Source organism: Stenotrophomonas sp. YJH_SMC_130 (assembly GCF_059369035.1).
Window position 1 is genome coordinate 620,233 of record NZ_JCAFSH010000001.1, and the last position, 109,143, is coordinate 729,375.

114 protein-coding genes, 2 tRNA genes and 3 pseudogenes (2 of these 119 cut by a window edge) are annotated in these 109,143 nt (G+C 66.9%); 66 read left to right on the forward strand and 53 right to left on the reverse strand.

All coding sequences use genetic code 11. From position 1 onward, the window contains the following. The 5 genes in view from sufB to AC5P5V_RS02910 are tightly spaced (at most 44 nt apart) and all read left to right on the forward strand, a layout consistent with a single transcriptional unit that may run on beyond the window. On the forward strand, positions 1-31 hold the 3' portion of the coding sequence (gene sufB / locus AC5P5V_RS02890; protein WP_005408435.1) for a Fe-S cluster assembly protein SufB. It extends 1,445 nt beyond the left edge of the window; only the last 31 of its 1,476 coding nucleotides appear in the window; the start codon falls outside the window, past its left edge; its stop codon occupies positions 29-31. Continuing rightward, the gene (locus AC5P5V_RS02895) at positions 28-444 is read left to right on the forward strand and encodes a lysozyme inhibitor LprI family protein (protein WP_134968779.1); all 417 of its coding nucleotides are present in this window, start codon (positions 28-30) and stop codon (positions 442-444) included. The genes sufB and AC5P5V_RS02895 overlap by 4 nt, the downstream gene beginning before the upstream one ends. A 44-nt stretch (positions 445-488) precedes the next feature. Continuing rightward, complete coding sequence (gene sufC / locus AC5P5V_RS02900) at positions 489-1,253, forward strand: Fe-S cluster assembly ATPase SufC (RefSeq protein ID WP_134968780.1); 765 nt, start codon at positions 489-491, stop codon at positions 1,251-1,253. Next, positions 1,253-2,515 (forward strand): Fe-S cluster assembly protein SufD, encoded by a 1,263-nt coding sequence (gene sufD, locus AC5P5V_RS02905; RefSeq protein WP_134968781.1) that lies wholly within the window; start codon positions 1,253-1,255, stop codon positions 2,513-2,515. Before sufC ends, sufD begins: the two co-directional genes overlap by 1 nt. Beyond that, a complete protein-coding gene (locus tag AC5P5V_RS02910) occupies positions 2,512-3,768 on the forward strand; it encodes a cysteine desulfurase (RefSeq protein ID WP_134968782.1) in 1,257 nt (418 codons plus the stop codon). Before sufD ends, AC5P5V_RS02910 begins: the two co-directional genes overlap by 4 nt. Before the next feature lie 62 nt (positions 3,769-3,830). Here AC5P5V_RS02910 and AC5P5V_RS02915 read toward each other — a convergent pair whose 3' ends face one another. Further along, positions 3,831-4,301: a hypothetical protein gene (locus AC5P5V_RS02915; protein ID WP_134968783.1), complete on the reverse strand. Its 471-nt coding sequence runs from the start codon at positions 4,299-4,301 to the stop codon at positions 3,831-3,833. 133 nt (positions 4,302-4,434) lie between these two features. Between AC5P5V_RS02915 and AC5P5V_RS02920 the strand changes: the two genes are divergently transcribed. The 13 genes from AC5P5V_RS02920 (at position 4,435) to AC5P5V_RS02980 (ending at position 17,798) form a co-directional block, all read left to right on the forward strand. Next, positions 4,435-4,974, forward strand: a complete 540-nt coding sequence (locus AC5P5V_RS02920; protein WP_134968784.1) for a GNAT family N-acetyltransferase — start codon at positions 4,435-4,437, stop codon at positions 4,972-4,974. Continuing rightward, complete coding sequence (locus AC5P5V_RS02925) at positions 4,971-5,303, forward strand: non-heme iron oxygenase ferredoxin subunit (RefSeq protein WP_061479221.1); 333 nt, start codon at positions 4,971-4,973, stop codon at positions 5,301-5,303. Before AC5P5V_RS02920 ends, AC5P5V_RS02925 begins: the two co-directional genes overlap by 4 nt. Positions 5,304-5,478: 175 nt before the next feature. Further along, positions 5,479-5,883 carry a hypothetical protein gene (locus AC5P5V_RS02930; RefSeq protein WP_134968785.1) on the forward strand — a complete coding sequence of 135 codons (405 nt, stop codon included), beginning with the start codon at positions 5,479-5,481 and terminating at the stop codon, positions 5,881-5,883. A gap of 148 nt (positions 5,884-6,031) precedes the next feature. Then, positions 6,032-8,323 (forward strand): TonB-dependent receptor, encoded by a 2,292-nt coding sequence (locus AC5P5V_RS02935; RefSeq protein ID WP_061479223.1) that lies wholly within the window; start codon positions 6,032-6,034, stop codon positions 8,321-8,323. 68 nt (positions 8,324-8,391) lie between these two features. Next, positions 8,392-9,111, forward strand: coding sequence for a tetratricopeptide repeat protein (locus AC5P5V_RS02940; protein ID WP_231352594.1), 720 nt, complete (start codon positions 8,392-8,394; stop codon positions 9,109-9,111). A 10-nt stretch (positions 9,112-9,121) separates the two neighbouring features. Then, a complete protein-coding gene (locus AC5P5V_RS02945) occupies positions 9,122-9,799 on the forward strand; it encodes a Fe2+-dependent dioxygenase (protein WP_134968786.1) in 678 nt (225 codons plus the stop codon). 164 nt (positions 9,800-9,963) lie between these two features. Further along, positions 9,964-10,365, forward strand: a complete 402-nt coding sequence (locus tag AC5P5V_RS02950) for a hypothetical protein (RefSeq protein ID WP_154350358.1) — start codon at positions 9,964-9,966, stop codon at positions 10,363-10,365. Between the two features lie 145 nt (positions 10,366-10,510). Next, on the forward strand, positions 10,511-12,931 hold the full coding sequence (locus AC5P5V_RS02955; protein WP_134969319.1) for a TonB-dependent receptor domain-containing protein: 2,421 nt from the start codon (positions 10,511-10,513) through the stop codon (positions 12,929-12,931). A 165-nt stretch (positions 12,932-13,096) separates the two neighbouring features. Continuing rightward, positions 13,097-13,735: a PepSY-associated TM helix domain-containing protein gene (locus tag AC5P5V_RS02960; protein ID WP_061479228.1), complete on the forward strand. Its 639-nt coding sequence runs from the start codon at positions 13,097-13,099 to the stop codon at positions 13,733-13,735. Positions 13,736-13,775: 40 nt separating this feature from the next. Beyond that, the gene (locus AC5P5V_RS02965) at positions 13,776-14,294 is read left to right on the forward strand and encodes a DUF2271 domain-containing protein (RefSeq protein ID WP_134969320.1); all 519 of its coding nucleotides are present in this window, start codon (positions 13,776-13,778) and stop codon (positions 14,292-14,294) included. Positions 14,295-14,369: 75 nt separating this feature from the next. After that, positions 14,370-15,173 (forward strand): DUF4198 domain-containing protein, encoded by an 804-nt coding sequence (locus AC5P5V_RS02970; protein ID WP_134969321.1) that lies wholly within the window; start codon positions 14,370-14,372, stop codon positions 15,171-15,173. A 52-nt stretch (positions 15,174-15,225) separates the two neighbouring features. After that, positions 15,226-16,197 carry an FAD:protein FMN transferase gene (locus AC5P5V_RS02975; protein WP_134969322.1) on the forward strand — a complete coding sequence of 324 codons (972 nt, stop codon included), beginning with the start codon at positions 15,226-15,228 and terminating at the stop codon, positions 16,195-16,197. Further along, positions 16,194-17,798: a sulfite reductase subunit alpha gene (locus AC5P5V_RS02980; RefSeq protein WP_231352593.1), complete on the forward strand. Its 1,605-nt coding sequence runs from the start codon at positions 16,194-16,196 to the stop codon at positions 17,796-17,798. The genes AC5P5V_RS02975 and AC5P5V_RS02980 overlap by 4 nt, the downstream gene beginning before the upstream one ends. A gap of 115 nt (positions 17,799-17,913) precedes the next feature. Here AC5P5V_RS02980 and AC5P5V_RS02985 read toward each other — a convergent pair whose 3' ends face one another. From AC5P5V_RS02985 to AC5P5V_RS03000, 4 genes are all read right to left on the reverse strand, one after another. After that, positions 17,914-18,522 (reverse strand): HutD/Ves family protein, encoded by a 609-nt coding sequence (locus AC5P5V_RS02985; protein WP_134969029.1) that lies wholly within the window; start codon positions 18,520-18,522, stop codon positions 17,914-17,916. A gap of 34 nt (positions 18,523-18,556) precedes the next feature. Then, entirely contained in the window at positions 18,557-19,282 is a 726-nt protein-coding gene (locus tag AC5P5V_RS02990; protein ID WP_134969028.1) for a murein L,D-transpeptidase catalytic domain family protein, read from the reverse strand. Between the two features lie 17 nt (positions 19,283-19,299). After that, on the reverse strand, positions 19,300-20,385 hold the full coding sequence (locus AC5P5V_RS02995) for a L,D-transpeptidase (protein ID WP_134969027.1): 1,086 nt from the start codon (positions 20,383-20,385) through the stop codon (positions 19,300-19,302). Between the two features lie 352 nt (positions 20,386-20,737). Beyond that, positions 20,738-21,064: a ComEA family DNA-binding protein gene (locus AC5P5V_RS03000; RefSeq protein ID WP_032953992.1), complete on the reverse strand. Its 327-nt coding sequence runs from the start codon at positions 21,062-21,064 to the stop codon at positions 20,738-20,740. A gap of 199 nt (positions 21,065-21,263) precedes the next feature. Here AC5P5V_RS03000 and AC5P5V_RS03005 point away from each other — a divergent pair, with 199 nt between their 5' ends. From AC5P5V_RS03005 to murU, 4 genes are all read left to right on the forward strand, one after another. Next, the gene (locus tag AC5P5V_RS03005; RefSeq protein WP_134969031.1) at positions 21,264-22,757 is read left to right on the forward strand and encodes a M20 family metallopeptidase; all 1,494 of its coding nucleotides are present in this window, start codon (positions 21,264-21,266) and stop codon (positions 22,755-22,757) included. A 69-nt stretch (positions 22,758-22,826) separates the two neighbouring features. Continuing rightward, a complete protein-coding gene (locus tag AC5P5V_RS03010) occupies positions 22,827-23,096 on the forward strand; it encodes a GlsB/YeaQ/YmgE family stress response membrane protein (protein WP_061479236.1) in 270 nt (89 codons plus the stop codon). Positions 23,097-23,162: 66 nt separating this feature from the next. Further along, on the forward strand, positions 23,163-24,188 hold the full coding sequence (locus AC5P5V_RS03015) for an aminoglycoside phosphotransferase family protein (protein ID WP_134969026.1): 1,026 nt from the start codon (positions 23,163-23,165) through the stop codon (positions 24,186-24,188). Beyond that, positions 24,185-24,895 carry an N-acetylmuramate alpha-1-phosphate uridylyltransferase MurU gene (gene murU, locus AC5P5V_RS03020; protein ID WP_134969025.1) on the forward strand — a complete coding sequence of 237 codons (711 nt, stop codon included), beginning with the start codon at positions 24,185-24,187 and terminating at the stop codon, positions 24,893-24,895. The genes AC5P5V_RS03015 and murU overlap by 4 nt, the downstream gene beginning before the upstream one ends. A 606-nt stretch (positions 24,896-25,501) precedes the next feature. On the opposite strand, the gene hda is transcribed toward murU, so the two are convergent. Genes hda through AC5P5V_RS03035 form a run of 3 tightly spaced genes read right to left on the reverse strand, consistent with a single transcriptional unit; the run spans position 25,502 to position 28,514 of the window. Then, positions 25,502-26,209 carry a DnaA regulatory inactivator Hda gene (gene hda, locus AC5P5V_RS03025; RefSeq protein ID WP_053500213.1) on the reverse strand — a complete coding sequence of 236 codons (708 nt, stop codon included), beginning with the start codon at positions 26,207-26,209 and terminating at the stop codon, positions 25,502-25,504. After that, positions 26,209-27,378, reverse strand: a complete 1,170-nt coding sequence (locus AC5P5V_RS03030; RefSeq protein WP_005415573.1) for an AI-2E family transporter — start codon at positions 27,376-27,378, stop codon at positions 26,209-26,211. Before AC5P5V_RS03030 ends, hda begins: the two co-directional genes overlap by 1 nt. Then, the gene (locus AC5P5V_RS03035) at positions 27,375-28,514 is read right to left on the reverse strand and encodes a DUF2066 domain-containing protein (protein ID WP_061480734.1); all 1,140 of its coding nucleotides are present in this window, start codon (positions 28,512-28,514) and stop codon (positions 27,375-27,377) included. The genes AC5P5V_RS03030 and AC5P5V_RS03035 overlap by 4 nt, the downstream gene beginning before the upstream one ends. A 99-nt stretch (positions 28,515-28,613) precedes the next feature. Between AC5P5V_RS03035 and purM the strand changes: the two genes are divergently transcribed. The 7 genes from purM (at position 28,614) to AC5P5V_RS03070 (ending at position 33,534) form a co-directional block, all read left to right on the forward strand. Continuing rightward, a complete protein-coding gene (gene purM / locus AC5P5V_RS03040; protein ID WP_061480735.1) occupies positions 28,614-29,672 on the forward strand; it encodes a phosphoribosylformylglycinamidine cyclo-ligase in 1,059 nt (352 codons plus the stop codon). A 21-nt stretch (positions 29,673-29,693) separates the two neighbouring features. Beyond that, a complete protein-coding gene (locus AC5P5V_RS03045) occupies positions 29,694-30,182 on the forward strand; it encodes a hypothetical protein (protein ID WP_061480736.1) in 489 nt (162 codons plus the stop codon). After that, a complete protein-coding gene (locus AC5P5V_RS03050; RefSeq protein WP_061480737.1) occupies positions 30,179-30,601 on the forward strand; it encodes a hypothetical protein in 423 nt (140 codons plus the stop codon). The genes AC5P5V_RS03045 and AC5P5V_RS03050 overlap by 4 nt, the downstream gene beginning before the upstream one ends. A gap of 38 nt (positions 30,602-30,639) precedes the next feature. After that, positions 30,640-31,302 carry a DUF2238 domain-containing protein gene (locus AC5P5V_RS03055; RefSeq protein ID WP_134968816.1) on the forward strand — a complete coding sequence of 221 codons (663 nt, stop codon included), beginning with the start codon at positions 30,640-30,642 and terminating at the stop codon, positions 31,300-31,302. Further along, on the forward strand, positions 31,299-31,958 hold the full coding sequence (gene purN / locus AC5P5V_RS03060) for a phosphoribosylglycinamide formyltransferase (protein ID WP_061480739.1): 660 nt from the start codon (positions 31,299-31,301) through the stop codon (positions 31,956-31,958). The genes AC5P5V_RS03055 and purN overlap by 4 nt, the downstream gene beginning before the upstream one ends. Before the next feature lie 68 nt (positions 31,959-32,026). Continuing rightward, positions 32,027-32,848 (forward strand): DUF3108 domain-containing protein, encoded by an 822-nt coding sequence (locus AC5P5V_RS03065; protein WP_231352592.1) that lies wholly within the window; start codon positions 32,027-32,029, stop codon positions 32,846-32,848. A 2-nt stretch (positions 32,849-32,850) separates the two neighbouring features. Further along, complete coding sequence (locus AC5P5V_RS03070; RefSeq protein ID WP_005415565.1) at positions 32,851-33,534, forward strand: DUF3108 domain-containing protein; 684 nt, start codon at positions 32,851-32,853, stop codon at positions 33,532-33,534. Between the two features lie 114 nt (positions 33,535-33,648). Here AC5P5V_RS03070 and AC5P5V_RS03075 read toward each other — a convergent pair whose 3' ends face one another. Genes AC5P5V_RS03075 through AC5P5V_RS03085 form a run of 3 tightly spaced genes read right to left on the reverse strand, consistent with a single transcriptional unit; the run spans position 33,649 to position 35,486 of the window. After that, positions 33,649-33,966: a hypothetical protein gene (locus AC5P5V_RS03075; RefSeq protein ID WP_032957609.1), complete on the reverse strand. Its 318-nt coding sequence runs from the start codon at positions 33,964-33,966 to the stop codon at positions 33,649-33,651. After that, on the reverse strand, positions 33,963-35,234 hold the full coding sequence (gene murA / locus AC5P5V_RS03080) for a UDP-N-acetylglucosamine 1-carboxyvinyltransferase (protein WP_134968817.1): 1,272 nt from the start codon (positions 35,232-35,234) through the stop codon (positions 33,963-33,965). Before murA ends, AC5P5V_RS03075 begins: the two co-directional genes overlap by 4 nt. Positions 35,235-35,255: 21 nt before the next feature. Beyond that, positions 35,256-35,486: a BolA family protein gene (locus tag AC5P5V_RS03085; RefSeq protein ID WP_005408396.1), complete on the reverse strand. Its 231-nt coding sequence runs from the start codon at positions 35,484-35,486 to the stop codon at positions 35,256-35,258. Positions 35,487-35,540: 54 nt separating this feature from the next. Here AC5P5V_RS03085 and AC5P5V_RS03090 point away from each other — a divergent pair, with 54 nt between their 5' ends. From AC5P5V_RS03090 to AC5P5V_RS03165, 16 genes are all read left to right on the forward strand, one after another. Then, the gene (locus tag AC5P5V_RS03090) at positions 35,541-36,542 is read left to right on the forward strand and encodes a KpsF/GutQ family sugar-phosphate isomerase (RefSeq protein WP_061479792.1); all 1,002 of its coding nucleotides are present in this window, start codon (positions 35,541-35,543) and stop codon (positions 36,540-36,542) included. Between the two features lie 66 nt (positions 36,543-36,608). Continuing rightward, entirely contained in the window at positions 36,609-37,157 is a 549-nt protein-coding gene (locus AC5P5V_RS03095) for a KdsC family phosphatase (RefSeq protein WP_049415164.1), read from the forward strand. Next, the gene (gene lptC, locus AC5P5V_RS03100) at positions 37,154-37,729 is read left to right on the forward strand and encodes an LPS export ABC transporter periplasmic protein LptC (RefSeq protein WP_005415560.1); all 576 of its coding nucleotides are present in this window, start codon (positions 37,154-37,156) and stop codon (positions 37,727-37,729) included. Before AC5P5V_RS03095 ends, lptC begins: the two co-directional genes overlap by 4 nt. 101 nt (positions 37,730-37,830) lie before the next feature. Further along, complete coding sequence (gene lptA / locus AC5P5V_RS03105) at positions 37,831-38,397, forward strand: lipopolysaccharide transport periplasmic protein LptA (protein ID WP_134968818.1); 567 nt, start codon at positions 37,831-37,833, stop codon at positions 38,395-38,397. Further along, positions 38,397-39,116, forward strand: coding sequence for an LPS export ABC transporter ATP-binding protein (gene lptB / locus AC5P5V_RS03110; protein WP_005415558.1), 720 nt, complete (start codon positions 38,397-38,399; stop codon positions 39,114-39,116). The genes lptA and lptB overlap by 1 nt, the downstream gene beginning before the upstream one ends. 40 nt (positions 39,117-39,156) lie before the next feature. Continuing rightward, entirely contained in the window at positions 39,157-40,578 is a 1,422-nt protein-coding gene (locus AC5P5V_RS03115; RefSeq protein ID WP_134968819.1) for an RNA polymerase factor sigma-54, read from the forward strand. Positions 40,579-40,636: 58 nt separating this feature from the next. After that, positions 40,637-40,954: a ribosome hibernation-promoting factor, HPF/YfiA family gene (hpf, locus tag AC5P5V_RS03120; protein ID WP_005415556.1), complete on the forward strand. Its 318-nt coding sequence runs from the start codon at positions 40,637-40,639 to the stop codon at positions 40,952-40,954. A 21-nt stretch (positions 40,955-40,975) separates the two neighbouring features. Continuing rightward, entirely contained in the window at positions 40,976-41,428 is a 453-nt protein-coding gene (locus AC5P5V_RS03125) for a PTS sugar transporter subunit IIA (RefSeq protein ID WP_061479789.1), read from the forward strand. Beyond that, on the forward strand, positions 41,425-42,375 hold the full coding sequence (gene hprK / locus AC5P5V_RS03130) for an HPr(Ser) kinase/phosphatase (protein WP_005408388.1): 951 nt from the start codon (positions 41,425-41,427) through the stop codon (positions 42,373-42,375). Before AC5P5V_RS03125 ends, hprK begins: the two co-directional genes overlap by 4 nt. 27 nt (positions 42,376-42,402) lie before the next feature. Continuing rightward, positions 42,403-43,287 carry an RNase adapter RapZ gene (gene rapZ, locus AC5P5V_RS03135; RefSeq protein ID WP_005415554.1) on the forward strand — a complete coding sequence of 295 codons (885 nt, stop codon included), beginning with the start codon at positions 42,403-42,405 and terminating at the stop codon, positions 43,285-43,287. A 271-nt stretch (positions 43,288-43,558) separates the two neighbouring features. Continuing rightward, positions 43,559-43,951 (forward strand): PTS sugar transporter subunit IIA, encoded by a 393-nt coding sequence (locus tag AC5P5V_RS03140; RefSeq protein WP_019659454.1) that lies wholly within the window; start codon positions 43,559-43,561, stop codon positions 43,949-43,951. Continuing rightward, on the forward strand, positions 43,944-44,213 hold the full coding sequence (locus AC5P5V_RS03145; protein WP_005408385.1) for an HPr family phosphocarrier protein: 270 nt from the start codon (positions 43,944-43,946) through the stop codon (positions 44,211-44,213). The genes AC5P5V_RS03140 and AC5P5V_RS03145 overlap by 8 nt, the downstream gene beginning before the upstream one ends. A gap of 2 nt (positions 44,214-44,215) precedes the next feature. Beyond that, positions 44,216-45,985: a phosphoenolpyruvate--protein phosphotransferase gene (gene ptsP / locus AC5P5V_RS03150; RefSeq protein ID WP_061479788.1), complete on the forward strand. Its 1,770-nt coding sequence runs from the start codon at positions 44,216-44,218 to the stop codon at positions 45,983-45,985. A 126-nt stretch (positions 45,986-46,111) separates the two neighbouring features. Continuing rightward, complete coding sequence (gene mgtE, locus AC5P5V_RS03155; protein WP_061479787.1) at positions 46,112-47,473, forward strand: magnesium transporter; 1,362 nt, start codon at positions 46,112-46,114, stop codon at positions 47,471-47,473. A 105-nt stretch (positions 47,474-47,578) separates the two neighbouring features. Then, positions 47,579-47,845 carry a hypothetical protein gene (locus tag AC5P5V_RS03160; protein WP_061479786.1) on the forward strand — a complete coding sequence of 89 codons (267 nt, stop codon included), beginning with the start codon at positions 47,579-47,581 and terminating at the stop codon, positions 47,843-47,845. A gap of 71 nt (positions 47,846-47,916) precedes the next feature. Then, positions 47,917-48,717, forward strand: a complete 801-nt coding sequence (locus AC5P5V_RS03165; RefSeq protein ID WP_134968809.1) for a carboxylesterase family protein — start codon at positions 47,917-47,919, stop codon at positions 48,715-48,717. Position 48,718: 1 nt separating this feature from the next. On the opposite strand, the gene AC5P5V_RS03170 is transcribed toward AC5P5V_RS03165, so the two are convergent. Genes AC5P5V_RS03170 through AC5P5V_RS03190 form a run of 5 tightly spaced genes read right to left on the reverse strand, consistent with a single transcriptional unit; the run spans position 48,719 to position 52,733 of the window. Beyond that, the gene (locus AC5P5V_RS03170) at positions 48,719-49,270 is read right to left on the reverse strand and encodes a DUF4276 family protein (protein ID WP_134968808.1); all 552 of its coding nucleotides are present in this window, start codon (positions 49,268-49,270) and stop codon (positions 48,719-48,721) included. Continuing rightward, entirely contained in the window at positions 49,270-50,655 is a 1,386-nt protein-coding gene (locus AC5P5V_RS03175; RefSeq protein ID WP_134968807.1) for an AAA family ATPase, read from the reverse strand. Before AC5P5V_RS03175 ends, AC5P5V_RS03170 begins: the two co-directional genes overlap by 1 nt. A gap of 57 nt (positions 50,656-50,712) precedes the next feature. Further along, a complete protein-coding gene (locus tag AC5P5V_RS03180; protein ID WP_061479783.1) occupies positions 50,713-51,663 on the reverse strand; it encodes an aspartate carbamoyltransferase catalytic subunit in 951 nt (316 codons plus the stop codon). A 16-nt stretch (positions 51,664-51,679) separates the two neighbouring features. After that, positions 51,680-52,174 carry a Holliday junction resolvase RuvX gene (ruvX, locus tag AC5P5V_RS03185; protein ID WP_049410643.1) on the reverse strand — a complete coding sequence of 165 codons (495 nt, stop codon included), beginning with the start codon at positions 52,172-52,174 and terminating at the stop codon, positions 51,680-51,682. After that, positions 52,167-52,733, reverse strand: a complete 567-nt coding sequence (locus AC5P5V_RS03190) for a YqgE/AlgH family protein (RefSeq protein ID WP_058979385.1) — start codon at positions 52,731-52,733, stop codon at positions 52,167-52,169. Before AC5P5V_RS03190 ends, ruvX begins: the two co-directional genes overlap by 8 nt. Positions 52,734-52,825: 92 nt before the next feature. Here AC5P5V_RS03190 and AC5P5V_RS03195 point away from each other — a divergent pair, with 92 nt between their 5' ends. Continuing rightward, complete coding sequence (locus tag AC5P5V_RS03195; protein WP_134968806.1) at positions 52,826-54,619, forward strand: DUF4153 domain-containing protein; 1,794 nt, start codon at positions 52,826-52,828, stop codon at positions 54,617-54,619. After that, positions 54,616-55,158 (forward strand): DNA-3-methyladenine glycosylase I, encoded by a 543-nt coding sequence (locus AC5P5V_RS03200; protein ID WP_134956158.1) that lies wholly within the window; start codon positions 54,616-54,618, stop codon positions 55,156-55,158. Before AC5P5V_RS03195 ends, AC5P5V_RS03200 begins: the two co-directional genes overlap by 4 nt. A gap of 73 nt (positions 55,159-55,231) precedes the next feature. Here AC5P5V_RS03200 and AC5P5V_RS03205 read toward each other — a convergent pair whose 3' ends face one another. Continuing rightward, complete coding sequence (locus AC5P5V_RS03205; protein ID WP_005415543.1) at positions 55,232-55,939, reverse strand: YitT family protein; 708 nt, start codon at positions 55,937-55,939, stop codon at positions 55,232-55,234. Positions 55,940-56,050: 111 nt separating this feature from the next. Further along, the gene (locus AC5P5V_RS03210; protein ID WP_134968805.1) at positions 56,051-56,263 is read right to left on the reverse strand and encodes a DUF4287 domain-containing protein; all 213 of its coding nucleotides are present in this window, start codon (positions 56,261-56,263) and stop codon (positions 56,051-56,053) included. A gap of 396 nt (positions 56,264-56,659) precedes the next feature. Here AC5P5V_RS03210 and AC5P5V_RS03215 point away from each other — a divergent pair, with 396 nt between their 5' ends. After that, positions 56,660-57,556, forward strand: a complete 897-nt coding sequence (locus AC5P5V_RS03215) for a LysR family transcriptional regulator (RefSeq protein WP_061479779.1) — start codon at positions 56,660-56,662, stop codon at positions 57,554-57,556. Between the two features lie 42 nt (positions 57,557-57,598). Here AC5P5V_RS03215 and AC5P5V_RS03220 read toward each other — a convergent pair whose 3' ends face one another. The 3 genes from AC5P5V_RS03220 to AC5P5V_RS03230 all read right to left on the reverse strand — a co-directional run bounded on the left by AC5P5V_RS03220 (position 57,599) and on the right by AC5P5V_RS03230 (position 60,983). Next, a complete protein-coding gene (locus tag AC5P5V_RS03220; RefSeq protein ID WP_134968804.1) occupies positions 57,599-58,582 on the reverse strand; it encodes an aldo/keto reductase in 984 nt (327 codons plus the stop codon). A gap of 121 nt (positions 58,583-58,703) precedes the next feature. Next, entirely contained in the window at positions 58,704-59,846 is a 1,143-nt protein-coding gene (locus AC5P5V_RS03225) for a PilT/PilU family type 4a pilus ATPase (RefSeq protein WP_308141532.1), read from the reverse strand. Between the two features lie 99 nt (positions 59,847-59,945). Next, entirely contained in the window at positions 59,946-60,983 is a 1,038-nt protein-coding gene (locus AC5P5V_RS03230) for a type IV pilus twitching motility protein PilT (protein WP_004147099.1), read from the reverse strand. An 87-nt stretch (positions 60,984-61,070) separates the two neighbouring features. Here AC5P5V_RS03230 and AC5P5V_RS03235 point away from each other — a divergent pair, with 87 nt between their 5' ends. Further along, positions 61,071-61,748 carry a YggS family pyridoxal phosphate-dependent enzyme gene (locus AC5P5V_RS03235; RefSeq protein ID WP_231352589.1) on the forward strand — a complete coding sequence of 226 codons (678 nt, stop codon included), beginning with the start codon at positions 61,071-61,073 and terminating at the stop codon, positions 61,746-61,748. 18 nt (positions 61,749-61,766) lie between these two features. After that, positions 61,767-62,588, forward strand: a complete 822-nt coding sequence (proC, locus tag AC5P5V_RS03240; protein ID WP_134969239.1) for a pyrroline-5-carboxylate reductase — start codon at positions 61,767-61,769, stop codon at positions 62,586-62,588. A gap of 59 nt (positions 62,589-62,647) precedes the next feature. Here proC and AC5P5V_RS03245 read toward each other — a convergent pair whose 3' ends face one another. After that, positions 62,648-63,523 carry a LysR family transcriptional regulator gene (locus AC5P5V_RS03245; protein ID WP_231352588.1) on the reverse strand — a complete coding sequence of 292 codons (876 nt, stop codon included), beginning with the start codon at positions 63,521-63,523 and terminating at the stop codon, positions 62,648-62,650. Positions 63,524-63,621: 98 nt separating this feature from the next. On the opposite strand from AC5P5V_RS03245, the gene AC5P5V_RS03250 reads away from it, so the two are divergent. Continuing rightward, complete coding sequence (locus AC5P5V_RS03250; protein ID WP_134969238.1) at positions 63,622-64,224, forward strand: short chain dehydrogenase; 603 nt, start codon at positions 63,622-63,624, stop codon at positions 64,222-64,224. Between the two features lie 78 nt (positions 64,225-64,302). On the opposite strand, the gene soxR is transcribed toward AC5P5V_RS03250, so the two are convergent. Beyond that, positions 64,303-64,737, reverse strand: coding sequence for a redox-sensitive transcriptional activator SoxR (gene soxR / locus AC5P5V_RS03255; RefSeq protein WP_005415534.1), 435 nt, complete (start codon positions 64,735-64,737; stop codon positions 64,303-64,305). Positions 64,738-64,766: 29 nt separating this feature from the next. On the opposite strand from soxR, the gene AC5P5V_RS03260 reads away from it, so the two are divergent. Further along, the gene (locus AC5P5V_RS03260) at positions 64,767-66,188 is read left to right on the forward strand and encodes an MFS transporter (RefSeq protein ID WP_061479771.1); all 1,422 of its coding nucleotides are present in this window, start codon (positions 64,767-64,769) and stop codon (positions 66,186-66,188) included. Positions 66,189-66,275: 87 nt separating this feature from the next. Here AC5P5V_RS03260 and AC5P5V_RS03265 read toward each other — a convergent pair whose 3' ends face one another. After that, positions 66,276-68,297, reverse strand: coding sequence for an esterase/lipase family protein (locus tag AC5P5V_RS03265; RefSeq protein ID WP_134969237.1), 2,022 nt, complete (start codon positions 68,295-68,297; stop codon positions 66,276-66,278). After that, positions 68,297-69,271 carry an Lnb N-terminal periplasmic domain-containing protein gene (locus AC5P5V_RS03270; RefSeq protein WP_231352745.1) on the reverse strand — a complete coding sequence of 325 codons (975 nt, stop codon included), beginning with the start codon at positions 69,269-69,271 and terminating at the stop codon, positions 68,297-68,299. The genes AC5P5V_RS03265 and AC5P5V_RS03270 overlap by 1 nt, the downstream gene beginning before the upstream one ends. 170 nt (positions 69,272-69,441) lie before the next feature. Here AC5P5V_RS03270 and AC5P5V_RS03275 point away from each other — a divergent pair, with 170 nt between their 5' ends. Further along, positions 69,442-69,846: a GFA family protein gene (locus tag AC5P5V_RS03275; RefSeq protein WP_154350332.1), complete on the forward strand. Its 405-nt coding sequence runs from the start codon at positions 69,442-69,444 to the stop codon at positions 69,844-69,846. Between the two features lie 278 nt (positions 69,847-70,124). On the opposite strand, the gene AC5P5V_RS03280 is transcribed toward AC5P5V_RS03275, so the two are convergent. After that, positions 70,125-71,642 carry an MFS transporter gene (locus tag AC5P5V_RS03280; protein WP_231352587.1) on the reverse strand — a complete coding sequence of 506 codons (1,518 nt, stop codon included), beginning with the start codon at positions 71,640-71,642 and terminating at the stop codon, positions 70,125-70,127. A 107-nt stretch (positions 71,643-71,749) separates the two neighbouring features. Between AC5P5V_RS03280 and AC5P5V_RS03285 the strand changes: the two are divergent. Next, positions 71,750-72,674, forward strand: a pseudogene (locus AC5P5V_RS03285) (LysR family transcriptional regulator). Positions 72,675-72,699: 25 nt separating this feature from the next. Here AC5P5V_RS03285 and AC5P5V_RS03290 read toward each other — a convergent pair. Next, positions 72,700-73,629, reverse strand: a complete 930-nt coding sequence (locus tag AC5P5V_RS03290) for a LysR substrate-binding domain-containing protein (RefSeq protein WP_134969374.1) — start codon at positions 73,627-73,629, stop codon at positions 72,700-72,702. A 115-nt stretch (positions 73,630-73,744) separates the two neighbouring features. Here AC5P5V_RS03290 and AC5P5V_RS03295 point away from each other — a divergent pair, with 115 nt between their 5' ends. Both AC5P5V_RS03295 and AC5P5V_RS03300 read left to right on the forward strand, forming a co-directional pair. After that, on the forward strand, positions 73,745-74,443 hold the full coding sequence (locus AC5P5V_RS03295) for a glutathione S-transferase family protein (RefSeq protein ID WP_134969375.1): 699 nt from the start codon (positions 73,745-73,747) through the stop codon (positions 74,441-74,443). Between the two features lie 87 nt (positions 74,444-74,530). Continuing rightward, positions 74,531-75,205, forward strand: coding sequence for a class I SAM-dependent methyltransferase (locus tag AC5P5V_RS03300; RefSeq protein WP_134969376.1), 675 nt, complete (start codon positions 74,531-74,533; stop codon positions 75,203-75,205). Between the two features lie 3 nt (positions 75,206-75,208). Here AC5P5V_RS03300 and smqnr read toward each other — a convergent pair whose 3' ends face one another. Then, entirely contained in the window at positions 75,209-75,856 is a 648-nt protein-coding gene (gene smqnr / locus AC5P5V_RS03305) for a SmQnr family pentapeptide repeat protein (RefSeq protein ID WP_134969377.1), read from the reverse strand. A gap of 169 nt (positions 75,857-76,025) precedes the next feature. Here smqnr and AC5P5V_RS03310 point away from each other — a divergent pair, with 169 nt between their 5' ends. Next, complete coding sequence (locus tag AC5P5V_RS03310; protein ID WP_231352586.1) at positions 76,026-76,802, forward strand: DeoR/GlpR family DNA-binding transcription regulator; 777 nt, start codon at positions 76,026-76,028, stop codon at positions 76,800-76,802. Positions 76,803-76,813: 11 nt separating this feature from the next. Then, complete coding sequence (locus AC5P5V_RS03315) at positions 76,814-77,947, forward strand: MFS transporter (RefSeq protein ID WP_134968573.1); 1,134 nt, start codon at positions 76,814-76,816, stop codon at positions 77,945-77,947. 9 nt (positions 77,948-77,956) lie between these two features. On the opposite strand, the pseudogene AC5P5V_RS03320 reads toward AC5P5V_RS03315, so the two are convergent. The 4 genes and pseudogenes from AC5P5V_RS03320 to AC5P5V_RS03335 all read right to left on the reverse strand — a co-directional run bounded on the left by AC5P5V_RS03320 (position 77,957) and on the right by AC5P5V_RS03335 (position 82,697). Further along, a pseudogene (locus tag AC5P5V_RS03320) lies at positions 77,957-79,451 on the reverse strand (PepSY domain-containing protein). 11 nt (positions 79,452-79,462) lie between these two features. Beyond that, positions 79,463-81,601 (reverse strand): TonB-dependent receptor, encoded by a 2,139-nt coding sequence (locus AC5P5V_RS03325; protein WP_231352585.1) that lies wholly within the window; start codon positions 81,599-81,601, stop codon positions 79,463-79,465. Positions 81,602-81,729: 128 nt separating this feature from the next. Further along, positions 81,730-82,125, reverse strand: a complete 396-nt coding sequence (locus tag AC5P5V_RS03330; protein ID WP_134968575.1) for a DUF2946 family protein — start codon at positions 82,123-82,125, stop codon at positions 81,730-81,732. Between the two features lie 191 nt (positions 82,126-82,316). After that, positions 82,317-82,697 (reverse strand): tautomerase family protein, encoded by a 381-nt coding sequence (locus tag AC5P5V_RS03335; protein WP_134968576.1) that lies wholly within the window; start codon positions 82,695-82,697, stop codon positions 82,317-82,319. Positions 82,698-83,262: 565 nt separating this feature from the next. Between AC5P5V_RS03335 and AC5P5V_RS03340 the strand changes: the two genes are divergently transcribed. Beyond that, a complete protein-coding gene (locus AC5P5V_RS03340; RefSeq protein WP_134968577.1) occupies positions 83,263-83,670 on the forward strand; it encodes a hypothetical protein in 408 nt (135 codons plus the stop codon). Positions 83,671-83,722: 52 nt separating this feature from the next. After that, on the forward strand, positions 83,723-84,256 hold the full coding sequence (locus tag AC5P5V_RS03345) for a hypothetical protein (RefSeq protein WP_231352584.1): 534 nt from the start codon (positions 83,723-83,725) through the stop codon (positions 84,254-84,256). Between the two features lie 1,115 nt (positions 84,257-85,371). Here the strand turns inward: AC5P5V_RS03345 and AC5P5V_RS03350 are convergent. From AC5P5V_RS03350 to AC5P5V_RS03425, 16 genes and pseudogenes are all read right to left on the reverse strand, one after another. Further along, positions 85,372-86,064 (reverse strand): annotated as a pseudogene (locus AC5P5V_RS03350) (P-loop NTPase fold protein); the annotation flags it as partial. Between the two features lie 70 nt (positions 86,065-86,134). After that, positions 86,135-86,758 carry an NYN domain-containing protein gene (locus AC5P5V_RS03355; protein ID WP_080291746.1) on the reverse strand — a complete coding sequence of 208 codons (624 nt, stop codon included), beginning with the start codon at positions 86,756-86,758 and terminating at the stop codon, positions 86,135-86,137. A gap of 322 nt (positions 86,759-87,080) precedes the next feature. Further along, a tRNA-Val gene (locus AC5P5V_RS03360) sits at positions 87,081-87,155 on the reverse strand. Positions 87,156-87,288: 133 nt separating this feature from the next. Then, entirely contained in the window at positions 87,289-87,642 is a 354-nt protein-coding gene (locus AC5P5V_RS03365; RefSeq protein ID WP_005412452.1) for a PilZ domain-containing protein, read from the reverse strand. Beyond that, positions 87,639-88,595: a DNA polymerase III subunit delta' gene (locus tag AC5P5V_RS03370; protein WP_134968120.1), complete on the reverse strand. Its 957-nt coding sequence runs from the start codon at positions 88,593-88,595 to the stop codon at positions 87,639-87,641. Before AC5P5V_RS03370 ends, AC5P5V_RS03365 begins: the two co-directional genes overlap by 4 nt. Next, complete coding sequence (gene tmk, locus AC5P5V_RS03375) at positions 88,592-89,257, reverse strand: dTMP kinase (RefSeq protein ID WP_134968121.1); 666 nt, start codon at positions 89,255-89,257, stop codon at positions 88,592-88,594. The genes AC5P5V_RS03370 and tmk overlap by 4 nt, the downstream gene beginning before the upstream one ends. Continuing rightward, complete coding sequence (gene mltG, locus AC5P5V_RS03380) at positions 89,254-90,315, reverse strand: endolytic transglycosylase MltG (RefSeq protein WP_061480513.1); 1,062 nt, start codon at positions 90,313-90,315, stop codon at positions 89,254-89,256. The genes tmk and mltG overlap by 4 nt, the downstream gene beginning before the upstream one ends. A gap of 125 nt (positions 90,316-90,440) precedes the next feature. Continuing rightward, positions 90,441-91,805 (reverse strand): aminodeoxychorismate synthase component I, encoded by a 1,365-nt coding sequence (locus AC5P5V_RS03385; RefSeq protein WP_061480514.1) that lies wholly within the window; start codon positions 91,803-91,805, stop codon positions 90,441-90,443. 101 nt (positions 91,806-91,906) lie between these two features. After that, the gene (gene fabF / locus AC5P5V_RS03390) at positions 91,907-93,169 is read right to left on the reverse strand and encodes a beta-ketoacyl-ACP synthase II (protein WP_134968951.1); all 1,263 of its coding nucleotides are present in this window, start codon (positions 93,167-93,169) and stop codon (positions 91,907-91,909) included. A 140-nt stretch (positions 93,170-93,309) separates the two neighbouring features. Then, positions 93,310-93,549, reverse strand: a complete 240-nt coding sequence (gene acpP / locus AC5P5V_RS03395; protein ID WP_061480516.1) for an acyl carrier protein — start codon at positions 93,547-93,549, stop codon at positions 93,310-93,312. Positions 93,550-93,701: 152 nt separating this feature from the next. Beyond that, a complete protein-coding gene (gene fabG / locus AC5P5V_RS03400) occupies positions 93,702-94,445 on the reverse strand; it encodes a 3-oxoacyl-ACP reductase FabG (protein ID WP_134968952.1) in 744 nt (247 codons plus the stop codon). An 81-nt stretch (positions 94,446-94,526) separates the two neighbouring features. Next, a complete protein-coding gene (gene fabD / locus AC5P5V_RS03405) occupies positions 94,527-95,471 on the reverse strand; it encodes an ACP S-malonyltransferase (RefSeq protein ID WP_134968953.1) in 945 nt (314 codons plus the stop codon). Positions 95,472-95,631: 160 nt separating this feature from the next. Beyond that, complete coding sequence (locus AC5P5V_RS03410; RefSeq protein ID WP_134968954.1) at positions 95,632-96,414, reverse strand: BUD32 family EKC/KEOPS complex subunit; 783 nt, start codon at positions 96,412-96,414, stop codon at positions 95,632-95,634. Positions 96,415-96,490: 76 nt separating this feature from the next. Then, positions 96,491-97,468, reverse strand: a complete 978-nt coding sequence (locus tag AC5P5V_RS03415; RefSeq protein ID WP_014036188.1) for a beta-ketoacyl-ACP synthase III — start codon at positions 97,466-97,468, stop codon at positions 96,491-96,493. A gap of 91 nt (positions 97,469-97,559) precedes the next feature. Beyond that, positions 97,560-97,754 carry a 50S ribosomal protein L32 gene (gene rpmF, locus AC5P5V_RS03420; protein ID WP_005408308.1) on the reverse strand — a complete coding sequence of 65 codons (195 nt, stop codon included), beginning with the start codon at positions 97,752-97,754 and terminating at the stop codon, positions 97,560-97,562. Positions 97,755-97,861: 107 nt separating this feature from the next. After that, the gene (locus tag AC5P5V_RS03425) at positions 97,862-98,371 is read right to left on the reverse strand and encodes a YceD family protein (protein WP_049404889.1); all 510 of its coding nucleotides are present in this window, start codon (positions 98,369-98,371) and stop codon (positions 97,862-97,864) included. A 113-nt stretch (positions 98,372-98,484) separates the two neighbouring features. Here AC5P5V_RS03425 and AC5P5V_RS03430 point away from each other — a divergent pair, with 113 nt between their 5' ends. Continuing rightward, entirely contained in the window at positions 98,485-99,054 is a 570-nt protein-coding gene (locus AC5P5V_RS03430) for a Maf family protein (RefSeq protein WP_134968955.1), read from the forward strand. 102 nt (positions 99,055-99,156) lie between these two features. Here the strand turns inward: AC5P5V_RS03430 and AC5P5V_RS03435 are convergent, their stop codons facing one another. Beyond that, positions 99,157-100,992 (reverse strand): glycosyltransferase family 39 protein, encoded by a 1,836-nt coding sequence (locus tag AC5P5V_RS03435; RefSeq protein WP_134968956.1) that lies wholly within the window; start codon positions 100,990-100,992, stop codon positions 99,157-99,159. 42 nt (positions 100,993-101,034) lie between these two features. Here AC5P5V_RS03435 and AC5P5V_RS03440 point away from each other — a divergent pair, with 42 nt between their 5' ends. Genes AC5P5V_RS03440 through AC5P5V_RS03455 form a run of 4 tightly spaced genes read left to right on the forward strand, consistent with a single transcriptional unit; the run spans position 101,035 to position 105,401 of the window. Then, complete coding sequence (locus AC5P5V_RS03440) at positions 101,035-101,988, forward strand: AAA family ATPase (protein ID WP_049417066.1); 954 nt, start codon at positions 101,035-101,037, stop codon at positions 101,986-101,988. 23 nt (positions 101,989-102,011) lie between these two features. Continuing rightward, the gene (locus AC5P5V_RS03445; RefSeq protein ID WP_061480523.1) at positions 102,012-102,935 is read left to right on the forward strand and encodes a DUF58 domain-containing protein; all 924 of its coding nucleotides are present in this window, start codon (positions 102,012-102,014) and stop codon (positions 102,933-102,935) included. Then, positions 102,928-104,877, forward strand: coding sequence for a transglutaminase TgpA family protein (locus tag AC5P5V_RS03450; RefSeq protein WP_231352571.1), 1,950 nt, complete (start codon positions 102,928-102,930; stop codon positions 104,875-104,877). The genes AC5P5V_RS03445 and AC5P5V_RS03450 overlap by 8 nt, the downstream gene beginning before the upstream one ends. After that, a complete protein-coding gene (locus tag AC5P5V_RS03455; RefSeq protein WP_005415498.1) occupies positions 104,874-105,401 on the forward strand; it encodes a Slp family lipoprotein in 528 nt (175 codons plus the stop codon). Before AC5P5V_RS03450 ends, AC5P5V_RS03455 begins: the two co-directional genes overlap by 4 nt. Positions 105,402-105,477: 76 nt before the next feature. On the opposite strand, the gene AC5P5V_RS03460 is transcribed toward AC5P5V_RS03455, so the two are convergent. The 4 genes from AC5P5V_RS03460 to dnaX all read right to left on the reverse strand — a co-directional run bounded on the left by AC5P5V_RS03460 (position 105,478) and on the right by dnaX (position 108,962). Beyond that, positions 105,478-105,837 (reverse strand): histidine triad nucleotide-binding protein, encoded by a 360-nt coding sequence (locus tag AC5P5V_RS03460; protein WP_005415497.1) that lies wholly within the window; start codon positions 105,835-105,837, stop codon positions 105,478-105,480. 67 nt (positions 105,838-105,904) lie between these two features. After that, positions 105,905-106,504, reverse strand: a complete 600-nt coding sequence (recR, locus tag AC5P5V_RS03465) for a recombination mediator RecR (RefSeq protein WP_134969485.1) — start codon at positions 106,502-106,504, stop codon at positions 105,905-105,907. Between the two features lie 82 nt (positions 106,505-106,586). Further along, a complete protein-coding gene (locus AC5P5V_RS03470) occupies positions 106,587-106,907 on the reverse strand; it encodes a YbaB/EbfC family nucleoid-associated protein (protein ID WP_019659509.1) in 321 nt (106 codons plus the stop codon). A gap of 6 nt (positions 106,908-106,913) precedes the next feature. Continuing rightward, positions 106,914-108,962 (reverse strand): DNA polymerase III subunit gamma/tau, encoded by a 2,049-nt coding sequence (gene dnaX / locus AC5P5V_RS03475; protein ID WP_231352744.1) that lies wholly within the window; start codon positions 108,960-108,962, stop codon positions 106,914-106,916. Between the two features lie 142 nt (positions 108,963-109,104). Between dnaX and AC5P5V_RS03480 the strand changes: the two genes are divergently transcribed. Then, positions 109,105-109,143 (forward strand) — tRNA-Ser (locus AC5P5V_RS03480) (it continues 54 nt past the right edge of the window).

Genomic DNA, 109,143 nt, shown 5'->3' on the forward strand with positions numbered 1-109,143 from the left:
GGAAGTCTCGCTGGAAGGTTCGGTCGGATGAAGGCCCTGTTCGCCCTGGCCCTGCTGCTCGGTACCGCCGCGCCGGCATGGGCGGCCAGCGCCGACGCCGACGGGTGCAATCCTGAAGGCACGCAGATGGAGCTCAACGCCTGCGCCGACCGCGATTTCCGCAAGGCCGACGCCGAGCTCAACGCGGTCTACCGGCAGGTGCTGGCCAAGCTTGCCGGGCAGCCGGTGGCACTGGCCCGGCTGAAGGACGCGCAGCGCCTGTGGGTGCAGCTGCGTGATGCCGATCTGGAGGCGCGCTACCCGGTCGGCAAGGACGAGAATCCGCGCGTCCTGTACGGCTCGATGTACCCGATGCTGTATCTGCACGCCAAGTCCAGCCTGACCGATACGCGCACCGCCTACCTGCGCAGCGAATTCCTGGAGCGCAGCGAATACGACCTGTAAGTCGCGCTGCCTGCCATCCCCCATTCGACAAGACGACCATTCCAATGCTGAAGATCGAAAACCTCCACGCCCGCATCGGCGACAAGGAAATCCTCAAGGGCCTGTCGCTGGAAGTGAAGCCCGGCCAGGTGCACGCCATCATGGGCCCCAACGGCGCCGGCAAGTCCACCCTGGGCAATGTCCTGGCCGGCCGCGACGGTTACGAAGTGACCGAAGGCAGCGTGCAGTTCGAAGGCAGCGATCTGCTGGACCAGGACCCGGAAGCGCGCGCCGCCGCCGGCCTGTTCCTGGCGTTCCAGTACCCGGTGGAAATCCCGGGCGTGAACAACACCTACTTCCTGCGCGCGGCACTGAACGCCCAGCGCAAGGCGCGCGGCGAAGAGGAACTCGATTCGATGCAGTTCCTCAAGCTGGTGCGGCAGAAGCTGGCCGTGCTGCACCTGAAGGACGAGCTGCTGCATCGTGGCGTCAACGAAGGCTTCTCCGGCGGCGAGAAGAAGCGCAACGAGATCTTCCAGCTGGCCGTGCTGGAACCGAAGCTGGCGATCCTCGACGAGACCGACTCGGGCCTGGACATCGACGCACTGAAGAGCGTGGCCGACGGCGTCAATGCGCTGCGCGCCGCCGACCGTTCGTTCCTGGTCATCACCCATTACCAGCGCCTGCTGGACTACATCAAGCCGGACGTGGTGCACGTGCTGGCCGATGGCCGCATCGTCAAGAGCGGCGGCCCCGAGCTGGCGCTGGAACTGGAAGCGCACGGCTATGATTTCCTGAAGGACCGGGTCGTGCCCGAGGCGGCGGTCTGATGAGCGCCCTGCTCGACTCGATGGCCCAGGCCTTCTGCGGCAGCGATGCGCGCCGCGAAGTGCTGGATGCGGCCCTGCGCGATGGCCTGCCGGCCGCCCGCAATGAAGCCTGGAAGTACACCTCGCTGCGCCAGCTGGAACGCCGTGCGTTTGCTGCGGCACCGCTGCAGGGCCCGGCGCTGGACGCCGCGCTGCTGGACGACATCCCGGCGCCGCGCCTGGTGTTCGTCAACGGCCGCCTCGATGCCACGCTGAGCGACGTGCAGGCCCTGCCGGCCGGCGTGCAGCTGCAGCCGCTGTCGGCCGCACTGGCCTCCGGCGAAGACGCCGTGCGTTTCCTTGGCCGCCGCTACGAGCGCAGCGAAGAGATCTTCGCCCGCCTCAACGCCGCACTGGCCGATGAAGGCGTGGTGCTGCGCGTGGACGAAGGCGTGCAGGTCGAAGCGCCGCTGCAGCTGGTATTCGCCAGTGTGGCGGGCGAGACCGACCTGGCCTGGCATCACCGCCACCTGATCGAACTGCGTGCCGGCGCCAGCCTCGGCGTGGTCGAGCACCGCTTCAGCGTGGGTGACTCCGCCCACCTGGACAACACCGTGCTGCATGCCCACGTCGCGCGCGACGCCGTGCTCAAGCACGCCCGCGTGCAGGCCGGCAGCGCACGCCAGACCAGCTTCCTGCGCACCGACGCGGTGTTGGCCCGCGACGCGCAGTACCACCGCGTCGACCTGGAACTGGGCGCCGCGCTCAGCCGCCATGAACTGAACGTGCGCCTGGAAGGCGACAATGCCCGGCTGACCGCCAACGGCGTGCTGCTCGGCAATGGCCGCCGCCACGTCGAAACCCGCCTCGGCATCGACCATATCGCCCGCGATACCGCCTGCGAGCTGCTGTGGCGCGGCGTAGCCGCCAACCGCAGCCGCGTGGTGTTCCATGGTGGCATCCAGATCCGCGAAGGCGCCGATGGCACCGACGCGAACCTGTCCAACAAGAACCTGCTGCTGTCGGCGGACGCCGAGATCGACACCCAGCCGACGCTGGTGATCGACGCCGATGAAGTGAAGGCCGCGCACGGCGCGACCGTTGGCCAGCTCGATGCCAATGCGCTGTTCTACCTGCGCTCGCGCGGCCTGCCGCAGGCCCAGGCGCAGGCGCTGCTGAGCGCTGCGTTCTGCCATGAACCGCTGAAGATCCTGCCGGACGCGCTGCGCGCGCAGCTGGCACGCCGCCTGGACAAGGCCCTGGCCGAGGCGGGTGTGGCATGAATCTGTCCACGCCGCGCCCGATCGAAGAACGCACCGGCGCCCCCGACTGGGACCGCGTCCGCCTCGACTTCCCGCTGCTGATGCGCGAAGTACACGGCAAGCCGCTGGTCTATTTCGACAATGCCAACACCGGCCAGAAGCCGGTGCAGGTGATCGGCGCGGTGGACGAGTTCTACCGCCGTTACAACGCCAACGTCAGCCGCGCGGTGCATGCACTGGGCAGCGAAGCCACCGATGCCTACGAAGGTGCGCGCAACACGCTGGCGCGCTTCCTCAACGTGCGCCCCAGCGAGCTGGTGCTGTGCAGCGGCACCACCTTCGCCATCAACCTGGTGGCGTATTCGTGGGCGCTGCCGCGGCTGAAGGCCGGCGACGTGATCCTGGTGTCGCGCATGGAGCACCATGCCAACATCGTGCCGTGGCAGCTGGTCGCGCAGCGTACCGGTGCCACCATCCGCGTGGCCGAGATCACTCCCGATGGTGCGCTGGACCTGGATGCGCTGCGCGCGGCGATGACCCCGGAGGTCAAGCTGCTGGCGGTCACCCATGTCTCCAACGTGCTGGGCACGGTCAACCCGGTGCGCGAGATCTGCCGCGAAGCGCGCAAGCGCGGCATCATCACCGTGGTCGATGGCTCGCAGGCCGTGCCGCACCGCAAGGTCGACGTCGCCGCGATCGGCTGCGATTTCTATGCCATCACCGGCCACAAGATGTGCGGCCCAACCGGTACCGGTGCGCTGTGGGCGCGCCGCGAACACCTGGACGCGATGCCGCCCTTCCTCGGCGGCGGCGAGATGATCAAGGAAGTCAGCTTCGACGGCACCGTGTTCAACGATGCCCCGCACAAGTTCGAAGCCGGCACCCCGAACATCGCCGGTTTCATCGGCCTGGGCGTGGCCGCCGACTACCTGCAGCAGCTGGGGCAGGACCACGTGGAAGCGCGCGAAGCCGAACTGCTGGCGCACTTCACCGAAGAACTGCACCGCGTCGATGGCCTGCGCATCATCGGCGAAGCACCGGAAAAGGCGGCCGTGGTCTCATTCCTGATCGACGGCGCACATGCGCATGATCTGGCGACCCTGCTCGACCTGGAAGGCGTGGCCGTGCGCTCGGGCCAGCACTGCGCGCACCCGCTGCTGCAGTACTTCGGCGTTGCAGCAACCTGCCGTGCCTCGTTGGCGTTCTACAACACGCACGCCGAGATCGAGCGGTTCATGACGGCGCTGACCAAGGTGCGCAAGCTGCTGGGATGAGCCCGCAGACTGGGGTCAGATCCCTTTCGCCGCCCGAAAGGGCTCTGACCCCAACTACCCGATCACTCCTGCAGCCGCCGCACCGACGACACACATAGTTCGGCAGGCCACTGGCCAAGATGCCCCTTGCCGCTCACCGCATCCGGCCGCGCCGCCGACACGATCCCGGTCATTTCAAAAGCCTGCTCCGTCGGCAACGTCACCGGCGCGATTCCCTCCACCCAGATGCCGTCTGCCGCCCACGGGTCACGTACCGGCGGTCCCGGATGCAGCGCCGACATTTCCCAGCCTTCGACGTAGGCACCCCGCACCTTTACCAAGCGGCCCTGGTAGCGGACAGGGTGCGCACGCAGTTCCTCCAGGGCGACAGGAAGTGCACGTGCCGGGTTGAACCCAGGGCAGGCAAAACTGTTGAAGGAAGCATCCCTGCCCACGACGGAGCCATCCGTGCACGCGAGCAGGATCGACATCGCCACGATCATGCCGAGCGTAGCGACCTTCATGGCGCCCCCGTCTCCGCCCTGCCAATCCATTTCTGCCTCCTGCGGGAAAGCGATGAACGGCGAGCATAGCCGGCGCCCCGGGGGCAGAGCTCCTCCGCGTTGCGAAAGGGATCTGACCCCTCCCCCCATTTGCGCCCGCCCATACCCCACCTAGAATGGCCCCATGAGCACCCTGACCTTCCGCGCCGCCACGCCGGCCGACATTCCCGCCCTGATCACCCTGGTCACCTCGGCCTACCGCGGCGATGCCAGCCGCGTCGGCTGGACCACCGAAGCCGACCTGCTGGACGGTGCCCGCATCGACGCCGAAGGCATCCAGGCCGACCTCGAGCGCCCGCGCTCGACCATCCTCCTGGCCGAGCGCGAAGGCGTTCTTGTGGCCTGCGCCCACGTCGCCGATGTCGACGGCAAGGGCTACTTCGGCATGTTCTCGGTCGATCCGGCCCAGCAGGGCGGCGGTGTCGGCAAGCAGCTGATGGACGCCGCCGAAGCGCACGCCGCACGCGAATGGAACGTGCCGGTGATGCAGATGACAGTGATCGACGTACGCGACGAACTGATCGCCTTCTACGAGCGTCGTGGCTACCAGCGTACCGGCATCAAGAAGCCGTTCCCGTATGGCGACGAACGCTTCGGCATTCCCAAGCGCGACGACCTGCGTTTCGAAATCCTGGAGAAACCGCTGGCCGGAGCAGCCGCGTGAGCGATACCTGGACCTTCGTCTGTGCCGGCAACGAGCTGCTGCCCGGTGAAATGAAGAGCGTGTTCGACGAAGTGACCGGCACCCCGATCGTGGTGTTCAACCTCGACGGCGAGCTGTACGCACTGGAAGACCAGTGTACGCACGAGGAGTTCGAACTGTCCTCGGGCGAATTCAACACCGCCGAAGGCAGCGTGGAATGCGTGCTGCACGGCGCGCGCTTCGACGTGCGCGATGGCCGCGCCCTGTGCGCCCCGGCCTATACGCCGGTACCCAAGTTCCCGGTGAAGCGCGAACACGACGCCGTCTGGACGCGCGACGACCGGGATTGAGGCCGCGCCCCGACCTCGGGGTATCCGCCCGTGGGCTGGATCTGCAGGAGGCCCGCAAGGGCCCTCCCAGGGCGTTCCCCGGCCACTCCAACGTGCCGCAACATGCCGTACATGCGAATCATTATCGTTGATGTTATTCTACGTAACATCTTCGTAACGACGCCGCCCTCGCGCCATGGCTTCGCCCGCGCCCTCTGCCACGTTGTGCCGGCTCGCTCGCCAGGGGTGGCCGCTGGCCGTGGCCGTGCTGCTGACGCTGCTGCTGGGCTGGTCGGCGCTGCACGAAGGACGCGGCAGCGACCCGACTGCCCAAGGGTGGCAGGCACATGCCGAAGGCTTGCGCCAGGTCATGCCATTGCCGGCGCCGTCGGCGGACGAGTGCCCGCAACATGCTGCACCTGCACCGGAGCCGCCGCTTGAGGGTGAGGGCAACACGCCCTGCGCCGGACTGACACCCCTGCGCGCGCCCCTGGTCGCACATATCCCGCTATGGCGCTCCGACGCCCTGCGCCGGCAACTGCACGATCCCGCACTGCGATTGAACCCCGGCCACGCACCGCCTGCACCGCACGCCAGTTGAGGCGCCCTGCGGCGGTTGCCGTGCGCCTGTTTACGTTTCCTGCCAGCCGAGCGTCGGCTCGGCTCTACAGATACCGCCTTCTACATGTCGTCGCGCTGTCTGCGCTTCGGCCTTCGCCGTTTCCCGATCCACGCCACTACCCATAGCCATGACCCACATCACGTCCCGCAAACACGCCCCGCGCGTATCCCTGCTCGCCACCGCCACCCTGGCCGCCGGCTTCGCACCGCTGGCCGCGCAGGCTGCCGACAGCGCCGATGCCGGCTCCCGCAATGCCACCGACCTGGACAAGGTGCAGGTGCGCGGCAGCTGGTTCAATCCGTCCTCGCCGAAGTTCACCGCCGAACTGCTGGACACCCCGAAGTCGGTGTCGATCGTGTCGGAAAAGCTGATCGCCGAAACCGGTGCGACCAACCTGCAGGATGCACTGCGCATGGTGCCGGGCATCACCTTCGGTGCCGGCGAAGGCGGCAACCCGACCGGCGACCGCCCCTTCATCCGTGGCTTCGATTCGCAGAGCAACGTCTTCGTCGACGGCCTGCGCGACGTCGGCTCGCAGACCCGCGAGATCTTCGATCTGGAGCAGGTGGAAGTGGTCAAGGGCCCGAGCTCGGCCTACGGTGGCCGTGATTCCGGTGGTGGCAGCCTGAACCTGGTGAGCAAGACGCCTAAGCTGAAGAACGAGACCAACGCCAGCATGGGCATCGGTACCGACAGCTACGCACGCGGCACCGTGGACGCCAACTACGTTCTGGGCGATGGCATCGCCGCGCGCCTGAACCTGATGAAGCACGAATCGGACATCGCTGGCCGCGACGCCGCCAATGTCAGCCGCTGGGGCATCGCGCCGTCGATCGCGTTCGGCCTGAACGGCCCGGCGCAGCTGATCGCCAGCCACTACCACATGCAGAGCGATGACCTGCCGGACGCCGGTGGTTTCCCCTACGGCAACCCGAACGGTGCGCCGGCCTCGAAGTGGGTCGACGGCCGCCCGATGGTGCCGGACCGCAACAACTACTACGGCCTGGTCGACCGTGACTTCCAGCGCACCCGTGCCGACATCAGCACGCTGGATGCCAGCTACGATTTCGGCGGCCACAAGCTGCGCAACATCGCGCGCCTGGGCAACACCAGCAACGATTACCTGTGGACCCAGCCGGACGACAGCCAGGGCAACCCGAACAACTACGGCACCTTGTGGCGCCGTACCAACGCCCGCGCCGTCGACGTCAAGAGCTTCGCCGACCAGCTGGGCCTGACCGGTGCCTTCCAGACCGGCGCGCTCAAGCACAGCTACAGCGCTGGCGTGGAGTACAGCGACGAGAAGATGACCCGCGGCAGCTATCTGATGACCCCGGGCACCAGCAACCCGCTCACCGGCAACAGCAAGTGCCCGACCACCGGCGCGGCCACCGGCTACAACTGCACCGATTTCGCCGATCCGGATCCGCGCGATCCGTGGGCAGCCACCCATTCGGTGTACCGCAGCGACAAGGCACTGGACGTCGAGCAGCGCACCAGGACCACCTCGGCCTACGTGTTCGACACCATCGAGCTCAATGAGCAGTGGATGATCAACCTCGGCCTGCGCTACGACGACTTCCGCACCACCCTGACCACCCCGGTGGCCGGCAAGGCGCCGACCCGCGTGCGCAACAGCAATGACTTCCTGAACTACCAGGCCGGTGTGGTGTTCAAGCCGGCCGCCAACGGCAGCATCTACCTGTCGTGGGGCACCTCCTCGACCCCGCCGGGCATGGACGGTGGTGACGGTTCGGACGGCCTGAGCGCCGCCGTGGCCGACCTCAAGCCGCAGGACACGAAGAACCTCGAACTGGGCACCAAGTGGGACCTGTTCGACCAGCGCCTGAACCTGACCGCAGCGATCTTCCACACCGTGATGAACAACGCACGCGTGACGGTCGACAACGGCACCAGCCAGAACGCCGGCAAGAAGGAGATCAACGGCTTCGAACTGGGCTTCACCGGCCAGCTGACCGACGCCTGGAGCCTGTACGGCGGCTACACCTACCTGGACTCGGAACTGAAGGACAACGGTTTCGTCTGTGGCGCACCAGTGGGCCGCACCTGCCCGTCCAACGTGTACGTGCCGTCGCCGTACAACGGCAACGTGTTCCCGAACACTGCCAAGCACAGCGCCAACCTGTGGACCACCTACCGCTTCCCGATCGGCCTGACCCTCGGCGCCGGCGCGTTCTACTCGGACAAGCAGTACGGTGATGTCGCCAACACCAAGTGGATCCCGAGCTACACCCGCTTCGACGCGATGGCCAGCTACGCGATCCAGGACAACATCAGCCTGCAGCTCAACGTGCAGAACCTGACCGACAAGACCTACTTCACCAAGGCCTATGCCTCGCACTACGCGAGCATCGCCCCGGGTCGCTCGGCCACTCTGGCACTGAACGTCAAGTTCTGATGTAACGGCGCTCCACCACGGCGGCAGGCGCTCCTGCCGCCGTTTTTGTTTCCGGCGATACTCACCCCATGGCAACCCGTACCCCCATCGACAGCGACGCCCTGGCCGAGCTGCTCCAGCACGATCCACAGGCTGCGTTCGCACGCGTGCGCGACGCCGCACAGGCCGGGCAGGTCGAGGCGCAGCTGCTGCTCGCGCAGATGCACATGGAAGGTAAAGGCACCGCGCAGGACGCCTCGGCTGCGCTGCTCTGGTACGAAACCGCCGCCAACAACGGCGCGCCGATGGCGATGAACATGCTCGGCCGCTGCCATGAGCTGGGCCAGGGCACCACGCCCGATCCCACGCTGGCCGCGGTGTGGTACCGGCGCGCGGCCGACACCGGCCTGGACTGGGGCCTGTACAACCTGGCCAACCTGCTGGCCACCGGCCGCGGCGTGCCCCAGGACCGCGCGCAGGCACTGGCCCTGTACACCCGTGCCGCGCATCTGGGCCATGCCAAATCGATGAACCTGCTGGCCCGCCACCTTGAAGACGGCCTGGAGATCGAGCGCGATCCGCAGGCCGCCCTGGGCTGGTACCGGCGCGCGGCCGAGACCGGCGATTTCCGCGGCCAGGCCAACTACGCCTCGATCCTGCTGCAGGCCGGCCAGGTCGAGCAGGCCGTGCACTGGCTGCAGCTTGCACTGGCGCACGGCAGCCCGGCGTTCATGGCGCACATCGTGCCGGAGCTGGCCGCATCGCCGCATCCACAGGTGCGCGCCCTGGTCGCGCCACCGTCGCTCTGAGGAGTTCCGCATGCTGCTGCACATCCCCGATATTCTCAGCGCCGACCAGGTGGCCGACTTCCGCCGCCGCCTCGATGCTGCCGACTGGACCGATGGCCGCGAAACCGTCGGCCATCTGGGCGCGCAGGCCAAGCACAACCAGCAGCTGCCCGAGGCGTCGCCGCTGCGCCGCGAGCTGGGCGAGATCATCCTCGTCGCGCTGGCCCGGCATCCGCTGTTCTTCAGCGCCGCGCTGCCACTGAAGTACCTGCCACCGCGCTTCAACCGCTACAGCGGCGGCGGCACCTACGGCTTCCATGTCGATGGCGCCGTGATGAACCTGGCCAACGGCGAACAGCTGCGTTCGGACATCTCCTGCACCCTGTTCCTGTCCGCGCCCGAGGAGTACGAAGGCGGCGAGCTGATCATCAGCGACACCTACGGCGAGCACGAAGTGAAGCTGCCGGCTGGCGACCTGATCGTGTATCCGTCCAGCAGCCTGCATCAAGTGCGCCCCGTCACCCGCGGCGCGCGCGTGGCGTCGTTCTTCTGGGTGCAGAGCATGGTCCGCGACGATGTGCAGCGCCGCCTGCTGTGGGAAATGGATGGCGCGATCGAGCGCCTGCGGCAGACCGGCGGCGACGCCGAGGCGATCCTGCAGCTGACCGGCGTGTACCACAACCTGCTGCGGCGCTGGAGCGAAGTCTGAGCCCCATTCGGCAAGCCTGAGTCGGTTTGGCAATCATTCTCATTTGCAACAGCTAACAGCTCTCATTACAATCACGCCCCGTTGATGCCGGCCGCTGCCGGCAGACCCCTGGGGACCCCTGCTTGCTGCGTCCGCTTCGCCCTCACCCACTCATCCATCGCAAGATGGGCACCGCCATGCGCGGCCAGCGTCCGGCGCTGGCCAGCCTGCTGGCATGGGTGGCGACGCTGGCGTTGCTGCTGGGCACCCTGCCACTGCTGCCACAGGCCCAGGCTGGAATGGCCATGCAGATGCCGCTGGAAGAGCGCGGTGGCGAAAGCCCCCTGCAGGAAGAGGCGCCGGCCAAGCTGCGCCGCTGTGCCTCCACCCCGGTGAAAGCGGCCGAGCAGGCACACCCGCCGTTGCTGCTGGCCAGCCACTGGCTGCGCACTGAACTCGAACTCGTACCCGCCACCCCGGCCATGCCCGGCGTGCGCCCGGACTGGCCGCTGGCCGCTCCGGACACGCCCTGGGCCGATGCGCCCGGGCGCCGCCAGCAGCGCGGCCAGGCGCCCCCGCTGGCCTGATCCACGGCCTGGCGTGACCGCCTGCGCGGTCGCGCCTGCACGTCGCTGCCTGCTTCATCCCTGCCGCCCCTGACCGGGCCTTCCGTGCCCGCCGCGCGCTTCGCGCACGGCATCGCGCCATCCTGCATTCTTCGAGGTAATTGCCATGGCCCAGCGCCATCGTGTCCGTTCGTCCCTGTCCCGTACCCTGCTGACCAGCGCCGTGCTCGCGGCTTTCGCCAGCCCCGCCTTCGCCCACGGTGACGCCGTCGGCGCCCCGCAGGCACTGGACAAGGTGGTGGTCACCGCCTCCGGCTTCGAACAGAAGGTGATCGATGCCCCGGCCAGCATCAGCGTGGTCAGCCGCGAGGAACTGAGCAAGCGCCCGTATACCAGCCTGGTCGATGCGCTGCGCGACGTCGAAGGCATCGACGTGGGCCTGGAAGCGACCGACAAGAACGGCCGCGCCACCGTGTCGATGCGCGGTCTGCCGTCCGAGTACACCCTGGTGCTGATCGACGGCCGTCGCCAGAGCAATGTCGGCCAGATCTACCCGAACAACTTCGGTGGCGGCCAGTTCGCCTACCTGCCGCCACTGGAGGCGATCGAACGCATCGAAGTCGTGCGCGGGCCGATGTCCACGCTGTACGGCTCGGATGCGATGGGCGGCGTCATCAACATCATCACCCGCCGCAACCAGGACAGCTGGCACGGCTCGGTGACCCAAGGCTTCACCGTGCAGCAGGACGACCAGTTCGGCGATGCGCGCACCACCGACCTCTACCTGAGCGGCCCACTGCTGAAGGACCGCCTCAGCCTGGCGGTACGCGGCAGCTACTACGATGCCAAGGCATCGAACCCGGAATGGGATGCACTGACCCTTCCCGACGGTACGCCGTGGGAGCGCAGCATCGGCTTCGGCGGTGGCGGCAAGTCGGTCGCCAACACCAACTGGAACACCGGTGTGCGCCTGGACTTCCGCATCAACGACGATCACGAACTGTGGCTGGACTACGACGTGTCGCGGCAGAAATACAACAACAGCGAAGGCCAGACAGGCACCCTCGACAGCCTGGCCAGCCTGTGGCGCGTCGGCAATGCGGTCATTCCCAACCCGAACGGCAGCGGCACCGTCACCCGTCGCGTGGTGCAGCCGCGCGTGGGCTACACCGCCTACCAGCGCTACGAGCGCGATCAGCTGTCGCTGACCCACCAGGGCCGCTACAGCTTCGGCACCTGGCAGACCTCACTGACCCACAGCAAGAGCAACAACCTGGGTCGTTCGCTGCCGCTGACCCTGGACGAGCGCGCCAACCTGCAGACGCTGTGGAATGACGTCTGCCGCCGCACTGGCGCCGCCAACCACTGTGCGGCCGGCCGAGGCAACGCCCTGGCCGCCCTCAACCCGAGTGAGACGGCGCGCCTGCAGGCGTTCCTGCCGCGCCCGCTGCGCAGCATGGAACTGGAAGGCTACGTGCTCGATACGATGCTCGACCTGGACTTCGGCGCGCACACGCTGACGGTGGGTGGCCAGTACAACCACACTGACATGGTCGACGGTGTGTTTGGCATGGATGGCGCCGGCTACCGCAGCAACGTCAAGCAGAAACACCGCATGTGGGCGCTGTTTGCCGAGGACAACTGGGCGCTGACCGACACCCTCACCGCCACCTTCGGCCTGCGCTACGACGACCACAACGTGTTCGGCAGCCACGTCAGCCCGCGTGGCTACCTGGTGTGGAACGCCAGCGATGCGTGGACATTCAAGGGCGGCGTCAGCACCGGCTACAAGACCCCGCGTCCGGACCAGCTGTTCCCGGGCATCACCGGCTTCGGTGGCCAGGGCGTGCTGCCGCTGGTGGGTTCGCCGAACCTGAAGCCTGAAACCAGCACCAACTACGAGCTGGCCGCCTACTACGAGGGCCAGCGCTGGGGCTTCAACGTGACCGGCTTCTTCAACAAATTCGAGGACAAGATCGCCAGCGGCGGCACCTTCCCCAACTGCGAAGTGGCGCGCGCCGGCAGCGGCTACTGCGTGGACATCGGCCCAGGCTGGGCCGCACTGGGCTACAGCACCTTCACCCAAAGCGTGAACATTGACAAGGCTGAAACGCGGGGTGCCGAACTGGCCGCCCACGTCGACCTGCTCGACACCCTGCAGCTGCGCGGCAACTACACCTGGACCAGGAGCGAGCAGACCCGTGGCGCACAGAAGGGGCTGCCGATCAGCGGCACCATGCCGGCAAAACACATGGCCAACGCCAGCCTCAACTGGCAGGTCAACGAAGCGGTAAGCCTGTCGCTGATCGGCGAGGGCCGCTACGACCGCTACCGCGACACGCTGCTGGACGCCAACGGCGCCAGCCACACCCGCTACTACGAGGACTACACGATCTTCCATCTGGGTGGCAGCTGGAAGGCCACGCCCTGGCTGACGGTGAACGCACGGGTCAACAACCTGTTCGACAAGGATTTCGTCTCGCAGTCGTGCCTGTTGATCAGCCAGAGCGAATTCAACTGCGTGGACGACTATGCGACCAAGGACCAGCGGCGCAGCTACTGGATTTCGCTGAACGCGAAGTTCTGATCGCCGCGCCCTGCTCCTGCTCCACGCATGGCGTGGATCTACCGGTAGTGCCGGCCGCTGGCCGGCACCCCGGAATGCCTGCTCCGGGATACAGAACGATACGCAATTGCGAGCTATTCTCATCAATGATGTAATGGGCAGTCCCCGTCCGCCTCGAACCGTGCCGTGAGCCGTCCCGCCCTTTCCACCGTGCAGCAGCAACAGAACCGTGGCTTCTGGCTGCGGACGCTGCACCAGTGGCACTGGATCAGCTCCGCGGTTTGCCTGATCGGCATGCTGCTGTTCGCGGTGACCGGCCTGACGCTCAACCATGCCGCGAAGATCGAGGCCAAACCCCAGGTGCAGAATCAGCGTCTGGAACTGCCGGCCGATCTGCTTGGACAGCTCGGCACGCGCGAAGACGGCAACGCGCCGATCCCGCGCCCGGCCCGGCACTGGCTGGACACGCAGCTGGGCATCGCCATCGGCGGCCGCCCGGCCGAATGGTCGGCCGAGGAGATCTACCTGTCGCTGCCGCGCCCCGGTGGCGACGCCTGGCTGAGCATCGACCGCGAAACCGGCGCGGTGGAGTACGAATCGACCTCGCGCGGCGTGGTCTCCTACCTCAACGACCTGCACAAGGGCCGCAACGCAGGCCCCGCATGGGGCTGGTTCCTGGACCTGTTCGCCGTGGCCTGCCTGGTGTTCTGCATCACCGGCCTGTTCCTGCTGCACCTGCATGCGCGGCAACGGCGCATGACCTGGCCGCTGGTCGGCCTCGGCCTGATGATCCCGCTGTTGATCGCCCTGCTGCTGATCCACTGACTTCCACCGTGAATTCCATCCGTTCCTCCGGAGCCGCCCCATGCGCGTCACCCTGACCATCGCCCTCAGCGGCCTGCTGGCCACCTCGCCGGCCTATGCCACCACCCTCGACATCAACGTCGAAGTGCCCAAGCTCAACGTGGCCGAATACCACCGCCCGTATGTGGCGGTGTGGCTGGAAGGCGCCGACCAGAAGGTCGCGGCCAACCTGTCGGTCTGGTACCAGCAGACCAGCAACAGCGAAGGCCACGGCACCAAGTGGCTGCCCGACCTGCGCCAGTGGTGGCGCAAGAGCGGCCGCACCCTGCAGGTGCCGGTGGACGGCGTGACCGGCCCGACCCGCCCGGCCGGCAAGCACGCGCTGTCGTTCAACGACAGGCAGCCGGCACTGAAGCAGCTGGCCCCCGGCAACTACACCCTGGTGGTCGAAGCAGTGCGCGAAGTCGGCGGCCGCGAACTGCTGAAGATCCCCTTCACCTGGCCGGCCACCGCCGCGCAGAACGGCAAGGCGCAGGGCGCCACCGAACTGGGCCAGGTCACCCTGTCCGTCAAACCCTGAAATGGGGACGGAGGGGATTAAGTCGTAATCCCCTTCTCCTTGCCGCATCACCCCGCATCCACTGGAGTCCTCCGCATGAAGCGCACGCTCGTCCTCGCCGCCGCCCTGGCCGCTGCCCTTCCCTTCTCCGCCCTGGCCCACAAGGCCTGGCTGCTGCCCTCGCAGACCGTGCTCGCCGGCAACGCACCGTGGGTCACCGTCGACGGTGCGGTCTCCAACGACCTGTTCTACTTCAACCACGTGCCGCTGCGGCTGGAATCGCTGGTGATCACCGCGCCGGACGGCAGCACCGTGCAGCCGCAGAACGCGGCCACCGGCAAGTACCGCAGTGTGTTCGACATCGAACTGAAGCAGCCGGGCACCTACCGCATCGCGTCGGTCAATGACGGCCTGTTCGCCACCTACGAGCAGAATGGCGAGCGCAAGCGCTGGCGCGGCAGCGTGGCGACCCTTGGCGAACTGCCCAAGGACGCGAAGAAGCTGGAACTGAGCCAGTCGATCGGCCGCGTGGAGACCTTCGTCACCAACGGTGCACCGAACGATACCGCGCTGAAGCCGACCAACCGGGGTATCGAGCTGGTCGCTGTTGGTCACCCGAACGACCTGTTCGCCGGCGAGGAAGCCACCTTCCGCGTGCTGGTCGATGGCAAGCCGACCGCTGGCCTGGAGTTCGAGATCGTGCGGGGCGCCACCCGCTACCGCAACGCACAGGACGAACTGAAGCTCACCAGCGACGCCAAGGGCGAGATCAAGGTGACCTGGCCGGAAGCCGGCATGTACTGGCTGGAAACCGGCACCGAAGACAACAAGACCTCGGTGAAGCAGGCCGCCAAGCGCCGCCTGAGCTACGTCGCCACGCTGGAAGTGCTGCCGCAGTGATGTGGACCACGATGCCGGGCACACCCCGGCATCGCCGCCACGACGCATCACCATGACTGATCCCCAGCTCGACATCGCCCGCCTCGGCGGCACCACCATGGGCACCACCTGGAGCGTGTCGCTGGTCGCGCCGCGCCAGCGCGACCTGCACCCACTGCATGCCGGCATCCAGGCGCGGCTGGATGCGGTGGTGGCGCAGATGAGCACATGGGAGCCCGGCTCGAACCTGAGCCGCTACAACCGCACCAACACTGGCCAATGGTGTGTACTGCCCGCCGAAACGCGCCACGTTCTGGCCTGCGCACAGGCCATCGCTGCCGCCAGTGACGGCGCCTTTGATCCCACCATCGGTCCGCTGGTTGCGCTGTGGGGCTTCGGTGCACACGCCGGCGAGCGCCGCCCGCCCGACGACGCTACCCTGCAGGCCACGCGTGAGCGTTGCGGTTGGCGGCGCCTGCAGTGGCAGGGCGATGCGCTGCTGCAACCGGGTGGACTGGAACTGGATCTCTCTGCGATCGCCAAGGGCTTCGGCGTCGATCACGTCGCCGCGTGGCTGCGCGCGCAAGGCATTGCTGCAGCATTGATCGAGGTCGGCGGCGAACTGGCCGGCTACGGCCGCAAACCGGACGGCCAACCGTGGCGCGTGCTGGTGGAATCCGCACCGGAAGAGGATACGCACACCGAAACCCCGCCACGGGTGCTGGCGCTGGACGGCAAGGCGGTGGCCACTTCGGGCGATCGCTGGCACCAGTACCAGGCCAATGGCGAGGCCTACAGCCACAGCCTCGACCCGCGCAGCGGCACGCCGGTGCGCCAGGTCGCCGCAGCGGTCACCGTGGTGGCAGACGACGCGATGCATGCTGATGCCTGGGCCACCGCACTGACCGTCCTTGGTCGCGAACACGGCATGGCACTGGCCGAGCGCGAAGGCCTGGCTGCACGCTACCTGCAGCGTGCAGCGGACGGCGCGCGGGAGTTCCTCAGCAGCGCCTTCCAGCGCCTGCTCGACGAGCAGGATGCATGAGCACCCGGCCGTCACGCGCCTGGCTCGGCAACGGCCTGGTCCTGCTTCTGCTGGCGCTGATCGGTTGGGCGTTGCTGCGCCTGCATCTCGGCGAAGCGTGGTGGCACGGCGCGCCGCCAGCGCGGCAGTCGCAGATCGCGGTGCTCGCTACGGCGTTGTATGCGCTGGCCTGCGCCGCACTGTGGTGGCGTGGGCGCCCGCGCGACGATGCCGCCTCCGCTGACGCCGCACCGATCCTGCTGGTCTGGTCCAGCCAGACCGGTTTTGCCCGCGACCTGGCCGAACGCAGTGCCGAGGCCCTGCGTGGTGCCGGCGTGCCGGTGCGCGTGCGCGGCCTGCATGAGGTCGACGCCACCTTGCTGGCCGGCAGCCAGCGTGCATTGTTCATCGCCAGCACCACCGGCGAAGGCGATCCGCCCGACCACGCCCTGCCGTTCCTGCGCGGGGTGATGGCCACGCCGCCTTCACTGCAGCACCTGCACTACGGCGTGCTCGCACTGGGCGACCGCAGCTACGGTCACTTCTGCGGATTCGGCCACCAGCTTGACCAATGGCTGCGCCAGCACGGCGCGCATCCGCTGTTCGATGCGATCGAGGTCGACAACGCCGATCCGGCAGCGCTTCGTCATTGGCAACAGCTGCTGGGACAACTCGGCGGCGGCGCCAGTGAACTGCCCGACTGGAGCCCGGCCGAATACCAGCCGTGGACGCTACTGCAGCGCGAACATCTGAACCCGGGCAGCCCCGGCGGTCCAGTGTATTGGTTGCGCCTGCGGCCACCGGCCGGCGCAGATGTGCAGTGGCAGGCCGGCGACATCGCCGAGATCGGCCCGCAGCACGCATCGCACACCGTGCGTGCCTGGCTGGACGCACAATGCTTCGATGCGGATACCGTGCTGGATGACGGGCAGACGTTGCTGGCGCGTGTCGCGCGCTCGCACCTGCCCTCATTGGTTCCCCCGGGTGATCTGCCCGCTTTGCTGGCGACCCTGCAGCCGCTGCCGCATCGCGAGTACTCCATCGCCTCGGTGATGGCCGACGGCGCGGTGGAGCTGCTGCTGCGTCGCCAGCTTCGCGCCGATGGAACACCCGGCATCGGCAGCGGCTGGCTGTGCGACCACGCGGTCATCGGCGCGCCGGTGCAGCTGCGCCTGCGCCGCAACGACAATTTCCACGGCGTCGCCGCCGAGGTACCGCTGCTGCTGATCGGCAACGGCACCGGCATCGCCGGCCTGCGCGCGCACCTGCACGAACGCGTACGCAGTGGCGCGCGCCGTACCTGGCTGCTGTTCGGTGAGCGCACTGCCGCGCATGACTTCCACTTCGGTGAAGAACTGCAGGCGATGCTGGAAGACGGCACGCTGGCGCGGCTGGATGCAGTGTTCAGCCGCGATGGCGGTGTGCATCGCTATGTGCAGGACCGCCTGCTGGCCGAAGCAGCAACACTGCGGCAGTGGATGGATGAAGGCGCGACGATCCTGGTCTGCGGCAGCCTGCAGGGCATGGCCCCGGCGGTGGATGCGGTGATCGAGCAGGTGCTGGGGACTGCGGACAAGGAAGCGCTACTGCTGGCCGGTCGTTACCGGCGCGATGTGTATTGAGCTCACCGCATCCACGCATGGCGTGGATCTACTGAACGGCGTGTCCGGGCAGCGTGGCAATCGCACACCCGTAGATCCACGCCATGCGTGGATAGCGCCCACCGGCGCCGAGGAATCATCCCGCCGCCGCACTGACCCGGATCGCCAGCAACTCGCCCCCGCCCTGCAACGCATGCCTTTGCCGTTCACCGGCCGCCAACCACGCGGTATCGCCAGCGTGCATCGGCGGCAGGCCACTGTCGGCACCGAACGCCGCCTGACCGGCCAACAGATGCAACGCCCAGGCCACGCCCGGTTCGCAGAAGAAGAACATCGCGCCCACCAGCGGCCGATGCAGTAGTTCGGCCTGCAGCAGGTCGCGCTTCCACATCAGGTTGAAGTCGTGGGTGGTGCCGTCGACCAGTTCGCCGTGCAGCGTTTCCTCGCCCGCAAAGCGCACGCGCCCATGCGGCGGCAGGACTTCGGCCACGCGGCCATCCTCGAAGCGCAGGCGCACGCCATTGCCCTGCAGCAGCACCAGCTCGCGCTCCACGCCGGGAAACGCGGAGAACGCGGCGTCCAGCTCGATCTCGGCCACCGACAGGCGCAGCGCCCAGTCATTCCCCTGCGCAGGCAGGCGCAGGATCTCGCGGGTCCAGCCAAGTCCATTCCGCCAGCGTTCGCGGCGATAGTCCAGGCTGGAAATGACCTGGCTCGGAGTGTGCAGCAGGGAGTCGATGTTCATCCACGCATTGCATCATGCCGCGCGCCGTCGTGCATCACCGCGTGGCCAGCGTGCCCTGGCCGCCGCACCCGCCGGCCAGCAGCTGCGAGTGTTTCAACCAGTCCTGGTCGGGGTAATAGGCGAACACCATCGTGCCGCCACGCAACGCATCGATCAGTGGCTTGGCCACCGACAGGCGCACCGCCGGACAGCCCAGGCTGCGGCCCAGCCGCCCCTGCAGCTGCGCGGTGGCCGGGTTCACATATGGCGCGCCGTGGATGACGATCGCGCGTTCGCGCGCGCGGTCATTGAAGCCCGGTTCCAGCCCGGCCAGGCGCAGCGAATACCCGTTGCCGCCCATGTAGGTCTCCTGCGCGGTGAACGCGCCGAGGCTGGACATGAAACTGCCATCGCGGTTGGAGAAGTGCTCGGTGCGGTTCTCGCCGCTGTTGCGGCCATGCGCCACCCATTCCTCGAACAGCAGGCGCTGGTGGGCCAGGTCGAACACCCACAGGCGCGGCTCGGTGGACGGTCGCGAGTAATCGATAACGCTCAGTCGGTCACCGTTGATGCCAAGCTCCGGCCGCTGCAACGCACAGCGCATGGCCTGCGCCGCCAGCTGCAACACGTGGCGGTCGGCCTTGGGCGCACTGCGCGACAGCAAGGCAGCCAGATCATCGGCACTGGTGGCGAGGGCGGGCGTCTGTGCCAGCGCCGGGGCGCTGGCCGAGGTCGCCAGCAGGCCGAACGCGGCCAGCCGGCACAGGCGGGATGCAGTCATGGGCACAACGAGGGGACTCAGTTGCCCTTGAGGGTGGACCCTGGCGGCTCGGATTCCAAGACCGGCTGCATTCCGGATTCAGCCGGGCTTGGGCGGACCGCCGGCAGCGAGGTCACCAGCAGGGTCGTGCCCGGCACCAGCACCCGGTACAGCTGGCGGGCGAACTCGGCCGGCAGCGCCATCGGCAGCGAGGGCGTGGCCAGCAGGTCCGGCGTGGCCTGGGCGCGGTCCTGGCCCAGCAACGGGTAGGCCGTCCACTGGTGCAGGCGCTGGTTCACGTCCAGCGGGCTGGGCGTATCGCTGTAACCCTGCCCCATCACGAACAGGGTGGTGCCCTGGAAGGCCGGCAGCGCGTCGGCCTTCAGCGGCGACTCGCCGATCATCACGCCATCGCGCAGCACGTACAGGCGCTGGTCGTGCAGGCTGACCAGGATGCCGACCTGCCCGGCCGGCGCCGCGCTGTCGTTCCACCAGGCCTGTGCCGACGCCCCACCCTCCGTCTCCGGCAGGGCCTGGCCGCGTGCATTGACCGGCGCCAGCACTGACGGATAGGCCAGGGTCATCGGCGAGCTCTTGGCATCGGCCACCACGACGGTATCGCCACGCTGGGTTTCGCTGAACAGCTTCTGCGCGAAGGCCTGCGGCAGGCGCACGCAGCCGTGCGAGGCCGGATGCCCGGGCAGGCTGCCGCCATGCAGGGCGATGCCATCCCAGGTCAGCCGCTGCATGTACGGCATCGGCGCGCTGTTGTAGAGGTTGGACCTGTGGTCCTTGTCCTTCTGCAGGATGGTGAACACGCCGGTCGGTGTCTCGTGCCCGGCCTTGCCCGAGCTGATCGTGGTCAGGCCGATGGCAATACCGTTGCGGTAGACGTAGGCACGCTGCTCATCGAGGCTGACCACCAGCACGATCGGGCCGGTCGGCGAGATTTCCGGATGCCACAGGTATTCGCCCGGCTTCAGGTCGGTCGGCCCGCGTACCTCGGCGGTGCCGGCGGTGGCGGCTGCGGGCTTGGCAGCCGGTGTCGTCGCAGCGGCATGGGCCAGCAGCGGCAGGGCCAGTGCAAGGGCGAGCATCAGGGTCGTGGGGCGGTGCGGAAGCATCCAGCGCGGGTCCTTTCCATGCAGAGCGGCCACCGTACACCATCGGCCCGTGGTGGCCGCGGCAAAACCTGGCGCCAGAAATGAAACTGCCCGGCGACACAGCCATGTGTCGTACCGGGCAATCGTTACGTCCTTGTCGGCCTGCTGCCGCCCCCTCGCATCCTGCGCTGTGGGGGTAGCGTTGCATCCTGCACGCGGCCGCGTCTGTCCTGTTTGTATCTCAGCCCCTTCCACAGGTCTGTGATGCCACCATCCTGGTGATTGGTGCCGCGTCCTGCGGCGGTCGGTGGTCACGGCCTTCCTGTCCGCGACCGGTGAACCAGCCTCCTGCCGGTTCCGACGATTCCTGCTGTCAGCGCCTGGGTACGGTCCGCACCGGTACCGATCCGGGTACCGGATCCGCCGGCAACAACCTGTTGCCTACGGTGATCCGCTGTCGATTCCGTTCGACGATCGCTTTCCCTATCCCCTTCACCTGCGCCAGGTCCTCGACGCGATGAAACGGGCCGTGTCTGCGCCGGTGCTCGACGATCGCCTCGGCCTTGGCGGCCCCGACCATCGTCAATCCCTGCTGCAGCGCCTGGGCATCGGCGCGGTTGATGTCGATCGGTTCGGCGGCATGCGCCCCAGCGATCCCCACTACCAGCACCAGTGCCCTCAACACGACACTCCAAGGCACGACGTGTATCTCCCTGTGATTCTGGCCGCCCCGACCGGCAATCCCGTCGGCAGGAACAGTGTCCGTCACCACATGTGCACAGCCTATCGGTTTCCCGGATTTCCGTAAGCCAGCCAAATACCCGACGTGATGTAGGAAAAACCCTACCCGTGGCACAGGCGTAGAATGGCCGGATCAGCCCATGCAACCGGAGTTTCAGATGGACAGCGCCAAGCTCGGCCAATTCGTCAATGACAAGTGGGACAGCGAAATCGTCCCGCAGTTGGTCGACTACATCCGCATTCCCAACAAGTCGCCGATGTTCGACGCCAATTGGGTGCAGAACGGCTATATGGAACAGGCGGTCACCCTGATGGAGAACTGGGCCAGGGCCCAGCAGCTGCCCGGCCTGAAGGTTGAAGTGGTGCGCCTGGAAGGCCGTACGCCGCTGATCTTCCTGGAAATTCCCGCGACCGGCGCCGAAACCGGCGACGACACCATCCTGCTCTACGGCCATCTGGACAAGCAGCCGGAAATGACTGGCTGGGATGACGGTCTCGGCCCGTGGACGCCGGTCCTTCGCGGCGACAAGCTGTACGGCCGCGGCGGTGCGGACGACGGCTACGCCATCTTCGGCTCGCTGGCCGCCGTGCTGGCGCTGCAGGCCCAGGGCCTGCCGCACGCCCGCTGCGTGGTGCTGATCGAGGCCTGCGAAGAGTCCGGCAGCTACGACCTGCCGGCCTACGTCGACCACCTGGCCGAGCGCATCGGCAAGCCCTCGCTGGTGGTCTGCCTGGATTCGGGCTGCGCCAACTACGACCAGCTGTGGTGCACCACCTCGCTGCGCGGCCTGACCGGCGGCAACTTCACTGTGAAGGTGCTCAACGAAGGCGTGCACTCCGGCGATGCCTCCGGCGTGGTGCCGTCCAGCTTCCGCCTGCTGCGCCAGCTGCTGTCGCGCATCGAGGACCAGGACACCGGCCGTATCCTGATCGACGGCATGAACGTGGAAATCCCGGCCGAACGCCTGGAACAGGCCAGGCGCGCGGCCGAAGTGGTGGATACCGAGATCTTCGAGAAGTTCCCCATGGTCGACGGCCTGCGTCCGATGAACGAGGACCTGACCGAGCTGGTGCTCAACCGCACCTGGCGCCCGGCGCTGTCGGTCACCGGCGTGGGCGGCATGCCGCCGCTGGAATCGGCCGGCAACGTGCTGCGCCCGCAGACCTCGGTGAAGCTGTCGCTGCGCCTGCCGCCGACCGCCGATGGCAAGACCTGCGGCGAGCTGCTGAAGGAAGCGCTGCTGCGCGACCCGCCGAACGGCGCGCAGGTCACCCTGGACCTGGAAAAGGCCTCCACCGGCTGGAACGCCCCGGCCATGGCGCCGTGGCTGACCCAGGCCATCGACGATGCCAGCCAGGCCTTCTTCGGCAAGCCGGCGATGTACATGGGCGAAGGCGGCTCGATCCCGTTCATGGGCATGCTCGGTGAGAAGTTCCCGGGTGCGCAGTTCATGATCACCGGCGTGCTCGGCCCGCACTCCAATGCGCACGGCCCGAATGAGTTCCTGCACATCCCGATGGGCAAGAAGGTCACCGCCTGCGTGTCCAAGGTGATCAGCGAGCACTACGCCGCCAGCCTGCGTGGCGAGACCAGCGGTTCGCCGGTGGCTGCCGACAGCGGCACCCGCCACGGCGACCACGGCTGCTGCTGATCCGGCACCGGTGACGGACGCAGCCTGGCCTTGCTAGGCTGCGTCCACACTCAAGCGGAATCCGCGCGCATGAATGGTCTGTTCGGCAGCAGCAGCTGGTTGTACATCCTGCTGGTCGGCTTCTTGGTCGGCCTGCTCGGGCGTTTCTTCATGCCCGGCAACAACCGCATGGGCTGCCTGCTGACCATCGTGCTGGGCATCCTCGGTGCACTGCTGGCCGGTTGGTTCGGCCAGTACATGGGCTGGTACGCCCCCGGCGAACCGGCCGGTTTCCTCGGTGCGGTAGTGGGCGCGGTGGCCGTGCTGGCCGTCCTGCGCCTGTTCAGCGGCCGCCGCTGACCCCGTCCCTCCTTCTCCCCTCCTGTTCCCGACGTTGGCGCGCCCAGCGCCCCCGGATATGCCCGCATGACCGAATCCGCCTCCGATCCCCAGCGCAGCGCGCGGCGCCTGCAGTGGGCCCGTACCCAGCTCGACGATGCCAGCGCGGTGGTCGAGCGCGCTTCGGTCGATGCCGGCATGCGCAGCTACTGGCGCACGACCAGCACCCGTGGCAGCCACATCGTGATGGACGCCCCACCGGGGCTGGAAGATCCGCGGCCGTGGCTGCGCATGCGCGGCCTGCTGCACGACCACGGCCTGCGCGTGCCTGCATTGCTGGCGCAGGACCTGGAGGCCGGCTTCCTGCTGCTGGAAGATCTCGGCGGCCCGACCCTGGCCAGGATCCTCGACGAGCGCAACGCCGATGAATGGTTCGGCCGCGCGATCGAACAGCTGCTGCGCCTGCAGGCGATTCCGGTACCGGCCGACTTCGGCCAGTTCGGCGAAGCGCTGCTGCAGCGCGATGCCGGCCTGTTCGACGAATGGTTCCTGCAGCGTCACCTGAACCTGGAACTGGACTGCGGTGAGCTCGAGGGGCTACAGCTGGTGCATCGCCGGTTGATGGACAACGCGCTGGGCCAGGCCCAGCTGATGACCCACCGCGATTACATGCCGCGCAACCTGATGCCGGTCGACGACGGCCCCGCGGTGCTGGATTTCCAGGACCTGGTGCGTGGCCCGATCGCCTACGACGCGGTGAGCCTGTTCAAGGACGCCTTCCTGAGCTGGCCGCTGCAGCGCGTTGACGAGTGGCTGGCGCAGTACCACGAACGCGCGCGCGACGCCGGCCTGCCGGTGCCCGACCGCGCCACCTTCCTGCGCGATGCCGACTGGATGGGCATCCAGCGCCACGTGAAGATCCTCGGCCTGTTCTGCCGCTTGCGCTACCGCGACAACAAGGGCCATTACCTGGACGACGCACCGCGCTTCATCGGCTATCTGGATGAAGTGCTGCCACGCTATCGCGAGCTGGCCCCCCTGCAGCAGCTGCTGGAAAACCGCATCAAGCCGGCGCTGGCCGACCTGGGCGCACCGATGCGCGTGGCCCGATGAAGGCGCTGGTCTTTGCCGCCGGGCTCGGCGAGCGCATGCGCCCGCTGACCCTGCACACACCCAAGCCGCTGCTGGAAGTGGCCGGCAAGCCACTGATCGTCTGGCACCTGGAGCGCCTGGCGGCGCTCGGCGTACGCGAGGTAGTGGTCAACACCGCGTGGCTGGCCGAGCAGTTCCCGGCGACGCTGGGTGATGGCAGCCAGTGGGGCCTGCGCCTGCATTTCCTTTACGAAGGGCAGACCCCACTGGAAACCGGCGGCGGCATCCTCAATGCACTGCCGGTGCTGGGCGATGCCCCGTTCCTGGTGGTGAACGGCGATATCTGGACCGATTTCAATTTCGCCACGCTGCCGCGCGAGCCGCAGGGCCAGGCACACCTGGTGCTGGTCGACAATCCGGTTCAGCACCCGAACGGTGACTATCGGCTGGATGCACAGGGCCTGCTGCACCACGACCGCGCAGGGCCATGCCTGACCTATGCCGGCATCGGCGTGTACCGCCCCTCGATCGTGGCCGACTGGCGCGCGGTGATCGGCGATGCGCCGGGCAGCGAGCGGCTGCCGCCGAGGTTCTCGGTGGTGCCGCTGCAGAAGCATTTCATGGCGCAGGGGTTGATGACGGGGCAGCACCATCGGGGGCGTTGGACCGATGTCGGGACCGTGGATCGCCTGCGCGCGCTGGATGTGGAGCTGGCGGCGAACGGCTGAGCCCCTCGTGGCTGGACTCATTGAAAGCAGAAGCCGTGCTTGGCCGGTCGGGGTGGGCTGCGCAGGGGACGCTGCAAGTCCCCCTCCGGGGCCCGGCCCAGCCGCTGGCGGCTGTGCGTTCGGGCGCTTGCGAAGCAGTGCTTCGCAAGCAAAGCGCCCTCACCCCTGTAAGCTCGGTCGCCGCATCCATGCGGCTCACGCCCCTGCGCAGCCCACCCCGACCGGCCACTGACAGTTTCCGTGGGCGTCCAGCCACGGAAGAAAGAAAGAAAAGCAAGAGCGGGTCGCTTCGCTGCGCTTGCTCTGGTGACGACCAACGGTCGTCACCCACCACAAGCAAGACACGTGTCGACCAAGGTCGACACCCACCAACAGCAGTCAACAGTCAGCAGTGCAGTACGCAGTCCCGGCAGATCGCGGGAACCTGTCGAAGGCGGGGTGGCTCAGGTTGCGGGGGCGTGAGCGCCATGGATGGCGCGATCGAGGCTACAGGGACGTACTTGCGCCGTCCCCCGCAACCTGAGCCACCCCGCCTCCCCTCAGGAAGCCAGCTTTTGACGTTGCTTCTGCGGGTGCAGGGCGCAGCCCTGCCAACAAACCCCACCCTCAGTAACGAGGCCGGCCTTCTTCCAGCACCTGGCGCAGGAACGGCACGGTGATCCGCCGCTTCGCCGCCAGCGATTCGCGGTCCAGCCAGTCCAGCAGGGTGATCAATCCACCCAGCTCACGGCCGGTGTGCGACAGCAGCCATTCGATGGCCGCTTCGTCGATGGCCAGGCCGCGTCGCAGTGCACGCTCGCGCAGCACCGCAGCACGACCTTCCTCATCCAGCGGCTGCAGCAGCACGCGCACGCACTGGCCCAGGCGCGAACGCAGGTCCGGCAGCACCAGGCCCAGCTCGCCCGGCGCCTTCTGCGCCGTGTACAGCACGGTTACACCTGCAGCGCGCGCGCGGTTGTGGAAATCAAACAGCGCGATCTCGTCCTCGCGATTGCCGGCAACCTCGTCCAGCCCGTCCAGCGCCACCAGTTCGCGTGCGTCCAGCCCATCCAGCGCTGCACGAACGCGGCCGGCGGCGCTGGCCAGTGGCACGTACGTCGGCAGGCGCCCGGCCTGCTCGGCGCTGGAGCACATCGCCAGCGCCTGGTGGGTCTTGCCGGTGCCCGCCGCACCTTCCAGGTAGACCCAGTCGTGGCTGGCGCCAACCGCGATCGCGCGCAGCTGCGCCAGCGCGCCATCCGGCGCGCCGATGAAGGTCTCCAGGCGCTGGTCCCGCGGGTAATGCAGGGCCAGCGGCAGTTGCGGCACACCCATCACTTCAGGTCGGGGCCCTTGTCGTTCGGAACGATGATATGGGGGGCGTCCACTACGCCATCAAGCACGATCGCCGGCTTCTCGCCCACGTACAGCTCGCTCTGTCGGTAGCGCTGATGCGCATAGCGCAGCAGAACATTGGTCACCGCCGCCACCGGCAGCGCCAGCAGCATGCCGAGGAAGCCGAACAGCTGGCCGCCGGCCATCACCGCAAAGATCACTGCCACCGGGTGCAGGCCGATCTTGTCGCCGACGATACGCGGGGTCAGCACGTAGCTTTCCAGCAGCTGGCCCACGGTGAACACCACGCCCACCAGGATCAGCAGCTTCAGATCGAAGCCCTGCGCCTGCACCAGTGCCGCGATCACCGCCATCAGCACGCCAGTGGTCGCGCCCAGGTACGGTATGAAGCTGATCAGGCCGGCAATCAGACCGATCAGCAAGCCCAGCTTGAGGCCGACCAGCGACAGGCCGCCGGCATAGATCACGCCCAATGCCAGCATCACCAGGAACTGTCCGCGGATGAACGCGCCCAGCACCTCGTTGGACTCGCGCGCCAACGCGCTGATGGTGCCGATCTGGTTACGCGGAATGACCGACGCCACCCGCTCGACCAGCTTGTCCCAGTCGCGCAGGAAATAGAACGCCAGGATCGGCAGCAGCAGGATGTTGACCACCCAGGTCACCATCGCAAAGCCCGAACGCGAGACGTAGCCCATGAATGTGGTGGCGAAGCCGCCGGCCTGCTGCCAGTGGCTGCGCACCCATTCGATCAGGCGGTCCGGATCCAGCCACTGCATCACTTCCAGGCCGGTCTTCTGCTCGAACCAGGGGATCCCCTTCTCCATCAGCCATGCCTGTGCCTGCGGCGCGACCGCGATCAGGGTGGTGATCTGGCGCTCGATCATCGGCACCAGCACCAGCAGCAGCGCCACGATCACCAGCACCATCGCCGCGAACACCAGCACAACGCCGGTCATGCGCGAACGGCCGGTGGCCTCGATGCGGTCCACCAGCGGGTCGCCCAGCCACGCCAGCGCCAGCGCCAGCACGAACGGGGTCAGGATCGGTGCCAGCAGCCACACCACCCAGCCGACCAGGCCGGCGAACAGGATGTACTTCAGGCGGCGCAGGAACTGCGCGATTTCGGCTTCCGGGGTCAGGGTCATCGCAAGCGGTACTCGTTGCTGACCGGCGCGGCCACCGGGGCACCGGTGGTGTCATCGATCGGGGTCGGCAGGGCCGGCAGCGTCGCGCTGGGCACCAGCACGCCGTTGTCGCCCAGCATGCGGTTGAAGCCGGCCAGGCCGGTGGTCATCTCCAGGCTCAGCTCCAGCTGGCCGGCCGAGGCGTGCAGCGGGGTGACATTGCGTACCACCGGCACCTCGCGCAGCCCGGCGGCAAGGCGCAGGTAGTCGTCGGCACTGTTGATGCCGGTGACCACCACGCGGTAGGTCCCGGCCTGGCCGACGGCGGCACCCGCCTTGGCATAGCGCCTGACCAGCGCGTCGGCGGCGCCGTCGGCACCGGCGGCCATCGCGCGCATGGCGTTGGCGTCCTTGCTGGTCCACTTGTTCAGCTCACGGCCGTTGTCGACGAACACCCAGTCCGCCTGCCAGCCGCCGTTGGCGCGGTAGAGCTTGCCGATCAGCTGCATCGGCGGCGAGTAGCGCGACGAGGCGCGGGCCACGGCGGCACTGTCCTGGCGCCAGATGGCACCGGCCAGCGCCTGTTCGGCGGCACCGCCGCTGGGCAGGCCCAGCTTGTAACCCCGCTCGATGGCGCGGTTCAGCAGCGGGCGGGCGGCGTTGGCCTGCTGCACGCTGACCAGGCGCGGGCCACTGCCGTCGTCGACGGCCAACCACACCACCGGCTTCGGCCGCGGCTGCGGCCACAGCGGCAGGCCCAGCGCCGAGACCAGCGAGTCGACGTCATCCTCGCGGAAGCGGGCCACCAGCAGGGTCCTGAAGCTCGGCGCGCCGCTGGCGCCCACGCTCTGGTCCTGCTTGTAGTCGTAGCTGGCCACGTAGTCCTTGGCGTTGCGCAGCGCCTGCACCACGCCGGGGCGGGACATCACGTTGCGGTCGCCCGACAGTTTGCCCAGCACCACGCTCAGGGCACGGGCCAGGGCGCCGTTGCGATCGGCTTCGGCCTGGCTGTTGACGGGCACTTCGGCCTCGTACGCACCCGAGGCGGTGGCAACATCTCCCTCGGTGCGCAGGCCGCTCTGGGCCATCGTGGCCACCGGCAGGCTCAGTGCAAGGAGCAGGGTCAGAATCAGGCTGCGGCGCATCAGGACATCCATTGGCTCGACGAATCCGGGGGAATTGTTGCCCGAATACGGCCTTTGCGCCAATGCGGCCTGTTAAAATCGCTCGTTCAACCCCTGCCAGCGCCGACGCCCGTGACCAACACCCCGTCTTCCGCCCCCTCCCCCCTCACCTACCGTGACGCGGGTGTCGACATCGACGCCGGCAACGCGCTGGTCGAGCGGATCAAGCCCCTGGTCAAGCGCAGCTTCCGCCCGGAAGTGATGGGCGGCCTGGGCGGCTTCGGCGCCCTGTTCGACCTGTCCAACAAATACCGCGAGCCGGTGCTGGTGTCGGGTACCGACGGCGTGGGCACCAAGCTGAAGCTGGCCCACCAGCTGAACCGCCACGATACGATCGGCATCGACCTGGTCGCGATGTGCGTGAACGACGTGCTGGTGCAGGGCGCCGAGCCGCTGTTCTTCCTGGACTACTTCGCCACCGGCAAGCTGGACATCGACACCGCCGCAGCGGTGGTGGGCGGCATCGCCAACGGCTGCACCGAGGCCGGCTGCGCGCTGATCGGCGGTGAAACCGCTGAAATGCCCGACATGTACGCCCCGGGCGAGTACGACCTGGCCGGCTTCACGGTGGCTGCGGTCGAGAAGAGCGAGCTGAAGGACGGCGCCAGCGTGGCCGCCGGCGATGTGCTGATCGGCATCGCCTCGTCCGGCCCGCATTCCAATGGCTACTCGCTGGTGCGCCGCATCTACGACCGCGCCGGCCGCCCGGCCGACCTGGAACTGGAAGGTGGCGTGAAGCTGGTTGATGCGCTGATGGCACCGACCCGCCTGTACGTGAAGCCGATCCTGTCGCTGCTGAAGTCGCACGGCGACGCCATCCACGGCATGGCCCACATCACCGGTGGCGGCCTGACCGAGAACATCATCCGCGTGGTGCCCGACGGCCTCGGCCTGGACATCCAGGCCTCGTCCTGGACCCTGCCGCCGGTATTCCAGTGGCTGCAGAAGGAAGGCGCGGTGGCCGACAGCGAGATGTGGCGCACCTTCAACTGCGGCATCGGCTTCGTGCTGATCGTCGCGCCGGACCAGGTGGCTGCGGTGTCCGAGGCGGTCAAGGCGCAGGGCCTGGAGCACTGGACCATCGGCCAGGTGGTCACCGCCGAAGGCGCCGAACGCGTCCGCATCGGCTGAACCCGACCCCGAGGAGCCCGCATGGACGCAACGCCCCCCTTGGCACCCACCCCGGTACCGCCGCCGTTGGCGGCCGTGCCGGTCTTCAGCAGGCAGGACGCTGACCACCTGCGCGCGCTGTCCATCGCGCACTACGTGTTCGGTGGCCTGATCGCGCTGCTCTCGCTGTTTTTCATTCTGTACATCGTGCTCGGCATCAGTGCGCTGAGCGGCCATCTGCCGATGAACTCCGGGGGCCAGCCCTCGTCGCCGGCCGAACAGCGCCTGTTCGGCTGGGTGTTCACGGTGCTGGGGACCGTGTTCGTCGCCGGTGGCCTGGGCATGGCCGCATTCGTCATCCAGGCCGGACGCTGCCTGGCCCAGCGTCGTCGCCACCTACTGTGCCTGATCGTGGCCGGCCTGCTCTGCCTGTGCGCGCCGCTGGGCACCGTTCTGGGAGTATTCACCCTGGTTACGCTGCTGCGCCCGCAGGTCAAGGCCGCCTTCGATGCAAGTGGTGCAACGACATGACGACACCCGTCGCACCACCGCCGCTGCCGCAGCAGACCCTGGCGCAGCTGCAGCTGGCCAGCCATCTGCAGACGCTGAAGGTGCTGTTCTACGCGCTGGCGGTTTTCCACTGGATGGCCGCGCTGGCGTTTCTCGGTTTCATCGGCCTGGTCGCCAGCTCACGCGGGCTGGCCGATGGCGCGGTACTGGCCACGGTGTACGGGGTCATTTCGCTGCTGGCTGCCGCGCTTGGCGTCGTGCAGCTGCACACCGCACGCCTGCTGTCGCGCCGCACCGGGCTGGCCTGGTGCCAGCGCGCGGCCTGGCTGGCGGTACTGGCTGGCCCGCTGGGCATGGCCCTGACCGCCTATGCCTGGGTGTTCCTGTCCAAGCCTGACATGGCCGCACTCTTCGACCGCGGCGACCATCTCAGCGTCTGAGCTTGCCGGCAGACGCCCCCTTCCCTGATCGACTCCCCATGTCCGCGCCTGCCCTCCCGACGACCGCCTCGCCTGCCGCTTCCCGTTTCACGGGCCCCAAGAGGCTGGCCTTCGCCGCCGTGCTGGCGGTATTCGCGATCAGCTGGCTCCACCCGCTGTGGCCCATCGAGCAGGCCCTGCACAGCACCCTGACCGTGATCGGGCTGGCCGCACTGCTATGGGTCGACCGCCGGGGTGGCTGGCTGGGCAATGGCGCCTTCATCGCGATCTGTGGCTTCATTGCACTGCACTGCGTGGCTGCGCGCTGGCTGTACTCGAACGTGCCCTACGACGCCTGGGCGCAGGCGCTGACCGGCTGGTCGCCGAATGCGGCGTTTGGCTGGCAGCGTAATCATTTCGACCGGCTTATCCACTTCCTGTTCGGCGTCTGCTTCACGCCTGCGCTGCTGCAGCTGGCACGCCATGCCTGGCCGGCGCTGCGCCGCGGCCAGGCTTTCACCCTGGCGGTGATGGCAGTGATGTGCGCCAGCCTGGTCTACGAGTGGTTCGAGTGGGCCATCGCGCTGGCCCTTTCGCCCGACGCCGCCGAGGCCTACAACGGGCAGCAGGGCGACATGTGGGACGCGCATGCCGACATGCTGCTGGCGACCGTGGGCAGCCTGCTGACCTGGCCGTTGATCCGACGGAGTGCCCGGCAATGACCACGCCCACCCGCATTGCCGTGCTCGCCTCCGGCCGCGGCAGCAACCTGCAGGCCATCCTTGATGCAATTGCCGACGGCCGCCTGCCCGCCGAGGTGGTCGGCGTGTTCTCCGACCGCCCAGCCGCCGCCGCGCTGCAACGGGTCGGTGCACGCCTGCGCTGGGCACATGCGCCGAAGGAATTCGACGACCGCGCCGCCTACGAGCAGGCCCTGGGCGATGCACTGGCCGCGGTCGCGCCGGACTGGATCGTCTGCGCCGGCTACATGCGCATTCTCGGCGCCGCCTTCGTGCAGCGCTTCAATGGCCGCCTGGTCAACATCCACCCCTCCCTGCTGCCACTGCACAAGGGGTTGGATACGCATGCGCGGGCTTTGGACGCTGGCGATGCCGAGCACGGGGCCAGCGTGCACCTGGTGGTGCCCGAACTGGATGCCGGCGCCGTGCTGGCCCAGGCGCGGGTGCCGGTGATGCCCGGCGATGACGCCGACAGCCTGGCCGCGCGCGTGCTGGAGGTGGAGCACCCCCTGCTGATCGCCACCCTCCAGCTGCTGTGCGCCGGCCGCCTGACTGAACGGGAGGGGCAGCCGCACCTGGACGGTCACCCCCTGTTTAGCCCACTGGCCCTAGATTCCGCCGGGAACCTGAACCGGTAACGCCCACGCACACGCCCCGCTGACTGCGGGGCTGGCATCCTGCCCCCCTCCTGCAGCTCCTGTCCTCCATGAAGACCACGACCCTGCTGTCCACTTCATTGCTGCTGTCGCTTGTCGTGCTTCCCGGCGTGGGTTGGGGCCAGGTGCAAGCGCCTGCGGCCCCTGCGCAGCCGGCGCCCGTAGTACAGCCGCCCGCAGAACCGGCCGTGCCGATGCCCCCCGCGCTGGCCTGGGAGCCGCCGCCGCTGCAGCCGTTCACCGCGACCTACCAAGCCTTCTACAAAGGCAAGGAGGCCGGCGACGCCAGCATGCAGGTCACCCACGCCGGCGGCAACCAGTGGCGGGTGGACATGCAGGTGGTCGGCCGCCGCGGCTTCGCCAGCGTGCTGGGCCTGAACATCGAGCAGAGCACGGTGTTCGAAGAGCGCAGCGGCGTCTATGCGCCGCTCAGCCAGAGCACGGTGCGCAAGGGCCTGTTCCTGGGCAAGAAAGCGGTCGGCACGTACAACTGGCAGGCCGGCACCGCGCAGTGGAGCGGCGACGTCAAGAAGGAACGTGCGCAACCGATCGCGCTGCAGCCGGGCGACCAGAGCGCGCTGCTGATCAATCTGGCGATCATGCGTGATGCCCGCCCGGGCGCCACCATGCACTATCGCTACGTGGACATGGGCAAGGTCCGCCAGCACGACTACCAGGCCGCGCCGCAGACCGAGAATGTCGAGGTCGGCGACCTGTCCTACAACGCGCTGCGGGTCTACCGGACCAACGGCGGCAACAACGAAACCATCCTCTGGATCGCCAACGGTGTCCCCACCCCGGTGCGCATCCTGCAACGCGAAGACGGCGAAGACCGCGTCGATCTGCGCCTGATCGAATACCAAGGAGTCTGAGCATGAGCACCCTGACCCGCCCCCTCACCTGGATCGCTGCAGCGGCACTGTCGGTGGCCAGCCTGCCGGCCATGGCCCTGCAGCCATTCAAGGCCGATTACCTGGCCAGCTACATGGGCATGCAGGCCAATGGCAGCATGACGCTGAGCAGCGAGGGAGCCAACAAGTGGCGCTACACGCTGCAGGTGAAGAACCAGCTGGCCGACCTGAGCCAGAGCACCGTGTTCGAAGAGGTGCGCGGCCAGCTGCGCCCGCTCAGCAGCCAGGACCGTTCGGCACTGCTGGTGAAGAAGCGCAATGTGCAGGCCAACTACAACTGGACCAGCAACCAGGCCACCTGGACCGGCGACATCAAGCCGGACCGTGCGGGCCCCATCGCGTTGAAGACGGGCGACATGGACGCGCTGCTGATCAACCTGGCGATCGCCCGCGACCTGGCCGCCGGCAAGCCGCTGACCTATCGCATGGTCGACGAAGGCCGCATCAAGAACATGACCTACCGCGTGATCGGCAAGGAATCGATCACCGTGGGCGGCAAGAGCTACGAGGCCACCAAGGTCTCGCGTGCCGACGGCAACAAGGAGCTGATCGCCTGGATCGTGCCGGAATTCCCGGTGCCGGCGCGCATGCTGCAGCGTGAGAGCGGCCGCGATGCGCTGGACCTGACCATCAAGGCGATGAACTGACCGGAGATCCACGTCATCCACGCATGGCGTGGATCTACTGGAAACCTGAAGTAGATCCACGCCATGCGTGGATGGACGCCCCGGGAAAAACGCCCGCTTTCGCGGGCGTTGTTCTTACTTCTTTTCCTCGGCCGCGGCCGGCTTGAACTCGGTGCGGCAGTCCACGCGGATCTGCTCGCCGGTGCTGCGCCAGACGAAGGTGCGGCAATGGCGGTTGCCGTCCTGGCTGTCGTTCACCGCGACCGCGTAGAACGATTCGATGATCTCGTCACGCGAGACCGTGCCGTCGCCGTTCCAGTCCATGTCCTTCTGCTCGATGCCCTGGGTGATGGCGATGTTGGCGTACCAGGCATATCCCAACCACGCCAGCACGATCAGCACCAGGGCCAGCAGCGCCTTGCGGCGCGGGCTGAACTTGCCGCGCAGGATCATGGCACGCGCCGGATGGTGGCGCCGAGCGAAGACAGCTTCTCTTCAATGTTCTCGTAGCCACGATCAAGGTGGTAGATGCGGTCGATGGTGGTCTCGCCGCTGGCCATCAGGCCGGCCAGGATCAGCGAGGCCGAGGCACGCAGATCGGTGGCCATTACCGGCGCACCGCTCAGGGTCTCGCTGCCACGCACGATGGCGGTGTGGCCTTCGACCTGGATGTCCGCGCCCAGGCGCAGCAGTTCGTTGACGTGCATGAAACGGTTCTCGAAGATCGTCTCGTTGATCACGCCGACGCCGTCGGCCACGCAGTTGAGCGCCATGAATTGCGCCTGCATGTCGGTCGGGAATGCGGGGTACGGCGCGGTGGTCAGGTTGACCGCCTTCGGCCGCTTGCCCTGCATGTCCAGGGTGATGGTGTCGTCGGTGGTCTCGATCTTCGCGCCGGCCTCGACCAGCTTGGACAGCACGGCATCCATGGTGTTCGGGCGCGCACGGTTCACCGTGACCTTGCCGCCGGTCATCGCCGCAGCGACCAGGAAGGTGCCGGTCTCGATGCGGTCGGGCAGCACTTCGTGACGGCCACCGGACAGGCGCTCGACGCCTTCGATGACCAAGCGGGCGGTGCCCAGGCCTTCGATCTTCGCGCCAAGGGCGATCAGGCAGTGCGCCAGATCGGTCACTTCCGGTTCCATCGCGCAGTTGTCGAGGACGGTGGTTCCTTCGGCCAGCACCGCGCCCATCAGCACATTCTCGGTCCCGGTGACGCTGACCATGTCGAAGGTGAAATGGCCGCCCTTCAGACGCTTGGCGCTGGCCTTGATGAAGCCGTTCTCGACCACGATCTCGGCACCCAGCGCCTGCAGGCCCTTGATGTGCTGGTCGACCGGACGCGAACCGATCGCGCAGCCGCCGGGCAGCGACACTTCCGCCGCACCGAAGCGGGCCAGCAGCGGGCCCAGCACCAGGATCGAGGCGCGCATGGTCTTGACCAGCTCGTACGGCGCAACGTGCTGGTTGACCGAACGCGGGTCGACCACGATCGCACTGCCACGCGACAGCGTGCCCTGGTCGATGGTGACCTTGGCACCCAGCTCGCCCAGCAGCTTCACCGTAGTGACCACGTCGTGCAGGTGCGGCACATTGGTGATCTCCACCGGCTCATCGGCCAGCAGGGTCGCGCAGAGGATGGGGAGGACGGCGTTCTTGGCGCCGGAGATGCTCACTTCACCGTGCAGCGCAGCGCCGCCGGTCACAACGATCTTGGCCATGTATTCGGGATCTTCTGCGGTTCAGCCGGCTTCGGCCGGGGTCACGGTTTTCAGTGCCAGCGCGTGGATCGCGCCGCCCATCAGGTCGCCCAGCGTGGCATAGACCATGCGGTGGCGGGCCAGCGGCATCTTGCCGGCGAAGGCCTCGCAGACCACGGTCGCTTCGAAATGCACGCCATCATCGCCCTGCACATCGGCGCGGGCGCCAGGCAGGCCGGTTTCGATCAGATTGCGGATGGTGTCGGCGTCCAACGGGCTTTCCTAATAAAATGTGCCTCCATTCTACTTCCGCTGCGTGGCGTCCGCATGGCCGAATCCCTGTTGCCCCCCCGTTCCGTCGACCCTGCCGGCCTGGTGGCCAGTGGCCGCCGCGTGTTCGAGATCGAGCGGCAGGCGCTGGATGCCGTCGCCGACCGCCTTGGCGAGGCCTTCCAGCAGGCCTGCGAGGCGATCCTGGCCAGCCGCGGCCGGGTGGTCGCCACCGGCATGGGCAAGTCCGGCCACATTGCCCGCAAGATCGCCGCCACCCTGGCCTCCACCGGCACACCGGCGTTCTACGTGCATCCCGGCGAAGCCGGCCACGGCGACCTGGGCATGATCACCGAAGCCGACGTGGTGCTGGCCCTGTCCTATTCGGGCGAGTCCGATGAGGTGCTGATGCTGCTGCCGGTGCTCAAGCGCCAGGGCAACGTGCTGATTTCCATGACCGGCCGCCCGCAGTCGAGCCTGGCCACCGCCGCCGACATCCACCTGGATGTAAGCGTGCCGGCCGAGGCCTGCCCGCTGGCGCTGGCGCCGACCTCCAGCACCACCGCCTCGCTGGCGATGGGCGATGCGCTGGCCGTAGCCCTGCTTGACGCACGCGGCTTCACCGCCGACGACTTCGCCCGCTCGCACCCGGCCGGCAGCCTCGGCCGTCGCCTGCTGCTGCACATCACCGATGTCATGCACACCGGCGAGGACCTGCCCAGCGTGAGCGCCGATGCCAGCCTCAGCGAGGCACTGGTGGAAATGAGCCGCAAGCGGCTCGGCATGACCGCCGTGGTCGACGCCGATGGCGTGCTGATCGGCCTGTTCACCGACGGCGACCTGCGCCGGGCGCTGGACAGCGCACTGGACGTGCGCACCGCGAAGATCGCCGATGTGATGACCCGCAACCCGCGCACCATCGGTGCCGACCAGCTGGCCGTAGAGGCCGCGCGGCAGATGGAGACCCAGAAAATCAACGGCCTGATCGTGGTCGATGGCCAGGGCCGTGCGGTCGGCGCCCTGAACATTCATGACCTGTTGCGGGCCCGGGTGGTTTAACCGACAGTCCGTAGACCCCATTCAGTCTGTAATGCCCCACACGCCCCCACCGAGCCTGATCGCCTGATGCCCTGGTCCCCGCTGCCCGCGTTCCCCGCCCACCTGCATGCCGCTGCGGCCCGCGTCCGCCTGGCCTGCTTCGACGTGGACGGTACCCTCACCGACGGTCGGCTGTACTACGACAAGGACGGCAACGAGAGCAAGGCGTACTTCGTGCAGGACGGTCTGGGCCTGAAACTGCTGCAGCAGCACGGCATCCACCCCGTGCTGATCACCGCGCGCAACAGCCAGTCCGCGCTCAAGCGCGGCGCCGACCTCGGCATCGACACCCAGATCGCCGTGGGTGACAAGCTGGCCAGCGTGCAGGCGCTGTGTGCGCAGCATGGCATCGGCCTGGAGCAGGTGGCCTTCATGGGCGACGACCTGCCGGACCTGGCGCCGCTGGGCGCGGTCGGGCTGGCGGTGGCGCCAGCCAACGCCCACCCGTGGATCGCCGAGCGCGTGCACTGGCAGACCCGCGCCGATGGCGGACGTGGCGCCGCCCGTGAACTGTGCGACATCCTGCTGGCCGCCCAGGGCCATGTGGACGCGGTGCTGGCGAGGTTCGGCGCATGAACCTGCCCACCCTGAACTGGCGCACCGTGCTCGGCATCGGCCTGCTGCTGGCGGCCCTGCTCAGCAGCTGGGCCGCCCTGCGCAACCGTGACAAGGGCCCGGCCACTGCCGGCCAGGACGCCGGCGTGGACTACATCCTGCACGACTTCCAGATCGTCGCACTGGATGAGCAGGGCAAGGAATCGACCACCCTGCGCGCACCGCGGCTGGAACGGCAGCGCGGCGACCAGACCATCAACATCGCCACCCCACTGTTCGAGATGCCGGACAAGGATGGCAAGCACTGGACCCTGCGCGCCGAGACCGGCTGGCTCAGTGCCAAGGGCGACGAGATGAAGCTGCGCGGCAATGTCGCTGGCGACAGTCCGGCCGATCCGGGCGTGGTGCCGACCACGTTCCGCACCGACCACCTGGATGTGTTCCCGAAGGAAAACCGTGCCCGCACCGATGCGCGGGTCACCATGACCCGTCCCGGCATGGAACAGTCCGGCGTCGGCTTCGAGGTGGATTCGAAGAACAACACGTATCATTTCCTCAGCCAGTCCAAGGGCCGTTACACGCCCCGACGCTGATTCCGCCACCCTCCTGCGACGTCCCCGGACCGGCGCAAGGAAGGCGGCCCACCCACCCGCCGCCGGTTTCCCGGACGGCCCCACCGGTAGAACGGACCCCGATGAAGATCCCCTTTGCAGCCGTACTCGCGCTCGGTCTCCTGGTTCCCAGCGCTGGCTTTGCCAAGTCCACTGATCGCAACGAGAACATGAACATCGACTCGGGCGCCCAGTCGGGCGTGCTCACCGGCGATGGCAAGACCGTGCTCTCGCAGGGCGTGACCGTTACCCAGGGCACGCTGGACATCCGCGCGTCCGAAGCGGAGATCTACCTCAAGGACGGCGAGGCCGTGCGTGCGGTATTCACCGGCAAGCAGGCCACGATGAAGCAGCAGCTCGACGACGGCACCTGGATGGACGCGGTGGCTGATCGCATCGACTACGACATCAAGACCGAGATCATCACCCTGACCGGCAGCTACAAGGTCACCAGCGCGCGCGGCACCAATGCCGGCCAGCGCATGGTCTACAACACCCGCACCGGGGAGATGAACTCCGGTGGCGATGGCAGCCGCGTGCGCACTGTCATTCCGCCGAAGAACAAGAACGCGGCGGCACAGCCGGCCGCCGCACCCAAGGCGGCGGCTCCTGCCAGCGCGCCGGCCAGGCCGGCGGGGAGCAAGAAGTAATGCTCGTCGCCAAGGGCCTGCGCAAGCGCTACAAGCAGCGCGAAGTCGTCAAGGACTTCGGGCTGACCCTCGACGCCGGTGAAGTGGTCGGCCTGCTCGGCCCCAACGGTGCCGGCAAGACCACCTGCTTCTACATGATCGTCGGCCTGGTCGCCGCCGATGCAGGCAGCATCGTGCTCGACGGCAAGGACATCACCAGCGACCCGATGTACACCCGTGCCAAGCAGGGCGTGGGCTACCTGCCGCAGGAGCCGTCGGTGTTCCGCAAGCTGACCGTGGCCGACAACCTCCGCCTGGTGCTTGAACTACGCGAAGACCTGGATTCGGCCGGCCGCGAGCGCGAATTGAACAGCCTGCTCGACGAGCTGCAGCTGGGCCATGTCGCCGACCAGCTCGGTGCCAGCCTGTCCGGTGGCGAACGTCGTCGCTGCGAGATCGCCCGCGCACTGGCCGCGCAGCCGCGCCTGATCCTGCTCGACGAACCGTTTGCCGGTGTCGACCCGATCTCGGTGGGCGAAATCCAGCGCATCGTCACCCATCTCAAGCAGCGTGGCATCGGCGTGCTGATCACCGACCACAACGTGCGCGAGACCTTGGGAATCTGCGACCGCGCGTATATCCTCGCCGAGGGCACCGTGCTGGCCCAGGGCTCGCCGGAGGCGATCCTGGACAACGCTGACGTACGTCGCGTCTACCTTGGGGATTCCTTCAAGCTGTGACCGCAGGTGCTGGGTCCCTTTCCTTCCATTCGGCACAGGCATGAAGACTCGGCTGCAGACATCGTTGGGACAGCAGCTGGTGCTCACCCCCCAGCTGCAGCAGGCGATCAAGCTGCTGCAGATGTCCACGACCGAGCTGGAGCTTGAAATCGCCCAGGCCGTGGAAAGCAATCCGCTGCTGGACTGGGCCGACAGCAACGACAGCAGTGCCGCCAATGAAGGCGGCGACAACACGGACGCCGACACGCCGGCCGAACGCACCGACAATGGCGACGACTGGGCACCGGCCGAGCTCGACTGGAGCGCTGCCGGCAGTGGCGGCAGCTTCGACGATGATGATGACACCGGCAGCGCCGCCGAGCGCGTGGCCGAAACCGAGACGCTGGCCGACCACCTGCTGTGGCAGCTGCACCTGTCGCATCTTTCCATGCATGACCGCAGCATCGGCGCTGCGCTGATCGATGCGTTGGACGACGACGGTTACCTGCGCGAACCGCTGGCCACCATCGCCGAAACCCTGCTGCCGTCGGTCCATGCCGATGAGGATGAAATCCTTGCGGTGCTGCATCGCATCCAGCGCTTCGACCCGGTCGGCGTTGCCGCACGCACGCTCGGCGAATGCCTGCAGCTGCAGCTGGATGTGTTGCCTGGCGACACCGCGGGCCTGGCGCTGGCGCGGCAGATTGCCGCAGGCCCGCTGGAACGGCTGCCACGCAGTGGCGTCGCCGGTCTGGCCCATGAACTGAAACAGCCGCTGGATGAGGTCGAGACGGCGGTCGCCCTGCTGCGCTCGCTGGACCCGCGTCCAGGGACCCAGATCGCGCCGCTTTCGCAGGATACCTACGTGGTGCCCGACGTGGTGGTGTGGCGGCAGAACGGCATCTGGCGCGCGGCGCTGGCCGCCCATGCCGGGCCGAAGGTGGTGATCCACCGTGGCTACGAACAGCTGATCCGCCGCTGTGGCGAGGCCGACGCCGGCTACCTGCGTGGCCAGCTGCAGGAGGCGCGCTGGCTGCTGAAGGGCCTGCAGCAGCGCGGCGAAACCCTGCTGCGGGTGGTGCGCAGCCTGATCCTGCAGCAGGCCGGTTTCCTCGAGTTCGGCGAACAGGCGCTGCGTCCGCTGACCCTGCGCGAGATCGCCGCCGAGCTGGGCCTGCACGAGTCGACGGTGTCGCGCGCGATCGCCCGCAAGCATGTGCGCACGCCGCGCGGCACGCTGCCGCTGCGTGCCTTCTTCGCCTCGGGCATCGATACCGAAGGCGGTGGCGAGGCGTCCAGCACCGCCATCCAGGCGATGATCCGGCGCCTGATCGACGACGAAAATCCGCGCAAGCCGCTTTCTGACGCCAAGCTGGCTGACCTGCTCAAATCGTCGGGAATTCCAGTAGCGCGACGCACCGTGGCGAAGTATCGTGAAGCCATGAACATCTCCGCCTCGCACGAAAGGGTCAGAATCGCTTGACGCACCGCCGCGCCCGGCGGAGAGGTTCATTGGCACATCCGAACACAGGAGAAACCCGATGCGCATCGAAACGTTTGGCAAAGACGTCGAAGTCACCCCGGCCCTGCAGTCCTATGTGGAGGAGAAGCTGGCCCGGATCGGAAAACACTTCGACCAGCACTGCGAAGCGCGGGTGACCCTCAAGCTGCAGAAGACCGAACACCACGTCGACGCCAGCCTCAACATCCCGGGGCAGACCCTGCACGCCGAGGCCGGCGGCCAGACCATGTATGCCGCGATCGACCTGCTTGCGGACAAGCTTGACCGCCTGGTCATCAAGCACAAGGAGAAAAAACAGCAGCACGCACCGCTGCCGGTGGGCGACAATGGTGGCTGATCGCCACCGTTCCCCGCAGACATGCCCCTGACTGACCTCCTGGCGGCCGTGCAGACCCAGCTCTGCGCGGCCACCGACCGCGACAGCGTCCTGCAGGCCGCCGCCGGGTTGCTGGCCTGCCGCCAGGCCAATGCCGAACAGATCTATCTGAACCTGTGCCAGCGCGAAGCCCTGGGCAGCACCGCGATCGGCCACGGTATCGCCATCCCCCACGGCCGCGCGCCGACCCTGGACCGCCCCCGTGGCGCCCTGCTGCGTCTGGCGGCCCCGGTCGACTTCGGCGGCGATGAGCCGGTGGACCTGGTGTTCGCGATGGCCGTCCCGGCCCACTACACCCACCAGCACCTGATGCTGCTGTCCGAGCTGGCCGAGCTGTTTTCCGCGCCGGATATCCGCCAGGCCCTGCGTGAGGCCGGCGATGCCCGGGCCCTGCGCGAGGCGCTGGACATGACCCCACCTGCGAGCGCCGCATGAATACCAGCATCACCGCCCGTGAACTGTTCGAACAGCAGCGCGAGCGGCTGGGGCTACGCTGGGCCGCAGGCAAATCCGGTGAGAAGCGCGAGCTGGAGGCCGGCAATACCGTCTCGCGGCGTCCCTCGCTGGCCGGCTACCTCAACGCCATCTATCCCAACAAGGTGCAGATCCTGGGCACCGAGGAACTGTCCTGGCTGGATGCGCTGGAACCGCGCCAGCGCTGGGAGACCATCGAAAAGATCATGCAGTCGCACCCGCTTGCGCTGGTGCTGACCCGCAACCAGGCCTGCCCGGAAGACCTGCGCGCCGCCGCCGATGAATCCGGCACGCCGCTGTGGTTGTCGCCCAAGCGCGGCCACGAACTGCTCAACCACCTGTCCTACCACCTGGCGCGCACGCTCGCACCGAGGGTGATCCTGCACGGCGTGTTCATGGAGATCTATTCCATTGGCGTGCTGATCACCGGCGAGGCCGGGTCGGGCAAGAGCGAGCTGGCGCTGGAGCTGCTCAGCCGTGGTCACCGCCTGGTCGCCGACGACGCCCCCGAGTTCACCCAGATCGCCCCGGATGTACTCGACGGCACCTGCCCCGAACTGCTGCAGGACCTGCTGGAAGTGCGCGGCCTGGGCGTGCTGAACGTGCGCGAGATGTTCGGCGACACGGCTGTAAAGAAGAACAAGTACCTTCGGCTGATCGTCCACCTGACCAAGCCGATGACCGAACCCACCCCGCATGGCTACGAGCGTCTGACCGGCGACTCGGGCACCCGCCATGTGCTGGACCTGGACGTTCCGCTGATCACCCTGCCGGTGATGCCCGGCCGCAACCTGGCCGTGCTGACCGAAGCCGCCACCCGCCTGCACATCCTGCGCACCAAGGGCATTGATCCGGCGGCCATGTTCATCGCCCGCCACAGCAACCTGCTGGAACGGCGAACACCCTGATCCCCCTGCCCCTCGAAGAGCCTGTCCATGAGCACCGCAATCCCCACCGCCCCGACCCTGATCATCGTCAGCGGCCTGTCCGGCTCGGGTAAATCCGTCGCCCTGAAGACCTTCGAGGACCAGGACTACTACTGCTCGGACAACCTGCCGATCCACCTGCTGCCGGACTTCGTGCGCAGCCTGCTGGCCAACCACGACGGCAGCGCACCGCGCCGCCTGGCCGTAGGCATCGATGTCCGCGGCCAGGCCGACCTGAGCCAGCTGGGCGACTGGCGGCAGCTGGCCACCGACGCCGGCGTGGAAGTGAAGGTACTGTTCTTCGAGGCCAGCGACGAAACGGTGCTCAAGCGCTACGCCGACACCCGCCGTCGCCATCCGCTGAGCCAGCTGGGCCTGTCGCTGCCCGAAGCGATCGCCCGCGAGCGCGAACTGACCGCACCGTTGCGCCGCGAGGCCGATGCGGTGATCGATACCAGTACCCTCAACGTGCACCAGCTGCGGCGGCGGATCATCACCGAGTTCGCGATGGACCATGCCACCGGCCTGTCGCTGCTGTTCGAATCATTCGCCTACAAGCGCGGCGTACCGGCCGAGGCGGACTTCGTGTTCGATGCGCGGGTGCTGCCCAATCCACACTGGGACCCGGACCTGCGCGCGCTGAGCGGCCGCGAGCCGGGCGTGCGCGACTATCTGGAAGCACAGCCCGACGTGCAGCGTTACCTGGCCCAGCTGATGGATTTCCTGGATACCTGGCTGCCGAAACTGGGGGATGGCACCCGCAGCTACGTGACCGTGGCGTTCGGCTGCACCGGAGGCAAGCACCGCTCGGTGTTCCTGGCCGAGCGCATGGCCCGGCACGCCCGCGAGATGGGCTGGCAGGACGTGGCCACCTACCACCGCGAACAGGATTGAGGGTGGTCGGCCGGGCTGCGCCCGGCACCCGCCGGTCGTGCCGGCCGCTGGCCGGCAACAGCAACAGCAACAGCGGCATTTCGAGGGATGCGGGGCGGTGTGGGCTGCAGGACACGCCGTGGATGAATCCCGGTCAGGCATCGAAAAAACGGAAAGGGGCGGCCCCCTTTTCAACAGGAAAGGGCCCGGACCCGAGCAACGCTGAATACGGGACACAGTGCCCCTCATCTGCTGCTATCGCCAATTCACCTTGACCTGTTAACGTGCAGTAATGACCTGTGGCATTCTCCTCGTAACACATCCGGGGGTCGGGCCCGCCCTGCTTGAGGTGGCGACCCGGCTCCTGCGGCAATTGCCGCTGAAAACCGAAGCTTTCGAAGTACCGTTCGACGCAGACCTGGACGCCCTGCTCCCGCTCGCCTCGGCCGCCCTGCGGCGGGTCGATGCAGGGGATGGCGTGCTGATCCTGACCGACCTGTACGGCGCCAGCCCCGCCAACCTTGCCGGGCAGCTGGCCCGGCTGGGGACCCCGGTTCGCCGAGTGTCAGCGCTGAGCCTGCCGATGTTGCTGCGGGTGATGAATTATCCGGAACAGGGACTGGATCAACTGCCCGCCACAGCCGCGGCGGGTACCCGTAATGGAGCGATAGTCGACGATGCTTGAACGAGAACTCACCGTCAGCAACCGCCTGGGCCTGCATGCCCGGGCCACCGCCAAGCTGGTGCAGACCCTGGCGCCGTTCCGCTGCAACGTGACCATGGCCGCCAAGGGCCGTGAGATCAACGCCAAGAGCATCATGGGCGTGATGCTGCTGGCCGCCGGCCAGGGCACCCCGGTCACCGTGCGCATCAACGGCGAGGACGAAGCCGCCGCGATGGAAGCGGTGGTCGGCCTGTTCGAACGCCGCTTCGACGAGGACAGCTGAGCGTGCCGCGCGCACGCGCCAGCCAGGTCCTTTCCGGCCAACGGCCGGTACAGCTGCTGGCCGGCCACGGCGCCGCGCGCGGAACGGCGATGGGCCGGGCACGCGTGCGGCTGCCGCATGCGCTGGAGGTGGCCGAGCAGCGCGTGGCCGCCCACCAGGTCGAGGCCGAACTGGCGCGCCTGCACCGGGCGCTGGATGCCGCGCGTACGGAAATGCACGAGCTGCGCCAGCGCCTGCATGGCGCCCTGAACCAGGAAGTGGGCGAGTTCCTCGACCTGCACGCGCTGCTGCTGGACGACCCCGAGCTGCTGCACGGCCTGGACGAGCTGATCCGCAGCGGCCCGTACAGCGCCGGCTATGCCTTGCGCCTGCAGCGCGACCGCCTGGCCAAGGTCTTCGATGGCATGGACGATGCCTATCTGAAGAGCCGCATGGACGATCTCGACCATGTGATCGGGCGCATCCACGCCTTCCTGCAACCCGAACGGCCGTCGGCGGTGAAAGGCCTGGCCGGCGAGATCCTGGTCTGCGACAACATCGCCCCCTCCGAGCTGGCGCAGCTGCAGGCACAGGGCGTGGTCGGCATCGTCACTGCCGCCGGCAGCGCGCTGTCGCACAGCGCGATCCTGGCGCGCAGCCTGCACCTGCCCCTGATCGTCAACGTGCCGCAGCTGCTCAGCCGCATCGCCGATGGCGATGTGCTGATCATCGATGGCGCCGACGGCAGCATCACCGTCAACCCGCAGGCCGACAACCTGCGGGACTACCGCGTCCGGCTGAAGGAGCACGCGCGCGAGCAGCGCGAGCTCGGCCGCCTGCGCAGCAAGCCCAGTCGTACCCGCGACCAGGTCGACATTGCCCTGCTGGCCAATGCCGAATCGCTGGAAGACGTGACCCAGGCGCATGCACTGGGCGCACAGGGGCTCGGCCTGTACCGCACCGAATTCCTGTTCCTGCAGCGCAATGAGCTGCCGGACGAAGAAGAGCAGTTCCAGACCTACCGCGATGCCGCGCTGGGCATGAGCGGGCGGCCGGTCACCATACGCACGCTGGACCTGGGCGCGGACAAGGCCGACCGTACCGGCCTGACCCTGAGCAACGAAGAGAACCCTGCACTCGGCCTGCGCGGGGTGCGCCTGTCGCTGGCACGGCCGAAGGTGGCCGACACCCAGCTGCGCGCGATCCTGCGCGCGTCTGCGTACGGCAAGCTGCGCGTGCTGGTGCCAATGGTCAGCACCCGCGAGGAGCTGCTGGCCGTGCGCCGGCGCATGCTCAAACTGACCGAACAGCTGCGCGGCGAAGGCCACATGGTGTCCGACCATGTACCGCTGGGCGCGATGATCGAAGTCCCCGCCGCTGCGCTGGCGCTGGAGAGCTTCATCGACCTGGTCGATTTCCTGTCGATCGGCACCAACGATCTGGTGCAGTACCTGCTGGCTGCCGACCGCAACAACGAGGCGCTGGGCGAGTTGTATTCACCGCTGCACCCGGCCGTGCTGCGGCTGCTGCAGATGGTGATCGAGACCGGCGCGCGCCACCGCGTCCCGGTGGCGGTCTGCGGCGAGATGGCCGGTGATGCCCGGATGACCCCGCTGCTGCTGGCGCTGGGCCTGAGCGAGTTCAGCCTGCACCCCGGTACGTTGCTGGAGGTACGCCGTGCGATACGCGAAGCCGACCTGTCCGTGCTGCGCGCGCGCGCGCCGAAGCTGCTGGCCGCGCGCGACCGCCGCGCCATCGAACGCTGGCTGGCGCTGGTGGCGGAAACGGCCTGAGCGCCTAGGGTGGTGCCATCCGGCGGCTATGCGCTGAAACATCGCCTTGCGATAATGACGCGCTGAACACCCCTGTTGCCGCATCCTTGCCGGGATCGCGGCTTTTCTTATCCCGCGGGAGCTGCGATGGCTGAAGCTGTACGCCACGACAAGACTGCGCGCCAACTGCGGATGCTGTCCGATGCACTGGACAGCGGCCGGCTGGGCCCGGTACGTCGCCTGGTCAACACCCTGGCCCCGGCCGAGATCGGCAACCTGCTTGAATCGCTGCCGCCGGGCAAGCGCGAGGTGGTGTGGGGCCTGGTCGATCCTGAAGACGACGGCGAGGTGCTGGTCCACGTCGGCGAGGACGTGCGCGAAAGCCTGCTCGCGGACATGGACCCGGACGAGATCATCGCCGCGGTCGAAGACCTGGACATCGACGATCTGGCCGACCTGGTCGAAGACCTGCCGGATACGGTCATCGATGAAGTCCTCAAGTCGATGGACCGCGAGAACCGCGAGCGGCTGGAACAGGTGTTGTCCTATCCCGAGGACAGCGCCGGCCGCCTGATGAACCCGGACGTGGTGACCGTGCGCGCCGACGTCAACGTCGACGTCGTGCTGCGCTACCTGCGCCTGCGCGGCGAATTGCCGGACCACACCGACCACCTGTTCGTGGTCAGCCGGCGGCACCAATATCTCGGCCGGGTGTCGCTGGCGGCACTGGTGACCCACGAGGACACCACCCCGATCAACCGCCTGATCGACGACGAGCAGCCGGCCATCGACGTCGGCGAGAGCGACCAGGAAGTGGCACGGCAGTTCTCCGACCATGACTGGATCTCTGCACCGGTAGTGGACGAGAACAACATCCTCGTTGGCCGCATCACCATCGATGACGTGGTCGACATCATCCGCGGCCAGGCCGAGCACCAGGCGCTGGGCGCCGCCGGCCTGGACGAGGACGAGGACCTGTTCAGCCCGGTCTGGCGCGCCATGCGCCGCCGCCTGATGTGGCTGTCGATCAACCTGTGCACGGCCTTCCTGGCCTCCAGCGTGGTCGGCCACTTCGAGGGCACGATCGACAAGCTGGTGGCGCTGGCGGTGCTGATGCCGATCGTGGCCGGCCTGGGCGGCAATGCCGGCACCCAGGTGCTGGCGCTGATGGTGCGTGGCCTGGCGTTGGGCCAGGTGGGCGCCTCCAACGCGCGCACGCTGCTGTGGAAGGAAGTGCGGGTGGCCGCGCTCAACGGCCTGCTGCTCGGCTCGATACTGGGGCTGATCGTGCTGCTCTGGTTCCACTCGCCCGGACTGTCGGCGGTGATCGCCATCGCGCTGACCTGCAATCTGCTGTTCGCGGCACTGGCCGGCGTGCTGGTGCCGCTGACCCTGAAACGCTTCGGCTTCGACCCGGCGCTGGCCAGTGGCATCTTCCTGACTGCCGTGACCGACTCGATGGGCTTCTTCACCTTCCTCGGCCTGGCCACGCTGGTGCTGCTGCACTGATCCCTGCCGGGCCGGATCCCCGCAACGCGGAGCTCCGACCCACACCAAGACCCAGGGTCGGATCCCCGCAGCGCGGGGCTCTGACCCGATTCCAACTGGACCCTCATGGCCACCACGATCGAAAACTATTTCCAGCCCGGCTGGCGCGACCAGCAGCACACCTGCCCAGCCTGCGAATGGAAGGGCAGCTCGCGTGCCATGGAGATGGAGCTGGACGAGGACGCCACCGAGTACGACTGCCCGGTCTGCGAAAACCCGTTGCTGGTGGTGCTGCACCCGGACATGGCGCAGGTGCAGGCCGCCGCCGCCAGCGGCAATGCCGAAGCCCAGGAACAGCTGGACATCATCGCCAGCTTCCCGCGCCCGCAGTGATGCGGCGCATGATGCCGCGTTGACCTGCGGCGGACTAGGATGCGACTGAACCCACCGCTCCGGGAACGTCGATGGTCCGTACGATGATGCGCTGGCTGCCGATGCTGGCGATCCTGATGATGGCCGGCTGCGCCTCGCACCCGGACAGCGCACGTGGCCGCTTCGAATCGCGTGCGGTGAAAGTGGATGGCCGTACCGCCTATTACCAGGTGTTCATTCCGGCAACCGCGGCGCGCACGCCTGGCGCGCTGCCGGTGGTGCTGTTCCTGCATGGATCCGGCGAGCGTGGCGGCGACGGCATCAAGCAGACCCATGCCGGGCTGGGGCCGCACCTGCGCAGGCACGCGGCCGACTTCCCCGCGTTGGCCGTATTCCCGCAGGTGCCGGGCCGCCAGGAATGGAGCGGGCGCAACAACCGCGTTGCGCTGGCCGCCCTGGACGCCACCATCGCCGAGTTCGGTGCCGATCCCTCGCGGCAGTACCTGACCGGGATGTCGATGGGCGGCTATGGCAGCTGGAACATCGCGCTGGATCAACCCGGGCGCTTCGCCGCGATCGTGCCGGTATGCGGCGCAGTGCTGGCGCCGCGTGCGGTGCGTCCGACCCTGTTCGTCGAACAGGTGGCCCAGGAATCCGATCCGTATGCCGTGATCGCCAAGCGGCTTCGGCACACACCGATCTGGATCTTCCATGGTGCGCTGGATGACGTGGTGCCGCCGGATGACGACCGCCGGCTGCACGCCGCATTCCAGAACGCCAACGCGCGTGACGTGCGCTACACCGAATACCCCGAAGGCAACCACAATGCCTGGGACGCAACGTACGCCGACCCGGCGATGTGGGAGTGGCTGTGGGAGCAACACAACCGATGAGCTAGGCCAAACCTAGCTCTTCTATGAAGGTGGCAAAGGAAGGACTGAATTTAACCGCTTGATCTGACCTCAAGAGCGGGAAAAGCTCCTGCCCATGCCGAATCTCGCTGTAATCATATCCCTTTTCAAAAAGCTTCTTTAATTCAGATTTTCCGTCGGTAGATTCGTAGCGCTTCTGGCGACCAACCTTCTTAAGATAAACCTTCTTCGTACTCAAGTAAGCGACATCTGCAAGGATCCAATTCTCCAACATCCGATCTGCAACGAATATACAGACATCATCCCCATAACCCGAATCACGAATCCTCGCCTCGCAGCTCAACTTAAACTCAGAGCAATGGATTTTCCTATCTTCCAAGTCCGTAACTATTGCGATCTTTTCACAACCAAATTTACGCAACTGCTCAATTTGCTTCTTGGCTCCCGAGATAATTGCCTCATCGGATACCAAATGCCCCCTTGGCCCATCCGATCGGTAAACCCTAACACCGGTTCTGTAGCGAGCCTTAAATGCGGCGTAATCACCTTCCCCATCGACAATTATCCCTATCATCAAAACCCCCCGGTCACACCACCAAACTCGCCACTTATCCAAATATCCCCGAGGCCAAAGGTAGATTCAGAGAGAATCCTCTCTATCTCTTCCTTATTTTCCACCGAGTTCATCACTGTCTCACCATCAACTTGGTGAACCACCCTGAGCTCATCCACAACCAATGAATTCAGCACTGTTACACTGTGAGTCGATAGCACTACCGATGTATTGTCAGAGCTAGCCTGCTGCCTTGCGAGTGATATGAATCTCTGCTGCATCCACGGATGCATAAAATTTTCCGGCTCTTCAAGTAGGACCACCCTTGTGGTCGGAACCAAGAGCGCCACCAGCAGGCAAAGCCATTTAAAGGTTCCATCAGACATTTCCTGCGGGCGAAACAAACTCCCCCCGCAACCGAATACGACAAATCTCCTTCCCGATGATGGATCTATCTGAGTTCCAATGGAATCGATAGAGGGAATGGCAGCCTGTACGTGCTCCAAAATTACGGGAAGTGGATTATTTTTCTGCCCCAGAGGAGATGAGTACTCAGACCAGTGATGAGCATAGTAATAAGTGGTACCCGGATATGGAGCCCCGCCTCTTCTTATTCTTGAAAACTGTCTATTCTCAAGTGCTCCCACCACCTCGCTAACACCACCACCGTCCGGCCCCATTCTGACTACTGGCAACGGATCGACCGCTTGGCGGGCAACATCCGGAGATATATTGTATTCATCCAATGATGAAATATCGCGAAAGAAGCGCCTAAAATTCGCATGACAAAAAGACGCCTGAGCAATAAATGACGCATCCTGAGCGCCTTTCTTTGCTTCCTGCAGAACCTCTTGAAACTTCTCAGAAACAGTCGAAACAACCTCAGACTTCTTGAAAGAACTACCAACCCAGTAGCTGGATTCAAATAGTCTTTTTGTTATCAGATCTTCCGAAACAATTTCAAACTTAGGCCGCACAGCGCCTGCTGAAGTTCGAGTAACCTCAGCCTTCAAGACATCCTCTTTGCCCTCAGAAGATAGAGCAACAATCCGCACCACTTCCTTTCTAACGTGTACAAAGCCGCCTTCTTCAGACTGCGAGACAACCACATCCCAGAAAAGAAAAAATGTTGCCTGCTTACCCTTGAACAGAGAATGGTCTAAGACATAATGCACAGAGAATTCTATTGAATTCTCACCTCGACGAAAATTGCGGGATGGACCACCGGCCTTCGCCATTGCTAAAGAGGCCCCACTCGTAACGATGTTCGAAAGGAATTTTAGAGCATGAAGGATATTAGTTTTCCCGGACCCGTTGGATCCAACAATGACGTTTAGCCCATTCTTAATAGGGAAAACAATTTCCTTAATCGACCTAAAGTTTCTGATGTAGATGTTTGCCAGCATATTCTTCCTTGTTCAGCCACATCCAACAATTAAAACCCGATTAACCAAATCATAGTATCAGCCCAGCAGCGTTTCCAGCACGGCCATGCGCACCGCGACGCCGTTGGCGACCTGGCGCAGCACCCACGATTGCGGGCCATCGGCCACGTCGTCGGTCACTTCCACGCCGCGGTTGATCGGACCCGGGTGCAGTACCGCAGCGTCCTTGCCGGCACGCGCCAGGCGCGCGCGGGTCAGGCCGTACTGCGCGTGGTACTGCTCCAGCGACGGCACCAGGCCTTCTTCCATGCGCTCGCGCTGCAGGCGCAGCATCATCAGCGCGTCGACGCCTTCCAGCATCGCGTCGAAATCATCGCCGACCACGCAGCCCTTCAGGGTCTCGTCGTCCGGCAGCAGCGACTGCGGGCCGCACACGCGGATCTCACCCACGCCCAGCGTGCGCAGCGCATGCAGGTCGGTACGGGCCACGCGTGAGTGCTTCACATCGCCGACGATCACCACCTTCAGCTTCGAGAAATCCGGGCCCTTGGCCTGGCGCAGGGTCAGCATGTCGAGCAGACCCTGGGTCGGGTGCGCGCTGCGGCCGTCGCCGGCATTGATCAGCGCGGTGCCCTCGCCCGCGGCGTCGGCCAGCGCGGCCACGGCGCCGTCATCGGGGTGTCGCACCACGAAGCCGCGCACGCCCATTGCTTCCAGGTTGCGCAGCGTGTCGCAGGCGGTTTCGCCCTTGCGCGTGGACGAGGTCGAGGCATCGAAGTTCAGCACATCGGCCCCGAGGCGCTGCGCGGCCAGCTGGAACGAGCTGCGGGTGCGCGTGGACGGCTCGAAGAACAGCGTGCACACCGCCGAACCAGCCAGCACGTGGCGCTTGTTGCCGACACGGCCGACTGCGGCGTCGCGGATCTGCCCTGCCCGATCGAGCAACTGCAGCAGGGTTTCGCGCGGCAGGCCCTCCAGGGTCAGCAGGTGGCGCAGGCGTCCGGAGGCATCGATTTGCTGGGCAGTCATGGCGGGAGTCGTGCAGTCAGGGAATGGGGGTGGCGTCGTCGGGAGACGACAGCCAGCGGTCGATGATCACCGCCGCGGCCACGGCGTCGAGGGCGGCCGCATCACGGCGACGCTTGCGCCCTTCGGCGCGCTCGACGGCGAAACGGCGGGCCGCCTCGACCGAGCTGGAACGCTCGTCGATCATCACCACCGGCAGCTTGAAGCGTTCCCGCAGCTGGCGGGCAAAGCCCTGCGCACGCTTGCGGTTGGGCTGGTCCTGGCCGTCCAGGGTCAGCGGGTCGCCGACCACCAGGCCATCGGGCTTCCATTCCTTGAGCAGTCGTTCGATCGCGGTCCAGTCCGGGCCGTTGCCGTGCACATCGACCACCGCCACCGCGCGCGCATGCGCGGCGAAGGCACTGCCGATGGCCACGCCGATGCGTCGCGAGCCAACATCAAAACCCAGGACCGTGCCGTCGCGACGGATGGCCGGCGCAGCAGGAACCGGGGCGGGCGTGATGGGCTCAGACATGGCCGCTGTAGTCGGTCAGCCGGAACAGGTCCACGCCGATGCGCGAAGCCGCCCCCTGCCAGCGCTGCTCCAGCGGCAGCTGGAACACCAGCTCGGCATCGGCCGGCACGGTCAGCCAGCTGTTCTCGGACAGCTCGCTTTCCAGCTGCCCTGCGCCCCAACCGGCACAGCCGAGGGTGACCACCGCATTGGCCGGGCCTTCGCCACGCGCCATCGCTTCGAGGATGTCGCGCGAGGTGGTCAGGTACAGGCCGTCGCCCACGGTCAGGCTGGAATCCCACGCGCGCGCGTCGTCGTGGATGACGAAGCCGCGTTCGGGATGCACCGGACCGCCATTGAGCACCATGCGCGCCTGCAGCTCGCCATCACCGGTGGTGATGTCCATCTGCGCAAGCACTTCACCCAGCGTGTATTCGGAAGGCTGGTTGACCAGTACGCCCATCGCCCCGTTCTCGTCGTGCTGGCAGATCAGCGCGACGCTGCGGGCAAAGGTCGCGTCGAGCAGCGACGGCAGCGCGACGAGCAGGTGATCGGCAAGGGAGGTCGGCATTACAGGCATGGGCCCATTCTACCTGCTGGGGGCGGGATGGTCGCGCGATGGCGCCGAACCGCGATGGGCTAGGATGGTGCTTTGCCACGGAAGGTCATTAGATGCAGTCTTCATCGCCCCTGACCCTGCCGGCACGCAGCGCCATCGTCCTGATCGCCCTGCTGCAGGGCCTGATGCTGTACGCCGCGCAGGAGCTGTCCGATGCCTGGCCCTTCCGCGATATCGGCTGGCGCTACTGCTGGTACGCCTGGGTGCTGGCCATTCCCAGCGCGGTGGCGCTGAGCCTGGTCGAGCTGGGCCAGCGCCGCCTGTGGCTGCAGGCCGTGCTTGGCTCGACGGTGGTGCTGGCGCTGGCCGGCTGGATCGGCTGGAACCTCAATGGCGAAACCGCACTGGAATCGGGCGCGCTGCAGTTTCCGTTGACCCTGGGCATGGGCGTGGCGGTGTTCGTGGCCCTGCCCTGGTGGCAGTTCCAGCTGCAGCATGGGCACTGGCGCGCCAGCTACCCCGAGTTGTTCGAGCGCGCCTGGCAGAACGGTTTGACCCTCGCTTTGGCGGCGCTGTTCACCGGGCTGACCTGGCTGCTGCTGTGGCTGTGGGCAGCGCTGTTCCAGCTGCTGGACGTGAATGTCTTCCGCGACCTGTTCCGGCAGGACGCTTTCATCGCACTGGCCACCGGCACCCTGGCCGGGTTCGGCGTGCTGATCGGGCGCACCCAGCACCGTGCGATCCAGATCACCCGCCAGGTGCTGTTCGCGATCTGCCGCGGGCTGCTGCCGCTGCTGTCGTTCATCGCCGTATTGTTCGTGCTGAGCCTGCCGCTTACCGGGCTGGAACCGCTGTGGAAGACCCGTTCGGCCGCCAGCCTGCTGGTGGTGGTGTCGCTGCTGCTGGTGACGTTCACCAATGCGGTCTACCAGCAGGGGGAAGACAGTGTCTCCTACCCTCTGGTGCTGCGCAGGCTGGTCGAAGCCAGCCTGCTGACACTGCCGGTTTACGCCGCGCTGGCACTGTATGCATTGGGCCTGCGCGTGGCGCAGTACGGCTGGACCCTGGATCGCTTCTGGGCGGTACTCGTCGCATTGGCCACGGCCGGCTATGCCGTGGGCTACGCGCTGGCGGTGCTGCGCCGGCAGCGCCGCTGGCTGCAGATGCTGGAGCCGGTCAACCGCTGGATGTGCTGGGCGGTGCTGGCACTGGCCCTGCTGGGCAACTCGCCCCTGCTGGACCCGGTGCGGCTGACCCTGTCCAGCCAACTGGAGCGGCTGCGCGCGGACCCGCCGGCGATCACCAGCAGCGACGTCAACGTGCTGCGCTTCGATCTGGGGCGCCGTGGCGTGCAGGCGCTGCGCGAACTGCAGCGCGATCCGGCCATCACCGCTGATGCCAACGCGCCACAGGTGATCGCTGCAGCACTGGCACGCACCTCACGCTGGGACGACGGCCATCGCCTCGATAAGGGGCCGCAGGACGTCGCCGCGCTTCAGCGCGTGCTGAAGCTGGCCAAGGGATCCAGTTCGCCACCGGACGACTGGTGGAAAGCTCTGGCCACCCGATCGATCAATGGCGAATCCTGCGCCCAGAGCGAGCGCGACTGCCTGATCGTGCATCGCGACCTGGACGGCGATGGTACCGGCGAGGTGCTGCTGTGCGAGCTGAACACCCACCGTGGACCGGACTGCGTACTGTACGCACGTGGCAAGGATTCGCAGTGGCGCCGGGCCGGTGCGCTGTTCGGCACCGTCAGCGGCCAGGCCGAGACGATCAACCAGGCCCTGCGTGACGGCAGACTCACGCTCATTCCACCGCGCTGGCCGATGCTGTCCATCGGCGGGCACCCTGCGGTGGCCATCGATCCCGAATCCGAATCCGATTCCAACGAGCCTTCCCCATGAGCGGCTACTGCCTCATCGCCCCGGGCCATCCGGTGCACGACTATTACCACGCCAACGAGTACGGCTTCCCGCAGCGTGACGAGCGCGAGCTGTTCGAGCGACTGGTGCTGGAAATCAACCAGGCCGGCCTGAGCTGGGAAACGATCCTGAAGAAGCGCGAGGGCTTCCGCGCGGCCTACGACGGCTTCGATGTCGACCGCGTAGCGGCGTATGCCGAGCAGGACATCGAGCGCCTGCTGTCGGACGCGGGCATCATCCGCAACCGGCTGAAGGTGCTGGCGGCGATCCACAACGCGCAGGTGATCCAGCAGCTGCGGGCCAGCCATGGCAGCTTCGCGGCGTGGCTGGATGCGCACCACCCGCGCAGCAAGGCCGACTGGGTGAAGCTGTTCAAGAAGACGTTCCGCTTCACCGGCGGCGAGATCACCGGCGAATTCCTGATGAGCCTGGGCTACCTGCCCGGTGCGCACGCCGAGGACTGCCCGGTGCACGCGCGGCTGTTGACGCTGTCGCCGCCGTGGCTGCAGGCCACCAGGTAGTGCCGGCCGCTGGCCGGCAGCCTCGGAATGCCGCAGGTGCTGCCGGCCAGCGCCCGGCACTACCGTCGAATCGTCACACGCCCATGTAGCGGCCGGGGCGGTGGTTGAACATCAGCACGAGGCTGAGCACCACCGCGCCGATGGCCGAGTACAGCACCTTCGATGGCGACAACACGAAGAACGCGGCCACCATCAGGCAGGCATCGTAGGACATCTGCACCTTGCCCGCGCTCCAGCCACGGGTGCGCTGCAGGTACACCGCCAGGATGCCGATGCCGCCAAGGCTTGCACGGTGGCGGATGAAAAAGAGGATGCCCAGGCCGGACAACGCACCGCCGACGATCGCCGAGTAAAGCGGGTTGATGTGCGAGAAGTCGATCCAGCGCGGCAGCAGGTCGGTCAGCACGCCACAGGCGGTGACCGCGGCGAAGGTCTTCAGGGTGAATTCCCAGCCCATGCGCCGCAGCGCCACCCAGTAGAACGGCAGGTTGACCAGCACGAACACCAGGCCGAAGTTCCAGCCCATCGCGTAGTGCAGCAGGAAGGCCATGCCCGCCATGCCGCCGATCATCAGCCCGCCCTTGGCGAAGATGGCCAGGCCCAGCGAGGCCACCATCGTGGCCAGCACCATGCCCTGCACGTCCTCGGCGATCGAGTGACGCAGCGCTTTGTCATCGGCGGTGGTGCCGGCGCTGTCGGGCGGCGGGGTCAGCGGACCGGCGGTGACCAGGTGGCCGTCAGCGTCGTCGCACGGCGCGGGGCCATGGGAGGGAAGGGACATGCGGGTGGGGGAACAGCAGGTGGGGAGCGCTATTAGACACGATCCGCATGACAGTTGCAGATGAAATCGTTCAGCTGAATGCGTCCCACCCTGCCCTCCGCCGGCCGCTGGTTACCCCTTGCCGGCCAGGTGGTATGCCACCAGCGCGTTGGCGTGGCCATGGCCCAGGCCGTGCTCGCTCTTCAGGAAGCTGACCAGTTCCATGTATTTCAGGCCCTTCTTCCCCGCCAGCAGCCCGAACCAGTGCGCCACCGGCTGCCCGTAGGTCTTCTCGATGGAGGGGAAGTACGAGGCCGGGCCTTTCGGCTTGGTGTCAGTGCTCATCTGCAGCTCCCGTTGAAGTCATTCATTCGACGAACCACAGTCCCTGAAATCGACATACCTACACGTTTGACCCGGTGCCGACCAACGGTCGGCACCCACCAAGGCAGAATGCCGTTCCAACAGCTCGCGGGAAACTGTCGAAGGCGGGGTGGCTCAGGTTGCGGGGCGTGAGCGCCATGGGCCCGAGGCATGCCTCGGGCGGGTTGGGCAGGACGCCCAACCCCGGTCTTGCCGTGTGCGCAGGACAGCGCACACGAGCAAGCGCGACCGAGCCACACGGACGGCGTCCCCCTCAACCGGACCCACCCCGCCATCCCACGGAATGCACGCATTTGACGTTGACGTTGCCTTGGCTTGAAGCAGGTGCCGGGCGCAGCCCGGCCGTATCATTCCCGCATGCCCCGCGAAAATCTCAACGACCTGCAGGCCTTCGTCCACGTTGCCCGCGAGGGCAGCTTCACCAAGGCTGCCGCCCAGCTGGGCGTGTCCCAGTCCGCGCTCAGCCATGCCATGCGCGGACTGGAGCAGCGCCTGGGCGTGCGCCTGCTGACCCGCACCACCCGCAGCGTCTCGACCACCGAAGCCGGTGCCCGCCTGCTCGATACCCTGGCCCCGCGCCTGGCCGAGATCGAGGACGGGCTGGCCGCGCTGGCCGAGTACCGTGAACGCCCGGCCGGCACCATCCGTATCAATGCCACCGGCCACGCCGCCGAGTACATCGCCTGGCCCAGGCTGGCGCCGCTGCTGCAGCAGTATCCGGATTTGAAGGTGGAACTGGCGGCCGACTACGGGTTGGCCGACATCGTGGCCGAGCGCTACGACATCGGCATCCGCCTGGGTGAGCGGCTGGCGCGCGACATGATCGCCGTACCGATCAGCCCGCCGCTGCGCATGCGCGTGGTCGGGGCGCCCAGCTACTTCCGCCAGCACGTGGTGCCGCGGCATCCAGACGACCTGGCCGGGCACAACTGCGTGACCCTGCGGCTGCCCACGCATGGTGGGCTGATGCCGTGGGATTTCGGCCAGGACGGCAATGAACTGAGCGTGCGCGTGAGCGGCCAGTGGACGTTCAACACCATGGGCATGACCCGCACCGCTGCGCTGGCAGGCAGCGGATTGGCCTGGCTGCCGGAAGACCAGGTGCAGCCGATGCTGGACGATGGCCGGCTGCAATCAGTGCTGGACGACTGGTGCCCGCACTTCGATGGCTACTACGCGTACTACCCTTCGCGCCGCCACGTGACCGTGGCGATGCGGACGGTGCTTGATGCGCTGCGCGGGCCGATGGGGTGAGGGTCAAGGAGTGCGGACCCACTGTCCGCACTCACCGGCTGGTCAGCCCTTGGCCTGTGCCGCACGCTGCGCGTTGTAGCGCTCGCCAACGATCGACACTTCGTCCAGCGCCTGCGCGATGCGTTGCAGTTCTTCCGGCGCCAGCTGCAGGTCGGCCGCGCCCAGGTTTTCTTCCAGGCGATGAACCTTGGTGGTGCCCGGAATCGGCACGATCCACGATGCCTGCGCGAGCAGCCAGGCCAGTGCGACCTGCGCAGGCGTCGCACCGCGCGCTGCCGCAATCGTGCTGATGCGATCCACCAGCGCCTGATTGGCGCGGCGCGCCTCCACTTCGAAACGCGGCACGCTGTTACGGAAGTCGTTGGCGTCGAAGGTGGTATCGGCGTTGATCGCACCGGTCAGGAAGCCGCGGCCCAGCGGGCTGAACGGCACGAAGCCGATGCCCAGCTCCTGCAGCGTCGGCAGCAGCTCACGCTCCGGTTCGCGCCACCACAGCGAGTACTCGCTCTGCACGGCGGTGACCGGCTGCACCGCATGCGCGCGACGCACGGTGGCAGCGCTCGCCTCGGACAGGCCGAAGTGGCCGACCTTGCCCTCGGCGATCAGGTCGCGCACGGTACCGGCCACATCCTCGATCGGCACGTTCGGGTCGACGCGGTGCTGGTAGAACAGATCGATATGGTCGGTACGCAGGCGCTTGAGGCTGGCTTCGGCCACGGCACGGATGTTCTCCGGGCGGCTGTCCAGGCCGGCATCGGTGCGCGCATCTTTGAAGCCAAACTTGGTGGCGATCACCAGCCTGTCGCGGTAGGGGGCCAAGGCCTGGCCGAGCAGGTCTTCGTTGGTGTACGGGCCGTACACCTCGGCGGTGTCGAAGAAGGTCACGCCGCGCTCGACGGCGGCGTGCAGCAGGGCAATGCCCTGGCTCGGTTCGACCGGCTGGCCGTAGGCATGGGTCAGGCCCATGCAACCCAGGCCCAGGGCGGAAACCTTCAGGCCGCTGCGGCCGAGTTCACGTGTCTGCATCGTCGTACTCCAGAGGGGGAATGCTGACGATACGCCTGCGGTGGCGATGGATTGAGCCGGCTGGACCGCAGTCGGTCATGACTGGAATTCATCAATCCGGTCATGACCGTTGCCGGTCAGGTCAGCGGATTTCGGAGATCTCCACCCCATCCAGCCCCTGCGACAGGGTGCGCGCGTCGCCGCCCTGGCTGAGCTTGATGCGCAGGCGCACCTCGTTCTGCGAATCGGCGTAACGCAGCGCGTCCTCGTAGCTGATCTCGCCGGCCTGGTACAGCTCGAACAGGCTCTGGTCGAAGGTCTTCATGCCCAGCTGGACCGAGTCCTTCATCACTTCCTTCAGCTTGTGGATCTCGCCGTCGCGGATGTAGTCCTGTACCAGTGGCGTGCCCAGCAGGATCTCCATCGCGACCTTGCGCGAGCGGCCATCGGGCGACGGCACCAGCTGCTGCGCGACCACGCCCTTGAGGTTCAGCGACAGGTCCATCAACAGCTGGTTGCGGCGGTCTTCCGGGAAGAAGTTGACGATGCGGTCCATCGCCTGGTTGGCATTGTTGGCATGCAGCGTGGCCAGCACCAGGTGGCCGGTTTCGGCGAACGCGATGGCGTGGTCCATGCCTTCGCGGGTACGCACCTCGCCGATCATGATCACGTCCGGCGCTTGGCGCAGGGTGTTCTTCAGCGCCGCTTCCCAACTGTCGGTATCGATGCCGACTTCGCGCTGGGTGATGATGCAGCCCTCGTGCTTGTGCACGAATTCGATCGGGTCTTCGATGGTGATGATGTGGCCGGTTGAGTTCTGGTTGCGGTAACCGATCATCGCCGCCAGCGAAGTCGATTTACCGGTACCGGTGGCACCGACGAACAGGATGATGCCGCGCTTGGTCATCGCCAGCGTCTTGATGATCGGCGGCAGGCTCAGCTCTTCCACGGTCGGAATGCGCGTCTCGATGCGGCGCAGCACCATGCCGACCTGGTTGCGCTGGTAGAAGCAGCTCACGCGGAAACGGCCGACACCGGACAGGCCGATGGCGAAGTTGCATTCGTGGGTCTTCTCGAATTCCTCGCGCTGCGCCGGGGTCATCACGTTGAGGACCAGGTCGCGGCTTTGCTGCGGCGTCAGTGGCGTCTGCGTGATCGGCGAGATCTTGCCGTTGACCTTCATCGCCGGTGGCATGCCGGCCGTGATGAACAGGTCCGAGGCGCGCTGGTGCGCCATCAGCTTGAGGAACGAAGTGAAATCGATGGTGGTCGCGGTGCTGTTCACGGCGGGCTCCCAAGAGGGCATGTACCAGGAAACGGTCGGTGGAGGAAACGGCACGGGGACGGCGCCGCACTGGTGCACGCCGCCCGTGGTTGTCCCGCCTTACTCGAACAGGCGCTTGTCCTTGGCGTACTCGCGGGCCTGGTTGCGGGTGATCAGGCTGCGCTTGACCAGGTCCTGCAGATGCTGGTCCAGGGTCATCATGCCGTACTGCTGGCCGGTCTGGATGGCCGAGTACATCTGCGCCACCTTGTCCTCGCGGATCAGGTTGCGGATGGCCGGGGTGCCGACCATGATTTCCCACGCCGCGGTCCGGCCGCCGCCGACCTTCTTCAGCAGTGCCTGCGAGATCACCGCACGCAGCGACTCGGACAACATCGAACGCACCATCGGCTTTTCGCCAGCCGGGAACACGTCGATGATACGGTCGATGGTCTTGGCCGCCGAACTGGTGTGCAGGGTGCCGAACACCAGGTGGCCGGTTTCCGCGGCGGTCAGTGCCAGGCGGATGGTTTCCAGGTCGCGGAGTTCGCCGACCAGGATGATGTCCGGGTCCTCACGCAGTGCCGAGCGCAGTGCTTCGTTGAAGCCATGCGTGTCACGGTGCACTTCGCGCTGGTTGATCAGGCACTTCTGCGAGGTGTGCACGAATTCGATCGGATCCTCGACGGTGAGGATGTGGCCGTATTCGTTCTTGTTGATGTAGTCGATCATCGCCGCGAGCGTGGTCGACTTGCCCGAGCCGGTCGGGCCGGTCACCAGGATCAGGCCCTGCGGTTGCTGGATCACCTCGCGGAACAGCGGCGGGCAGGCCAGGTCCTCGAGGGTGAGCACCTCGGACGGAATGGTACGGAACACCGCACCGGCGCCGCGGTTCTGGTTGAACGCGTTCACACGGAAGCGCGCCAGCGACGGGATCTCGAAGGAGAAGTCCACTTCGAGGAATTCCTCGTAATCGCGGCGCTGCTTGTCGGACATGATGTCGTACACCAGCGCGTGGACCTGCTTGTGGTCCAGGGCCGGGATGTTGATCCGGCGAACGTCGCCGTCCACGCGGATCATCGGCGGCAGGCCTGCAGACAGGTGCAGGTCGGACGCTTTGTTCTTTACGGAAAACGCCAGCAGTTCGGCGATATCCATGAGCGGCTACTCCCCAATAACGGCTTCGACTGGAAGGATCTTTCCCCGGGCGGCAGTATAGCCTCCTGATTCAACGGAACGCGTTACGTGGCCACTCCCCTGCCCCAGATCCTGAGCAACCTGCATGCCGCCGCCGAGGCGGCCGGCCGGCCCGATCCGCGCCTGCTGGCCGTGTCCAAGACCCAACCGGCCGAGGCCGTGGCCGCGCTGGCCGCACAGGGCCAGCAGGCCTTCGGCGAAAACTATGTGCAGGAAGCGCTGGCCAAGATGCAGGCGCTGCAGCACCTGGCGCTGGAGTGGCACCTGATCGGCCACCTGCAGTCGAACAAGGCCGAGGCCGTGGCCACCCACTTCGACTGGGTGCAGAGCGTGGACCGGCCCAAGCTGGTAACGGCGCTGGCGCGCCATCGCCCGGCCGCACGCGGCCCGCTGAATGTGCTGATCCAGGTCAACATCGACGATGAATCCAGCAAGCACGGCTGTGCTCCGGAAGAAGTGGACGCACTGGCCGCGGCGATTGCCGCCGAGCCCACCCTGCGCCTACGTGGCCTGATGGCGATTCCTGCGCCGTGGCCCGAGGTGGAGCGCCGTCGGGATGCGTTCGTGCGCATGCGCACACTCTTCCAGTCGCTGGCCGCCCAGCATGCACAGGTCGACACGCTGTCGATGGGCATGAGCAGCGACTACGCCGACGCCATCGCCGAGGGCGCCACCCTGGTGCGCATCGGCACCGCCCTGTTCGGCGCGCGCCCGCGCCCGGCCTGATTTTCCAAGGAGACATCCATGGCAGCTGATTCCATCACCTTCATCGGCGGCGGCAACATGGCGCGCAGCCTGATCGCCGGCCTGATCCGCCAGGGCGTGCCCGCCGCGCACATCCATGTGGCCGAACCGGTTGCAGCGCTGCGCGAGTCGCTGGCTGCCGACTTCGGCGTGCAGGTACACGACAACGCCACCGATGCCGCCGCACAGGGCAGCACCTGGCTGCTGGCGGTGAAGCCGCAGGTGCTGCGTGAGGTCTGCAAGTCGCTGCAGGCACTGGCCCAGGCAAACCGGCCACTGGTGGTGTCGATCGCTGCCGGCATCACCAGCGCACAGCTGGAGCGCTGGCTGGGTGGCAACCTGCCGGTGGTGCGCGCAATGCCCAATACCCCCGCTCTGCTCGGCGCCGGCGTGACCGGCCTGTATGCCACGCCCTCGGTGGATGCACAGCAGCACGCGCAGGCCGAACAGGTGCTGGCCAGTGCCGGGCGCACGGTGTGGATCGAACGCGAGGCACTGATGGATTCGGTCACCGCCGTGTCTGGCAGCGGGCCGGCCTATGTGTTCCTGCTGGCCGAAGCGATGGAAGCAGCGGGCATTGCCCAGGGCCTGCCGGCCGACGCCGCGCGCACGCTGGTGGTGCAGACCCTGCTGGGCGCCTCGCGCATGCTGGATGAGGCCGGTGAGAGCCCCGCAGAGCTGCGCCGCCGCGTGACGTCACCCAACGGCACTACCCAGGCCGCGATCGAGAGCTTCCAGGCTGGCGGCTTCGAGGCACTGGTGGACACCGCACTGCGCGCCGCGCAGGTGCGTGGACAGGAATTGTCTGCGGCGAATGATTGATCCCGATGTGTGCCGACCAACGGTCGGCACCTACCATCATCCACGCATGGCGTGGATGTTCATTGCCCCAACGTGGCCATGACGAAATCCACGAAGCAATGCAAACGCGGGCGCGGACGTCGATCGGGCAGGTAGATCAGGTGCATCGGCCGCGGTTCGGGCAGGTAGTCGCGCAGCAGCGGCTTCAACCGCCCCGCTGCGATCTCCGCCGCCAGCAGTGCGGTGGGCTGCAGTACCAGCCCGGCCCCGGCCACGGCGGCTTCGCGCAACGCGAAGCCATCGTTGCTGCTCAGCCGTGCCTCCCAGTCGACCTGTTCGCCGTTGGCCAACTGCCAACCATGCCCGCCGCGCCAGGCCAGGTGGCTCAGGCAGTCGTGCCCCTGCAGGTCATCCGGTGTTCGCGGCGTGCCGCGCCTGCGCAGGTAAGACGGCGCCGCGCACAGGCTCATCGCATACGGCGGCAGCGGCCGCGCCACCACCTCCTGCGATGGCAACGGCCCGACCCGGATCGCCGCGTCGAAGCCATCTTCGATCAGGTCCACGCGGCGGTTGCTCAGGTCAAGCTCGATATTCAACTGCGGCTGCGCGCGCAGCAGGCCGGCCAGCTGCGGCGCCAGCACGCAGCTGCCCCAGGTGGTGGGCGCGCTGACCCGCAACAGGCCACGCGGCTGTACCTGCAGGCCGGCCACATCGGCCTCGGCCTGCTGCACCTGCTCCAGCACCTGCCGGCACCCGGCCAGGTAGGCGCTGCCGGCTTCGGTCAAGCGCTGGCGGCGGGTGTTCCGTTGCAGCAACGCGGTGCCCAGATGTGCTTCCAACTGCTGGATGTACTTGCCCACCATCACCGCCGACACCTGCAGCTGTTCGGCGGCGCCGGCGAAGCTGCCGCGCTCGGCCACGGCGACGAAGGCCTGCATGCAGCGAAGGGTATCCATTGCTAATCCAGAGTTAGGAATCTGCGAATCATACGCCGCTTACCTAACCCCGCTGTGACGGCGCAGACTGCGCTCACTCCCACACGCAAGGAACGGCCATGAAGATCCTCCTCGTCGGTGCCAGTGGCACCCTCGGCCAGGCAGTCGCCCGTCAGCTCGGCCAACAGCATCAGATTCTCGCCGCCGGCCGCCACAGTGGCGAACTGCGCGTGGACCTGACCGACGACGCCAGCGTCGCCGCGCTGTTTGCGCGTACCGGTGCAGTCGATGCGGTGATCTCCACCGCCGGCAAGTTGCACTTCGGTCCGCTGCAGGACATGACGCCCGAGCAGTTCAACCTGGGCCTGCAGGACAAGCTGCTGGGCCAGGTGCGGCTGGCACTGGCCGCCCAGCACCATCTCAACAGTGGCGGCTCGATCACCCTGACCAGCGGCATCGTCAGCGCACAACCGATCCGCGACGGCGTCAACGCCACCGCAGTGAATGCCGCACTGGAAGGCTTCGTGCGCGCCGCCGCACTGGAACTGCTCCCGCGCGGCCTGCGCATCAACGTGGTCAGCCCGAACGTACTGATCGAATCGATGGCGGCCTACGGCCCCTACTTCCCGGGCTTCGAAGCGGTAAGCGCGCAACGCGCCGCACTGGCCTTCCAGCGTGCAGTGGAAGGCATCCAGAGCGGCGAGACGATCACGGCCTGGTAAGAAAAAGGGGACGGAGGGGATTAAGTCGTTTTCGTCCGCCGGGCATGGCCCGGCGCTACCGGGAGCGCGTCCCCTTTTTCATTCCCAGCGCATCGGGCCATCGCCGCGTTCGCCGAGAACGTCGCCAGGGTTGGCCAGGCGGCAATGCTGCAGTGACAGGCAGCCACAGCCGATGCAGCCGGTCAGTTCATCGCGCAGCAGCTGCAGCATGTGGATGCGCTCTTCCAGCTCGGTGCGCCAGCGCGCGGACAGCTTGGCCCAGTCAGCCTTGGTCGGTGCACGGCCTTCAGGCAGGCTCTCGAAGGCGCGGCCGACCGCTTCCAGGGGCATGCCCACCCGCTGCGCAACGCGGATCACTGCCAGCCGGCGCAGCACGTCGCGGCTGTAACGGCGTTGGTTGCCCGAGGTGCGCAGGCTGCTGATCAGCCCCTTGCGCTCGTAGAAATGCAGTGCGGAAACGGCCACGCCACTGCGCTGGGAGACCTCGCCAACGCTGAGTTCCTGGGATGCCATTGCTTGACCTCAACTATAGTTGAGGTGGCATGCTGCTATCTTCGCCGCCCGTTGACAAGCGCGGCCCGCACCTGACAGGTATGACCCCGACCCTCTCTCCCGCCGACACCCGCCTGCCGGCTGACACATCGATCCTGTCCGCGCGCTACCGCGCCACCACCCTCGGCATGGTCGCGCTGGTCGCGCTGCACGCCTTCGAAGCATTGGCCGTCGCGGCCGCGATGCCCACGGTGGCCGAAGCACTCAGCGGCCTGCGCCTGTATGCGCTGGCCTTCGGTGGCACCCTGGCCACCAGCGTGATCGGCATGACCCTGGCCGGACGCTGGGCCGACCGCCAGGGCCCGGCACGGCCGCTGTGGTACGGCCTGGCCTGCTTCGTGCTGGGCCTGCTGCTGGCCGGCTTCGCCGTGCGCATGGGCATGCTGGTGGCCGGGCGCCTGCTGCAGGGCCTGGGTGCGGGCGCGATTTCGGTCTCGCTGTACGTGATGGTCGGCCGCAGCTACCCCGAGCACCTGCGGCCGAAGGTGTTCGCGGCATTCTCGGCGGGCTGGGTGGTGCCCTCGATGGTCGGCCCGGCGCTGAGCGGCCTGATCGTCCAGCATCTCGGCTGGCGCTGGGTGTTCCTGGCGGTGCCGCTGCTGGCAGTCCCTGCTGCCCTGTTGCTGCGGCCTGCGCTGGCGCGCATGCAGGCCTCCGCCGACAGCAACGACGACGAGGGGCGCGGCAACGTCGTACGTTGGGCCAGTGGTGCATCGCTGGCGGCGCTGCTGCTGTACTTCGGCGGCCAGCAGCACGGTCCGACCGCCCTGCTCTGCATCGGCGTGGCGATGCTGGCGCTGCTGCTATGCGTGCATCGACTGCTGCCGGCCGGAACGCTGATCCTGCGCAGGGGCCTGCCCAGCGTGATCGCACTGCGCGGCATCGCCGCTGCCGCATTCTTCGCCTGCGAAGCCTACCTGCCGCTGCTGCTGCAGCGCGAACGCGGACTCCCGCCCAGCTGGGCCGGCGCGGTGCTCAGCCTCGGCGCACTCGGTTGGTTCGCCGGCTCCTGGCTGCAGGGTCACCAGCAGCGCGGCTGGTCACGCCAGCAACTGCTGCGCGTCGGCACGGCGATGATGACGGTCGGCATCGCCGCAACGCTTGCGGTGTTGTTCAATGCAGTGCCATTGCCGGTGGCCCTGGTGGGCTGGACGGTCACCGGTTTCGGCATGGGCATGATCTACGCCAGCCTCTCGGTACTCACGCTTTCGCTGTCAGCAGCGCATGAGCAGGGTGCCAACACGTCGGCCCTGCAGCTGAGCGAGGCCCTGTCGGTGACCACCGCGCTGGCGGTCTCCGGTGCGTTGTTCGCGCTGTTCGTGGAAAGCGCGCCGCACACCGGCTACCTGCTGTGCCTGGCGATCACCTTCGGCCTGGCGGTGCTGGCTGCGGTGATCGCGCGGCGGGTGTAGCGCCGTCGGGTTTCGGCAGTGCCGGTCGCTGGCCGGCACCATCACGGGATTCCCGCGTGCGCGGAGAGTGCCGGCCAGCGGCTGGCACTACCGGGTCCCCGTCCCCACGTCATCGATATCCCGGTGCAGGATGCGCCGCACTTCCAGCACCGCTTGCGGGGTCTCCTGCACGCTGTGGCCGGAAATGATCACCTTCTCCGACTGTGCACCCGGCAGGTGCGCACTCCAGTACGGCACCAGTCCGTCATCGGACTTGTCCACCGGCAGCTCCGGCTTGCGCTGGGCGATGATCGAGTGGTACTTCAGTCCCGCTTCGATCGGCAGCTGCGCTGCGGCCTTGACGAACGGATCGCTGGCCTTGAGGTTGTCGATGCTGTTGGGAATCTTCGGCTTGGCCGTGCCATCGACCTGCTGCTCGGCCTGCGCCAGCGCCATGAACACGTCCTCGAACTTGCCGAGGATGGTCAGTGGCAGGCGCACCAGCCGGCCCAGCAGGCGCCCGACCTTGTTGCCGGCAATATCGGTGCCCTGGTGCGGCGCAGCGATGAAGATTGCGCGCTCCACGTTCGGCTGTGCCTTGAAATGCAGCAACGGCCCCAGCTTGTTCTGCACGCGCTTCAGACGCTCGCCCTTCAGGTCATAGTTGGCCAGCAGGTCGTTCCACAGCACGTCACCGGAATCGCTCACCAGCAGCCGCGCGAGCACGCCGCCCATGCTGTGGCCGATGTAGACCATGTCCTTCGATGCACGCGTGCTGCCATTGGGATCGAAGTGCTTCAGCGTGTCGTTGAACGCGTTGGCGATCTCGTAGCGGTTCAGCGCGATCGGTGCGTTGGTCGGGTAATAGACCTGCCACACCTGGAACTGCTGGCGCAGCTCCGGGTCGCCCATGATCTCGTTAGCCAGGTTCACCCAGGCTTCCGGGCTGCTGGCCAGGCCGTGCAGCATGAAGATGATGCGGCGGTTCGGGTCCCACGGCTGCATCAGGTAGATGTGTGGCTCGCCGATGCCCTCGCTCATGCCGAACAGGGTGCGCAGTGACTGCCGGGCGAAGCCGCTCTGGGCAAGCCACAGGCCGTAAGCCGCGGTGAAATTGCCGGCCAGCGGCACCTGCTCGCCGTGCAGGGTGATGCGCTCGGTGGCTTCCGGCGAATAGGCATCCAGTTCAACCCGGCGCGTCCGCATCACATCGTCCAGGCTGCTGCCTTCGAAGCGCAGCAACGCAGTGACGTTGATCGAGGACATCTCGCTGAACTCAGGCACCGAATCGTCATGCCGGTGGCGACGGCCACGGCGCTCGTGACCGCCTTCATCCGCTGCCGTTTCGGCCTTCGGGCCATCCGCTGCGACTACGGGTGCGACCAGCTTCGGCGGGTCCATCACCATCACCAGCTCGGCACCGAAGCCATCACGGCGATAAGTACTGCGCAGCCCGACGAAGCTGACCGTGCCGGCCGGCACCAGCTGCGCGGGAATGCTTTTCAGGTTCAGCTGCTGGTAGTTGGAGGCCAGCGACCAGCTGCCAACCGAGATCGGCTTCGTGTAGTCCTCGCCCGCCAACGCAGCGGCGCGCGCACGCACGAACAGCACCACCGCTGCCTTCTCGGCGGCGTAGTTGTAGTAGTCGCGCACCTGTGTCTGCCGGTCCTCGAAGGCACGGTCGGACGGCGAGCGGCCGCTGTAGAACAGGTAGGCATAGGCGTAGCGCGCGGCTTCCAGCCAGGCGTCCAGCGCTGCGTCGCTCATCGGCGGATCACCGGCTGCGGTCTTCTTCGGCGTCAGCGCCAGCGCGGCCTTCACCCACAGTTCGGACAGCGCCGACAGCCGCTGCTCGACATTGAGATCGTCGGTCATCAGCAGCGTGCTGCGGCAGACCAGGAAGTCCTTCTCGCACTGCGATTCGTCCAGGCCTGCCGCGCTGAGCGTCTCGCGCGCGGCGGGGCTGAGCTTGCCGGTATTGAGCACGTCGGCACGCTTGTTGACCAGCGAATCGCTGGATTTGACCTGCTTGACGGTGACCATCGCACAACCGCTGCTGCCCAGCAGCAGGAAGGCGGCGAACAACACCGGCAGCGCACGCTGCCAGCGGATCAGGAGGAGTCGAGTCATTACTGCGGGTCCTGCTCGGTGCCAGGTACGCCCTGGCGGATCACGGTGGAGAAGTGTTCGCCGCTGCCCAGGTCCAACGCGCGCTGGGTGATGCGGCCCTTGTCGTGCAGCTCGGCGTACGGCACACCCGGGGTCAACGCACCCACCTCCTGTGCGTACTCGGCCAGGTAGCCGGACAGCAGCAGGCGGTAGTCCAGCGGCAGGCGCGGCGCGATGTGGCGGGCCAGGTCGAAGACGATGGTGGTGCAGTTGCTGGTGAGCGTGTTGTAGAAGCCCGGCTTCGCATCCAGTTCGCGTGCCTGTGCGACGTACGCGGCAAACAGCTCCTTCAACTGCGCACGGTCCATGCCATGCAGGCGGTACAGGTAGACATCCTCACCGCGCGCATTGGTGCGGGTGCGGATGATGTCGGTCTCCTCCGCGGCCACCAGGGTCATCTCGAACTTGCGGAAGAAGCCGCCCAGTGCCGAGAACGATTCGCCGCGCTCCTTGCGGATCTCCAGCGAGAACACCACGTGGCGCCCATCCTCGAAGCCAAACGAGATGAGGGTGTGGGCGATCGCCGGGCCCATCCAGTACGACAGCACCAGGTCGGCCGAGCGCAGCTGGTCCAGGTCGTACGCGCGGCGCACCCAGTGCGCGTCGTAGTCGGTCTCGCTGCGCCAGGTGAAATCACGCACGTTGTCGAACACCACGTGGCGCCCGTCGAAGGACACCACATGCAGGCGCTGGGCCACGTCGTCGGCCCATACGCGGTCCTGGCGCGGGGTCAGCAGCAGCCACCAGAGGCCAGCCAGCGCCAGCGAAGCGCCGAACGCCAGGCCCAGGCGACGGCTGCTGCGGCCACGCGCGACCCGCCACGAGGCCCACAGCGCAGCCAGCAGCCACAGCACGGCAACGCCGTTCGCCAGCCAGCCCGGCCCGGGCATCTGGTAAGCCAGCAGCCCGGTCACCCACAACGCTGCCAGCGCCATGGCACTTCCTGTCATCCAACGTCCTGCGGCTCTCACTGGCATCCTGTCGCGGTCCCGAAGCCGCATAGTTAGCCACAAGCGGGTTCACCGTGGCATCTACGGCCCGTTCAGGCACGCCGGCGCACCGTCTGCGGCGGCCCCGCGGCCAGATGAATCACACAGGAGCAACGATGGGCATCACTTCCGTGGCCGGCGTTCCGGTCCAACCCCGGCACCGCGCAACCTGCCACTGCGGCACGGTCGAGCTGCTGCTGGACCTGCCGGACGGGATCGTCGATCCCCGCCGCTGCGACTGCTCGATGTGCCGGCGCCGTGGCGCCATCGCCGCCAGCGTCCCCCGCCACGGCCTGCAGGTGGTGCGCGGGCAGCATCACCTGCAGAAGTACCAGTTCAACACCCATGTGGCCGAGCACTACTTCTGCGGCGTGTGCGGCATCTACACCCATCACCGGCGCCGCTCCAACCCGGACGAGTACGGCTACAACGTGGCCTGCCTGGAAGGCATTGATCCGTTTGCGCTGGGGGTCATTCCGGTCAGCGACGGGATCAATCACCCGTCAGACCGCAGCGACTAGTGGCGCGTGCGCCGCGGCGGCGTGGCGATCTTCTGCCAGGGCGCCATGCCGCTGCGCCCCGCCCGCGCGGGTCGTTTCAGCCAGGGCCGGCGTGGCGGCGCCTGCGGCGCATCCGCGACCGGGGGAGGAAGCGGTCGACGGCTGGGCCAGAGATGGTCGAGCAGCCACATGGCGGGTCTCCGTGGGGGACGGGGACGATCAACATTAGACCTGGATGGGCATGGGTGGCGTGAGCGGAAGACGACAACGGGATGACGGCGGAGGGGGCGATGAGCCTGCTACGCCGTATGCTCGGCCAACGTGCCTTTGCGTTTCCGCAGCAACAGGTGCAACAACACAGCACACACAGCCGTCAGCAGTGCCAGTACACGCAGCAGTGTTGCCAGCGCCTTGGCGCTGACCTGCTGCAGCTGCTCACCGCTCATCGCCGGCAGCAGTGCCGCCGCCTGGTCTTGGGACCCGCTCGCCAGATAGGCACCGGCGCGTGCCAACGACGAGGGCGATGCCCCATGCAGCTGCTGGTCGGCCAGCATCGCCAGCAGCGCCGTCACTGCGGCCAGGGCGATGCCTTCGCCCGCTACCCGCACGGTTCCGAAGATGCCGGCGGCCATGCCCGCACGCTGTACCGGCACCACGCTCACCGACAGCCCATCCATCAGGCCCCATGGCAAGGCCGTCCCTGCACCGACCAGCATCAGCAACGGCACCCACTGCAAGGGCGACGGCTGCGATGCGTGGCGCGACAACAGGTACAGGCCAGAGGCACAGACCAGCAGTCCCAGCGTGCACAGCCGCGCACTTCCAACGCGCTCCGCCCAGCGCGCAGCCAGCATCGGCAGCACCAGCATCGGCGCGGACAGCGCCAGCATCTGCAGTCCCACCAGCGTCGTGCTCTGGCCATGCACGCCCAGCAGTTGCAGAGGCAACACGACCAGCAGCACCACGTAGCCCAGGCAGGTCGCCACCGGCAGCAGCTGGACGCCGAGAAACGCCGGTTGCCAGAACAGTGAGAGGTCCAGCAACGGGGAAGGATGCAGCCGTTCGGTACAGACGAACGCGCCGCCCAACAGCAGCGTCGCCAACAGCGCCAGCTGCACGCGACCGGCGTGCAGGCCGTACTCGCCCAGCCACAGCAGGGCCAGGGTCAATGCCGCCAGCATCAGGCTGAAGCCCAGCATGCCGGCGATGTCCAGCCGTCCGCGCTCGCCCCGGCTTTCGGGCAACGCGCGCGCGGCCAGTGCGAACGCCGCCAACGTCAGCACACCGCCCGCAGCGAACACGCTGCGCCAGCCCAGCGCCTGCAGCAGCAGGCCCGCGAGCAGCGGCCCCAGCGCCAGGCCCGCACCGAATGTCGTGCCCAGCAGGGCGAAGACACGGGCACGCCTCGGTCCCTGCCAGCCCTGCGCCAGCGCAGCGGTGCCCGAGGCCAGCGCTGCGGCAGCGGCAACGCCCTGCAGAGCGCGCGCCAGATCCAGCCACAGCAGCGTAGGCGACAGGCATACAGCGGCCGTCGCGACGGTGAAGCCGGCCGTGCCCAGCAGGAACATCCGCCGTCGGCCATGGCGATCAGCCAAGCCACCGGCAGCGAGCAGCAGGCTGCCGAAGGTGAGCATGAAGGCGTTGGTCACCCAGGCCAGCGCAGTGGGCGATGCCACTGAGGAGCGGGACAGCACCGGCACCGCGACGGCGCCGGCGGTGAAGGACAACGGCAGCGCCAGCGCGGCCAGGCAAACCGCAAGCAGCGTCCAGCGTTGCGGCGTCTGGGCAGGTACAGGGAGCATCGAAACCGGGGCCATGCGGGCCTCCATCCATCAGGGGCATTGATGATGGGCGGGCCGTTATTCCTGAAAAACAGGCTCTATGGACGTTGATTGCGGCCATATGTTCCGCAATCATGTCGGTCATGGACTCCATCTCTGCCCTGCTCGCCTTCGTCCGAACCGCAGAGGCCGGCAGCATCGTCGGCGCTGCCCGCGTACTCGGCCTGTCCGCCTCGGCGGTAGGCAAGCGCATCGCCCGCCTTGAACAGAACCTGGGCACCCGTTTGTTCCAGCGCACCACCCGCCGCGTGCACCTCACCGACGAAGGCGAACTGCTGCTGCAGCGCTGCCGCCGCGCACTGGATGAACTTTCCGAAGCGCAGGCGGACCTGGCGCAACGACAGCACGCTCCCAGTGGGCTGCTGCGCATCGGCCTGCCCACCATCGGCTACCGCTTCCTGCTCCCGGTGTTGCCCGGATTCCAGCGACGCTACCCCCAGGTGCAGCTGGAACTGGAGTTCAATGACCGCATCGTCGACGTGGTCAGCGAAGGGCTGGACGCGGTGATACGCAGCGGCGAACTGGCCGATTCCAGCCTGACCGCACGGCGACTGGGCGGCTTTCGTTTCATCCTCTGTGCGGCACCGGGGTATCTGAAGGCGCACGGCATTCCCGGCGATGTAGGCGACCTGCGCCTGCACACCGCGCTGCGCTTCCGTTACCCCACCACCGGAAAGCTGCATCCGTGGCAGCTGCCGGGCATCGAAGGCGACGCCGGGGCGCGCCTTTCCACGGCGATGACCTGCAACAACATGGAAGCCGTGCTGGCCGCTGCGATCGGTTGCATGGGCCTGGCCTGGATGCCTGACTTCCTCGCCGCCGACGCGCTGGCCGACGGCCGCCTGCAACGGGTGCTGCCTGCGCTGCCCACGCACCAGGGGCAGTTCTCGCTGCTATGGGCCGGTGGGCGCCATCCCAGTGCACGCCTGCGGGTGTTCATCGACTATGCCGTCACGAACCTGTTCCAGGACGCCTCATAAAAAGGGGACGGAGGGGATTAAGTCGTAATCGGCCCTACTGTGCCCGAAACGACCTAATCCCCTCCGTCGCCTTTTTCCCTGGGCGCTGGCGCTGCGTTGAGCTGGTAATGCGCGACCAGCGCATCCACCACCGCGCGCACGCCCGGCAACTGTCCACGACGATGCGGCAGCAGCACGCTGGTGGTCACTTCGCCGGCATGCCACGCCGGCAGGACCTGCTGCAGGCGGCCGGCCGCAATCGCTGTGGCACACAGGCTGTGCGGCAACACCGTGATGCCAAGGCCCGCTTCGGCCGCCGCGATCAGCAGCTGCGATTCATTGCCGACCAGCGCAACCTGCGGTTCCACCTGCACGGTGCGGGCGTCGGTGCCGTGCAGTGTCCAGCGCGTTGCGTGGCGCGCCGTCAGCAGGCCGGCATGCGCGCGTAGCTGCTCGGGCGTATCCACTGCTGGCGCGGCTGCCAGATAGCCAGGCGACGCCACCAGCACGATGCGTTCTCTACTCAGCGAGCGCTGCACCAGACCGGAATCCGGCAGCGGACCGAAGTGGCTGCGCAAGGCAATGTCGATGCCTTCCTGCGCCAGGTCGACGAAACGATCACTCACTTCAACTTCGATGCGCAGCCGCGGATAGCGGCGGGCCAACGCGGGCAGGCACGCGGCGAGCTCGCCCTGCACCACCGGAATCGAAGCGCTGATGCGCACGGTGCCACTCGGTTCGGCCTGGCGGTCACGGACAATGGCCTCGGCGGACTCCACCTCGGACAACGCCGCGCGTGCGCGATCGAAGAACGCCTGGCCGACTTCGGTCAGCGCGAAGCGCCGCGAACTGCGTTGCAGCAGCCGTACCCCGAGGTGTTCTTCCAGCAGCGCCACGCGCTTGCTCAACGTCGAGCGCGGCAGGCCCAGATGGCGTCCGCCTGCTGCAAAACCGCCCTGCTCCACTGCGGCCACGAACAGGGCCAGATCGTTGAGGTTGAGCATGCACAACGTCCACAGGTATGGACTTCAGGATGCCATTCGAACCGCTTCCGGGGCAATGTCCACGCAGGCACGCTTTCCTCACCCGCCGCATCGCGGCTTGAACCGGAAACCTGCCATGACCCCGATTCTCTTCTACGGCGTGCCCTCGGGCTGCTCGTTCGGCTCCATCGTTGCGCTGGAGTGGCTGCGCCAGCCGTATCACCTGTGCCGCATCGACATGCCCGGCCAGGTGCAGGGCGAGGACTACCGCCGCCTCAATCCACTGGGCGAAACCCCGACGCTGCGAACCGCGCAGGGCGAGCTGCTCAGCGAGAGCCTGGCCATCCTCAACCACCTGGCCGCCAAGGGCATCGCACAGGGGCTGGGCTTCGCACAGGGCACCTCCAGCTTCGATCGCCTCAACCATCGGCTGGCCTATCTCAACACCAGCTTCTTCGGTGCCTACGCCCCGCTCTGGCACGCGCTGGAACACGCCGAGGGCGATGACGGCAAGGCGCTGCGTGCCTATGGCACCACCAAGGTGCGCCAGGCCCACCAGGCGCTGGAGCAGATGCTCAGCACAGGCCCGTGGCTGCTGGGCGAGCAGCGCAGCTTCGCCGACGCCTACTTCGCCGGCATCGGCCGCTGGAACGATTACCACCAGGTGGTCGACCGCCGCGAGTTCCCCAGGGTGCAGCAGCTGTTCGAGCGCCTGCAGGACGACGCCGGCGTGCAGTTCGCCCACGCCATCGAAGCACAGCGGCCGGCTACCAGCAGCGGTGGCTTCCTCGGCGAGGTGCGGCTGGAAGACGTGCTTGAGGCCGCGGCGGCCTGAGTCCTGCCCTGCCTGTGCGGCAGCGGCGCGCAATGCCTCTTGCGCGCCGCGCTACAGTGGTATGTCCCCTGCTGCAGGAATCCGCGCATGTCCTCGTTCTCCGACCCGCAGGCCGTTGCCCGCTATGCCGAGGGCCCGCTGCGCCAGGTGCCGGGCTTCCTCGCGCTGCAGCAGATGAGTCGCCTGCTGCTGGCCGAACACGTTCCCGCGCAGGGCCGCGTGCTGGTGCTGGGCGCCGGTGGCGGGCTGGAGCTGAAGGCTTTTGCCGAGGCGCAGCCGGGCTGGCAGCTGCTGGGCGTGGACCCGGCCGCACCGATGCTGGCCCTGGCCGAGCAGACACTGGGCCCGCTGATGTCGCGCGTGCAGTTGCTGGAAGGCTACATCGACGATGCCCCCGACGTGCGCTTCGAAGGTGCCAGCTGCCTGCTGACCCTGCACTTCCTCGACGCCGCGCAGCGCCTGCACACGCTGCGCGAGCTGCACAGGCGCCTGCAGCCCGGCGCGCCGCTGGTGGTGGCCCACCACAGCGTGCCGCAGGATCCGGACGGCAAGCTGCGCTGGTTGCAGCGCTACACCGCGTTCGCCGAAGCCTCGGGTGTTGCCCACGCCGATGCACAGCGCGCGATCGACGCCATTGCCGAGCGACTGCCACTGCTGGCGCCCGAACAGGAAGTGGCGCTGCTGCAGGAGGCCGGCTTCGACGGCGTGGAGCTGTTCTATGCGGGCTTCAGCTTCAAGGGCTGGGTGGCGTACGCCGGCTGATGCCTACGGCACCACCGTGATGCCGATGCGCTGCATCAACAGCGCGACCTGCTGGACATCCAGCGTGGCGCCACGCAGATTGGTGCTGCGCAGGTCCAGCTCACCCAGCTCCGAGTGGGTCAGGTCGCAGTCGGTGAAGTTGGCGCTGTTCCAGTCGATGCCCTCGAACTGGCCACCGGACAGGTCCGAGCCAGCGAAGCTGGCGCCGCTCACGTTTGCACCGTCCCAGCGGTTCTCCCACAGTTCGCACTTCTCCAGCGTGACCCGCGAGAAATTGGCATAGCGCAGGTTCGACTTCTTGATGAAGGCGCTGCAGAACCCGCTGCGCGGGGTGATCTGGTTCATGAAGCTGGCGTTGCTGAAATCCGCACCCTGCGCGCGGCACTCGCTGATCTCCAGGCCCAGCGCCTTGATGAAGTTGAAGTGGCACATGCTGATGTCGCAGCTGCGGAAGCTGGCCTCCTTCAATGTGGCGCCATTGAAGCGGCAGCCGGCGCGGCTGCCGGCATCGTAGAAACTGCAGTTGATGAACTCGGTGCCGGTCAGGTCCACGCCTGAAAAATCGCACTCGTGGAACTGCTGGTCGACCACCTTCTGGCCGGTGTACTGGTCCGCGCCGATGCGCAGCTTGCGGTGAACGGTGGGGGACATCGTGGATTCCTTGCCAAACGCCACGCCATGATGCCGGGCCGCGGGGGCGATCCACAGACACGGCCGCGGCCAGATTCACCGGCAGTCCAGTTGACCTGTGTCCACACGGGTCAAATGCACGTTGTTGCACGTTGTTGCACGTTGATGCACGAAGATGCAGACCTGCAGCATGAGCTCCGATCCCAGCCCCCTCCCCGCCCAGCGCACCCGGCAGATCCTGGAGGAACTGCGCCAGCAGGGCCGCGTGGTCGCCGCCGAGCTGGCGCGCCGCTATGCCGTCTCCGAAGATTCGATCCGCCGCGACCTGCGCGAACTGGCCGCACAGGGCCTGTGCCAGCGTGTCTACGGCGGCGCCGTGCTGCCACCGCCCAAGGAACGCCCGCTGCGCGAGCGGCTGACCCGCGACCGCGGCGACAAGGCCGAGCTGGCCGCCCGCGTCTGCGCATTGCTGCAACCCGGCCAGGTCGTACTGCTCGATGCCGGTTCAACCAACCTGGTGATCGCACAGCAGTTGCCGGCCGCCCTCGGCCTGACGGTGATCACCAATGCGCCACAGATCGCCACCGCCGCCAGCCTGCTCGATGGCACCTCGGTGCAGCTGATCGGCGGCCGCCTGGCCAGCGGTGGCGGCGCGGTCGGTGCCGAAGCACTGGCCCAGGTGCAGCGCCTGCGTGCCGATGTGTACCTGCCCGGCCCCTGCGCGGTGGACGGCGACACCGGCGTGTGGGCAATGGATGCGGAAGAAGCCACGCTGAAGCGCGCGATGGTCGCGTGCAGCAGCCGCATGATCATCGCCGCCACTACTGAAAAGCTCGGTGCCCGCGGCCACTGGCAGATCGCCAGCCTGGACGAGATCGACGACCTGGTGCTGACCACCACCGCACCGCCCGCATTGGCGGCACGCTTCCGCGCCGCCGGCATCGCGGTGCACCCCACTCCCCCCTGACCGTACCGCTCATGTCCCTTGCCAACCGCGCGCGTGCCGAACAGCACGCGACCCGCGCTGCGTTCTTCATTCCCGGCTTCGCCACCGCGCTGTGGGCCACGCTGGTGCCGTTCGCCAAGGCACGCACCGGGATCAACGACGCCACGCTGGGGCTGGTGCTGCTCTGCCTCGGTGCCGGTTCGCTGCTGGCGATGCCGTTGTCCGGTGTGCTGACCGCGCGCCTCGGTTGCCGCCGGGTGATGATGGCCAGCAGTCTGCTGATCTGCCTGACCGTGCCCAGCCTGGCCCTGGCCGCCTCGGCCTGGACACTCGGGCTGGTTCTGTTCGTGTTCGGCGCCGCCGTGGGCGCGATGGACTGCACGATGAACGTACAGGCCGTCATCGTCGAGCGCGACGCACGGCGCGTGATGATGTCCGGCTTCCATGCGTTCTTCAGCATCGGCGGCTTCCTCGGCGCGGCCACCATGACCGTGCTGCTGTCTGCTCACCTGCCTCCCTTGGCGTCCGTGCTGATCGGCGTTGGCGCCATGCTGCTGGTGATGCTGCTGTCGGCGTCGTACTGGCACAGCGAACGGATGCCGCACGACACACCGATGCTGGCCCTGCCACACGGCATCGTGCTGTTCATCGGCGTGCTGGCGTTCGTCGCGTTCCTCGGCGAAGGTGCGATGCTCGACTGGAGCGCGGTGTTTCTCAGCGACGTGCGCCGCGTCGATGGAAGTCTTGCCGGCATCGGCTATGTGACCTTCACCCTGACCATGACCGTCGCGCGCCTGTTCGGCGATGCACTGGTGGCACGCGTGGGCCGCCAGCGCGCGATCGTGTTCGGCGCGTTGCTTGCCGCCGCGGGCGTGCTGGTGCTGACCCTGGTCACGCCGTGGCAGGCATCACTGCTCGGCTATGTGCTGGTCGGCCTCGGCTGCGCCAACATCGCACCCGCACTGTTCTCGCTGGCCGGCCACCAGACCCGCATGCCCGGCGCGCTGGCCATCACTGCCGTGTCCACGCTCGGCTTTGCCGGCATCCTTGCCGGACCGGCGCTGATCGGCTTTGCTGCCAACCACTTCGGCCTGATCGCCGCGTTCATCTGCGTGGCCACGGCCTTGTTGCTGGTGGCGATGTCCACGCGTTGGCTGCGGGTGTAGCGCGGCGCATCAACTCCGCCTGCGGCGCAGCTTCATCCGCACGCGCCGGTAGCCGATCACCGTCGCCGTGGCACACAGCGCGGTGCCGGCAGCGCTCAGCAGCAGCAACACCGCCAGCCGGGCACCTTCCTGGCGCAGCATCGCTGGCAGATCCCAGCTGTGCAGGTAGTAGAACAGCCAGCGCCCCACCCGCTCGCGATGCCCCATCGTCAGCAACGGATCGCCCGTAGCCAGATCGAGATAGACGCGCGTCGCCTCGGCATCACCGAAGTCCACCACGGCCACCGGGAAGCGGCGCACTGCTGCGCCGTTCATGGCTTCCGGTGCACGCGGATAGAAGTAGGCATCCGCTGTCTGCTGCACCACGAAGCCCTGCATGGGCGCAGCGGACAGCGCCCGCGCCTTCTGCTGCAGCCACGCGGCCGGCAGCAAGTGCGCAACCTGCAGATGCTCGTCGCTGCCGGACACGATGCGGGTCTCGCCCTGCCCGTCCAGCAGCACCGCAAACAGCTCACCACCGATGCGCCGCCACTGGATCTCAACTGGCCGGAAGCACTCAGCATCGGCCACCGCCAGAAGCTTCGCCGGATCGCCCAACGCGCCATCCACCGCCACGATAGCGTCCACCGTCGATCGCAGCATACGTGCTGCTGAAGACGCCCAATGGATTCATCGACATCAGCCCGCTGAAAATCCAGGTGAACACGAAGGCCGCGGCACACAATCCGATCAGATGGTGCCAGCGCATCCACGGCTCGACGTACGGTGTCTTCGCACCGGAACGATAGTGCCCACGGAAACGCCAGCGCCACACACCCACCACGACGCCGCTGACCGCCGCCAGCGTGCACAGTGCGGACAGCACGATCACCACCCACGTCCACACCGGGTCGACCGACTGCATGCGCAGGAAGTACAGCCAGTGCAGCCAGGCGCCCACATAGTTCCAGCGCTGCTGCATATGCGGCGCGTACAGCACGACTTCACCGGTACGCGAGGACACATACAGGTCGCCCGGCTGCGCACCGCCCACCTCGACGCGATACAGCGGCCGATGCGCATCCAGTGCACGCGAATGCGTCCAACGATCCTCATTCACGCGCATCGCACCCACAAAGGCCGGGCCTCCGGCGAACTGTGCGACGGATGCTTCGGCGCGCTGTGCCGACACCGGCAGCAGGGCCTGGCCGGTCACGGCAGACCAGGCGCCCACGTTGCTGCCACTTCGCACCACATACGCCGGCTCGCCGCGTAGCGTGGTCAATGCCACAGCCTCCGGCTCGGCCTGCACGGCGGCAGGCAGTACCGACAGCCCCTGCAGGTCGCGGGCCTCACCCAGCACCGGCAACGCCGCCAGCCGCTCGCCGGGCGTCAGCTTCGGGTAGCCAATGAACAGCATCACCATGCCGCTGACGAACCACAGCAGCATCAGCAGGCATCCGCCGATGCCCAGCCAGCGATGCACCAGGTAGGTCCAGCGCTTGGCGGTGGAACGCATCGTCATCGCCAGCGCCCTCAGAAGCGATGGTCGACGGTGAATTCGACGCGCCGGTCCGCCCCCAGCAGCCACTGGGTGCTGGTGTAGTACGCGGTGGCGTAGTACGCCTTGTCGAACACGTTGAACAACCGCGCGGACAGCCGCGTGCGCGGTGCCGCCTGCCAGGTCAGTGCCAGATCGGTGGTGCTGTAGCCGGGCAGCTCCAGTGTATTGGCGTTGTCAGCGTAGCGCTTGCCGACGTAGCGAACGCCACCCGCCGCATTCCAGTCCGGTGCGAACTGCCAGCCCAGCCACACACTGGCCAGGCGCTCGGCTACGTTCGGCGGCACGTTGCCATCACGCGATACCAGCACCGCCGGCGAACCCGTGGTTTCCAGGAAGTCCTCGAATTCGGCCGTCAGCACCGTCGCGTTGGCATCCAGCGTCCAGTGCGGCGCGACATTCCAGGTCAACGACGCTTCAATACCGCGCGAGGTCTGCGCGCCCACCTGCACGCGGCGATCCGGCACCAGCGGATCGCGGCTGAGCAGCCCGGTCTTGCGGATGCGGTACGCCGCCAGCGTCCACTCGCCACCGTCGAAGGCCTGCTTCAGGCCCACCTCGATCTGCCGGCCCTTGGCCAGGTCGAAGGCACCGTTGGCCGGGCTGATCATCAACAGGCCACTGACCGGGTCCGCCGCCTGCGAGTACTGCGCATACAGGCTCAGCGTCGGCTGCAGCGCAAATACCGTGCCTGCACGCCAGCCGGTGCTGTTGTAGGTCTTCGAGAACGCCTTCTGGCCACTGATCAGATCGGTGCGATCGATGCGCGCGCGGTCGTGGCGCAGCCCACCCAGCACCGACCAGCGATCGCTCAGCGCCAACCGGTCCTCCACGAACAGCGCGTACTGCTCGGCCCGGTTGCGGTAGCGCGGCAGGTTCGGCGCATCGCTGGCGAACTGCCCCGGCACCGGATGGAACGGATCGACCGGGCCGGAGCTGCCGGTGTAGGTGTTGTTGGTGTGCTTGAAGTGCGCGCGGTTGGCATCCAGGCCCACGGCAAAACTGTTCTGCAGGTCACCCACGCTGCCCTGCACGCGCAGCGTCGAGGTCAGCCCCGTCTGGTCCTGGTTGTGGGTGATCTGGGTGTTGCCCGAGCGGTCGACCAACCCGGTTCGCGGGTTGTAGACATAGGCCTCGGCGTTGCGCCAATCGCGCTGGCTGTCGATCTGGTAGACGCGCGTGCGCCATTCCACATTCGCGGTTGGCGTCCACAGTGCATCGAGCTGGGTCCAGCGGTCGCGGAAGCGGATCTCGCTGTCGTCCACGTTGTAGTTGCGGTGGCGCAGCGCCTCCAGCTGGCGGCCCTCGACCAGCGGCGTGCCGAAGTAGCGCATCGGCTGCTGGTAGCCCTGCGCATGGGTGAGCGTCAGCTGCAGGTCCGGGCGAGCCTGCCACAGCAACGCACCGGAGAACGTCGCATCGTTGTTGCGGCCACGGTCGACCCAGCCACCGCTGTAGTTGCCACTCACATCCAGCCGGTAGGCCAGCCCGGGCGTCAGCGCGCCACCACTGCCGAAGCCCAGCCGCGCGGTGTCCTCGCTGCCCACGGTCATGCTGATCTCGTTTTCGATGGCACCGCGCGAGGGCTTCTTCGGCACGATATTGATCACGCCGCCAATCGCCCCGTCGCCATGGATGACCGAGGCCGGGCCGCGCAGCACTTCGATGCGCTCGATCGACCAGGTATCGAACGGGAAGGTGATGCCCACGCCGCCGTACTGGCGCAGCCCGTCGTACAGCCGCATCACCGAGGCACCGTCCGTGAAGCCGCGACTGGACAGCGCACTCAGGCCATTGCCCGGGTGCGGCATCGCACTGATCGCACCTGCCCGGCTGATCGCATCGTTGAGGTTGCTGTCGCCGCGCTGCTCCAGGTGCTCGCGCGAAATCACCGTCAGGCTGGCCGGTGTCTGCAGCACGCTCAGGCCCAATGCAGAGCCGGCGCTGGCGGTGGAGGACAGCTCGCCGCTGCGGGTATCGACCACCCGCACGGTATCCAGCGTGGTCGGGGGTGCCGCGTCGGCGGCAAGGGCAGAAGCGGAGTGCAGCAGCAACGCGCAAGCGACAGGCAGCGTCGCCCGGCGCAGGTACGCGGCGTTGGGGTTCGTTTTCATTTTTTCACGGCATGCAAGGCCACCCGCAATGGCAGGGCAGCAATCAGAAAGGGACAAACACGCGCGTGCGGGCGCCGGCCGTGGCCGGCAACCTCATGGAAAAACGATCAGTGCAACGCGCGTGCGGCTCAGGCGGCCATGAAAGCCGGCGGCCCACGCGCTCCCAATGTGCCGCTGATCCTTTGCGGCAACGTCTGCACCGCACCGCGCAACGCGCGGCACACCAGTGCCATCGGCGCCAACAGCAGCACTGCCGCCACCAGCAGGGCGATCAGCCGTGCAGCAATCAGGCAGTAATCGCAGTCCACGCCCATCTCATGATCGGCATGTGGATCGGCGGCCGGTTTCCTTGCGGCGTCGCCGTGCGGCATCGCCATCGCGTGATGGTCGTGGTGCCCTTCCATCGGGTGCTGCGCATGCTCTGCGTGCATTGCGTGGTCCATGGCTGCCACCGGCGCAGCGGCAACCACGTGACCATGCGCCAGCCAGCGGCTCACCAGCGGGGCGAGCAGCACCAGCAGCATGGCAAGCCAAGCCAGGGCCTGGAACCGGCGGTGGAGAGCAGAACGACGCACGCCGCCATTCTACGGGGCCACGGTCAACCTTGGACCCCGTTCAGGGTTTGCCCCCTGCGACACGGTGACGCAGGACTGTCCTCCCCCGCGCACGCCCTCCATCCAGTAGATCCACGCCATGCGTGGATGCTTTTTGCCCATCAACTCACGTACTGGGCCACACCATTACCAAACGACCAATTTTCCCGCTTCACCTCCACCAGATTGATGAACACATCCTCGCGGCGGATGCCCACCGCCGCATGCAGCCCATCGGCAATGCCCAGGTATAACGCGTTTTTCTGCTCGAGCGTGCGCCCTTCGTTCCAGGTGATCTGGATGCAGATGAAGTCGTCGGTGCGGTCCACGCCCAGGTAGCCGGGATCGTAGATCAGCGTGCCGGGCGCGTGTTCCTGGAATATCTGGAAGCGATCGTTTTCCGGCACGCCCACCGCGCGCATGGCCTGGTAGATGGTTTCGCCGACGCGTTGCAGGTAGTCGGCGGATTTACCTTTGCGAAGATCGATGCGGGCGAGCGGCATGGTGTACTCCGGGGTGGATGGGCACGGCAATGGGCTGAGACTACGCCTGCTCAGGGCGGTGGGACAGCACAGGGATGGAACCCTCTGGCTCCATGCGTGGCATGGTCCCGCCTCCGCCGCGCGGGGTGACGCGATTGCCGTGGCGGCGCCGCTCTGGAGTCGTCTCGTGCACGGTCGACAGGGGCGGCGATGTGCGCCATCAGTGATGGGCCGCACTACTCGCGGGTGCTGGACTGCACACATTGGGAAACATCTGGCCTGCCTAGGGGCAGTTGAGAACTTTCCTCACAGACCGATGTGATTGCCCGGCTTGATGATCGCTGCGCCGAGGCAAGACGCCTTGGCCGGGATTGGCGTCTCGAATAAACAAACAAGATTTAGGGGCTGCAGGAACAATCGCAGCAGAGAGAATGCACCGACTGCCTTCAATGGCGGCCGGTGCGTGGGGATCGCCAGATCCGCCAGGCATTCTTCTCCCCTGAAGCTTGTTTGCCTTGGTACGCCAACCCGCACCGTCCGCCACCTTCACTCCTGAAGGTGGCCCTACGCCAGTGAGGGTTTCGCCATGACCAACCGCACCGCCGTCCATCCCCGCCTGCACACCCTGATCGGCGACGTCGCAACCGATGTGCCGGAAGACCTCGCACGCGAGATCGAGTGCGCCCTGAACGCACAGAATTTGCCCGCGCAGCTGCCCACTTTCTTCGCCCGTCTCAATGCGATCAACCATGCTGACGGCGATGACGGACAGCCATGCATCAGCCTCACCCTCGGCGCCAGCAATCACGCTTCGTTGCGCCGCTCGCTATCTGGGCTCGGCGCATTGCTCGATCTGCTGCAGGCCGCCGATCATGCGCGCAACGAAGGCGGCCCAGACGAACAGTTGGGCGCCTTCCATATCGACGGACTGATCGTGGCCGCACGCCAGCTGGTGCGCGAGGCGCATCATTGCCTCTCCGGCGGCGACGCCTGACCGGCCCGCATATGCTCCCGCTACAATCGCGCAGGGAGCGCAGGAGACCGCGATGGACGCCGAACACCTGGAGTACTTCAAGGCCGCACTGGAAGGCCGCGCAACCGTTGGCTGGAACGTCTGGTTCGCCGCCAACCAGCACGCGCTGGCACAACAACTGAGCCGCCCGGCACTGCTGCGCTTGAAGTTCAGCACACTGGATGAAGCCGAACGCCTGCTCGCCGAAGCCGGCATCGTGCCCCGCAGCACAGTGGGCAAGCGCTACGAAATGTACTGCGCGCAGTTCTCGCCGGACGTGGTGGACGCAAACGGTCGCCCGCTACCGGCCCTCTGGCGCGCGGCGCACGGCGGCGCCATCGGCCTGCTGGCCGATGGTGGGCAGGAGGCCGGCCAGGCGAAGCTGCTCGCGGAGTCCGCCGCGTCCGTAAGATCTCAAGCCGGGCTCTTACGCCGCAACACTCTGTTTTCGTGTCTCCGAGTAATATTGATCGCCTGCGCCAATCCCTTCCTTAGACTACTGGAAGCGTCGCTCACAGTCTCGGTAGCTATGGCGCGAAATGGATCAGGTAAATGGCGAATCCGCTGACGCAAGGTCTCTCGCAACAAACGCAGTGATCGCCATTCAAGGCGAAGCTTTGCCAGCGAGTCTTCGGAGTAGCGCTTGATCAAGAGTGACAAGAGCGGCGATTGCATCACTCCGTCATGCAAAAGCAGATCGGCCAGCTCGCCGGAACCTACGAGATGAAGCCATGGCTTCCCATCCACGCTTCCAGGCGCACCGAACGAGTAGATGTTTGAATAGTCCCTATTCCGAATCTGCGCTAGCAGCACAGGCACGTCTGCCAATAGGCGCTTCTGCTCAGCCCGATCCACTAGCTCCTCAAGCAACTCAAATGCTCTCATGAACCTTGGATCTCGGCGCTTGTGGAAGCCAAGTCCAGCGTAGGAATCGGCTCCATCGAGCCACCCCACGCTGCGCTCAAGCCGATCAAAAACGACGGGGTCTGACGCGTACTGCTGAACCCAAAGATTGACCTCTTTGAACTGAGGAAATAGGCCCACGCCGAAGTCCTCCAGCGTCAATGCAATCCCGACCACGTGCAGAATTTCACCCTGAACGTACAACATCCTTTGATCTATCGACTTCAAGAGGTCCACCCGAGCCTCGTTATATCGGCTAATTGATAGCCGTCGTAGTTCCCACAGTCTTTGCCAGGGTGGCTGCGCCTGAACGCCCACTACTAGCGCATTCTGCTGGATAGCTGCATTAGCAGCTTCAACATCCAGAGTGCCAACGCGCCAAAAAGAGACAAGTCCCGACGCAGGTACAACAGATTCAAGCGCCAGTACCGATGCAAACCTTTCCTCAAGGTCCAAAATATATAGATCTCTCTCGGTTCTTTTGCTTTTGTCTTTGACTCTAATTGCGAAACATTGCTGTACGATCTCAACTTCCTCAGGCTCAAGCCTTCCCGCGCGAAGCTCTCCACCCAAAGCGATTGAGAACTTCAGCAATTCCAGCACCCCAGCCTTAGAATCGCGGAGGCGCCGATCGAGCAGTTTCAGAAGTCGCTGCGCATCAAAAACTAAACTCCGCACGCTACGGTAGTTGACGAGTTTGGACACCTCCATGACGGCAAGCAGCGCAGCGCGCTCATCCTTCACAGCCGTCTTTACAGGCCCTTCGTCTAGTTCCAAGAGCAGCGAATCCAACACAGCACCGGGATCAGAGATCACCTTAACTGTCTTTCCTATGGCCTTCTCTTTCCAACGGCCATAGACGCTATCGGCATTAATCTCTGCATCGTTTGCCAACACGATCACCTTGAGACCATCTCGCTCTACATAGCTATTGATTATCGAAAGGCACATTTCGATTGGCATACCTGCGCGCTCAAGATCATCGAAGACGAGCACGCGCCCCTTGGGATTACTAAGCCATCGCGTAATTGCTTTTGCATCTTCTTCGCGGGCCGCGTCAGCTACCGCTCCGGCTGTGGCAACCTGGACCCCTATGTTTGAGACGCGAATCGCCGCAGCCCCCAGCACTTTGCCGAGCGTAGAATTCAACACCGGATATAGTTGCGAAAGAAATTGGTCAGAGATCGCCGCAGCACTATCTGCACCGAAAAAGCTAGCGTAGAGGTGCTGGGTGGGCGAGGTAGCAGCCGGCTTGACTCTAGAGTCACTCTTCAGGAAGGGAAGGTGCCACCATTTTCGCGGAGTCGAGTTTAAAAGCGCTTCTGACGCCGCGCTCTGCTCAGCGCGCCGACGAAAATAGCCTTGTATGTAATGAGTCTTCCCCGAACCCCAGTGACCAATCAGCATCACGGCGGTGCCCGGATCAGAACTTCCGTCCAGATAAGAATCTAGGTACTCATCCAAGCTCTTCATAGCGAACCTATTCACATCCGAATTGCAGGAAAATGAGAGTGGGAGCAGCGTCTACCGGACTCGCATTGACCTATAGATCATCAATTACAATGTCGGCGTGCTCTCGAAGCGATTCCTTAATTCCATGTCGCTGAACAATCAACATGATCTGTGCGCCTTCGCGTCGAGCAAATTTCATTGCTGGCACGAAGTCACTATCGCCTGTTGCCAACACAATCATGGCAACGTGCTTCTTCAAAGTGAGACTAGCGATATCGAGTCCGATCCTCATATCCACGCCCTTCTGTTTAACAACCGGGCGGAGATCGACAGCACTAACAGATATCGCCCCTTCACCAGCATGTTTATCCAAGAAGCGCTTTTTCAGCCCCCAACCTTCCATTGAGAGTTCGCCGAAGCGCATGCTGAAGAAGGGGAGGCGCGCAACATGCGCATGCAGGCTGCGATTGCGCGACGCTGTATCACTAGAGCCGAAATCGATGGCTGAGCCATCTAAAGGGTTTACCGCCGCTCCTTCGAGGGGCTTAGAATCATAGAAATAAATTCGGTGAAGGAGCATGCCCGTCAGCTCAGGGCGATTCTTCACGCGCTCGATGAACTGCTCAATATCAGACGCCTCGATCGGATGACCAGGCTTGCCCAATTGATACTTAAGAAATCCAGCATCGAGGAGCACCGCGTAGCAGAGGGACATCCATGACCTCCGGGCAAAAAATTGGCCGCTAGACAGGTGGGGGACACGCCCCTCTTACATATCACCCGTCTAGCAGCCTTTTGGTCGCCAAGAACATATCACGAACCACGAAAGAACGGTACGTGCGATTCAGTCCTTGAGACTCTTCTTCTACCTGAGCCTTCGGCCCTAGGCAGAGATTCGGCCCTAGGCAGAGAGCAGCTCATTTGCCTGCGGGATTTTTGCATACGCACCACCACATGGCGCGCACTTATCCTGCGCTTACGAAAAAGCCGGCTCAAGGCCGGCTTCTTCATAACACCTGAAAAATCAGGGTTTTATTTGGTGGGCGGTACAGGGATCGAACCTGTGACCCTTGCCGTGTGAAGGCAATGCTCTACCGCTGAGCTAACCGCCCGGTGTGTTGCTGAGCCGCTCATTATAGGGGCTTTTCAGAGGCCGTCAACAGTTTTTCACATTCGTGTTCACGGGCGTTTCGGGGCATGCAGCCGGGCATGGCCGGACGCTACAGAAAGGCTCCGCGCGCAGCCTCACATCGTATGGGTCGGCTTGTCCGAGCCGGTCAGCCCGGCCAGCAGGGTCTCGATCTTGTGGCGCACGCCCTCGCCTTCGGCACCGTCGGCCAGCTGCACGCCGATGCCGGCGGTGCGGTTGCCCTGCGCGCCGGCCGGGGTCACCCAGATCACCTTGCCCGCCACCGGCAGGCGCTCGCTGGAATCGGGCAGGGTCAGCAGCAGGAACACCTCGTCGCCCAGGAAGTAGCGCTTGGGCGTGGGCACGAAGATGCCGCCATTCTTCACGAACGGCATGTACGCGCTGTACAGCGCGGCTTTGTCCTTCACGGCCAGGGACAGGATGCCCTGGCGGGCGTTGCTGGCACTCATCGATTTCCCCTTGCGGCAGGCCGCTCGTTCACCTTGTTCCAGGCCAGCAGCAACTCGACCACCGCAAGGTCTGCACGCACCGTGGTGCGCAGCAGGTCGCGGGTGCGGTTGGCCGCATCGAACCAGGCTGCAAGCTTGTGCAATCGCTCCGGCGTGGTCAAGGCATCGGTGCTGGCCTGGGCCAGCGCCAGGTCGGCGGCAAAGCGCAGGCGCAGCGCCGCGTTGTCGTCACCGCACCACTTCTGCGCCAGCTCCACCGCGCCGGTCTTGCCGGTGACCAGCTGTTCCAGATCTCGACCGACTTCGCGGCGCAGGCTCAGGCCGTCTTCGCGCAGCCAGTTGTCGGCCTGGCCGGGATGGCCGCGCGCGGCCTCCAGCGCTTCGCGCGCCGATGCCTCGCTATGGCCCTGCTGCTGCAGCCAGGCCAGCGCTTCGTGCTGCGGCGGCAGCTTGAACTCCAGGCGCTGGCAACGGCTGCGGATGGTCTGCGGCAGGCGTGCCGGGTCGCTGCTGATCAGCCACAGGTAGCGGCCGGGCTGCGGCTCTTCCAGGGTCTTCAGCAGCGCGTTGGCCGCCGAGCGGTTGATCGCATCGGCCGGGTCGACGATCACCACCTGCGCCACGCCGTACTGCGGGGTCAGCGCCAGCTTGTCGGTGATCTCGCGCATCTGCTCGATGACGATCTCGGTACGCAGCTTGTCGCCGCTCTTGTTCGGAATGAAGCTGACCAGCTGCAGGTCCGGGTGTGTACCCGCTGCGATCAGCTGGCGCGTGCGCGTTGCGTGGGCTGCATCGCCCTGCGCCAGCACGTGGTCGGCCAGCGCCAGCGCCACCTCATGCTTGCCCAGCCCGGCCGGGCCGCAGATCAGCAGGCCATGACCGAGGCGACCGGCGTCGAGCGCGGCCACGGTCTGGTCGAACGCGCGCTGCTGCCACGGTGAAAAGGTATTCATGCGCCCTCCCCGTCCTGCAGCCAGCGCTCGACACGCGCGACCACGTCGGCGGCCACGCGTTCCTGCACCTGGCCGGCGTCGATCAACGCAAAGCGCTGCGGGTCCTGCTGCGCACGGCTGCGGAACACTTCGCGCACGCGCTGGAAGAAATCGTCCTGCTCGCTCTCGATGCGGTCCGGCCACAGGTCGCGACCGTTGGCGCGCGCGCGGCCGACGGCCACGTCCACGTCCAGCAGCAGGGTCAGGCCCGGCAGCAGGCCGACCGCGCGGCGCTCCAGGTCGGCAATCCACTGCGGATCCAAGCCGCGGCCACCGCCCTGGTAGGCGTAGCTGGAATCAGTGAAACGATCGCTCAGCACGTAGGCGCCGCGCTGCAGCGCCGGCTGGATCACCTGGCGCACATGCTGCGCGCGCGCGGCGAATACCAGCAGCAGCTCGGCTTCGGCGCTGAGCGGTTCGGCGGCGATCTCGGCATCGGGTTTCAGCACCAGGCCGCGGATGCGCTCGGCCAGTGGCGTGCCGCCCGGTTCACGGGTCAGCACCACCTCGTGGCCGTGGCTGCGCAGGCACTCACGGATGGCATTGATGGCGGTGGTCTTGCCCGCGCCCTCGCCGCCTTCCAGGCTGACGAAACGCGGGTGGCGAAGCAGCGCGGGACTCATTGCGCCGGGGTCTCCTGGGTACGTTGCTGGCGCAGCTGTTGCAGGTAGCGCGCCACGGCGGCGTTGTGCTGGTCCAGGCTGGGCGAGAACACGTGCGCGCCGCTGCCATCGCCCACGGCGACGAAGTACAGCGCATCGCCCGCCGCGGGTTGCGCGGCCGCCATCAGCGCGTCACGGCTGGGCATGGCGATCGGGGTCGGGGTCAGGCCGGCACGGGTATAGGTGTTGTAGGGGGTGTCGGTGGTCAGGTCGCGACGGCGGATGTTGCCGTCATACGCAGCACCGAGGCCGTAGATCACGGTCGGGTCGGTCTGCAGGCGCATGCCGATCTTCAGGCGGCGCATGAACACGCCGGCGATCTGCGGGCGCTCGCTGGCCAGCGCGGTTTCCTTCTCGATGATCGAGGCCAGCGTCAGCAGTTCGTAGGGCGTGTTGATCGGCAGGTCCGGCGCGCGGCTTTCCCAGGCCTCGTCCAGCGCCTTTTCCATTGCGGCGTGGGCGCGCTTGAGCACGTCCAGATCGCTGTCGCCGCGCTGGTAGACGTAGGTCTCCGGCAGGAAGCGGCCTTCCGGGTGCTGGCCACCGAAGCCGAGGCGCTGCATCAGCGCGGCGTCATCAAGCGTGTCGGTGGTGTGCAGCAGCGGCTCGGCGCGCTTGAGCGCGGCACGCAGCTGGCGGATGTTCCAGCCCTCGACAATCGTGACCCGGTGCTGCAGCACCTTGCCGGCGCGCATGCGCAGCAGCAGCTCGCGCGGGGTCAGCTCGCCACTGAGCGCATACTCGCCCACCTTCAGTTTGCCGGCCGCATCGAGTTGGCGCGCCAGCAGCTGCCACTGGGCGTCCTGGCCCTCGTCCACGCCGGCATCGCGCAGCTTGCGCAGCACGCTGTTCATGCCATCGCCGCTGGCGATGACCACGCTCTCGGCGGTCGGGGTGATCGGGGCATCGGCGAAGCGGGTCTGCTGGTAGAAGAACCACGCGCCCGCGCCGGCCACGACGGCGGCCAGCACCACCACCAGCGTTACCACGAACAGACACCCGCGCTTGGCTCCCGCCATGGACTACCTCTGAACTCGATTCCGTCGTGCAGGATACCGTGCCGATGGATTGGGGTCATGACCGGGGTGGCGCCTGCGTGCCGACCAACGGTCGGCACCCACCACAACACTGGCACCCACCGGCACTACCCCTGCTGGCCGAGCGCGCGCAGCAGGCCGCGGGCCTTGGCCCGGGTCTCGTCCAGTTCCTTGTCCGGGTCCGAATCAACCACGATGCCGGCACCGGTGCGGAAGCTCACCTCGTGGCCATCCACTTCGGCGGTACGGATCAGGATGTTCAGGTCCAGGTCGCCATCGCGGTTCAGCCAGCCGAACGCGCCGGTGTAGGCACCGCGCGGCACCTGCTCCAGCTCGCTGATGATCTGCATGCAGCGCACCTTGGGGCAGCCGGTGATGGTGCCGCCCGGGAACGTGGCGGCGATCACCTCGCCGGGCGTGACCTCCGGGCGCAGGTGGCCGCTGACGTTGCTGACGATGTGGTGCACATGCGCGTAGCTCTCCACGGTCATCAGCTCATCGACCACCACGGTGCCGGGCAGGCAGATACGGCCCAGGTCGTTGCGCTCCAGGTCGATCAGCATCACGTGCTCGGCACGCTCCTTCGGGTGGCCGACCAGCTCCTGGATGCGCGCGGCATCATCGTCGCCCTCGAAGCGCGGACGCGTGCCGGCAATCGGACGCGTCTGCGCGTGGCCGGCATGCACCGACACCAGCCGCTCCGGCGAGGAGCTGACCACGTGGCGGCCGTGCGCGCTGAACAAGCCGGCGAACGGTGCCGGGTTGGCACGGCGCAGCTGCGCGTACAGCGCCTGCGGGCTGACCGGCGCAGCGAACTGCGCGCTCCAGCGCCGCGACAGGTTCACCTGGAACACATCGCCGGCACGCAGGTAGTCGATCACCCGGCGCACGCCGTCGGTGAAGCGCTGCGGCGCATCCTCGCCCACCGACTGCGGCGGCTGCCAGCCCTGCCCAGCCTCCGGCAGTGCCTGCGACGCCAAGGTCACCAGCGCCTCCAGCAGGGCCTGCTCACCGGCTTCGGCGATGACGAAGCTGGCGTCGTTCTGGTGGTCGTGCAGCACCGCAGCCGGGCAACGCAGCGCCAGCGCGGTGGGGCGGCCGTCCGCGCGCGCGCGCGCCGGCAGCACCGGTTCGATCTGGCTGGCCACTTCGTAGTCCAGCATCAACGCCCAGCCGCCGCGGAACGGCAGGCTGTGGCTGCCGTCGTGCGGCAGGCGTTCGTGCTGCCAGGCGCGATCCAGCGCCTGCAGGAACGTGCCGGGCTGCACGGCACCCTGCAGGTCGCGCACCTGGCCATCGGCATCCAGCCGCAGGCTCTCGCCCTGCGCGGCCAGCAGCAGGCTCCAGCGGCCCTGGGCGGTGCCCGAGGCGGTGGATTCCATCAGCAGCGGGAAGCGTGCCGGGTCGTGCTGCTGCAGGGCCAGCAGATCGATCGGGTGCGGCAGCGGGTGGATCAGCGGTGCGTGGGTCATGATGGCCAGTTCAGGGATTCAGATGCACGGAAGCCGCCTTGCGGCGGCCTCCTCGTGCGTAATGCACGTTCAGTCGAGCATGGCCCGACGCTACAACCCGGTCAGACGCGCTTGAAGATCAGCGTGCCGTTGGTGCCGCCGAAGCCGAAGCCATTGGACATCACCACGTCAACCTTGGCCTGGCGTGCTTCGTTGGGCACGTAGTCCAGGTCGCAGCCTTCGCCCGGCTGCTGCAGGTTGATGGTCGGCGGAATGACGTTGTCCTGCAGCGCCATCACCGAGAAGATCGCTTCCACGCCGCCGGCCGCGCCCAGCAGGTGGCCGGTCATCGACTTGGTGGAGCTGACCATCATCTTGTAGGCGTGGTCGCCGAAAGCGGTCTTCATCGCCATGGTCTCGCCCAGGTCACCCAGCGGCGTGGACGTGCCATGCGCGTTGAGGTAACCCACCTGTTCGGGGGTCACGCCGGCGTCCTTCATCGCCATGACCATGCAGCGCGCGGCACCTTCGCCGTTCTCGCTCGGGGCGGTCATGTGGTACGCGTCGGAGCTGGCGCCGAAGCCGGCCAGTTCGCAGTAGATCTTCGCGCCACGGGCCTTGGCGTGCTCGTACTCTTCCAGGATCAGGATGCCGGCGCCGTCGCCCAGCACGAAGCCGTCACGGTCCTTGTCCCACGGGCGCGAGGCCTGTTCCGGGGTGTCGTTGCGGGTGCTCATCGCCTTCATCGCGCAGAAGCCACCCACGGCGGTCGGCGATGAGCCACGTTCGGCACCACCCGCCACCATCACGTCGGCGTCGCCGTACTGGATCATACGCATCGCGGTGCCGATCGAATGGTTCGAGGTCGCGCACGCCGACACCGCCGAGAACGACGGCCCCTTCAGGCCGGCGATGATGCTCAGCTGGCCCGGCAGCATGTTGATGATGGTCTTGGGCACGTAGAAGGGCGAGATCTTCTTGCCCTCATGGAATTCGATGGTCTGCTCTTCGATACCGAGCAGGCCGCCAATGCCGGCGCCGACAATGGCGCCGATGCGCTCGGCATTGGCGTCGGTGATCTCCAGGCCCGAGTCGTGCAGGGCCATGAACGAGGCACCGAGGCCGTAATGGATGAACGGGTCCATCTTCTTGGCATCCTTGCCGCTGACCCGGTACTTGCCGAACAGTTCATTGTCGGCGGTGATGTCAAAGCCCTTGACCTCACCTGCAATCTTGGTGGTGAACCGATCCAGATAGGCATCAGAAACGTTGGTCAGCGGACCGATGCCCGAACGACCATGGGTGATGCCTTCCCAGCTGCTGGCCAGATCATTGCCCAACGGCGAGACGATACCCAGGCCGGTTACGACGACGCGACGCTTCATTGCTGATTCTCCTGACCCGAAGGTTCAATCGGGTAACACGGTTTGCTTCGGTGTGATGCTCAAACACACGGGGCCGCAACTGCGGCCCCATGGGGTGCGGTGCGCGGCGAGCGGAGACCCGCGCGCACTGCCGTCTGACATCAGGCCTTGACGTGGGCCGTGATGTAGTCGATGGCGGCCTGCACGGTGCTGATCTTCTCGGCTTCTTCGTCCGGGATCTCGCACTCGAATTCTTCTTCCAGGGCCATCACCAGCTCGACGGTGTCCAGCGAGTCAGCGCCCAGGTCATCGACGAACGATGCGCTGTTGGTGACTTCATCTTCCTTGACGCCAAGCTGTTCGACGACGATTTTCTTGACGCGTTCTTCGATGGTGCTCATGGGATCTCGCTCCAGATGGAGTTGTGGTTCAAAAGTGGTCGCCATCAAGGGCGATGGCCGTGGGATAGTGTAGTGGAAACCGGCGCGGCCTTGCATTGCAGCAAAAACCTCCGCAGATCAACCACTTGCGGCGCAATCCCTGCGCCCCTTGCTTACGGCATGTACATGCCGCCGTTCACATGGAGGGTTTCGCCGGTGATGTAACCGGCAGCCGGGCTGGCCAGGAATGCCACCGCATGGGCGATGTCCTCCGGCGAACCCAGGCGTTCGAGGGCGATGTCGTTGATCAGCGCGGTACGCGCTTCTTCCGGCAACGCCTTGGTCATGTCGGTGTCGATGAAGCCGGGTGCGACAACATTGACGGTGACACCGCGCGAACCGATTTCCTTGGCCAGCGACTTGCTGAAGCCGATGATGCCGGCCTTGGCGGCCGCGTAGTTGGCCTGGCCGGCATTGCCGGTCACGCCCACCACCGATGCGATGTTGATGATGCGGCCCTTGCGCGCCTTCATCATGCCGCGCATCACCGCCTTGCTGGTACGGAACACGCTGGTCAGGTTGGTGTCGATGATCGACGCCCAGTCCTCGTCCTTCATGCGCATCAGCAGGTTGTCGCGGGTGATGCCGGCATTGTTGACCAGGATCGAGATCGGGCCGAATTCCTTGGCGATGCCATCGAGCACGCTGTCCAGCACAGCGGCGTCGGTGACGTTCAGCGCGCGGCCGTGACCGCCGTGGGCGGCCAGGCGCTCACCGATCGCGGCGGCGCCGGATTCGGTGGTGGCAGTGCCGATGACGGTGGCGCCCTGGGCGGCCAGCAGATCGGCGATGGCGGCGCCAATGCCACGGCTGGCACCGGTGACCAGTGCGATTTCACCCTGCAGGGGCTTGCTCATGATGTTTTCCTCAGACGGGAGCGGCCGCCGCACCGTGCCGCTTGCAGCGGCCACCGGTACGGTCGGCAGGAACAGGGAAGGTCAGGCCGACCATGCCTCGCGGGCGGCTTCGAAGTCGCCCGGCGTGGCCAGCGGACGGCCGTCGATGGCCTTGTCGATGCGCTTGACCAGGCCGGTCAGCACCTTGCCCGGGCCGCACTCGGCGATCTGGGTGATGCCGCGGGCGGCCAACGCCTGCACGCAACCAGTCCACTGCACCGGCTGGTACAGCTGCTGGACCAGCGCAGTGCGGATGGCGTCCAGGCCGTCGTGCACCTGGGCATCGACGTTCTGCACCACCGGCAGCTGCGGCGCCTGCCAGGACAGGCCGGCCATCACTTCGGCCAGGCGGTTGGCCGCTTCGCGCATCAACGGGGTGTGCGAGGGCACGCTGACGGCCAGCTTGACCGCCTTGCGCACGCCCTTCTCGGCCAGCAGCGCCAGCGCACGGTCGACCGCGTCGGCGTCGCCACCGATCACGATCTGGCCCGGCGAATTGAAGTTGGCCGGCACCACTACCTGGCTGCCTGCGGCTTCGGCGCAGACATCCAGCACCAGCTGGTCTTCGGCACCGAGCACGGCGGCCATGGCGCCGACACCGGCCGGCGCCGCTTCCTGCATCAGCTGGCCACGCAGGCGCACCAGGTGCGCACCGTCATGCAGGCTCAGCGCGCCGGCGGCAACCAGGGCGGTGTACTCGCCCAGGCTGTGGCCGGACAGCACCGACGGGCGCGGACCGCCCACAGCGTTCCAGGCACGCCACACGCCGATACTCGCGGCCAGCAGGGCCGGCTGGGTGTATTCGGTACGGTTGAGCATTTCCTCCGGGCCGCCCTGGGACAGCGCCCACAGGTCGACGCCGGCACCATCGGATGCCTCGGTGAAGGCTTCACGCACCTGCGGGTGCAGTTCGGCCAGCTCGGCCACCATGCCCACAGACTGCGAGCCCTGGCCGGGGAAGACAAAAGCGAGGGTGGATACGGTCACGCGGTCATCCGCTTGTTGCAATCGAAGCGGGCCATGATAAGGGGGAATCCGCTGTGTCGTCTGTACGTGCGCGTATGCAGGCGTATGGAGCAATGACGGGCAGGCGCGACGGGGTCAGATCTCTTTTCCTGCGGAAAAGGGGTCTGACCCCGATCAGCCATCAGCAGAACAGCTGCAGCACATCCAGATCGCCATCAGCGAGGAAATCCACGCACAGGCCCACCAGCATCAGCACGCCAGCAGTGCTGGCACCGTGGGTGATGAAGATCGAATGGGCCAGCGCGCGCGCTGAGCGGCCCAGCTTCATGCAGACCCTGGCCAGGCTGCGCAGGCGGCCACTGACCGCATGCACGTGCTCGCGCACCGGCGCCTGGGCCTCGCCCATCGCCTCGGTCATCATCGCCTGCAGATGTTCGGGGCGATCAGCGTAGTACTTGGCCACGCCATAGCCGAACATCAGCCAGTCGCGGGCCTGCGCTTCGGACAGGTCCATCACTTCCAGCGGATCTTCCTCGAAATCGATGAAGCCGACCTGCTGCCCGTCCCAGGTGAGATTGCGCGGCAGCGGCTGGCCAAAATAGGCGCCGCGCGCATGCGCTTGGGCAATGGCCTGCATCGCCGCCATCACCAGCCGATCACGACCGGCTTCGTCGGCTTCGCGCAGGCAGGTATTGAATGATCTGCCGTTGTCGCCGATCACCAGCGCGGCATGGCCGGTGCCCAGCACGTCCGGCACGTTCACGCCTTGCGCCTGCAGCTCTGCAAGGCGGCGGGCCTCGGTTTCGCGCGCGGCGTCGCCACCACGGTGCGGCGGCGGGCGCAGGGCATCGAGATGGAAACGGCGCGCAACAAAATTGAGCAGGCCCAGGGCCAGTGCCCGGCTTCCCTTGCCGTACTGCTTCAGCCAGGCACGTTGCCCTTCGATGAAGATGGGCTCAACCATGACAGGTCCTCCTTAAACGCGTTACGGCCCCGGAGGGCCGTAACGACAAGACTTCACATTGTCGTAACTTGCACTATCAATAGCGCAGCAGGGCCGAACCCCAGGTGAAGCCGCCACCAAAGGCTTCCAGCAGCAGCAGCTGGCCGCGCTCGACCCTGCCCGACCGCACGGCGGCGTCCAGCGCCAGCGGCACCGAACCGGACGAGGTGTTGCCGTGCTTGTCGACGGTCACCACGACCTGGTCCATCGACATGTCCAAGCGCTTGGCGGTGGCTTCGATGATGCGCAGGTTGGCCTGGTGCGGGATCAGCCAATCCAGGTCGGACTTGTCCAGGCCGTTGGCGGCCAGGGTCTCGTCCACGACCGAGTCCAGCGCCTTGACGGCGTACTTGAACACGTCGTTGCCCTTCATGTTGATGGTGCCGCCACCATTGGCGCCATCCTTGAAGCCGCTCGAGACGCCAACCGGGTTCCACAGCAGTTCCTTCTTGCTGCCATCGGCATGCAGGTGGGTGCTGAGGATGCCGGTCTCTTCGTCGGCCTTGAGCACGACGGCGCCGGCGCCATCACCGAACAGCACGCAGGTGGTGCGATCGTTCCAGTCGACCATGCGGGTCAACGTTTCGGTGCCGATCACCAGCACGTGCTTGCAGTCGCCGGAGCGGATGAATTTGTCGGCCACGCCCAGCGCGAACACGAAGCCGGAACAGGCTGCGTTGACGTCGAAGGCGGGGCACCCGGCCACACCGAGCTTGGCCTGGATCAGGCACGCGGTGGACGGGAAAATAAGGTCAGGCGTGGTCGTGCCGACCACGATCATGTCGAGCTGCGAGGCATCGATGCCTGCGGCTTCAAGCGCGCGCAGGGCGGCGTTGTAGCCAAGGTCGCTGGTGGTCTCGCCTTCGGCCGCGATGTGCCGTTCACGAATTCCGGTGCGCGACTGGATCCACTCATCCGAGGTTTCGACCATTTTTTCCAGGTCGGCGTTGGTCAGGACTTTCTCCGGCAAATAGCTACCGGTGCCCGCGATCCTCGAATAGATCCGCTTGCTCATCATGTTTCCTGTTGCGCGGGCCGCCGATCACCGGCACGCCCGGGAAAGAAGGCAAAGGCCGCTGCCCGGGGGCAGCGGCCTTCCCGGCACATCAATCTTCTTCGACGGCCGAGGTCTTGGTCTGGATGACCTTCTTGCCGCGGTAGAAACCGTCAGCAGTGATGTGGTGACGCAGGTGCACTTCGCCGGTGGTCGGGTCGGTCGACAGCTGCTTGGCGCTCAGGGCGTCATGCGAACGGCGCTGGCCGCGGCGGGACGGGGTAACACGGGATTTCTGGACAGCCATGGGATTGCTCCAAACTCGGTTCGTTTTGCTTCGTCGTTTCGTCGCACAGGACGCCAGCGCCCAGCACACTTTTCGCTTTCGCCGCAGCCGCCGACGACAACCGGCTGCTATTGTTTCTTCAATGCCGCCAACGCCGCAAACGGGTTGGCCTTCTTTGTTTCTTCTTCGCTCGGTGCCCAGTCCTTGTCGACTGCTTCACCGTCGGGCGACAGCGGCACCACAGGCACCGCCAGCACCAACTCGTCCTCGACCAGGTCCAGCGGACGCAGCTGGCCGTCTTCCGGCACCAGCAACGCCTCGTATTCCTCCGGCAGGGACGATTCCTCGTCCTCGTCGCGGATCAGGCCAAGCCTCTGGGTCACCTTCACCGGCAACAGGAATCGCTGCATGCTGCGCTGACAGGTCAGCGGCAACGCGGTGTCGATGGTCAGTTCCACATAGGATACCCGCAAGACGTCGTCGCGACCGAATTCAAGCGAGTAGACACACTCACCGTCGGTATCTGCGACCAACCCCTGCAGGCGGGTCAATTCAGCCAGGGAGACCTGACCGTCGAAGCGCCTTCGCGCTACAACCATCCGCCAGGCATCCAGCGTTTCGGGCACGTTCGCGGACATAAGCCGCTGAATACTAAGGATCGCACCGCCCGCTGTCAAATGCCCGCCATACAGGACTTGCCGCTGGCGTTGCCGGCGGGCCAGACTGCCGCACCCTGCCCCGATATTCTCGCATGTCACTGGTCCTGGCCTCCACCTCCCGCTACCGTCGCGAACTGCTGCAACGGCTGGGCCTGCCCTTCGACTGCGCACGCCCGGAGGTGGATGAAACGCCGTTGAACGGCGAGGGGCCGTTGGCCCTGGCCACGCGCCTGGCCGCCGCCAAGGCGGCCGATGTCGCCACGCGCCATCCGGGTGCCTGGGTGATCGGCTCGGACCAGGTCGCCGACCTGAACGGCCAGCCGCTGGGCAAGCCGGGCACGGTCGAGGCGGCCTGTGCGCAGCTGGTGGCGATGTCCGGGCAGACGGTACGCTTTCACACGGCAATCAGTCTCAGGCGGGATGGAGAATCCCTCGCCGCCCTGGATCTGACCGAAGTACGCTTCCGCGCGCTGGATTCGCAGGAGATCGCCCGCTACGTCGCCACCGAGCAGCCACTGGACTGCGCCGGCAGCTTCAAGTGCGAGGGCCTGGGCATCAGCCTGTTCGAGGCGATCGACAACCGCGACCCGACCGCGCTGGTCGGCCTGCCACTGATCGCGCTGTGCGGCCTGCTGCGCAGGGCCGGATTCGCGGTGCCGTGAACGGTAGAGCCGAGCCCATGCCCGGCTGCTTTTTTCGAGGCTGCCTGCCATCTGACTCGGAAGCAGCCGGGCATCGGCTCGGCTCCAGAGGACCAGAGGACCTCAACGAACCTCGAACGGTTGCTCCTGCCACGCCTCCACGCTGCCATCGCGCCCGTGCAGGCGCAGGCCGAGCCAGTGCCGGCCCGGCGCCAGCGTGGTGGTGTCCAGCGACGCGTCGAAGCCCACCGCCGGATGCTGCGGATCGGTACTGTCCGGCCAGGCGGGGCGAACGTCGAACACGCGCCCGTAACGCGCGTCACCGATCGAGCGGCCATCAACCAGCACTTCAACCCGCGCCAGCCCGACCCCATCCTTGAATGCCCAGCCCTTGATGGCGAGCGTTCCGGAGACCTTCTCACCGTTGGACGGCGCATCCAGCCAGGCCATCGCGGGCGTTACGCAGGGCCCCTGCGCACGCTCGGCCGGCAGCCGGAACAGCAGGAACCGCTGGAAGCCATGATCGCTGCTGACCACGCGCGGCGCCGGCAGCGGCCCCACCTGCTCGCAGAGGGTGTGATAGCGCGCCAGCAGATCGCGGTAGCGCTGGTCACTGGGTGACAGCACCAGCAGCATCGGCACACTGCGCGGGCCTTCGTGCAGCAGGTCCCACTGCGCCAGCTGTGCGGTGCGCCCATGCTTGTCGTTGAGCGGATGTGGCAGCACCTCGATATCGCCATTGCCCAGCTGGAAGCCCAGTTCGGCACCGACCTTGAAGTTGCCCGCCAGGACACGCGTACCCGGTGGCATCTGCCGCAGTTCGTCACGCACCGCCACGGCCAGTGGCTGCCAGCCGGCAAAGTTGCGCGGGTAGTACTTGCTGCCGGCCATCTGCTCGCGCAGTGCCGGCGTGGACGCCATCAGGTAGTAGCCGAACGCCAGCACGGTACCTGCAGCGGCCAGCCACCAGCCGGTACGGCGCAACCAGCGCGGCCAACCGTTGAGGACCACCGGCACGGCCACCAGCAGCGCCAGGTAGCCTGGCAAGGGCCAGTGGAAACTGATCCGCTCGACATCGGTGAAGAAGCCCAGCAGGAAGATGCCCAGCGTCGACACCCCGCCCACCAGGCCGAAATAGCGCCACTGCACCCGCGCCCCACCGCCACTGCGGGTACCCGCCAGGGCGACCTTCCACATCGCGATGCACAGGATCGGCGTCACCAGCATCGGCTGGATCACCAGGAACCACAGCCCCTCCCACTCGAACGTCCACGGGTGGCGCTCGACCACCTGGAACTTCAGGCCGGCGTCGTGGTTGTCGGCATTCCACGCCAGCAACGGCAGCCAGGCCAGCACGCCCACCGCCAGCGCCACCCATACGCGCGGATCGGCCAGCATGCGACGGCCCTGCGGCAACGCCAGCAGCGCAATGAAGCCGACACCGATGACACCAATGAAACGGTAGTGGCTGAGCGCACCGATCAGCAGGCCCAGCGCCAGCTTCATCGCCGAGGACGCATCCACGCTGTGCAGCAGGCGCGCGCCGGCGTGCAGGCAGATCACTGCCGCCAGCGCCATCGGTACGTCCGGCACGGCCAGCAGGCCCAGCGTGGCCGACAACGGCATCAGCAGGGTCAGGCTGCCCGCCTGCCAACCGGCCACGTTGCCAAACCAGCGCGTGGCGATGCGCACCACCAGCATCGGCAGCAGCGCGCCGATGGCCAGGAACGGCAGGCGCAATGCGAGTACGTGATGGCCACCGATCTCCACGCCCAGGCGTGCAAGCCAGGCGGTCAGCCCCGGCAGGTCGGAATAGGCAGCGGCCAGATGCTGCCCTTCCTGCCAATAGAACGCCTCATCGACGAACAGCGGCAGGCGCGCGGCCACCACCAGCTTGGCCGCTGTGATCAGCGTCCACAACCAGAGAAAAATCGCCCGCGCGCGCTGTTCGCCTTGCATTGCTCTATGGATAATCGAATGGATTCCAGACCTGAGACGATCATGCCAGCCTCGTCCCCCAATCCCAGCATGCTAACCGATCAACTGCGCCAGGCCCTGCGGGAGGCACAGGATCAGGTGAACGCACTGGTGCTGGGCAAGGTGCCGGAAGTCAGGCTGGCCTTTGTTGCCCTGCTTTCTGGCGGCCACCTGCTCATCGAGGATCTGCCCGGGCTGGGCAAGACCACGTTGGCGCACGCATTGGCCAGCAGCCTCGGTCTCAGCTTCCAGCGCGTGCAGTTCACCTCCGACCTGTTGCCGGCGGACGTACTTGGCGTTTCGGTGTACGAGGCCGGCAGCCGCCAGTTCCAGTTCCATCCCGGCCCGGTGTTCACCCACGTGCTGCTGGCCGATGAGATCAACCGTGCACCGCCGCGCACGCAGAGTGCGTTGCTGGAGGCGATGGCCGAGCAGCAGGTCACCCTGGATGGACAGACACATCCACTGCCCGACCCGTTCTTCGTCATCGCCACGCAGAACCCGGTCGACCTGTCCGGCACCTTCCCGTTGCCGGATTCGCAGCTGGATCGTTTCCTGCTGCGCCTGGCGATGGGCTACCCCAGCGCGCAGGCCGAGCGCGAGCTGCTGCGCGGCAGTGATCGCCGCGACCTGATCGCACGCGCGGTGCCAAAGCTGGACGACACCCAGGTGCGTGCATTGCGTGAAGCGGTTGGCCAGGTACATGCCAGCGACGCGCTGATCGACTATGTGCAGGCGCTGCTGACCCGCAGCCGACACCATGCCGGCGTGCGCGTAGGCCTGTCACCGCGCGCGGGACTGGCCCTGCTGCGTGCCGCCAGGGCACATGCGCTGCTGCTCGGCCGCGGGCATGTGGTGCCCGAAGACGTGCAGACCCTGTTCGTGGCGGTGGCCGGCCATCGCCTGGTGGCCGAAGCCGAATCCAGCTCCGGGCCGGCGCTGGCGCGGGCGATCCTGCAGACCGTCGCGGTGGACTGAAGGTGGCCACACGCTGGGCACGCATGCAGCTGCTGGCACGCCCCCGCAGGCCCGAAGCCCTGCCGCAGCGACTGGACCGCCATCGCATCTACGTACTACCGACACGCTTCGGCCTGTTCGTCGCCACCCTGCTGTCGGCGATGCTGCTGGGCGCATTGAACTACAACAACAACCCGGCCCTGCTGCTGGCGCTGCTGCTGGCCGCGGCAGCGATCGCCAGCGCCATCGCCGCGCACCTTCAACTGTCCGGCATACAGATCGATGCAATCTCCGCCGAACCAGTACCGGCCGGGCATCCCCTGCGCCTGCGCGTGGACCTTTCGTTGCGCGACCCGCGCGCGCGACACGGGCTGCACCTGCAGCTGGGCGCAAGCGAGGCCTGGGTTGCACTGCCTGCACACGGTCGCGGCGAAGTGGAGCTGGATGTTCCCAGCGAGCGCCGCGGCTGGCTGGAACTGCCCCGCATCCGCCTGTCGAGCACGCAGCCGCTGGGACTGGTGCGGGCATGGTCGTGGGTGTGGCCGGAGCAACCGCTGCTGGTCTACCCGCTGGCCGAGGCCCAGGCGCCGCCCCTCCCGGAAAGTGGCAGCGATCCCCTGCATACCCGCGCCCACGCCACGGGCGAAGAGCTGCATCAGCTGCGCCCCTATCGTGCCGGCGATGCCCCGCGCAGCATTGCCTGGAAACACTCGGCGCGCCGCGACAGCCTGCTGGTACGCGAGTACGAGAAGCCGATCGGCATCGAAGTGGTGCTGGACTGGCGCACGCTGGCAGCGCTGGGCCATGAAGCGCGCATCGCACGCCTGGCACGCTGGGTCGACATGGCCGAACGCGAAGGCCGTCGCTATACGCTGCTGCTTCCGGCCCATCCGCCGTTGGGGCCCGGCCAGGGTGCCAGCCACCACCACCTGTGCCTGCGCGCACTGGCATTGATGCCCCATGACTGAGCCTGCCGTCCTGCTCGACCGCAACGCCCGCAGCTGGACCCTGGCCAGCGCAGCGCTGGCGCTGCTGCCACTGCTGCTGCAGCTGCCGCCGGTGCTGGCCAGCGTGATCGCGATCGCCGCCGTGCTGACCGCTGCGCTTTCGTGGCGGCGGGTGCTGCCGATGCCGGTCCGCCTGTTGCTGGTGCTGGCCATGCTTGCCACCATCGTCTGGCAGATGGGCATGGTGCGGCCGGGCCGCGATACCGGCTGTGCATTGCTGGCAGCGATGCTGGCGATCAAGTCCAGCGAACTGCGCAACCTGCGCGATGCGCGCAGCCTGCTGGGCTTCGCGTTGTTCTCGCCGTTCGCGGCCTTCCTGCTCGACCAGGGGCCGCTGACCACCGGGCTGGCAGCGCTGGCCGCAGTTGCCGCACTGCTGGCCCTGCAACGCCTGGCCCTGGACGAGGGCCACAGCCCTCGCCTGCCGCTGCGCGGACAACTGCGTGGCGTCGGCCGCCTGCTGGGGATCGGCCTGCCACTCGCGCTGGCCTGCTTCTGGCTGTTTCCGCGCTTGTCCACGCCGCTGTGGGGCGTACCCGAGCGAGCGGTGGGCACACCGGGCCTGGCTGACAGCATGGCGCCGGACCAGTGGCTGGACCTGATGGCCGACGACACCCCGGCGTTGCGCGTGCAGTTTTTCGGCACGGTGCCCGAGCCTGCGCAGCGCTATTGGCGCGGCCCGGTGCTGACGTCGTTCGACGGCCACCGCTGGAGCCGCGATCGCGCGACGGCCGGGCGCCCCGCACCGGTAGTCGAAACCGCCGCACAGGGTTGGGACTACCAGATCGACTACGAGCCCACCGACCGTCGCCTGCTGGTGGCACTGGACCTGCCCAGCCGCGCACCGGAGGGCAGCAGCTTCGATGCCGACATGAGCCTGCGCAGCGACCGCACGCTGTCCGCGCTCAGCCGCTGGCGGTTGCATTCGGCGCCGCCGCAACGGTTCGACACCGATCTTTCGCCCTACCTGCGCCGCGCGGCGCTGCAGCTTCCGCCCGGCTTCAATCCGCGCACCGCCCAGCTCGCGCGGCAATGGCGGCAGGAGGCCGGCAGCGATGACGAGGCCATCGTCCGCCGTGCGCTGCAATGGATCACCCGCGACTTCTCCTACACGCTGGATACACCAGTGGCGGGGCGCGATCCGGTCGACGATTTCCTGTTCAACTACAAGGCCGGCTTCTGCCAGCACTTCAGCTCGGCCTTCGTAGTGCTGATGCGCAACGCCGGCATTCCGGCCCGGGTGGTCACCGGCTTCGCAGGCGGTACCCGCAACCGCATCGGCGACTACTGGGTGGTGCGTCGCATGGATGCCCACGCCTGGGCCGAAGTCTGGCTGCCGCAACGCGGCTGGGTGCGGGTCGACCCGACTGCCGCCGTGGCACCCGAACGCATCCTCGACACCCTGGACGACCGCCTGCGGGCCGGCACCGATACCCCGCTGCAACAGCGCTGGCTGCAGCTGGGGCAGATGGGTGACTGGCTGCGCCGCGGCTGGAACGGCCTGGTGCTGTCCTTCGATGCACGCCGCCAGCAACAACTGCTCAAGCCGTTCGGGCTGGATGACCTCGGGCCGGCGCAGCTGGTGACCGGATTCGTGGTCGCCGCCCTGCTGGCACTGGCGTGGATGGCCTGGCTGCTGGCCCGCGGCGAGCGCGAGCGCGACCCGCTGCTGCGCGCCTGGCACCGGCTCGGGCGGCGGTATGCGCGCCTTGGCCTGGCCCGCGAACCGCACGAGACCGCACAGGACTGGGCACAGCGGGTTCACCGGCAGCGACCCGACCCGACCCTGCTCGCGCTCAGCCAGCGTTTCGCCGACGCGCGCTACGCTGGAACTTGCACCGACCTCGCTTCATTATTGCGGGACCTGCGCAGGCATCGCCCGACTTCCGGAGCCTCCCCATGAACACCAAGTTCCTCCTCACCGCTGTGGCCACGCTGGCCCTGTCGGCCTGCGCCACGGCCCCCAAGCCGCTGCAGGGACAGTTCAGCCTGGTTTCCCCGCGCGACTCGGTCGCCACCCAGCAGGTCGGCACGCCGGTCCGATGGGGCGGCCGCATCATCGAGACCAAGCCCGGCCAGGGCGAGACCTGCTTCCAGATGATCTCGCGCCCGCTCAACGCCAGTGGCCGCCCGAACACCACCTCGTCCGACGCCAGCGACGGCCGCTTCATTGCCTGCCGCGCCGGTTTCTACGACCCGGCCGTGTTTGAAGCCGGGCGTGACGTGACCTTCATCGGCAAGATCGACGGCTACCAGAACACCCGCATCGGGGACTACGACTACCGCCTGCCGAAGCTGTCGGCCGATGTGATCTACCTGTGGCCGGAACAGCGCCAGGTCGATGTGGTGCCCTACCCCTATGGCCCGTGGGGCCCGGGTCCGTGGGGCCCGTACTGGGGTGGCTACGGCCGTTGGGGCTGGTGGTGATCGCCCCCCAGCCCGCATGATCGGAAGAGGCCGCCTTCGGGCGGCCTTTTTCATCCACGCATGCGTGGACTGGGCTTCAACGCCCCGGCGTACCGAAATGCCCCAGCGGCGCGCCGGCCAGCAGGTGCATGTGGATGTGGAACACGGTCTGCCCGGCATGTTCGCGGCAGTTCATCACGATGCGGTAGCCGTCCTGCGCGAAACCCTCGCGGCGCGCGTATTCGGCAGCGGCCAGGGCCAGCTTGCCGACCAGGTGCGCCTGCGACGGCTGCAGGTCGTCCAGGGTCGGGATGATCTCGTTCTTCGGAATGAACAGTACGTGCACCGGCGCCTGCGGTGCGATGTCCTTGAAGCCCAGCACCTCGTCATCCTCATAGACGATGGTGGCCGGGATCTCGCGACGGATGATCTTGCTGAAGAGGGTTTCGTTGCTCATGGTCGGCCTCGGCGGGAGTGTCTTCCGCATTGTAGGCCGGCCGCGCCGGGCGATGCCCGGGTGGTGCTCAATCGCGGAATTCGCTGCGCGTCCCGAACGCGTGCGACAGCGTGCCGCGGTCAACGTATTCAAGCTCGCCGCCAAGCGGCAGGCCCTGTGCCAGCCGGCTGGGCTGCACCTTGCGCGCGCGCGCCAGCTGCGCAAGGTAATGCGCGGTGGCTTCGCCTTCGACGGTGGCACTGGTGGCGATGATCAGCTCCTGTACCTCACCTTCGGCCAGCCGCTGCTCCAGCTGCTCCAGACCCAGCTCGCGCGGGCCGACGCCATCGAGCGGCGACAGCCGGCCCTGCAGCACGAAGTAGACACCGCGAAAACCCGTCGCGTTCTCGATCGCGAGACGATCGGCCGGCGATTCAACCACGCACAGCTGGCTGCGCTCGCGGCTGCTGTTGACACAGGTCGGGCACAGCTCGGTTTCGCTGAAGTCGCGGCACTGCGCGCAGTGGCCGATACGCTCCACCGCCAAGGCCAGCGTTTCGGCCAGGCGCTGGCCGCCTTCGCGCTCGCGCTCGAGCAGGTGGTAGGCCATGCGCTGCGCCGTCTTCTGGCCTACGCCAGGCAGCACCCGCAGTGCGTCGATCAGTTGTTCAAGCAGGGGTGCGGACACGGCGGCATGCTTTGATGGCGCCGAGCGAGCTCGACGGCTACAGATTCTGTGGCACCCGCTTGCACGGATGCCACGCTGGCAATCAGAACGGCAGCTTCATGCCCGGCGGCAGCTGCATGCCGGCGGTGGCCGAACCCATCTTCGACTTCGACTCGGCATCGATCTTGTTCGAGGCATCGTTGAAGGCGGCGGCGATCAGGTCTTCCAGCATCTCCGGGTCGCTGGTCAGCGACGGGTCGATGCGCACCTTGCGGCATTCCTTGGCGCCGGTCAGGGTCACGCTGACCATGCCGCCGCCGGCACTGCCGGTCACTTCGATCCTGGCGATTTCTTCCTGGGCCTTCTGCAGGTTTTCCTGCATCTTCTGGGCCTGCTGCATCAGTTGGGCGATATTGCCGCGCATAGTGTCTTACTCGTCAAAAGAACGGATGGAATCGGAAACAACCCGGGCACCGTGCTGTTGGATCAGCACCTGCACTTCCGGGTCATCCATGAAAATGGCCTCTGCCACCTGCTGCCGCTCGCCACGCTGGCGGTCGGCACGCTGATGCAGGGTCTCGGCCGGAACGTGTTCGGTTTCCACGGTCTCGACCACGATCTTCGGCGCCTGGCCCAGGGCCTTCTCCAGCATCTCGCCCAGGGCAGCCAGCGCGCGCTCCGAGCGCAGGTACTCAAATCCGGGCGAAAGGCCCAGTTTCAAGGTCCCGTGCTGGCAGCTGATAAAGGCAGCGTTGGCAGCCAGCTGCCGCGAGGGGCCGCTGAGGCCGCTGTTGGCGACCAGGTCCAGCCAGTCTTCGGCAGTGGCCAGCTCGCTGACACCTTCCTGCGGCGCGGCCTCACGCGCCGGAGCCGGTTCGGCCGACGCAATGGCAATACCTTCGGCGCGGAACGAACGCTCCGGCGGCGCAGGTTCGCCTGGATCCGCGGCGGGAGCCGGCGGTTCATGCCAGGGCGCGACCATGGCGGCATCCGGGCCGGCCATCTCGGCCGCCAGGGCCCCATCCCGCGCCTCGGCTTCGTCGGTGGCCCACGGCGGCAGGTCATCGCTTGCCTCTACAGCGATGGCAGGCGCCGGCGCCTCGGCCTTCACCGGCGGCTGTGACACGGGCTCTTCCACCGGCACCGGCTCGGGCTCAGGCGTCGGATCCGGCTCCGGTTGCGGGGCCGGCTCGGGTTCGGGTTCAGGTTCGCGCGGTGCAGCCACCGGAGCGGCCACCTGCGACGCTACGGCCGGGCTGGCCGAAGCGGCGGCAGCGGCCGGCGTCGCTTCATGGCTTCCGGCACCGGCGCCACCACCGGCAGCGTTGCCACCCGGCGTGCCACCCGCCGCACCGTCGACGGCCTTCGGCACCGACGGTACCGCTGCGGCCGGGCGGAACGCCAGCATGCGCAGCACGGCCATTTCAAAGCCGGCGCGCGGGCTCGGCGCCAACGGCAGGTCGCGTCGACCATTCAGGGCCATCTGGTACCAGAGCTGCACCACTTCCGGGCGCAGGCGCTCGGCGAATGATGCGACATCCAGGCCTTCCGCGACGGCGGCACCCGGCACCAGCTGCTGCACCTGGATGCGGTGCAGGCCTTCGGCGAGCGCTTCCAGCACGCCACTCCAGTCCGGTGAGAATTCGGCCAACGCGGCCACCACCTGCAGCAGGCGCGGGCCATCGCCCTCGGCCAGCGCATCGAGCATCGCCGCCACCTGGGTGCGATCGACCGTGCCCAGCATGGTGCGCACCACGTCCTCGCGCAGCGCGCCGCCGGCATAGGCGATCGCCTGGTCCAGCAGTGACAGGCCGTCACGCAGGCTGCCGTCAGCGGCCTTGGCCAGCTGCACGATGGCGCTGCCGTCGGCCTCGATCTCTTCCGCCGCCAGGATGCGGGTCATCTGGCCCTGGATCTGGTCTTCGTCCAGGCGCTTGAGATTGAACTGCAGGCAGCGGCTGAGCACGGTGACCGGCAGCTTCTGCGGGTCGGTGGTGGCCAGCAGGAACTTCACGTGCTCCGGCGGCTCTTCCAGCGTCTTCAGCAGTGCGTTGAACGCCGCCTTGGACAGCATGTGCACTTCGTCGATCAGGTAGACCTTGTACTTGCCGCGCGAGGGCATGTACTGCGCGTTCTCGATCACCTCGCGCACGTCGTCCACGCCGGTGTTGGACGCGGCGTCGATTTCCAGCAGGTCGATGTAGCGGCCGGCGTCGATGTCCAGGCAGGCGGCACACTGGCCGCACGGGTCGGCGCTGGTGCCCTGCTCGCAGTTGAGCGACTTGGCGAAGATGCGCGCGATGGTGGTCTTGCCCACGCCACGGGTACCGGTGAACAGGAACGCGTGGTGGACCCGGCCGCTGTCCAGCGCGTTGCTGAGCGCACGGACCACGTGTTCCTGGCCCACCAGCTCAGCAAAACGCTTCGGACGCCACTTGCGGGCAAGGACGAGATAGGACATCAGGCCACCGTTTTCCATCGGATGTTCCATTGTGCCATGCCTGTCCAGCCCCTTCGCCAACAATGCCCCCGGATGCGTCCTGATCTGGGCGCTTGTGTCCGGCCGCGCCGCCCGCTAGAATCTGCGCCCCTGCTGAGGCATTTGCCGAGGGCAGGGATCCGGAGAGGTGTCCGAGTGGTTGAAGGAGCACGCCTGGAAA

Coding starts and splice junctions, on each gene's coding strand:
- AC5P5V_RS02895 (WP_134968779.1), top strand. CDS start 28: ATGAAGGCCCTGTTCGCCCTGGCCCTGCTGCTCGGTACCGCCGCGCCG.
- sufC (WP_134968780.1), top strand. CDS start 489: ATGCTGAAGATCGAAAACCTCCACGCCCGCATCGGCGACAAGGAAATC.
- sufD (WP_134968781.1), top strand. CDS start 1,253: ATGAGCGCCCTGCTCGACTCGATGGCCCAGGCCTTCTGCGGCAGCGAT.
- AC5P5V_RS02910 (WP_134968782.1), top strand. CDS start 2,512: ATGAATCTGTCCACGCCGCGCCCGATCGAAGAACGCACCGGCGCCCCC.
- AC5P5V_RS02915 (WP_134968783.1), bottom strand. CDS start 4,301: ATGGATTGGCAGGGCGGAGACGGGGGCGCCATGAAGGTCGCTACGCTC.
- AC5P5V_RS02920 (WP_134968784.1), top strand. CDS start 4,435: ATGAGCACCCTGACCTTCCGCGCCGCCACGCCGGCCGACATTCCCGCC.
- AC5P5V_RS02930 (WP_134968785.1), top strand. CDS start 5,479: ATGGCTTCGCCCGCGCCCTCTGCCACGTTGTGCCGGCTCGCTCGCCAG.
- AC5P5V_RS02935 (WP_061479223.1), top strand. CDS start 6,032: ATGACCCACATCACGTCCCGCAAACACGCCCCGCGCGTATCCCTGCTC.
- AC5P5V_RS02940 (WP_231352594.1), top strand. CDS start 8,392: ATGGCAACCCGTACCCCCATCGACAGCGACGCCCTGGCCGAGCTGCTC.
- AC5P5V_RS02945 (WP_134968786.1), top strand. CDS start 9,122: ATGCTGCTGCACATCCCCGATATTCTCAGCGCCGACCAGGTGGCCGAC.
- AC5P5V_RS02950 (WP_154350358.1), top strand. CDS start 9,964: ATGGGCACCGCCATGCGCGGCCAGCGTCCGGCGCTGGCCAGCCTGCTG.
- AC5P5V_RS02955 (WP_134969319.1), top strand. CDS start 10,511: ATGGCCCAGCGCCATCGTGTCCGTTCGTCCCTGTCCCGTACCCTGCTG.
- AC5P5V_RS02965 (WP_134969320.1), top strand. CDS start 13,776: ATGCGCGTCACCCTGACCATCGCCCTCAGCGGCCTGCTGGCCACCTCG.
- AC5P5V_RS02970 (WP_134969321.1), top strand. CDS start 14,370: ATGAAGCGCACGCTCGTCCTCGCCGCCGCCCTGGCCGCTGCCCTTCCC.
- AC5P5V_RS02975 (WP_134969322.1), top strand. CDS start 15,226: ATGACTGATCCCCAGCTCGACATCGCCCGCCTCGGCGGCACCACCATG.
- AC5P5V_RS02980 (WP_231352593.1), top strand. CDS start 16,194: ATGAGCACCCGGCCGTCACGCGCCTGGCTCGGCAACGGCCTGGTCCTG.
- AC5P5V_RS02985 (WP_134969029.1), bottom strand. CDS start 18,522: ATGAACATCGACTCCCTGCTGCACACTCCGAGCCAGGTCATTTCCAGC.
- AC5P5V_RS02990 (WP_134969028.1), bottom strand. CDS start 19,282: ATGACTGCATCCCGCCTGTGCCGGCTGGCCGCGTTCGGCCTGCTGGCG.
- AC5P5V_RS02995 (WP_134969027.1), bottom strand. CDS start 20,385: ATGCTTCCGCACCGCCCCACGACCCTGATGCTCGCCCTTGCACTGGCC.
- AC5P5V_RS03005 (WP_134969031.1), top strand. CDS start 21,264: ATGGACAGCGCCAAGCTCGGCCAATTCGTCAATGACAAGTGGGACAGC.
- AC5P5V_RS03010 (WP_061479236.1), top strand. CDS start 22,827: ATGAATGGTCTGTTCGGCAGCAGCAGCTGGTTGTACATCCTGCTGGTC.
- AC5P5V_RS03015 (WP_134969026.1), top strand. CDS start 23,163: ATGACCGAATCCGCCTCCGATCCCCAGCGCAGCGCGCGGCGCCTGCAG.
- murU (WP_134969025.1), top strand. CDS start 24,185: ATGAAGGCGCTGGTCTTTGCCGCCGGGCTCGGCGAGCGCATGCGCCCG.
- hda (WP_053500213.1), bottom strand. CDS start 26,209: ATGGGTGTGCCGCAACTGCCGCTGGCCCTGCATTACCCGCGGGACCAG.
- AC5P5V_RS03030 (WP_005415573.1), bottom strand. CDS start 27,378: ATGACCCTGACCCCGGAAGCCGAAATCGCGCAGTTCCTGCGCCGCCTG.
- AC5P5V_RS03035 (WP_061480734.1), bottom strand. CDS start 28,514: ATGGATGTCCTGATGCGCCGCAGCCTGATTCTGACCCTGCTCCTTGCA.
- AC5P5V_RS03045 (WP_061480736.1), top strand. CDS start 29,694: ATGGACGCAACGCCCCCCTTGGCACCCACCCCGGTACCGCCGCCGTTG.
- AC5P5V_RS03050 (WP_061480737.1), top strand. CDS start 30,179: ATGACGACACCCGTCGCACCACCGCCGCTGCCGCAGCAGACCCTGGCG.
- AC5P5V_RS03055 (WP_134968816.1), top strand. CDS start 30,640: ATGTCCGCGCCTGCCCTCCCGACGACCGCCTCGCCTGCCGCTTCCCGT.
- purN (WP_061480739.1), top strand. CDS start 31,299: ATGACCACGCCCACCCGCATTGCCGTGCTCGCCTCCGGCCGCGGCAGC.
- AC5P5V_RS03065 (WP_231352592.1), top strand. CDS start 32,027: ATGAAGACCACGACCCTGCTGTCCACTTCATTGCTGCTGTCGCTTGTC.
- AC5P5V_RS03070 (WP_005415565.1), top strand. CDS start 32,851: ATGAGCACCCTGACCCGCCCCCTCACCTGGATCGCTGCAGCGGCACTG.
- AC5P5V_RS03075 (WP_032957609.1), bottom strand. CDS start 33,966: ATGATCCTGCGCGGCAAGTTCAGCCCGCGCCGCAAGGCGCTGCTGGCC.
- murA (WP_134968817.1), bottom strand. CDS start 35,234: ATGGCCAAGATCGTTGTGACCGGCGGCGCTGCGCTGCACGGTGAAGTG.
- AC5P5V_RS03090 (WP_061479792.1), top strand. CDS start 35,541: ATGGCCGAATCCCTGTTGCCCCCCCGTTCCGTCGACCCTGCCGGCCTG.
- AC5P5V_RS03095 (WP_049415164.1), top strand. CDS start 36,609: ATGCCCTGGTCCCCGCTGCCCGCGTTCCCCGCCCACCTGCATGCCGCT.
- lptC (WP_005415560.1), top strand. CDS start 37,154: ATGAACCTGCCCACCCTGAACTGGCGCACCGTGCTCGGCATCGGCCTG.
- lptA (WP_134968818.1), top strand. CDS start 37,831: ATGAAGATCCCCTTTGCAGCCGTACTCGCGCTCGGTCTCCTGGTTCCC.
- lptB (WP_005415558.1), top strand. CDS start 38,397: ATGCTCGTCGCCAAGGGCCTGCGCAAGCGCTACAAGCAGCGCGAAGTC.
- AC5P5V_RS03115 (WP_134968819.1), top strand. CDS start 39,157: ATGAAGACTCGGCTGCAGACATCGTTGGGACAGCAGCTGGTGCTCACC.
- hpf (WP_005415556.1), top strand. CDS start 40,637: ATGCGCATCGAAACGTTTGGCAAAGACGTCGAAGTCACCCCGGCCCTG.
- AC5P5V_RS03125 (WP_061479789.1), top strand. CDS start 40,976: ATGCCCCTGACTGACCTCCTGGCGGCCGTGCAGACCCAGCTCTGCGCG.
- hprK (WP_005408388.1), top strand. CDS start 41,425: ATGAATACCAGCATCACCGCCCGTGAACTGTTCGAACAGCAGCGCGAG.
- rapZ (WP_005415554.1), top strand. CDS start 42,403: ATGAGCACCGCAATCCCCACCGCCCCGACCCTGATCATCGTCAGCGGC.
- AC5P5V_RS03140 (WP_019659454.1), top strand. CDS start 43,559: ATGACCTGTGGCATTCTCCTCGTAACACATCCGGGGGTCGGGCCCGCC.
- AC5P5V_RS03145 (WP_005408385.1), top strand. CDS start 43,944: ATGCTTGAACGAGAACTCACCGTCAGCAACCGCCTGGGCCTGCATGCC.
- mgtE (WP_061479787.1), top strand. CDS start 46,112: ATGGCTGAAGCTGTACGCCACGACAAGACTGCGCGCCAACTGCGGATG.
- AC5P5V_RS03160 (WP_061479786.1), top strand. CDS start 47,579: ATGGCCACCACGATCGAAAACTATTTCCAGCCCGGCTGGCGCGACCAG.
- AC5P5V_RS03165 (WP_134968809.1), top strand. CDS start 47,917: ATGGTCCGTACGATGATGCGCTGGCTGCCGATGCTGGCGATCCTGATG.
- AC5P5V_RS03170 (WP_134968808.1), bottom strand. CDS start 49,270: ATGATAGGGATAATTGTCGATGGGGAAGGTGATTACGCCGCATTTAAG.
- AC5P5V_RS03175 (WP_134968807.1), bottom strand. CDS start 50,655: ATGCTGGCAAACATCTACATCAGAAACTTTAGGTCGATTAAGGAAATT.
- AC5P5V_RS03180 (WP_061479783.1), bottom strand. CDS start 51,663: ATGACTGCCCAGCAAATCGATGCCTCCGGACGCCTGCGCCACCTGCTG.
- ruvX (WP_049410643.1), bottom strand. CDS start 52,174: ATGTCTGAGCCCATCACGCCCGCCCCGGTTCCTGCTGCGCCGGCCATC.
- AC5P5V_RS03190 (WP_058979385.1), bottom strand. CDS start 52,733: ATGCCTGTAATGCCGACCTCCCTTGCCGATCACCTGCTCGTCGCGCTG.
- AC5P5V_RS03195 (WP_134968806.1), top strand. CDS start 52,826: ATGCAGTCTTCATCGCCCCTGACCCTGCCGGCACGCAGCGCCATCGTC.
- AC5P5V_RS03200 (WP_134956158.1), top strand. CDS start 54,616: ATGAGCGGCTACTGCCTCATCGCCCCGGGCCATCCGGTGCACGACTAT.
- AC5P5V_RS03205 (WP_005415543.1), bottom strand. CDS start 55,939: ATGTCCCTTCCCTCCCATGGCCCCGCGCCGTGCGACGACGCTGACGGC.
- AC5P5V_RS03210 (WP_134968805.1), bottom strand. CDS start 56,263: ATGAGCACTGACACCAAGCCGAAAGGCCCGGCCTCGTACTTCCCCTCC.
- AC5P5V_RS03215 (WP_061479779.1), top strand. CDS start 56,660: ATGCCCCGCGAAAATCTCAACGACCTGCAGGCCTTCGTCCACGTTGCC.
- AC5P5V_RS03220 (WP_134968804.1), bottom strand. CDS start 58,582: ATGCAGACACGTGAACTCGGCCGCAGCGGCCTGAAGGTTTCCGCCCTG.
- AC5P5V_RS03230 (WP_004147099.1), bottom strand. CDS start 60,983: ATGGATATCGCCGAACTGCTGGCGTTTTCCGTAAAGAACAAAGCGTCC.
- proC (WP_134969239.1), top strand. CDS start 61,767: ATGGCAGCTGATTCCATCACCTTCATCGGCGGCGGCAACATGGCGCGC.
- AC5P5V_RS03245 (WP_231352588.1), bottom strand. CDS start 63,523: ATGGATACCCTTCGCTGCATGCAGGCCTTCGTCGCCGTGGCCGAGCGC.
- AC5P5V_RS03250 (WP_134969238.1), top strand. CDS start 63,622: ATGAAGATCCTCCTCGTCGGTGCCAGTGGCACCCTCGGCCAGGCAGTC.
- soxR (WP_005415534.1), bottom strand. CDS start 64,737: ATGGCATCCCAGGAACTCAGCGTTGGCGAGGTCTCCCAGCGCAGTGGC.
- AC5P5V_RS03260 (WP_061479771.1), top strand. CDS start 64,767: ATGCTGCTATCTTCGCCGCCCGTTGACAAGCGCGGCCCGCACCTGACA.
- AC5P5V_RS03265 (WP_134969237.1), bottom strand. CDS start 68,297: ATGACTCGACTCCTCCTGATCCGCTGGCAGCGTGCGCTGCCGGTGTTG.
- AC5P5V_RS03270 (WP_231352745.1), bottom strand. CDS start 69,271: ATGGCGCTGGCAGCGTTGTGGGTGACCGGGCTGCTGGCTTACCAGATG.
- AC5P5V_RS03275 (WP_154350332.1), top strand. CDS start 69,442: ATGGGCATCACTTCCGTGGCCGGCGTTCCGGTCCAACCCCGGCACCGC.
- AC5P5V_RS03280 (WP_231352587.1), bottom strand. CDS start 71,642: ATGGCCCCGGTTTCGATGCTCCCTGTACCTGCCCAGACGCCGCAACGC.
- AC5P5V_RS03290 (WP_134969374.1), bottom strand. CDS start 73,629: ATGCTCAACCTCAACGATCTGGCCCTGTTCGTGGCCGCAGTGGAGCAG.
- AC5P5V_RS03295 (WP_134969375.1), top strand. CDS start 73,745: ATGACCCCGATTCTCTTCTACGGCGTGCCCTCGGGCTGCTCGTTCGGC.
- AC5P5V_RS03300 (WP_134969376.1), top strand. CDS start 74,531: ATGTCCTCGTTCTCCGACCCGCAGGCCGTTGCCCGCTATGCCGAGGGC.
- smqnr (WP_134969377.1), bottom strand. CDS start 75,856: ATGTCCCCCACCGTTCACCGCAAGCTGCGCATCGGCGCGGACCAGTAC.
- AC5P5V_RS03310 (WP_231352586.1), top strand. CDS start 76,026: ATGAGCTCCGATCCCAGCCCCCTCCCCGCCCAGCGCACCCGGCAGATC.
- AC5P5V_RS03315 (WP_134968573.1), top strand. CDS start 76,814: ATGTCCCTTGCCAACCGCGCGCGTGCCGAACAGCACGCGACCCGCGCT.
- AC5P5V_RS03325 (WP_231352585.1), bottom strand. CDS start 81,601: ATGAAAACGAACCCCAACGCCGCGTACCTGCGCCGGGCGACGCTGCCT.
- AC5P5V_RS03330 (WP_134968575.1), bottom strand. CDS start 82,125: ATGCTGCTGGTGCTGCTCGCCCCGCTGGTGAGCCGCTGGCTGGCGCAT.
- AC5P5V_RS03335 (WP_134968576.1), bottom strand. CDS start 82,697: ATGCCGCTCGCCCGCATCGATCTTCGCAAAGGTAAATCCGCCGACTAC.
- AC5P5V_RS03340 (WP_134968577.1), top strand. CDS start 83,263: ATGACCAACCGCACCGCCGTCCATCCCCGCCTGCACACCCTGATCGGC.
- AC5P5V_RS03345 (WP_231352584.1), top strand. CDS start 83,723: ATGGACGCCGAACACCTGGAGTACTTCAAGGCCGCACTGGAAGGCCGC.
- AC5P5V_RS03355 (WP_080291746.1), bottom strand. CDS start 86,758: ATGTCCCTCTGCTACGCGGTGCTCCTCGATGCTGGATTTCTTAAGTAT.
- AC5P5V_RS03365 (WP_005412452.1), bottom strand. CDS start 87,642: ATGAGTGCCAGCAACGCCCGCCAGGGCATCCTGTCCCTGGCCGTGAAG.
- AC5P5V_RS03370 (WP_134968120.1), bottom strand. CDS start 88,595: ATGAATACCTTTTCACCGTGGCAGCAGCGCGCGTTCGACCAGACCGTG.
- tmk (WP_134968121.1), bottom strand. CDS start 89,257: ATGAGTCCCGCGCTGCTTCGCCACCCGCGTTTCGTCAGCCTGGAAGGC.
- mltG (WP_061480513.1), bottom strand. CDS start 90,315: ATGGCGGGAGCCAAGCGCGGGTGTCTGTTCGTGGTAACGCTGGTGGTG.
- AC5P5V_RS03385 (WP_061480514.1), bottom strand. CDS start 91,805: ATGACCCACGCACCGCTGATCCACCCGCTGCCGCACCCGATCGATCTG.
- fabF (WP_134968951.1), bottom strand. CDS start 93,169: ATGAAGCGTCGCGTCGTCGTAACCGGCCTGGGTATCGTCTCGCCGTTG.
- acpP (WP_061480516.1), bottom strand. CDS start 93,549: ATGAGCACCATCGAAGAACGCGTCAAGAAAATCGTCGTCGAACAGCTT.
- fabG (WP_134968952.1), bottom strand. CDS start 94,445: ATGAGCAAGCCCCTGCAGGGTGAAATCGCACTGGTCACCGGTGCCAGC.
- AC5P5V_RS03410 (WP_134968954.1), bottom strand. CDS start 96,414: ATGGTTGAGCCCATCTTCATCGAAGGGCAACGTGCCTGGCTGAAGCAG.
- AC5P5V_RS03415 (WP_014036188.1), bottom strand. CDS start 97,468: ATGAGCAAGCGGATCTATTCGAGGATCGCGGGCACCGGTAGCTATTTG.
- rpmF (WP_005408308.1), bottom strand. CDS start 97,754: ATGGCTGTCCAGAAATCCCGTGTTACCCCGTCCCGCCGCGGCCAGCGC.
- AC5P5V_RS03425 (WP_049404889.1), bottom strand. CDS start 98,371: ATGTCCGCGAACGTGCCCGAAACGCTGGATGCCTGGCGGATGGTTGTA.
- AC5P5V_RS03430 (WP_134968955.1), top strand. CDS start 98,485: ATGTCACTGGTCCTGGCCTCCACCTCCCGCTACCGTCGCGAACTGCTG.
- AC5P5V_RS03435 (WP_134968956.1), bottom strand. CDS start 100,992: ATGCAAGGCGAACAGCGCGCGCGGGCGATTTTTCTCTGGTTGTGGACG.
- AC5P5V_RS03440 (WP_049417066.1), top strand. CDS start 101,035: ATGCCAGCCTCGTCCCCCAATCCCAGCATGCTAACCGATCAACTGCGC.
- AC5P5V_RS03445 (WP_061480523.1), top strand. CDS start 102,012: ATGCAGCTGCTGGCACGCCCCCGCAGGCCCGAAGCCCTGCCGCAGCGA.
- AC5P5V_RS03450 (WP_231352571.1), top strand. CDS start 102,928: ATGACTGAGCCTGCCGTCCTGCTCGACCGCAACGCCCGCAGCTGGACC.
- AC5P5V_RS03455 (WP_005415498.1), top strand. CDS start 104,874: ATGAACACCAAGTTCCTCCTCACCGCTGTGGCCACGCTGGCCCTGTCG.
- AC5P5V_RS03460 (WP_005415497.1), bottom strand. CDS start 105,837: ATGAGCAACGAAACCCTCTTCAGCAAGATCATCCGTCGCGAGATCCCG.
- AC5P5V_RS03470 (WP_019659509.1), bottom strand. CDS start 106,907: ATGCGCGGCAATATCGCCCAACTGATGCAGCAGGCCCAGAAGATGCAG.
- dnaX (WP_231352744.1), bottom strand. CDS start 108,962: ATGGAAAACGGTGGCCTGATGTCCTATCTCGTCCTTGCCCGCAAGTGG.